The organism is Micromonospora sp. LZ34 (assembly GCF_052981855.1).
In genome coordinates this window covers 57,672-171,253 of the sequence record NZ_JBRIQN010000013.1, presented here as the reverse complement: position 1 = coordinate 171,253, position 113,582 = coordinate 57,672, and the positions used below count along the sequence as shown (strand labels likewise).

Here is a 113,582-nt window from a genome sequence, read left to right as displayed (position 1 = left end):
GCGCACGCTGGTTCCACCAACGCACACGGCTGAACCGGGACTACGCCCTGGTCAGCTAGCAATTGGCGGCTGCCGTACTAGAGCAGTACCGGCCCCGCGCGGGTGCCCGCCGGCCGGCTCACCGCGCCGTGGCAACGGTTCACCCGGGCTCGCCGATGGCCGCGTCGGGCCGGAAATCGGAACCGCGCGGCGCCGCTGTCAGCCGTTGGCCGACCGCCACCGACAGCTGGAAGGACGTCAATGCGGTGTCGGAAATCCGTCGCGCGGTTTTCGACCCGGAAACGGATATTGTGAACCCGGCCCGACACCCGCGCGGAGCAGCTTGGACATTGTTCCGGCACATCGAGCTGCATTACTATTTTAACGGTCTCCCATCCTTCGGCGTTATGCCGTCGGGCGGGACTCGTCAGGCGGTGGGCGGAGCGACAGCCCACTGCCCAAGAGACATCTCGACGACAGGCGGAGTGCGCGGCGCCGCCTCGCCGCCGCCCGACCCTCCGCAGCAGACGATCCGGTGAATTTGGTCAAGCCATGATGAAAACGTTTACGGCGACCGGTGACAATCTCGACCGCATTCATGGATGCCTTCGCACAACTGTCTTTAACCGTACTGATACATGGCCTTACTAGGGTCTCAAATGATTGACGGACGTCGCGCGGTGACCGTCCCGAAATCGTGGGGGGAAGAGGTGGGGGGATGAGGGGGATCCGGGTCGCGTCCCTGGCGATCGGCATTGCTTCCTCGCCGGCCGAGCGCCGGCAGCTCGCGCACCTGCTCGGTGGGTCGGAGGCGTTCCTGATCGTGTCCAGCGTCGACCAGGCGAGGAGGTTCCTCGACGTGGTCGAGCCGCCGAGCGAGGCGACGGTGGCGCCACCGGACGGGGCGGTGCCGGCCGGGGCCGGGACGGATGCCGACACGCCACCACCGCCCGGCCTGACCGTCGACTCCGACCGACGGGTGCTGCGCTGGCTGGACCGCGAGATCGAGCTGACCCGGCTGGAGCACGACCTGCTGCTGTGCCTGGTCGGCTCGCCCGGGCAGGTCTGGACCTACGAACTGCTGCACCGCAAGGTCTGGGGCAACGAGCACCTCGGCCGCGGCTCCGACATGCACTCGGTGGTGCGGCGGGTACGGCGCAAGCTCGCCCGGCTGAACGCCTCGGCGACGATCCACGCGGTGCGCGGGGTCGGCTTCCGACTCGCTCCGGTCTGACCACCGACGGCCGCGGCTCGGCTCCGCCGGACGTGGAACGGCCCGCCTGGTGGGTCACCAGGCGGGCCGGACCTTGTCAGCTGACGATCAGGTCAGCAGCGGATCGGGGACAGTGCGAAGTCCTCCACGGTGGGAGCGGTGGTGGTGACCCTCGTCTGACGCGTCTGGGGCTTCCAGTCGTCCTTGGCGACGATCATGGTCATCGGGTTGTTCCGGCGGTCCAGCCAGTAGGCGTACTTGCCCTCGGCGTCGGTGGCGAAGGTCCACGACATCGCCCACGAGTCGACCTGGACGACCGCACCGGAGAGCGGCGAGCTGATACCCTGGCAGCTCGTCCCGGTGACCGTACCCATCAGCTTGCCCCAGGTCTTCGGAGGATTGACGTTCATCGTCACCGCCACCGGCGGCACCGTGTACGGCGTGTTCTCCTTGATCGCGACCGAGGCGGTGTAGGTACCCGGCTGGTCCACGTTCGCCGTCATCCCGACGGTGACCGTGACCTTCTCGCCCGGCGCCAGCGTGGCCGACGTCTTGTCGATCGTCATCCAGCTGACGTCGGCCGCCGCCTCGGCGCACTCCTCGAACCCGGGCAGCACCTCGCTGTCCGGGGTCGCGGTGAAGCTGCCGGACGACCCACCGATCTTGTAGAAGCCGCACGCCGCGCCACCGCGGTACCGCGGCGTGTTGGCGTTCGGCAGAGTCGACCACGAGCTGGTGGCCGGGTCGTAGGCAAAGCCGGCGTTGGTGATGGCCCCACCCTGCGAACCACCGACGACCAGGAGCCTGCCGTTGGCCACCGCGAAGGAGCTGGCCCAGTTGTCGGCCGGCGCGTCGGCGATGGCGGTCCAGGCGTTGGCACCCGGGTCGAAGGCGTAGCTGGCCTTCTGCGACGCGGCCCCGTCGTTGCCACCGGTGCAGTAGACGACGCCGTCGATCCCGCCGCAGGAGGCGAAGGCCACCGACTTCGGGTAGTTGGGCAGCGTCTCCCAACTGTCACCGGCCGGGTCGTACCGGACCACGCTGTTCGACATCGGCGTGCAGGCCGAGGTGGTGCAGCCGCCGATGGCGTAGAGCTTGCCGTCGACGACCGCCTGCCCGGCCGCAGAGCGCGCCGCGGGGTTGTCGGCCACCTTCGTCCAGGCGTTGGCCGCCGGGTCGTACGACCAGGTGGTGCCGGACGGGCCGGCCGCGGCCCAACCGCCGGTCGCGATGATCTTCCCACCCACGACGCCCACCGTCATGGCGTTACGGGCCTCGGGAAGGTCGGCGATCGGCGCCCAGGTCTGCGCGACCGGGTCGTAGACGAAGTTCTTCGTCGTTGACGCCGACCCGTTGCCGCCGGCGATCGAGTACACCTTGCCGTCCAGGTTCACCACCCGGTTGTCCATCACGTTCGCCGGGTAGTCGGCGATGTCCGTCCAGGGCGCGGCCTGCGGGCCGACCGCGGCGGACGTCGCCGTGGTGGACTTGCCGGACGCCGTGGCGGCGAACGACGTCGGGACGTCGAGCCGCTGCTCGGGTGCGCCGTCGGACCCGAGCACCTGCTGCGTGGTCAACCGGGACCCGTCGGCCCGGAGGAGCTCGAACCCGCCGTCGCGCTCGCTGAACTCGACGTCGACCGGCGCCCCGCCGGTGTTGGTCACCGTGAACGTCCTGCTGAGCTTGCCGGTGGGCATCTGGAGCGTTCCGCTCACCTGGGCCGGCTGGACCGACAGCCGGCCGGCCGCGAGCCGGAAGTTCGCCGCGGTCGCCCAGTCGGCCTGGACGTCCACGGTCTCGGTCTGGCTGACGTAGTTCCCGGCCGTCGCGGTGAACGGGTGCGGCCCGGTCAGCGAGGAGAAGAGCCAGTAGAAGCCGTCCGCCAACTCGGTGTCGTCCGGGGTGGCCACGGTGGTGGCCTTCTCCGCTGGCCGGTCCTTGCTGGTGACGGTGGCGCCGTTGACGTAGCCGCTGTCGTTGGCGTCCCGGACGTGGCCGAGCACCAGGCCGCCGTTGGTCGGCCGGCAGATGACCTGGCTGCCGATCAGGACGTTGTCGACCTCCCACCACCACTCGAAGGAGGCGTCGTAGTAGTGGAAGCGGACCTGGACCTGCGCCTGCCCGGCGGCCTGCGGGATCGGGATCTCGGTCACCCGCGGTCCGCGTACGTCGGCCGCCTGCCGGAGCACGTTCGTCCAGGTGGCACCGCCGTCGACGCTGAGGTCGACGTCGGCGCGGTCCGGACCCAACCAGTTGAAGTCCTGGTTGAACCGGATCACCGGGGCCGCGACGTCGGTCAGGTCGACGACCGGGCTGACCAGGGACGTGTCCTGCCGTCCGCCGGAGCCGTACTCGTCGCTGTCGATGATTGCGAAGTTGCCGGTGCCGCCGGTCAGGTTGCCGCGGTTGCCGTCGTCGGTGAACTTCCACACCTGACCGGTGCCCGCGTGGTCGACCACGGTCCAGCCGGCCGGCGCGGTGCTGCCGTCGAAGGTCTCGTACACGCCGTCGGAGCCGAACGTGTAACCGGGCGCGGTGGTGCAGGCGTTCGTCTGCACCGGCACGGCGATGTTGGCGGTGACGTTGCCCGCGCCGACGACGACCTCCCTGGTCACCGTCTGGTAGCCGGGGTACTGCGGCTCGACCTTCAGGGTGTACGTCGCCCCGGACGGCAGCGTGAGGCTGTAGCGGCCGTTGGTGGGCGCGGTGTAGTCGGAGACCCCCGACGTGCCCACGACGCTCACCTTCGCGTAGAGGGGCCAGCCGTGTCCGGAGCCGTCGGTGACCGCCCCGCTGACGGTGACGCTCGGCACCGCCGTCAGCGCGACGTTGGCCGTCGTGGTCGCGTCCTTGGTCACCGTCGCCGGCACCGTCCTGGACTGGTAGCCGAACGCGGCGACGGCGACCTGGTAGTCGCCGACCGGGAGGAGCGACGAGTACGTCCCGTCGGCCCCGGTGGTCAGCTGCCGGGACGCCGGCCCGGTCACGGTCACCGTGGCGTCCGCGATCGGGGCGCCGGTGGCCGCGTCGGTGACCGTGCCGGCCAGGGTGCCGGTGTCGCCGATCGGGGCGCCGTTGAGCAGCGCGAGGGCGTCCAGCCGGCCCTCGCCGAACACGTTGTTGTCGTCGGCGGTGCCGCCGCACTGGGCGTCTTCCTTGTCGATCGCCGTGTTGTCGAGCAGGGCGCGGGTCGCGTCGACCTCACCGGCCAGCGCCGGCGCCGCCGACCAGAGCAGCGCGATCGCTCCCGCGAGGTGCGGGGCGGCCATGGAGGTGCCGCTGATGGCGCCGTAGCCGTTGCCCGGAATGCTGGACCGGACGTTCACCCCGGGTGCCGAGATGTTGGGCTTGATCTGGCCGTTCTGCCCAGGACCCCGGGCCGAGAAGCTGGCGATGTTGTTGTTGACGTCGTACGCGCCGGAGGAGTAGTTGCTGGCCAGGCTGCCCGGCGAGCCGCTGGTCTGGCAGGCCGGTCCGCTGTTGCCGTTGGAGAAGACGCCGAAGATGCCCGACTCCGCCCAGGCCAGCGTCACGTCCTCCATGAACGGGTCGTTGGAGGGCAGCCGGGTTCCCCACGAGTTGTTGATGATGTTCGGCCGCTTGCTGGCGTCCGGGTTCTGCCCGTTGAGGTCCGTCGGCTCGAGCATCCACTGCCCGGAGTTGACCAGCGCGGCGTCGCTGGGGCAGCAGCCGTTCGCCGCGATCCACTTGACCTCGGGTGCGACGCCGATCTGGTTCGTCCCGTCGGAGCCGGCCATGGTGCCCATCGTGTGGGTGCCGTGACCGTCGCCGTCACACGGGGTGGCGCAGGTCCCGGCGGCGTTGAACCAGTTGTAGTTGTGGTCGAACGTGCCGTCGCCGTTGTTGCCGCGGTAGGAGTTCACCAGCGCCGGGTGGTCGAACTGGACGCCGGTGTCGATGTTGGCGATGGTGATGCCCTCGCCCTTGACGCCGTACTGGGACCAGACGTCGTCGGCGTTGATGTTCGCGATGCCCCACTCGAGGGCGTTCACGGTCTTCTCGTCGGTGCCCTTGGTGGTCTCGGGCACCTGGTAGACGACCGGGGCGTACAGGCCCTCCACCTCGGCGTGGGCGGCGATGTTCTGCGCCATCGCCAGCGAGCCGCCGCTGACCCTGATGGCGTTGGTCGCCCAGAACGTCTGGTACTTGGCGCCGGCGCCGTCGAGCTCGGCCCGGATCTTGGCCTGGCTCTCGGCGGCGGTCTTCTTCAGCGCCTCCGCCACCGCGGTGCCCCGCTCGGCCCAGTCCTTGATGGCGCGGGCCTGGCTGAGGTCCGCCCGGTCCGTGAAGCGGATCCAGAAGTCGCTCTCGGTCTTGCCTTCGAGCTGCTGGGCGAGATCGGGTCGGATCTTGTCCGACGGTGAGGCCGCACCTGCTGCCGCCCCGGCCAGCGCCGCCTGCGCGCCGGTGCCGGTCGTGGCCAAACCTGCCGCGGCGAGAACCATCGCCGCGGCGGCGCTCACCAGCGATCTGGCTGTGCGCCTCCTGTGTGGACGTCTGAACATCGGTGCTGCCTCCTTCAGAACGACCCGGAGTGGGGTGAGCCCTGGCGGAGGGTGCAGGGGGTCGTGTCCCCTGTGGATGAAAAGCGGAACCTACGAACCCCTCCATGCCCCCCAGGCGCCGCGCGGGTCACGCCGGCTGCCCGACTGGACACTATGATCTAGCAGAAAGGACGATCAAGAACTTGCCGTGAGCAACTTGTCACTAACCGTTTGCTGACTGGTGGCAACGTTGCCGAATATTGTCACAAGACGATGAAGCTGGGCAGTCGCTGCCCATCGTTTCCGGGCGGGTGCGGTGGCCGAGGACGACGAGAGCACGGTGCCGGGCGGGTCCGATCCGGCGGACGAACTGTTCCCGCTGCTGATCGCCGTGACGCCGTCGGCGGCCGAACGGATCCGGCTCGCCGAGCGCCTCGACGGCATCGCGCCCCTGCTGCTCGTCGCCGACCTCGACGAGCTGCGCCGGCTGATCTCCGCCCCGCAGCAGCTCCGCGAACGGTCGTCCGCCCCGGCGCCCACCGCCGCGCCCGAGGTGGCCGACAGCACCCTGCTGATCGACTCCGCCCGGTCCACCGCCCGCTGCCGCGACCGGGAAGTCGGCCTGACCCGGCTCGAGCACGACCTGCTGGTCTGCCTGACCACCGAGCCGGTGCGGGTCTGGAGCTACGCGGAGCTGCACCGGTCGGTCTGGCGGGACGAGGGGTTGCGGCGCAAGGCGGACGTGCAGTCGGTGGTGAAGCGGCTGCGACGCAAGCTCACCGACCTGGGCACCGGGGTCACCATCGACACGGTCCGCGGGGTCGGACTGCGGCTCACCGACCACCAGCGACCGAGGGTCAGCGGCACCTGACGCCTGCCCGACTTGGGCAGCATCCGTCGCGCCGGGCCCGGTCAGATGAGGCCGGCGCGCGTCCAGAGCAGCCGTCCCGGCCCGGCCACCAGCCCGAGGCCCGCCAGGTGGTCGTAGACCTTCGCCGCCGACCAGCGCAGGGTGGCGCGCCAGTGCGGGTTGGCCCGGGCGGCGGCGCGGCCGGCCGCGGGCGGGATGCCGACCGCGGCGTACGCGTCGGGATGGACCAGGCGGTCGGCGATCGCGCAGGCGGCGCGGCCGATCAGCAGCCGGGCGTACGACAGGCCCAGCGGCCCGGCGGCCTCGACCTGGCGGCTGAGCTCCGCGCGGGCGAACCGCACGTGCCGCGCCTCCTCGACCACGTGGATCCGCGACACCATCCGGATCAGCGGTTGCAGCGACTCGTCGGCCATGATCTCCCGCTGGAACGCGTCGAGGATCTCCTCCGCGATGAGGATCGCGGCGAACATCCGCGGCCCGCTGGCGGTGGCCTTGAGGAAGCGCCCGAGCGCGTGGTCGACCGGGCTCGCCCGGTAGACCGGGCAGCCCATCGCCTCGATGAGCCGGCCGAACATGATGGAGTGCCGGCACTCGTCGGCGACCTCGGTCAGCGCGTACTGGGCGTGCCGGCTGGTCGGGTCGGCGTCGTAGTAGTGCCGGATCAGCATCTGCATGAGGATCGTCTCGAACCACACCCCGGCGCTGGCCGCGCTGGCCACCTCGTGCTTGGTGAGCTCGACGCGCTGCTCCTCGCCGAGCCGGTCCCACAGCGGGGTGCCGCAGAGGCTGCTGCGGTGCGGCGGGAGCCAGTAGGCGCCGGGCACCGGTGGCGCGTCCCAGTCGATCTCGACGGTCGGGTCGTAGCTGGTCCGCAGCGAGGAGGTGAGCAGTCGCGCGGCGACCTCCTCGCGCTCCGGCCGAGCCGGTGTCGTCTCCATGACGCCTCCATATTGACGTGACGCCCGGTAACTGTTACGAGTAGTAGCATGCAATCGCCCCTGACGGATGTCAATGGATCCGAGCCCTCCGGCGGTGCGCCCGCGACCCGGGCGAACGGCCGCCGGGACCGCTGGGCCGACCACCGGGAACAGCGCCGGCAGGAACTCATCGGGGCGGCCGTGCAGGCGTTGCTGCGGCACGGGCCGGAGGTCGACATGGACCAGGTGGCCGCCACAGCCGGGGTGAGCAAGCCGGTCCTCTACCGCTACTTCGCCGACAAGTCGCAGCTCTGGCTCGCCGTCAGCGAGGTGGTGGCCGCGCGGGTGGTCGACGCGATCGCGCCGGCGATCGAGCAGGTCCGCGAGGAACGCGGGCTGGTCGAGGCGACCATCGACGCGTACCTCGGGGTGATCGAGTCGGAGCCGACGCTCTACCGCTTCCTGATGCACCAGTCGAGCCACCCGGGCATCCACCAGGTGGTCGCCGGCACCAGCCGGCAGGTGGCGGCCGGGCTGGCCCGGGTGATCGGCGACCGGCTGCGCGCGCTGGGCCTCGACGCCGGTCCGGCGGAGCCCTGGGCGTACGGCCTGGTCGGGTTCGTGCAGGCGGTCGGTGACTGGTGGACCACGAACGGGCAGCCGATCCGCCGGGCGGCCCTCACCGACTACCTGACCACACTGCTGTGGAGCGGCATCGAGGGAGTGCGGCGCAGCGCCGACCTGCCGCGCGAGCTCACCCGCGCGCACGAACGGGTCAGGCCGTGAGCTACCACGGCCCGGCGCACGTCGCGGGCGTGCCGGTCCGGGTGCACCTGAGCGGGCGGTGGGAGCCGGTCGACGGCCGCTACCACTGGGGTGGGCGGATCGAACCCGCGCCGGAGCTGGCCCGGCTGGTCCGGTCCGGCCGGCGCGACGTCGAGCTGCGTATCGCCGACCGGCCCAGCCCGGCCCGGCTGGCCGAGGTCGACCCGTGGGGCGGCGTACGGATCACCGGCGTGGGCGGTCCCCCATGGCCGTGCGCGCTGCCCGGCCGCGCCGACCCGGAACCGGAGCGCGCCGATGCGGTATGACCTCGCGGGCAGGACGATCCTGGTCACCGGCGCGGCGCGCGGCATCGGGGCCGAGCTGGCCCGCTGCGCGGCCGCCCGGGGTGCCCGGGTCGCGCTCGTCGGACTGGAACCCGACCTGCTGAAACAGCTCGCCGCCGACCTCGACGCGCACTGGTACGAGTGCGACGTCACCGACCAGGCCGCGCTCGACGCGGCCGTGGCGTCCACGGTGGATCGGTTCGGCGGCGTCGACGTGGTGGTCGCCAACGCCGGCATCGCCAACCTCGGCACCGTCGCGCTGGGACCGGTCGACGCCCTGGTCCGTACCGTCGAGGTGAACCTCTGCGGCGCGATCCGGACGGTCAGCGCGGCGCTGCCCCACGTCACCGCCGCCCGCGGCCACGTCCTGATCGTCTCGTCCGCCGCGGCCTTCACGGCGATGCCCGGGATGGCCGCCTACTGCGCGTCCAAGGCGGGCGTCGAGCAGTTCGCCAACGTGCTGCGGCTGGAGACCCGCCGGCAGGGTGTCACCGTCGGCACCGCGCACCCGATCTGGATCGACACCGATCTGGTGAGGGACATCCGCGACGATCTGGCGTCGTTCCGCGCCACGCTGCGCCGGCTGCCGCGGCCGCTGTCCACGGTGGTGCCCGTCGAGCAGTGCGCCCTCGCCCTGATGAGGGGCATCGAGCGCCGCCGGCGCAAGGTCTACGTGCCGCGCTCGCTCGCCGTGGTACAGGCGCTGCGACCGGTCGTGTTGAGCGGCCTCACGGACGCGCTGGTCACCCGGCTGGGCGGCCGCACCCTGGTCGACCAGATGGAGGACGAGGTGCGCCGGCTCGGGCGCTCCTTCGGCCGGACCTCGGTGGGAGGGAAGCCATGAAGGTCCACTTCCGGCGGGCGGGCAGCGGTGCGCCGCTCGTGCTCGTCCACGGCATCGGCCACCGCCACCAGGCGTGGGAACCGGTCTTCGACCGGCTCGCCGCGCACCACGAGGTGATCGCGCTCGACCTGCCCGGTTTCGGCGACTCACCGGTGCCCGACGCCGGCCTGCCCGCCGACATGGCCGGCACCGTCGCCGCGATCCTGCCGGTGTTGGCCGGGTGGGGACTGGAGCGTCCGCACGTGGCCGGCTACAGCCTGGGCGGGGCGATCAGCCTGGAACTCGCCGCCGCCGGGGCGGTCGCCTCGGCCACCGCCCTCTCCCCCGCCGGTTTCTTCACCCCGGCCGAGCGGCGGCGGGCCCTGGCCATCCTCACGCTGTTGCGGGCCAACTCGTACCTGCCCACCCCGATCATGCGGCTCGCGCTGCGCTCGGCGTACCTGCGGGCGATGTGCTTCGCGCCGCTGGTGGCGCGGCCGCGGCTGCTGGACTTCGACCGCGCGCTGGGCGACGCGCTCGCGCTGCGGCGGGCGGTCGGCTTCCGCACCGTGGCCCGGGCCGCCCGCGGCTACCGCTTCGACGGTGCCCGGCTGGCCGCGACGACGGTGCCGGTGACCATCGGCTGGGGCGACTGCGACCGGATCTTCGGCGTCCACCAGGCCGAGCGCGCCCGGGCCGGGCTGCCGGCGGCCCGGGTGGTGACCCTGCCCGGCTGCGGGCACGTGCCGATGAGCGACGACCCGGACCTGGTCGCCGCGCTCATCCTGGAGACCACCGGTGCGGTGCCCCGCACCGAGCGGCGGGACCCGTCCGTCGCCGCGTAGCGACCCTGGATCCCGCCGTTCCCCTCGACCCGTGCACCCCGCCGTTCGCCCTGCCCGCCGAGCGCCGCCGAACCGGGCTTTTCCCAGTGAGCTGGTAGGTTTGACGCCGCAATCGGCGCTGAGCTGCGGAGACGCCGCCCCGGCGCCGACACCCCGGACCGAAGCAGACAGATGACGCACACGTACCCCAGAACCGCCCGCCGACCGGCCCGGGACCGTTGATCCCCGCCGCTCGCCAGGAGGGCGCCGGGCAGCGGGACGAGCCGTTCGCCCGCAGCCGGGCGGCCGAGCACGCCCTACCCTCGCAGCGGTTACTGTGCAGTAGCGAGCTGGGTTGGCGCGGCCTGCTGGCCCGCAGCTACCGGGACCCGGCGCAGGCCGAGGAGTTCCGCACCGCCCAGTCGCCCGACCTGCTGTTCGTGCTGGTGACCAGTGGGACCTACCTGATCGAGAGTCGCCGGGGCGGTCGCTGGCGGCGCGCGGCCTACCACCCCGGCTCCGTCGGCGTCACCGCGCCGGGCAACGCGAGTGTGCTCCGCTGGCGGTCGACCTCCGGGCAACCGATGGAGTCGCTGCATGTGCACCTGGACGCGGGCCTGCTGGCGGAGACGGGGCGCGGGCTCGGTGGCAGCCAGGTCCGGTCCGGGTACCCCGCGTTCCCGGACGCGCTGTCACTGGACGACCCGCTGGTGTCGGCGGCCGGAACCATGGTGCTGAAGGCCCTGCGCCAGCAGGCGCCGCCGCTGTACGCCGACTCGTTGGCGCAGATGCTCGCCACCCACCTGCTGTACCGGGGAGCGTTGGAGTCACCGGCCGACGCCGTCCGGCCGGCGCGGCTCGGGGCGGTGCGGCTGCGCCGCGTCACCGAGTACATGCACGAACACCTGCGGCACGAGATCAGCCTCGACGACCTCGCCGCGCAGGCGAACGTCAGCAAGTACCACTTCCTGCGCATGTTCGCCCGGGAGACCGGCTTCACGCCGCACCGCTACCTCACCCGGCTGCGGATGCGGCACGCGGCCGGCCTGCTCCGGGACACCGACCAGACCGTGCTGCAGATCGCCCTCGCCTGCGGCTACCGCAGTCCCGGCCAGTTCGCGGCGGCGTTCCGCCGCGCGTACGGACGCTCGCCGTCCCGGTTCCGGACCGACCGCACCGGGCCCGGCTGACCGGCGGGAAGCGCGGCGGTTCGCCCGCGCACCCGACGGTCAGCCGCGCTCGCGTCAGGCGTGCGGGTGCAGGAGGTCGTCGAGACCGACGCGGGTGAGGAACTCGACGCGGATCCGGTCGGCGACCGCGCTGACCACCTCGGCGCCGTCGTCCGCCGGGTCGACGTGGACCCGGAACGGACGCTTGCCGTGCGGGGTGCCGACCACCCGCACCACCGCGGCGGCCACCTCCCCGACGTCGGCGTCGGCCGGGGCCAGGGCGGCCAACCGCTGCGACACCTGCTCCATCAGCCCGCTGTAGCGCTCCTCGTACGCCTTCACCGTGTCGACGTCCGCGGGGCGCCCGCTGTGCGCGAAGTGGTTCGTGCCGTGGGTGAATGCTCCCGGTACGACGATGGTGGTCTCGATGCCGAACCGCGCCAGCTCCGCGGCGTAGCTGACCGCGAGGGCGTCCATGCCGGCCTTCGCCGCGAAGTACGGCGCGAGGTAGGGCGGGGTGCCGCCGCGGGTGCTGCTGCTTCCGATCCAGAGCAGCAGGCCACGGCCCTGGGCGCGCAGGTGCGGCAGTGCCGCCCGGTTGACCCGCTGGGTACCCAGCACGTTGACGTCGTAGACGTGGGCGATCTCCTCCGGGGTGAACGCCTCGGTGGGGCCGGTGACCATGTGGCCGGCGTTGTGGATCAGCACGTCGAGGGTTCCGTGCGCGGCGAGGATCGCCGCGACGGCGGCGTCGGCCGACTCCTGCGACTGCACGTCGAGTTCGATCGTGCGCAGGTCCACCGCGTTGGCCTCGGCGAACGCGGCGGCCTCGGCGACGGCCGGGGCGTTGCGCCCGGTGGTGGCGCGCATGCTGGCGTAGACGGTGTGGCCGGCGTCGGCCAGGGCCCGGGCGGTGAGCGCACCGAAGCCGCTGGACGCGCCGGTGACCAGGATGACGGACATGTTCTCCACTCCACTCAGAAGGCGATGACCCGGCGACCGGCGCTGCCCCCGGCGGCCATCGCTTCCAGGGCCTTGGGAGCGTCGCCGAGCGGGATCGGGGTGACGTCGGGAACGATCGCGTGGGCCGCCGAGAAGGCGAGCGTGTCGCGCAGGTCGTGCGGGGAGCCGGACGGGTTGGCCATGACGCGCAGCCGGTTGAGCACCATGGGCTGGGTCGGCAGGAGCAGCGGGCTGTTGTCGTACCCGCAGAGCACCAGCGTGCCGTCCGGGGCGAGCCCACCGAACGCCGCCGCCGCGGCCGCCGTCGACGGGGCCGCGTTGAGGACGACGTCGGCGCCGCCGTCCCACCTCTTGAGCGCCGCGGCCGGATCGGTCTCGTCGGTGGACACGTACCGCTCCGCACCGAGCGCCCGCGCGTGCTCCTCGGACCTGCGCGACTGTCCGATGACGGCGACCCGGGCGCCCATCGCGACGGCGTACCGGATCGCCAGCGCGCCGATCCCACCGGACCCGATGACCGCGACGCGACTGCCGGCCCGGACGCCACCCTGCCGCAGCCCGTTGAACGCGGTGATCCCGGCGCACATCAGCGGGGCGGCCGCGACCGGGTTCAGCCCCGCCGGCAGCGGGGTGACGAACCCCGCCTTGAACACCGCGTACTCCGCGTAGCCGCCGTCGGCGACGATGCCGGTGATCCGCTTGCTCGGGCAGAGGATCTGCTCGCCGCGCACGCAGTGGTCACAGTGCCCGCACGAGTCGTACAGGAACTGCGCGCCGACCGCGGTCCCCACCGCCGGCCAGGTGACCCCCGACCCGGCGGCCTCGACGATCCCGGTGACCTCGTGGCCGGGCACCACCGGGAACCGGGCGAACGGGAAGTGTCCGCGGAGCAGGTTGAGGTCGGTGAAGCAGACGCCGCACGCGGTGATCCGGACGAGCACCTCGCCCGGTCCGGGTGTGGGCACGTCACGCTCGACAAGAGACAGCGGGGCGTCCACCCCGGTTGCTACAGCGGCAAACATCGGCACTCCAACTCACATCGGCCCGCCGGGGTGGCTCGGTGGGCGGGCGTTGACACGGCGGTCGGTACGCCGGACGGCGGACGGCACGTCCGGCACCGTCGAGGCGCGTGGCGCCGGCCCCGGCGCGCTCCCCAGTCTGGGTCGGGCCCGCGGTCATGATCGACCTGAGGATTGCTCGATGAGCGCCGGAAATTGCGCTCCTCGGCCCTGGCGGACCCTCGGCTCGGCCGCCCTTCCGTCCAGGTGTGACCGCCGTCACGCGGTCGCGCTGTCGGGGTCTCCCGGTCGGCTCCGACCTGTCAGCGAGCAGGCGCCCGGAGCGGGTGTCGACGATCGAGAGGACCGTGGCGAGATGACGAAGGTGACCGCCCAGCTGTCGGTGTCGGTGGACGGGTTCTACGCCGGGCCGCGGCACACCGGCGACGGCGACTGGATGACGTCGGCCGAGAGCGCGGGGTTCTTCCGGGTGACCCGGTGGGTGACCGACGCGATGGCCTGGCGCGAACGGCAGGGCTTCGCCGGCGGCGAGCGGGACACGAACTCCGACGTGATCGCCGAGTCGTTCGCGGCGGCCGGGGCGTACGTGATGGGGCGGCGGATGGCCGACGGGGGTGAGGTGCCGTGGGGCGAGGAACCGCCGTTCCGCGCGCCGGTCTTCGTCGTCACGCACCGCGCCCGCCAGCCGCTGATGCGCAAGGGTGGCACCAGCTTCACCTATGTCACCGACGGCGTGGCCAGCGCGGTCGAGCAGGCACGGGCCGCGGCCGGTGGCAAGGACGTCGCCGTGGCCGGCGGCGGCGGCCTGGTGCGGCAGGTGCTCAAGGCCGGGCTGCTCGACGAGTTGGAGCTGCACGTCGTGCCGGTCGTGCTCGGCACGGGTCTGCGGCTGTTCGACGCGGACCTCGACCTGGGCGACAAGGAGGCGGTCGAGCTGACGCCGACCCGGGTCATCCCGACTCCGCAGGTCACCCACATCCGTTACGCGGTGGGCGGCCGCGCCCCGCTCGTGCTCGACGACCGGGGCAGCGGTGGCGGTCGGACGACCGTCACGCCGTGACAACGCCGTCCTGCCGGGCGGTCGGGAGTAGGGTTCGTCGGCATGCGCGTGCTGTTCGCCAGCCTCGCCTCGGTCGGCCACACCTATCCGCTGGTCCCGCTCGCGGTCGCCGTCCGGGAGGCCGGACACGAGGTGCACTTCGCCGCCGGCGAGGCGGTGCACGCACCGCTGGCCGCGAACGGGCTGCGACCGTTCCGTCCCGCGGACGCGTTCTACGAGCTGTACGCCGAGGACCTCGAACCGGAGCTGGCGCGGCTGCGGCCCGACCTGGTCATCCACGGGTGGGGCGTGCCGGGGGCCGCCGTCGCCGCGCACCGCGCCGGTATTCCGAGCATCTGGCACGGATTCGGCCGCATCTTCCCGGACGGGATCGGCCTCGAGCCGCCCGGGAAGGACCCCGAGACCGCCGGACGGCCGCACCTGGACATCTGTCCCCCGTCCCTGCAGGACCGGGACTTTCTCGCCACCGCGGAGCGGATCGAGGTGCGGCCGGTGCCCTACTCCGCACCGGCCACACCGTCCACCGGGGACAGCCAGCTCACCTCCCGGCCGCTGATCTACCTGACGCTCGGTACCGCGTTCGGCACCGCGGAGCTGCTCAGGACGGCCGTCTCGGGGTTGGCGACGCTGGGCGCGCGGGTGGTGGTCGCCGCCGGCCGGGTGCCCCCGGAACAGCTCGGTGACCTGCCGCGCAACGTCACCGTGCAGCCCTGGGTGCCGCAGGCGGAGCTGCTGCCGCACGTCGACGTGGTGGTGCACCACGGCGGCAGCGGCACCACCCTCGGGGCGCTCACCGTCGGCGCTCCGCAGCTGATCCTGCCCCAGGGAGCCGACCAGTTCACCAACGCCGACGCGCTGACCGCCGCCGGGGCGGCGTTGCGCCTGCTGCCCGCCGAACTGAGCGCGGACGCGATCGCCGAGCAGGCCCGCCGGCTGTTGCCGCAGAGCGGACGAGCCGGTCACCGTGACGCGGCGCGCGCGATCGCCGAGGAGATCAGCCGGATGCCCTCCCCGGCCCAGGTCGCCCGCCACCTGCCGGAGCACGCCCGGCGGGACTGAGTCGGCACACCGGACACCGGCGGTCAGCGGGCGAAGCCGACGCTTCGGACGGTGCGTCGCAGACGGAAAGCAATGGGCCTTCGCGGACGATTCGGCGCAGTTCAGCCCACCAGGGTGCAAGCCCGCGGCAGCGACGGAACATGGCGAACAGGGATCAGCAGCGCCGCCGTCGCAGCGCTTTCGCCAATCGGAACTCGGCGGCCGGGCCGACGATTACCGTACGTTAACGTGACCATCTCTTCGGTTACCGCAGCGGCGCTCGGCGCCCTCCTGGTCCTGCCCGGCGTCGCGGTCGCGCCACCGACCCGGGCCGAGGCCGCCCCGTACGTGCCGTGCCCGACGGTGAAGCCGCCGGCGCCGCCGCCCGCCGCGCCGTCGCCGCCACCGGTCGGTCCCGCCGAGCGGGCGGTCGGCGGGCAATCGCTGGCGACGGCGGGGCTGGCCGTGCCGCCGGGCGCGCCGAAGGCGCCGGCGGTGACCGCCACCTCGTGGCTCGTGGCGGACCTCGACAGCGGTGCGGTCCTGGGTGGCTGCGGTCCGCACGAGCGCCGGACGCCGGCCAGCGTGCAGAAGCTGCTGCTGGCGGCGGCCCTGATGCCGCGCCTCGATCCGGCCCAGATGGTCGAGGTGACCCGGGCGGATCTGCGCGATCTCGATCCGGAGAGTTCGCTGATGGGGGTCATCGCGGGCGGCCGGTACTCGGTCGAGAGCCTGTGGCTGGGACTGCTGCTCAAGTCGGGCAACGACGCGGCCAACGTGCTCGCGCGCCTCGGCGGCGGCAGCGCCGGCCGGCCGGGCGGCGTGCAGGCGATGAACGACGAGGCGCGCCGGCTGCGCGCGCACCAGACGCACGCGGTGACGCCCTCGGGCCTGGACGGGCCCGGTCAGTACACCAGCGCGTACGACCTGGCGCTGATCGCCCGAGCCGCCTTCGCCCGCGAGGACTTCTGCCGGTACATCGCCACCACGGTGGCGCAGATACCGGCGCAGCCGACCAACCCCGGCTTCGCGATCGTGCACGACAACACGCTGCTCGGGAAATACCCCGGGACGGTCGGTGGAAAGACGGGCTTCACCGACCTGGCGCGGCAGACGTACGTCGGCGTGGCCGAACGCGACGGTCGGCGGCTCGCGGTCACCCTGCTCGGTGCGGAGACCGCTCCACTGGGCAGCCTGGGAGAAGCTTCCGTCCTGCTCAACTGGGGTTTCGACCTTCCTCGCGGTGCGTCCGTCGGTCACCTGGTCACGCCCGAGGAGAAGAAGTACGACCGGCCCGTCGTTCCGGTCAAGGGCGAGCGCGACGGTGAAGCCGGGGAGTCGTCGTCGTTGCCCGCGGCGCTCGGTCTCGGCGCCGCCCTCGTCCTGGCCGTCCTGTTCCTGGCGGTTCCGTGGTGGCGCAGGGTCGCGCGGCGGGAGACCGACCGACCCTAGCGTGCCGGCCCGCGCGGGGGGTGGGATGCCGGCGGGTGCGCGGCATGTGAGGATGCGGCGCATGCGTGCGGTGATCTTCGACGAGTTCGGTGCCCGACCCGAGGTCCGCGACGTGCCGGACCCGGCGCCACCGCCCGGGGGCGCGGTCATCCGGGTCGAGGCGACCGGGTTGTGTCGCAGCGACTGGCACGGCTGGCAGGGACACGACCCGGACATCCGCCCGCCACACGTCCCCGGCCACGAGTTCGCCGGCGTGGTCACGGCGGTCGGCGCGGGCGTACGCGGCTGGCGGCCCGGCGATCGGGTCACCGCGCCCTTCGTCTGCGCCTGCGGTCGGTGCCCGGCCTGCCTGGCCGGCGACCAGCAGGTCTGCGAGCGGCAGACGCAGCCGGGCTTCACCCACTGGGGCTCGTTCGCCGAGTACGTGGCGGTGCGGGACGCCGAGGTCAACCTGGTCCGGCTCCCCGACGAGCTGGACCACCCGGCCGCGGCGGCGCTCGGCTGCCGGTTCGCCACGGCGTTCCGGGCCGTGGTCGGCCAGGGACGGGTCGCCGCGGGCGAATGGGTGGCGGTGCACGGGTGCGGCGGTGTGGGGCTCTCCGCGGTGATGATCGCGGCGGCGTGCGGCGCGCGGGTGGTGGCGGTCGACATCGCTCCCGGCGCGCTCGAGCTGGCCCGCAGCTGCGGGGCGACGGTCTGCCTGGACGGCGGTGCCCTTACCGGGCCCGGCGCGGTGGCCGCGGCCGTCCGGGGGGCGACCGGCGGCGGCGCCCACCTGTCCCTCGACGCGTTGGGCAGCCACGCCACCTGCACCGCCTCGATCGAGAGCCTGCGGCGGCGCGGACGGCACGTGCAGGTCGGGCTCCTCCCCGCCGCCCAGGGCCGGCCGGCCCTGCCGATGGAGCTGGTGATCGCGTACGAGCTGGAGCTGCGGGGCAGTCACGGCATGCCCGCGCACGCCTATCCCGAACTGCTCCGGCTGGTCACCGCCGGCGTGCTGCGCCCCGCCGAGCTGGTCACCCGGACCATTGGCCTGGCCGAGGCGCCCGACGCGTTGGTCGCGATGGACCGGCCCGCCGCCGGCGGGATGTGCCTCATCCGTCCACACTGACCGCTTGGGCCGAGCCGGCCGGCATCTTGTGGCAAGGATTGAACGGTGGTTCAATCCTTGCGTGGTCTACCGGAGCACCGAGCGGGTCAAGGCTCGGCTGAGCGCGTCGCGGGAGCGGATCATCACCGCCGCGCTCGAGATCATGGCCGGAGCCGGGTACGCCGGCTGCTCGGTGGCCGCCGTCGCCGAGCGGGCCGGCGTGGCCACCGGCACCGTCTACCGCCACTTCCCCGCCAAGGCGGACCTGTTCGCCGAGGTGTTCCGCACCGCCTCGCAGCGCGAGGTGGACGCGGTCGCGCGCGCCGCCGCGCTGGAGACCACCGCCGCCGAGCAGGTCTCCGCCGTCGTCGAGACCTTCTCCGGTCGCGCGCTGAAGTCCCCGCGGTTGGCGTACGCCCTCCTCGCCGAGCCGGTCGACCCGGCGGTCGACGCCGAGCGGCTCGTCTTCCGCCGCGCGTACGCCGACCTGATCGCCGGTTACGTCGCGGCGGGCGTGGCGAGCGGTGAGCTCCCTCCGCAGGACCCGGAGCTGACCGCGACCGCTCTGGTCGGCGCCCTGGCCGAGGCCATGGTCGGTCCGCTGGCGGCCGGGGTCGCCGGCCCGGACACCATCCCCAGCCTGATCAGGTTCATCCACCGCGCGCTTGGAGTATCGCCGTGACGACGCACGAGGTCCTCAACCAGGTTCCCCCGCTGGTCGGCTACGACGCGGCGGACGACCCGGCACTGCTCGACGGGCTCGCCCGCGAGGGCGCCGGGTGGGCCGCCGCCGAGCTGCACGAACTCGGCCGCCTCGGCGGCGCCGGGGAGGCGATCGAGCACGGCCGGCTGGCGAACGAGCATCCACCCGTGCTGCGCACCCACGACCGCTACGGCCACCGGATCGACGAGGTGGAGTTCCACCCGGCCTGGCACGAGCTGATGCGCACCGCGGTCGCGCACGGGCTGCACGCCGCGCCGTGGGCGGACGACCGGCCGGGCGCGCACGTGGCCCGGGCGGCCAAGTTCTACACCTGGCGCCCCGACGCCGGGCACGGCTGCCCGATCTCGATGACCTACGCGGCGGTGCCGGCGCTGCGGCACAGCCCGGAGCTGGCCGCGCGGTACGAGCCGCTGCTCACCGCCACGACGTACGACTTCGGGCTGCGCCCGCCGCTGGCCAAGCAGGGGCTGCTGGCCGGCATGTCGATGACGGAGAAGCAGGGCGGCTCGGACGTGCGCGCCAACGCCACCACCGCCCGCCCCGAACCGGACGGCACCTACCGGCTCCTCGGGCACAAGTGGTTCACCTCCGCGCCGATGTGCGACATCTTCCTCACCCTCGCCCAGGCGCCCGGCGGGCTCACCTGCTTCCTCGTCCCGCGCGTCCTGCCCGACGGCACCCGCAACCCGATGCGGTTGATGCGCCTGAAGGACAAGCTGGGCAACCGGTCCAACGCCTCCGCCGAGGTCGAGTACGAGCACGCGGTGGCCTGGCGCGTCGGCGACGAGGGCCGGGGCGTGCGCACCATCATCGACATGGTCAACCTGACCCGCCTCGACTGCGTCATCGGCGCGGCGGCCGGGATGCGCCAGGGCGTGCTCACCGCCGCCCACCACGCCACCCACCGGCAGGCCTTCGGCCGGTACCTCGCCGACCAGCCGCTGATGCGCAACGTGCTCGCCGACCTCGCGGTCGAGTCCGAGGCCGCCACCGTGCTGATGATGCGGCTCGCCGGCGCGACCGACCGGTCCGCCCGCGGGGACGCCGACGAGACCGCGTTCAAACGGCTCGCCCTCGCCGTCGGCAAGTACTGGGTCTGCAAGCGCTGGCCGGCGCACGCCGCCGAGTCCCTCGAATGCCTGGGCGGCAACGGCTACGTCGAGGAGTCCGGCATGCCGCGGCTGTTCCGCGAGTCCCCGCTGAACTCGATCTGGGAGGGCTCCGGCAACGTCGCCGCGCTGGACGTGCTGCGCGCTCTGGCCAGGGAACCCCAGGTCATGGCGGCGTTCCAGGCCGAGGTGAGCGCCGCCGCCGGCGCCGATCCACGGCTCGACGCCGCGATCCGCCAGGTGCGGGCCGACCTGTCCGACCACGACGACCTCGAACTGCGGGCCCGCCGCGTCGTCGAACGGCTCGCCCTGGTGCTGCAGGGCTCGCTGCTGGTGCGGCACGGCCACCCCGCCGTCGCCGACGCCTTCTGCGCCTCCCGGCTCGGCGGCGACCACGGGCAGGCGTTCGGCACCCTGCCCAGCGGTGTCGACTTCGCCGCGATCATCTCCCGCGCGGTGCCCAAGGTGGGCTGACCCGGACGACGCCGCGGCGAATGTGCGCGACGGCCGCAGCCGGGCGCGGGGCCCGGAAATGCGGCGGACCGGGCCGGCAACGGGCGACTAGGTTGGTGCGGTGGAATCGCGAGCCGTCACCGTCGAACGACGGGTCACCGAACGGGGCGAACTCGTCCTGCGGGCCAGCGGCGGGCACTACGAGGTGATCAGCAACGGCGTCTTCCTGATGGACACCCGGGCCGGGCGGTCCGAACGGCTGCTGGTTCAGACGGCGCTGGGCGTCGTACCCGGGAACGCGCGAATGCTGATCGGCGGGCTCGGGGTGGGCTTCTCGCTGGCCGAGGCGGCCCGCTCCGAGCGGCTCGCGGAGATCACCGTGGTGGAGATCGAGCCGGCGCTGGTGGCGTGGCACCGGACGCACCTGTCCCGCTTCAGCGCACACGCGCTGGACGACCCCCGGGTGAACGTGGTGACCGCCGACATCGTGTCCTTCCTGCGCGCGACCGACCAGCGCTTCGACGCGATCTGCCTGGACGTCGACAACGGTCCGGACTGGACGGTGTTCGACGGCAACGCCGCCCTCTACGGTGCGCACGGAACCGCCCTGCTGCGGTCCCGGCTGCTCCCCGGCGGGGTGCTGGCGGTCTGGAGCGCCGCCGCCTCCGCGGCGTACGCCGAGCGGCTGGCGGAGCACGTCGGGCCGGTGCAGACCTACCGCGTCGAGGTGCCGCGCGGCGACCCGGACGTCGTCTACCTCGCCCGCGCCCGCTGAGCCGCGGTCAGGGCGGCGTCAGGCGCCTCCGGCCCGGCTGCGCAGCGCCACCAGCCCCGGCACGGCGACCCGACCCCGCTCCACGCCGGTGGCGGGATCGTGCCAGCTCACCGCGTCGCGTTGGCCGACGTGCAGGCGGGTGCCGTCGGGGCTCAGCACAAGACCGGTGACGGGTTCGCGGACCGGCCAGGCGGTGCCGGGGCCGAGGCGCGCGAGATCCACCGTACGCACCGTCGTGCCGGCGCCGACGAAGAGCCGGTCGCCGTCGGCGGCGGCGTGCGCCGTGCCGGTGCCCGTGGTCAGCGTGGCGGTCCCGCGTACCGTCAGGTCCTCGGTGGAGATCTCCGCGACGCCACCCGAGGCGACGTCGGTGACGAAGAGCCGGCGCCCGTCGGGGGTGATCGCCATGGCGTGACCGTTGGCCGGCGCCTCCCCGAACGGGTGCGGCAGGTCGACGCAGTACGCCCACCGCTCGACGAGGTTCAGCGTGTGCACGAACGCGTGCGCGTTGCCGGGCCGCCCGCTGGCCAGGTCGCGGCTGTGCCGGTGGCCGGGCTGGTGGGTGTAGAGCGTGTAGAGCGTGCGGCGGTCCGGGGCGAGCACGGCCTGGCGTCCGTCGCCGCGCATCTCCTCCTCGGCGCCGGGCGGGACCGGCGCCTTGGCGCGGGTGGAGAGCGGGCCGGGCGCCCTGGTGGCCAGGTCGACGACGCGGACCCGGTAGCGGTCCGGCGCCGCCGCCGGCAGCCACTCGAGGACGAACAGTCCGGTGTGATCCCCGGTGAACGCCTCGGGCACGAAGTTGCCACGCAGCTCCAGCCGGTGCCGCACGCCGGTGAGATCGGCGATCAGCACCGGCGTCACGTCCCGCCCGGCCGGGCGCCCCGCGGTGACACTCACCTTCTCGGCGGTGAAGGCCACCGCCGTACCGTGGGCGGAGACGGCCTGCGGTACCCAGCGTCCGGGCAGCGTGACCCGGGGGGAGGTACGGCCGGTGCCGGTGTCGATCCGCCAGAAGGCGGTGTCGGCACCCTGCGCGGCGGCCGCGTAGATCACCAGCCCGTCCGCGGTGGCGACGGCGTCCGGGATCGTCTGCCGCTCGCCGCCGCGCAGCACGCCGAGGCCGCCGTCGAGCTCGACGAGCAGCGCGTCGGGAAGGGTGACGGCGGGTGGCGCGGTCGCGCCGCCGACCGGGTCGCAGCCGACCAGCGCGGCGGCGCCGGTGCCGGCGAGCGCGGTCAGCAGGGTGCGCCGCGAGATCGTCGTGTTGGGCATCATGTCCCGGTGACACCGCCACGTCCGCCGGGGTTCCGCCCGGGCGGATGGAACCGGCGCGGCGTCGGCGGTGTCATGAGTTCAGTCCCCACCGGAGGTTCCCCTGGACGACGAAGAGTCCGTCACCCGAGCCCGGGCCGGTGACCTGGAGGCGTACGAACTCCTGGTCGCCCGGCACACCGCGTCCGCCTACCGGACGGCGGTGCTGCTCGGCGCGGGCTCGGATGCCGAGGACGTCATCCAGGAGGCGTTCGTGAAGGGATACCGCAAGCTGTCCCGCTATCGGGGCGAGTCGTCCTTCCGCTCGTGGCTGCTGGCCATCGTCGCCAACGAGACCCGCAACCTGCACCGCTCGCGCGGCCGGCGGGACGGACTCGTGCTGCGGGCCGCGGCGAACCGGGAGTCGGAGGTCGCCGAGGACGTCGCGGTGGGCAGCGTCCTCGCCGCGGAACGCCGCGCCGTGCTGCTGCAGGCGCTGCGCCGGCTGCCGGTGAAGGACCGGGAGGTGATCGTCTGCCGATTCTTCCTCGACCTCAGCGAGGAGGAGACCGTGACGACGCTGGGGTGGCCCCGGGGCACGGTGAAGTCGCGGACGTCCCGGGCGCTGGCGAAGCTCCGCGTCCTGCTCGACGGTGAGGTGGTTCGCGGTGGATGACCTCGAAAGGGAGCTGCGCGACCTGTCCGCCTGGCTGGAGACGCCCGAACCGCCCGACGTCACCGCGCGGGTACGCGCGCGGCTCGGCACACCCGCGCCCGGCCGCCGCCGGTGGCGTTACTACCTGGCCGCGGCGCTCGTCGCCCTGCTCGTCGCGTTGCTGCCTCCCGGGCGGGCCGCCCTCGCCGACGCCGTGTCGGGGCTGCTGCGCTTCGCCGGGATCATCGTCGACACGTCGCAGGAACCGGCACTGCCCACCGGCACTCCGTCGCCGATACCGACACAGCGGCCCGCCGCCCTGCACGAGGCCCAACGGCAGGTGCGCTTCCCGATCCGGCTACCGGCGGCGCTCGGCCCACCCGAGCAGGTGCTGCTCGCCGACCCCGACGGCACGGGCAGCTACCGGGTGGCCACCCTGCTGTACCGCGGGGGCGCGCTGCGCATCGACGCCTTCGACGGCGGGCTCGATCCGGTCTTCCACAAGCAGGCCAGCGGGCCGGGCACGGAGTTTGTCGAGGTCGACGGTGACTTCGCCATCTGGGTCGGCGGCCCACACGCCGTGTCGTACGTGGACCGCACCGGCCAGGTCCGGGTGGAGACCGCGCGGCTCGCCGCCTCGACCCTGATCTGGCAGGAGGCCGGGGTGACCTACCGGCTCGAAGGCGAGCTCAGCAAGGTCGAGGCGGTCGGGATCGCCAACACGCTCGACTAGCCGAGCCCCTCCCCCGGACGCGCCGGAGCGGCGGCGCGGGCGGGGCTGGCGAGCAGCCGGAGGAAGTGCTCGACGGTCTCCGTCATCGCGGCCCGACCGAGGGAGAGGTACCCGCGGGGGTCGGTGACGCCGCCGTCGTCGGCGAGGCGGGCCCGGACCGCCGAGGTGAACGCGACGTTCAGCGCGGTGCCGATATTGATCTTGACGATTCCACCGGCCACCGCTCGGACGAGTTCCTCGTCGGGCAGCCCCGACGAGCCGTGCAGCACCAGCGGCACGCCGACGGCGTCGCGCAGCTTGCCGATCAGCGCGTGGTCGAGGGTGGCCGTCCGGGTGGTCATGGCGTGCCGGCTGCCGACCGCCACGGCCAGCGCGTCCACCCGCGTCGCCGCCACGTACGCCGCCGCCTGGTCCGGGTCGGTGCGGGCGCCCGGCGCGTGGGCGTCCAACGGCGCCTCGCCGGCCTTGCCGCCGATCCAGCCCAGCTCCGCCTCCAGCCACAGTCCCCGCTCGTGGGCCCAGTCGGCGGCCCGCCGGGTCGCTGCCACGTTGGCCGCGTAGGGCAGCCCCGCCGCGTCGTACATCACCGAGCTGAATCCGGCGTCGGCCGCCTGGCGCAGCAGCCCCTCGTCCCGTACGTGGTCCAGGTGCAGCGCGACCTCGACGCGGGCGGCCCGGGCCACCTCCGCCGCCGCCCGGGCCAGCGGAAGCACCTGCCCGCCGTGGTACTTCACGGCGTTCTCGCTGATCTGGAGGATGGCCGGGGCGCCGGCCCGTTCCGCCCCGCCCACGATCGCCTCGGCGTGTTCGAGCGTGACGACGTTGAAGGCGACGGCCGCGTGGCCGCTCCGCGCGGCCCGCGCGACGAGGTCGGCGGTGGATGACAGGGGCATGGCTGGACTCCGGTCGTCAGGTGGTGTCGGCAATCGGCGTGCGCGACACGGCCGGTCGGGGGGCGAGCCGGTGGTAGGTGTCGGCGTCGAACTGGCCGGCGCGGGGCGCCCGTACCGTGGCCGCGGACAGCGCCACGGCGTCCGCCAGCCGGTGCGGCCACGGCGTTCCGGTGTGGATGCCGGCCCCGATCGCGGCGACGACCGAGTCGCCGGCTCCGGTCGGGTTGCCGACCAGCGGTACCGGCGGTCCGGCGCGGAAGGTGCCCTCGGGAGTGACGGCGAGCAGGCCCTCCGGCCCGAGGGAGGCCACCACGGCCCGCGCCCCGGCCGCGCGGAGCGCTTCGGCGGCGGCGAGCGGGTCGGGCAGGCCGGTGGCGTCGGCGAGTTCGGTGGCGTTCGGTTTGACCACGTCCGGGCCCGCGGCGATCCCGGCCAGCAGCGGCGGTCCGGCCGCATCCAGGATCACCGGCACGCCGGCTCGCGCGGCCGCGTCCGCCAGTTCGGCGTACGCCCTCTGGGGCAGGCCCGGCGGCAGGCAGCCGGAGAGGACGAGCACCGACGCGTCGGCGAGCAGTCGCCGCACCTGCCCGCGGAGCGCGTCCCACTCGTCGCCCGCCACGGCCGGGCCGGCCTCGTTGAAGACGGTGGCGTCCCCGCTGGCGACGTCGACGACGGTGAACGTCCGCCGGCTCTCCCCCGCGGTGCCGACCAACCGGTGGGCGATGCCGTGCCGGTCGAGGTCGGCGGCGATGGCCGCGCCGGCGAGGCCGCCGCGGAACGCCACGGCGACGGTGGGAAGCCCCAGCGTGTGCAGGACGCGGGAGACGTTGATCCCCTTGCCGCCGGCCTGGACACCCACGTCGGTGACCCGGTGGCTGCGGTGCGGCACCAACGACGCGACGGTGTGCGTGATGTCGAGCGCGGGGTTCAGCGTGACCGTGACGATCATGTCGCGCCCGGGTCCACCGGGGCAGGGTGTCGCATGACCCCTCCAACCGCTTTCGTATCGGGCTGGACCGTAAGACGGCAACGGCGGTCCTGGCAAGTGCCGGCCTATCCGGATGGGCCGGCCGGACGTCGGCTTGTCGAGGGCTGTCCGGCCGGACAAGGGCGGCGCGCCGGGCGGAGCTGCGGTCCACGGGCGGGCCGACCCTTGACGGCCTACTGCCGCCATGATTAAGGTCCGGGCCGTAATGACGCGGACGAACGGAGACCACGATGCCCCTCAGCCGTCGATCGCTCCTCGCGGGTAGCTGCCTCACCGGCGCGGCCCTTGCGGTGGGCCAGGGTCCGCTGGTGGCGCCGGCGTTCGCGCAGGACGACGAGCCGCTCACCCCGACCAGTTTCGGTCCGGCGTCGTTGACCGCCGCCGTCCGCGGCGCCGCCGTCATCGGCGACAGCGTCTTCATCACCTCCCGGTTCAACACACCGGAGGGGAAGATGCGGCTGGGCGAGTTCGACGTCCACACCGGCGAGATGCGCGGCATCGACGACCTCGCCATCCCGAGCAACGGTGGGCAGAAGCTCGCCGCCGACGGCCGCTACGTCTACATCGGCCCGGCCGGCAGCGCCCACGTCTACCGGTTCGACCCGCAGACCAGAGAGCTGGTGGCCTGGGCGCGGGCCGGGGGCAGCACCACCTGGTACTACGACATGGTCGTGCACGGCGAGCACCTCTACCTCGGCACGTACCCCGACTGCACGGTGAAGCGGGTCCGGCTGGCCGACGCGACGGTCGAGACGTACGGTCGCATCTCCAGCTCGCAGTACGCAGCGGCCGTCGCGGTCGACGACGAGTACGTCTACGGCGGCTCGGCCGCGCCCGGCACCCTGCTGGTCTGGCCGAAGGCCGGCGGCACCCCGACCAACCTGACCGCGCACCTGAGCGCCTCCCCGGTCGGCATCCTCGACCTGACGGTCGCCGACGGGGTCATCTACGTCGCCAGCGGCCGGCAGCTGATCTCGTTCCGCCGCGACGGCTCCGACCGGGTCTCCCGGGACATCCCCGCCGAGGACCGCTACATCGACCAGGTCACGGTCGGCAGCGACGGCAAGGTGTACGCGCTGACCCGGCTCACCACCAACCTCTACGAGGTGACGGCGGACGGCCTGGTCAAGGTCGGCAAGCCGCTCGCCGACGTGGAGAACCAGCTCCTCGCCCCGCTGCCGGGCGGTGTCCTGCTCGGCGTGAGCGGCCTCGGGCACGTCTGGCGGGCGACGCCGAACGGCCCGGCCAGCGTGTGGCAGACCGCCACCCGGGGCTTCGGCTACCCGGAGACCATCCAGTCGATGCTGCGGCACACCCGGAACACGATCTGGGTGGGCGGCCACTACGCGATGACGGTGCACCGCCCGGAGGCCGGCACCAGCCACCGGTTCGACGTCAACGGCGAGGTCAAGGCGATGGCCGAGGGGAAGGCCGGCACGGTGTACGCGGGCCTCTACCCGAGCACGCAGATCGTGGCGATCGACCCGGACAGCTTCGCCGTCAGCGTGCTGGGGCTGCTCGGCAACGAGCAGCTGCGCACCAAGCGGATCCACGTCGACCGGCCCCGCAACCAGCTGATCGTGGCGTCCAGCCCGCAGACCACCAAGCACACCGGCGCGCTGACCTTCATCGACCTGGCCAGCAACAGCGTCGACGCGCACCGGGAGTTCCTGCCCGAGCAGAGCGTGATGGACGTGGTGGTGCAGGGCACCACGGCGTACATCGCGGGCGACACCTACGGCGAGGGCACCACCGGCCCGATCCGCCGGACCGCGCAGGTGGCCGCCGTCGACATCGTCACCCGCAAGCTGCTCTGGCGCGAGGAGATCAAGCCGGACTGGCAGTCGTACGAGAGCTTGCACGTGGTCGGCAACCTGCTCTACGCGATGGGCCGGCGTCCGCGCGGGGCCTGGTTCGCCTACGACCTGATCACCGGCACCATCGTGATGGAGGGTGACCTCGGCGGCTACGGCCAGTTCAACGGGGTCGACGGCCGGGTGTTCTCCTGGGTGCACTGGACCAACGACATCTGCGAGCTGCCGACCGTTCCGGGCGGTGAGGTGACCACGCTGTACGACAACGTGCCGCGTGGCTGGTACAACAACCCGGCGTTCAACTTCACCCCGGACGGCAGGGCTACCTGGGGGATGCTCGGCATGGACCTGGCCCGCTTCCCGCTGCCGAAGGAGTAGCCGCCCCGCCGATTCAGGCTGGCGCGGGGGTCGGCCCGGTGTAGCCGCTGCTCCACCGGAACCGGTTGCTCGGCTGGGCGTACTCCTCGATGACGTGCGCGATCCAGCCCGCTGTCCGGGCGACCGCGAAGATCACCTCGGCCGCGCCCGGGCCCATGCCGGTCGCGTGCGCCAACGCGGCTACGGCGAAGTCGACGTTGGGCAGGGCGTCCCGCCGCGCCGCCGTGGCGATCAGGCCGTCGACGGTTCGCCGCAGGTCGCCCTCGACCGGCAACTCCGTGACGAGATCGAGCAGGGCCGCCCCGCGCGGGTCGCCCTCGGGATAGAGCGGGTGCCCGAAGCCGGGCAGCCCGCCGGTCCGCAGCCACTCGGCGATCGCGGCCGACGCCCCGTCCCGCAGCGCGGCCTGGATGAACCGGTGGACGCTGCTGCCGATCGCGCCGTGCATCGGCCCGTCCAGCGCGCCGAGACCCGCGAGCACCGCCGCGTACGGGTTCGCTCGGGTCGACGCCGCGACCCGGACCGCGATGGTCGAGGCGGCCAGGTCGTGGTCGGCGAGCAGGACGAGTGCGGCGTTGAGCGCGCGGACGCCGGCCGCGGACGCCGGGGCGGCGGTCAACCGGGACCACAGGCGGGTCGCCAGGCCGTCGTCTGGTGGCGTCCCGCCCACCGGGGGCAGGGCGTCGACCATGGTGGACAGCAGCGCGGGCGCGAGCGCGGTAACGGTGGCCGGCGCCAGGTCGAAGCGCAGCGGGTCCATCGCGGCGGCGACGGCGACGATCACCGGCAGCCGGTCGAAGAGCCGGGCCTGAGCGGGCAGGTGGTCGCTGGCCCGCCTCGCCCGCTCCAGGGTCTCCGCGGACGCGGTGAAGGCGGCGTGCCGCCGCTCGCCCGTCCACAGCCAGTGCGCGACCTCCTCGAACGGGGCGACCGGCGCGAGGGTCGCGGCATCCAGTCCCCGGTAGTGCAGCCGCCCGTACGCGATCAGGGTGGTAGCGGTGCGCATCGCCGGGGCGGCGTCGCGTTCCGGCCGGGTCGCCTGCGTACGGGCGGCCAGCCGCTCCACGTCGGCCAACCGGAACCGGCTGACCCGATCGCCGGGAACCTTGACCCGGTCAAGCAACCCTCGGCTGACGTACGCGTAGACGGTCTCCGGCTTGATGCGCAGGCGGTTCGCCACCTCGACGGTGGTCAGCAGGTGCTCCGCGGGCATGTGGCCATGCTCTCACATTGACTGGATCAATGTTGACTGGCTCGGTTCGCCGGCACGAGGCTGCCGGCATGGCTGACACCATCACCGTTCCACGCGGGCTCGCCGGCGTCGTGGTCACCGACACCACCATCGGCCACGTCCGCGGCCACGAAGGCTTCTACCACTACCGCCAGTTCTCGGCGATCGACCTTGCCGAGCACCGGACGCTGGAGGACGTGTGGGCGCTGCTCATCGACGGTTCCCTCCCTGCCGAGCCCAAGGCGCTGCACGACGAGATCGCACCGCTGCGCCACATCCCGCCCGCGGTCGCCGCCGCCCTGCCCGGCATCGCCGCCGCCGCGACGGCGCAGGACCCGATGAGCGGGCTGCGCGCCGCGCTGGCCGTCGCCGGCCTCGCCGCCGGAGCCCGCCCGCTCTACGACACCTCGTCCGCCGAACGGCGGTCCCAGGCGATGGCGCTCTGCGCCCTCACCCCCAGCCTGCTGGCGGCCCTGTTCCGGCTGCGCGCGGGCCTGGCGCCGATCGAGTCGCGCGACGACCTGTCGCACGCGGCGAACTACCTGTACATGATCACCGGCGAGGAGCCGTCCGAACTGCACGCCCGCGCCGTCGAGCGCTATCTGATCGCGACCGTCGACCACGGGTTCAACGCGTCGACGTTCACCGCCCGCGTCATCGCCTCCACCGGCGCCGACATCTACGCCTGCGTCGGTGGCGCCCTGGGGGCGCTGTCCGGCCCGCTGCACGGCGGAGCTCCGAGCCGGGCCCTCGACACCCTCGACGCCATCGGCTCCATCGACCGGGCAGACGCGTGGTTGCGCTCCCGGATTCTGAACGGCGAGCGGATCATGGGGTTCGGGCACCCGATCTACCGGACGGAGGACCCGCGGTCCCGCATGCTCAAGGGGATCGCCCAGAGCCTCGGCGGGCCGCTGGTGGACCTCGCGGTGGCCGTGGAGGAGCGGGTCCTGTCGTTGCTGGCGGAGCTGAAGCCCGGCCGGGAGCTGCACACCAACGTGGAGTACTACGCGGGTGTCGTCATGCACCTGTGCGGGCTGCCCCGGGCGATGTTCACACCGACCTTCGCCACCAGCCGGGTCATCGGGTGGTGCGCCAACGTGCTGGAACAGGCCGCGGACTCGAAGATCATCCGGCCGGACTCGAAGTACGTGGGCCCTCCTCCGCCACAACCGCTGCCCTGAGCGGACCGTAGGGCGGGCAACGGCGGTACGTACCGCGTCCGGGCCGTCTCCCGACGAAAGGCGACCCCGGCGGCCCGTCAGCGCGGCCCCGGCGGCCCGTCGTGCGCGGCGCCGCCGGGCTGGCGCGGCGTCAGGAGACGTCGAGCCGGAACAGCTCGGCGGCGTTGCGCCAGGCGACCCGCTCGGCCAGTTCCGCGTCGAGGTCGGCGGCGAGCACCGCGCCGTACGCGGCGGCCGGGTCGATCAGCGTGGCGTCGGTGCCGAAGAGCAGTCGCTCGGGGTTGACCGCCGCCGCCACGGCGGCGAAGCGCCCCGCCTCGGTGTGCGAGAAGCAGGGCTCCAGCCAGAGCCGGTCCACCCCGTTGGCCGCCTCGATGGCGTGCCGCCAGCCGTTCGCGCCCATGTGCCCGGCGATGGCGCGCGCACCGGGGATGTCCGCGACCGCCTGGGCCAGGTCGAGCGGCGTCGCGTCCCAGGTGTGCACGAGGGCGGGCAGGTCGTGCGCGGCGGCCAGTTCCAGCGCCGCCCGGGTCTGCGGAGAGTTCGCCGGCGAGCCGGTGTAGTCGGTGTGAATCTTCACGCCGACGAACCGGCCGGTCGGCAACAGCTCCCGCAGGTCCCGTTCGGCGTCGTCGAGCCGGCGCGGGTTGACCGTCAGGTAGCCGAGCAGCCGGTCGCTGCTCTCCAACACCCGGGCCATCGCCCGGTTGCCGGCGGCCACGTCGTAGATCACCGCCTCGGTGGCGGAGACGACGGCCAGGTCGATGCCGTACCGGTCCATCACCGCGAGGTTGGTGGCGACCGCACCGACCTCCATGCTGAAGAACCACGGTCCCCAGTGGGCGTGCACGTCGATGATCATCGGGTCAGTCCCAGGATCCGGTGGGCGTTCCCGCCCGTCACCGCCGCCACCGCGGACGGGCCGAGCCCGGCCCGGGCCAGTCGCAACCGCGGCACGACGGGCTCGTAGAACGGGGTGCGGGAGCCGTACAGCAGGCGCTCCGCGCCGACGTGGGCGGCGATGGTCTCCAGCGCGTCCGGCGAGTTGAGCAGCCGGGTGGAGGTGTGGAAGCCCGGCTCGTCGCGGGCCGCCACCACGAAGTCGCCCAGGTGGTAGAAGTGCGTGTCGAGGAAGACCACGGTCGCGCCGCGCAGCGGCCGCCAGAACCGGCGGACGTCCCCGCCGGTCAGGATGACCAGGCCGGCCTCGGCCGCCCGCCGGGCGACGTGCCGCACCGACGGGAAGTCCGGCTCGACGTGCTGCTCGTCGGGGAAGAGCCGGACGGCCCGGAAGCCGCGCTCGGCGAGCCGGACGACCTCCCGCTCGGCACCGAGCGGGTCGCGCAGGTCCAGCCCGCCCACGGGCAGCACGCCGGGGCCGGCGAGGGCGGACACCTCGTCGTTGCCGCTGCGGACGTCGAACAGGGCCGCCCGGAGGCTGGCCACGGCCGCCCGCTCGACGCCGTTGGCGGCCAGTGTCGCGGCGACCGCCGCCGGCTCGCCGGTGGGCCCCGGTCGGTCGGCGTACCGACCGACGAGCACGTCGATGTCGAGGGTGACCGGCGGCAGGTCGCCGGCGGCGAACGGGTTGCCGGTCACCGGCGCCCCGCCACTCGCAGCACCCGGTCCCGGTCGCCGTCGGGCAGCGCCGGGGCGTGCGGGTCGCCCGCGTGGTCCGCCGGGATCCGCCCCTCCTCCGCGGCGATCCAGAGCATGCGTTGCACGTAGCCTTCCATCGGTTCGGTGAACGTCACCTCGGCGAGCCGGTCGAGGTCGGCGGAGGTGGTGAGGAACTCGTCGTACCGCTTGTCGGCGTAGGCCCGCAGCACCCGGGCGGTGACCGGGACGGCGGCGGCGGCCAGGCCGACCAGGGCCGCCTCGGCCCCCCACATCAGCGACGGCCCGAACATCCGGTCCTCGCCGGTGACCGCGAGCCGGTCCGCCCGGTGCGCGGCGGCCAGGGCCGCCTGGCAGGCGAGGGCGTCGTGCAGCCGGGCCACCTTGACCCCGGCGACGCCGGGGTGCTCCAGCAGGGCCGCCAGTCGCGGCGCGGAGTAGGGCCGGCTGTAGAGGTCGAAGGCGAGCATCGGCAGCCCGGCGGCGCGCCAGACCGCGTCGTGGTGGTCGACGGCGTCGCCGTCGACCGGGAAGACCAGCAGGCCGGACGCGCCGAGGGCGGCTGCCCGGGCGGCCTGCGCGGCCACGTCGTCGGTGTGCTCCCCCGGCCGGCCGCCCACCCCGACGATCACCGGCACCCCGGTGTCGACGGCGCAGCGGACGACCAGGTCGCGGGTTGCCGCGTCGAGGTAGGGGCCGCGGCCGGTGTGGGCGCACACGGCGAGGGCGTCCGCGCCGTCGGACACCAGCCCGCGCAGGTACCGGTCGAGCACACCCGCGTCGACGACGCCGGCCGCGTCCACCGGGGTGGCGGTAGCGGCGACCAGCTGCCAGCGCAGCCGGTCACGCAGCGCGGCGGCGGCCGGCGCGATCACGCGGTCACCGCCGCGCGGACGGCCCGGGCGATCTCGTCGACGTGCGCGTCGGTGTACCGCTCGTTCCAGTCGATCACCAGCAGGGTCTGCGCGATGAGCCGCTCGGCGACGGGGAACGCGCCGGGGCCGTAGGTCGGCAGCCGGTCCGCCGGCGGCACGGTCAGGGGGAAGCGGGAGGTGCCGTAGACGGGCGACTCGGTCAGTGCCGGGGCGCAGTGCAGGGGCTGCTCGAGGTAGCCGGCGCGGGCCGGTATCCCGGCGGCGGCGAGTTTCCCGGCCACCTCGTGGTTGGTCAGCGGCGGGTCCAGCACGATCGGGAACAGCCACCAGGCGTGCGCGTCCACGTCCGCCGGCAGGTGCACGCCGGGCAGGTCGGCCAGGGCGGCGACCAGCCGCCGGGCGGTGCGCCGCCGGTCGGCGAGCACCCCGGGCAGCTTCGCCAGTTGGGCCCGGGCGACGGCGCCGGCCAGCTCGGTCATCCGGTAGTTCAGGCCGAGGCCGACGTGCCGACGGGCCTCGTCGCGCGGCCAGCCCTTGTCGGCGAAGAGCCGCATCCGGCGGGCCAGCGCCGGGTCGTCGGTGACGGCCAGGCCACCGTCGCCGCAGGTGATGTGCTTCCACTGCTGGAGGCTGAAGCAGCCGATCGCGCCGGCCGTGCCGGCCAGGGTGCCGTCCGGGTAGCGGGTGAGCCAGGCCTGCGCGCAGTCCTCGATCAGCGGCACGCCGGCGGAGTCGGCGACCGCGCGCAGGTCGGCGGCGGCGCCGAACAGGTGCACCGCGAGGATCGCCCGGGTGCGCGGCCCGATCGCGGCGGCGACCGCCGCGGGATCCAGGTTGCCGGTGTACGGATCGACGTCGGCGAAGACCGGCACCGCGTTCTGCGCGAGAATGGGCGCGACCGTGCCGAAGTCGCTGATCGGAGAGGTGATGATCTCGTCGCCAGGATCCGGCGCGACGGCCGCGACGGCCAGGTGCAGGGCCGCGGTTCCGGAACTGGCGGCCACGGCGTGCGACACTCCATGGCGGTCGGCCATCTCGCGCTCCAGGGCGCGGACCTCAGTGCCCCAGACCGAGCTGAGCATGCCCGACTGGAGCACCCGGCTGACCGCGGCCAACTCCTCCGCGCCGATCGTCCGGCCGCTGGCGTCGGCCATGCTGGGAAACGACGACACGCACCCTCCCGGGCTTTCAGTAATACCGGGCCTGACCGTAATCTTGTGCTGCGAACAATGCAACCCCCCGACAGGAGGCAGCGGTGACCATCGAGATCGGGGTCATCGGTCCGCACGACCTGGTCGACGACGTGGCCGCCACCTGCGAGGAGCAGCCCGGCGTCACCGCCCGGCGGCTGCACTACGACCACGAGTCGCAGGCTCCGGCGCTCGCGGAGGCGCACGCCGGTCAGGTCGAGGCGTGGCTGTTCACCGGCGTCGTGCCCTACACCCTGGCCCGGGAGGCGAACGCGCTCAACCGCCCGGCGGTCTTCGTCGACTACACCGGCGCGACCCTGCTCCAGGCCGCCGTGCGGCTGTTGCGCGCCGGGCACGACGTGACCCGGATGTCGATCGACACGGTCACCGGCGCCGACGTCGCCACCACCTTCGGTGAGGCGGGCCTGCCGGTGGACCGGGTCCGGTCGCTGCCGTACCGCAGCGGCCTCGGCTCCGACGAGGTGATCGCCTTCCACCGCCGGCAGCGCAAGGCCGGCGCGGACGTCGCCGTCACCTGCATCAGCTCGGTGTACGAGGTGCTGCGCCACGAGATGGCGGCGTTCCGCCTCGCCCCATCGAACCACTCGGTACGCACCGCGCTGCGCCAGCTCCTGCTGCACGTCGGCAGCCAGGCCCAGGAGGACGCCCAGATCGCGCTCGGGCTGGCCAGCCTGCCCGACGGCGACGACGGGCTGCTCAAGGAGGTGGCCGGGCTCGGCGGCACGCTCGCCCGGTTCGCCGCCGACACGTACCTGATCGTCACCACCCGCGGCCCGCTGCACGACGCGACCGGTGGGTTCACCGCGCTGCCGATGCTGCGCCGCCTCGCCGACCGGCACGAGCGGGTGCAGATCGGCTTCGGGCTGGGACGCAGCGCCGCCGAGGCGGAGAACCTGGCCCGCCGCGCGCTGAGCCGGGCCCGCCGGGTCGGCCCCATCACGGCGGTGCTGTCGCTGCGCGGCGAGACCGACATCGTGCTCGAGTCGACCACGCCGGCCCCGGCGCCGTCGGAGGGGAACCTGGCGGTCATCGCCCAGCGGGTCGGCCTGTCGGTGCCCACCCTGCTGCGGCTGCGGGAGGTGCGTACGGCGGTCGGCGACGAGCCGCTGACCAGCCGGGAGGTGGCCGACCAGCTCCGGGTGCAGCAACGCACCGCCCGGCGCATGCTGCACCGCCTGGAACTGGCCGGCCTGGCCGAGCGCACCGGCAACCTCGCCTCCGGCACCAGCGGCCGCCCCCTCACCCTCTACCGCCTGACCCTCTGACCCCCTGACCCTCCGACCCGCGCCCGCGCCCAGCCCGGTTGATCATGAGGTTAGCGGCAGGTTCGGAGATCAATCTCGCCGCTAACCTCATGATCAACGCGAGCTGAGGGGACCGCGTGGAGGGGTGGTGGTCAGGAGAGCCAGTCGTGAAGGTGTTCGGCGACGAAGTCGTCGTCGCGCAGGTGCGGGTAGGCGCGGTGCACCCGGTCCAGTTCGGCCAGTTGCCCCGGCGAGATCTCCTCTGCCGGGTCCAGGCACCAGCGGCCGGCCAGCAGGCCCTGCCGGCGCAGCACCTCGTGGATGCCGGGGATGCAGCCGTGGTAGCCGTTGGCCGCGTCGAAGATGGCCGCGTTCGCGTCGGTCAGGTGACCGTCCAGGGTGAGCAGCCGGCGCAGCGCGGCGTCGTCACCGGCGCGGGCCCGGCGGGCCTCGTCGAGCAGCGTCACCGCGGTGCCCGCCCAGACCGCCCACTGGCCGAGCAGCCCACCGACGAACTCGACCTCCACCGTGCGCCCGTCGAGGATGACCCGGTGCGGCGCCACCAGGTCGGCGAGGATGTGGTCGTCGTTGCCGGTGTAGAGGGCGAGGTCGCCGTTGCGACCGGCCGCGCAGACGCCGTGCAGCACGTCGAGGGTGCGGTAGCGGTCGAACGGGGCCACCTTGATGCCGACCACCGAGTCGAGGGCGGCCAGCCGGGCCCAGAAGGTTCGGGACAGCTCCCGGCCGCCGACCGCCGGTTGCAGGTAGAAGCCGATCACCGGCAGCACCTCGCCGACCGCCCGGGCCCGCTCGACGAGGGCGTCCTCGTCCAGCGGCCCGTACGGCGACAGCAGCACCAGGTGGTAGCCGAGCGACGCGGCGAGTTCCGCCTCGGCGACGGCCTGGGCGGTGTCCCCGCAGGCGCCGGCGACCAGGATCGCATCCGAGCCGGCCGCGGTCTCGGCGGCCAGTTCCAGCACCGGGGCGAGCAGCCCCACCTTCGGATCGTGGATGGCGAACTGGGTGGTGTGCACGCCGACGGCGATGCCGCCCGCGCCGGAGGCGAGGTAGTAGCGGGTCAGCGCGCGCTGCCGGCGCTCGTCGAGTTTGCGGTCGGCGTCGAGGGCGAGCGGGTGGGCGGGGATGACACACCCGCGCTGGAACCGGGCCAGGGCGGCGGCCCGTCGGGTGCTCGATGCGGTCAACACGGTCTCTCCTAGAACTTGCCGTCGCGGCGCTGGAATCCGGTCGGCTTGCCGAGCAGGGGCTGGCCGTCGGCGACCCAGTCGGCCGTCAGCTCGATCAGCTCGGCGAGCGGCAGGTCGGGGTAGCCGAAGAGCCGGTGGCAGAGCTGGGCGTTGGACAGCAGCGCGGTCGGCGCCTCGGCGCCGGTGAAGACCGGCTCCCGGCCGAGCCGCGCGGCGACCGCGGTGGCCACCTGCCGGACCGAGACCAGCTCCGGCCCGGTCAGGTTCAACACGAACGGCGGGGTGCCGGTGTGGTACAGGGCGCGCAGGACGACCTCGTTGGCGTAGCCCTGCCAGACGACGTTGGCGTGCCCCATGGTGAGGTCCACGGCCTCGCCGGCGTGCACCGCGCGGGCGATGTCGACCAGCACGCCGTAGCGCATCTCGACGGCGTAGTTGAGCCGGATCAGGGCCAGCGGGGTGTGGTCGCGCAGCGCGAAGTGGGTGAGGACGCGCTCGCGGCCCAGGCAGGACATCGCGTACTCGCCGACCGGCTGGACCGGGGTCTGCTCGACGCAGCCGCCGGCGGTCACCGGCACCAGCGGGTAGACGTTGCCGGTGCTCAGCGCCACCAGGCGCGACCCGGCGAAGCGCTGCGCGACCCGCCCGGGCAGGTAGGCGTTGGTGGCCCAGGTTGCGTGTTCCCGGCCGGAGGTGCCGAACTTGGCGCCGACCAGGAAGACCACGTTCGGCGCGTCGGGCAGCGCGGCCAGCGCCGCGTCGTCGGCGACGTCCGCCTCGACCACCACGGCGCCCTCGTCGCGCAGCGCGTCGGCGAGGCCGGCCTCGGAGAAGCGCGACACGGCCACGACCCGGGCGCCGGTGCCCGCCGCGGCCACGCCGCGCAGCGCCAACCGCACCAGGCTCGGCCCCAGCTTGCCGCCCGCACCGAGGATCAGGATGTCCCCGTCGAGCTTGCGCAGGTCGTCCACCAGGACCTCCCGCGGGCGGGAGAGCCGCTCCTCCAGTTCCGCCACCGTACGCATGCCACCACGCCCCTTCCGAAGTAACGGTCATGACCGTAACTTCCGGCTAGAGGGGCGTCAAGGTGTCCGGCGGGGACGGTTCGGCCGGCGAGGGTCCGGCGGGCCCGGCAGGCTGCCGCGGCGTCGCGGGCCGGGCGGGCTGGCGCGGGACGCGCGAGCCTGGTGGGCCGGGGGCGTCCCGGGTCAGGCCGTGGCGCGGGCCGCGGCGAGGACGCCCAGCACAGCGCGGGTCTGCGCCCACGGCACCGGGCTCGGCGCGCCGCGGACCATGCCGAGGAAGGCGTCGATGGTGGCCCGGTAGCCGAGTTCGTCGGCGCCGCCGCGCAGCACCACCCGCTGCTCCCCGCCTGCCGTGTGGACGGTCACCTCGTAGGCCTCGCCCTGGCTGACCCCGAGCACCTCCACGGTGCCGGGCACACCGTCGTCCCACTGCAGGGCGAGCAGCCCGGTGTCCTCCGAGCGCAGCCCACGGTGCCGGCGTACGGTGCCGGCGGCCCCGACCAGCCGCACCGCCGGTCCGAGCAGCGCGACCAGCAGCTCCATACCGTGCAGGCCCATCATCACCAGCGTGCCGCCGCCGACCGCCGGGTCGTCCTGCCACGGGTTGTAGCCGGTGGCCCAGAGCCCGACGTCGTGCCGCACGGTGGCGCGGACCGACAGCACCTCCTCGCGCGGCACGTCGAACGCGACGAAGTCCGGCGCGAAGCGCAGCACCGAGGAGGTGAGCACCAGCTCCGGGGCCCGGGCCACGACGAGTTCCAACCGGTCGAGCTGCCCGACGGTCGCGGCGGCCGGCTTGTTGACGAAGCAGGGCAGCTCGCGGGCCAGCACCTGGGCCAGCGCGTCCGGCACGCCCGAGGTGGGGACCGTGAGGACCACGCCGTCCGGGCCGGTCGCGAGCAGCGCGGCCAGGTCCGGCGCCACGGCCACCTCCGGCTGCTCGGCCCGGAACCGCGCCAGCCGCTCCGGGTCGGGCTCCCACACCACCAGCTCCGCGTGGTCGCGCAGCGCGCGGGCGTCGGTGTAGGGGTGACTGGTGGCGAGTCCGGCCAGAGCGATGCGCATGAGCGCAGAGGCTACTTCTCCCGCCTCCGGCCGCGCCAGTGCAGGTCAGCGGCGGTCAGCCGGTCCGGTCGAGCTGCTCCGGCCGCACCTCGTGCGCCAACGGTCGTCCGCGCAGGAACCGGTCGATCTCGGCCACCACGATCGCGCCGGCCCGCCGCCGCGACTCAGCCGTCCCGGCCGCCTCGTGCGGCGTGAGCAGCACGTTCGGCAGCCGGCGGAACGGATGGTCGACCGGCAACGGCTCGGCGTCGAACACGTCCAGCGCAGCGTCGATCCGCCCGGTGCGCAGCGCGGCCAGCAGCGCGGCCTCGTCCACCAGCGCCGAGCGGGCGGTGTTGACCAGCAGCGCCCCGTCCGGCAGCCGGGCGAGCTCGCGCGCCCCGATCATTCCGACGGTCTCCGGCAGCACCGGCGCGTGCAGGGAGACCACCAGGCTGCGGGCGAGCAGGTCGTCGAGGCCCACCCGCTCCACACCGAGCGTCGCGGCCTCCGCGTCGGACAGGTACGGGTCGGCCACCAGCACCCGCGCCCCGAGCGCCCGCACCAGAGCGAGGTACGCCCGGCCGGTCCGGGACGCGCCGACCACGCCGACCGTCGCCCCGCGCAACTCCCGCCGGGGCGGGGCGGCCTTCGCGACCGCCCAGTCGACCCCGCTGCGCAACGCGTGGTCGAACCGGTGCAGCCGGTGCAGCAGGGCGAGGGTGAGCGCGAGCGCCTGCTCCCCCACCGCGTACGCCATCGCCTCGCCGGCCTGGGTGACGCGCACCCCGCGGGCGAAGCTCTCGGGAGTGACGAACGGTTTCACGCTGGCCCCGGTGTGTGCGAGCAGCCGCAGCCGGGGCGCCGCGGCGAGCACCGCGGCCGTCAACGGGGCCGTGCCCCAGCCGGTGACGACGACGTCGGCGTCGGCGAGCAGGTCCGCCATCACCCGCGCGTCGCCGACGTCGGCGCCGTCGGCCGGAAGCCGCACGTCGCCCAGCCCGCGCAGCCCGGCGCGGGTGTCCGGGTCGAGGAACAGCTCGCGGACGTCGGGCGTCGCCGCCACCGCGATGACGCTCACCCTTTGATGCCCGTGGTGGAGACGCCCTCCTGGAAGTACCGCTGGCCGATCAGGTAGGCCATGAAGATCGGCACGAACGCCACCACCGACCCGGCGAGCAGCATGTTCAACGCCACGTTCTCCTGCTGCAACGAGGCGATGCCGGTGGTGAGGGTCCGCATGTCGAGGCTCTGCCCGACGATGAGCGGCCACAGGAAGTCGTTCCAGTGCCAGAGGAAGACGAAGACGCCCAGGGTGGCCAGGATCGGCTTGATCAGCGGCAGCACGATCGAGACGTACACCCGCCACTCCGAGCAGCCGTCGAGGCGGGCCGCCTCGAACAGCGAGTCGGGCAGCGACGCGATGAACTGCCGCATGAGGAACACCGCCTGGGCGTTGGCCAGCGTCGGCACGATCATGCCCCAGTAGGTGTCCACGCCGTTCAGCTCGGAGATGATGATGAACGTCGGGATCATCGTGACGTGGTACGGCACCATCAGCATGGCCAGGAACGACCAGAACATCGTCTCCTTGCCGGGGAACCGCTTCTTGGCGAAGGCGTAGCCGGCCATCGAGGCGAACAGCAGCACGCCGACCACCGACACCACCGAGTAGACGACGGTGTTCCACATCCAGCGCAGCACACTCTTGGCGCCGACCACCTGGTCGTACGCCTCGGTGGAGAACGGCCAGGGCAGCAGGCTGTCCGGGAAGGTGACCGGTCCGGTCGGCTTGAACGACAGCACGACCATCGCGTAGAAGGGGAAGAGGGTGAGCAGGGCGCCGGCCAGCAGCAGCGCGGTGCGCCCGATCACCCAGCCCCGGCTCGCCCGGCCGACGCGGTAGGGGCGCCGGTCACGCCGGGGCGCGTCGGTGGCCGGAGCGGCGGCGGGGGGCGTGATGGTGTCGGTCATTCTTCCCTCCCGAGGGTCAGCCGCTGGATCAGCGCCACGACGATCGTCATCACGAACAGGGCGACCCCGATGGCACTGGCGTAACCCAGGTCGAAGTACTTGAAGCCCTGGTCGTAGAGCAGGTAGACGAGGCTGTAGCTGGCGCGTACCGGGCCGCCGGCGGTCATCACGTAGATCATGTCGAAGACCTGGAACGACACGGTGGTCTCGATGATGGCGACGAAGAACAGCGCGGGTCGCAGCTGCGGCAGCGTGACGTAGCGGAAGCGCTGCCAGGCCGAGGCGCCGTCGGTCAGCGCCGCCTCCTCCAGTTCGGCCGGGATGTCCTGCAGCCGGGCGAGCAGGATGAGCATGCCGTAGCCGAAGCGGGACCAGACCGAGACCAGCACCAGGGCCGGGATCACCAGCACGCTGTCGGCCAGCCAGGACTGCGCCGGCAGGCCGAGTGCGCCCATCGCCCGCGACCAGGGGCCGCCCTCGGAGAAGACCCAGCTGAAGACCACGCCGGCCAGCACCAGGCTGGTCACCACCGGGAGGAAGAAGACCGACCGGAAGAGCTTCGCGCCGCGGAAGGCGCGGCGGGTCAGCAGCGCCATGCCGAGCGAGGCCAGCATCGACAGCGGTACGGACAGCGCGGTGAAGATGACCGTCACGCGCAGCGCGGACCAGAAGGTCGGGTCGTCGACGAGCCGGCGGAAGTTCTCCAGGCCGGTCCAGCTGGTCTCACCGCCGATGGTGTAGTCGGTGAAGCCGAGGACGACCCCGGCGATCGCCGGGCCGAACCGGAAGACGGCGAAGAGCAGCAGGAACGGCAGGACGAACAGCAGGGCCGTGCCGGCCTCGCGGGCGGACGGCCGGCGCAGCCGCCGGACCGGCGTCCCCGGTAGTGCAACCATCTGACAACCTTTCTCAGCGGCTCGCGGTCGCTGGGCGGCTCGCGGTGGGCAGGTTACGCCCACCGCGAGCCGCGCCAGGAATCAGCCGAGCAGCGGGGCGGCGGCCTTCGCCGCGTCGTCGAGCGCCTGCTCCACCGACTTCTTGCCGAGCAGGGCGGCCTGGATCTCCGGGGAGAGGACGCCCTGGACGTCGCGGGCCTTCTCGTGCAGCGGGCCGACGGTGCTGGTGCCCACGTGCTTCTCCTGCTCGCCGAAGACGGGGTCGCCGGCGTAGAGCGAGCCGGTGGACTTCCGCGCGGAGAACAGGCCGGCGCCGACGTCGTACTTCTTGCTGTTGTCAGCGTTGGTGGCGAAGGCGATCCACTTGCCGGTCGCCTCCTTGTTCTCGGCGTTCTTGAGCATGGACAGCGAGCCGACCGTGCCGTAACCAATCTGCTTGGTCTCGGTGAAGTGCGGGACGACCTGGATGTTCTCCTTGCCCCAGAACTTCTCGATCTCCGCCGCCGGCACGTGCCAGACGCAGCCGACCTTGTTCTGCGCGATCCGGGTCTGCTCGATCGGCGGGGCGGTGGTGAGCAGGGTCTTGTCGACGTAGCCGCCGTCGACGAGCTGCTTGGCGAAGTTCAGCGCCTTCTTCCCGGCGTCGCTGTTGAAGGTGACCGACTTGCCGTCCGGGCCGAACACGTCGCCGCCGGCCTGCCAGAGCAGCGGGTAGAAGGTCTGGTTCAAGGTCTGCTTGGCGTCGCCGGCGTACGCGGTGATGTCGTAGCCCTTGGCCTTGAACTTCGGGGCCAGGGTGAGCAGGTCGTTCCAGCTGGTCGGGTAGGTCGTCTCGCCGACGGCCTGGAAGACCTTCTTGTTGCAGATCGGGGTGGCCGCGCTGGTGAGGATCGGCGCGCCCATCATCTTGCCGTCGATGGTCACCGACTTCACCACGTTCTCGTGGTAGTCGCTCTTGGCCGCGTCGTCGAGGTACTTGTCGACCGGCTCGATGTTGCGGGCGTACTTGGGCAGTTGGTCGGGGATCAGGTAGACCACGTCCGGCCCCTTGTTGCCGGCGATCGCGGTGGCGAGTGCCTGGTCCCGGTTGGCCCAGGGGAAGATCTCGACCTTCACCTCGATGTCGGGATTGGCGGCCTTGAACGCCTTGATGGTCTCGTCCCAGTGCGCACGGTGCTTCGCCTCGTCAGCGATCACCGGATATGTCCACATAGTCACGGTCGCCTTGCCGGAGTCACCGGAGCCCGAACCGCCACAGCCGGTCGCCGCGAGCGCGGCGACGAGCGCCACCGCAACGGCCGACAGGCTCTTCCGAACACGCATCTCGCATCCTTCCGGGGGAGTCATGTTCGCAGTACATTAACTTACGGTCCTGTCCGATACTAGAGGCGGAAAGTACCGAGGTCGTGTCGTCACTGATCGTGCGCACGCGTGGACAGATCGATCCAGACCCGTAATGAGTGAAGGACTCCGATGACCGTCTCCTTGGCCATCGTCGGCGCGGGCAACCGCGGCAGCACCTACGCCGGCTACGCGTTGCGGTCCCCGGACCGGGCCCGGGTCGTCGCCGTCGCCGACCCCCGGGACGCGCACCGCACCGCGCTCGCCGACGCCCACCAGGTCCCGTCGCCCGCCCGGTTCGACTCGTGGCAGGACCTGGTGGCCCGGCCCCGGCTGGCCGACGCGGTGGTGCTCGCCACCCCCGACCGCGAGCACGCCGAGCCGGCCGCCCGGCTGGCCGACCTCGGCTACCACGTGCTGCTGGAGAAGCCGATCGCGCCGACCGAGGCGGAGTGCGCGGCGGTCACCGCGGCGGCGGAACGCTCCGGGGTGCTGCTCGCCGTCTGCCACGTGCTGCGCTACACCCGCTACACCGACGCGGTGAAGCGGTACGTCGAGACGGGGGCGCTGGGCCGGATCGTCGGGGTGGAACACCTGGAACCGGTCGGCTGGTGGCACTTCGCCCACTCCTACGTACGCGGCAACTGGCGCCGCGCCGACACCTCGTCGAGCAGCCTGCTCGCCAAGTGCTGCCACGACCTCGACTGGCTGCGCTACGTCGTGGACGACACTCCGGTGCGGGTCAGCAGCGTCGGCCGGCTGCACCACTTCCACCCCGGCAGCCGGCCCGCCGGCGCCGCCGAACGCTGCCTGGACTGCCCGGTGGAGTCACGCTGCCCGTACTCGGCCGTCCGCTTCTACCGCGACTGCCTCGCCGACCCGGATCGGCACGAGTGGCCGCTGTCGGTGGTGACCCGCGACCTGACCGACGCCGGCGTGACCGCGGCGCTGCGCGACGGCCCGTACGGGCGCTGCGTCTACGCCGGCGGCAACGACGTCGCCGACCACCAGAGCGTCACGGTCTCCTTCGCCGGTGGGGCGACCGCGACGCTGACCATGAGCGCCTTCACCCCCGGCGGCCACCGGCGCACCCGGATCATGGGCACGCACGGCTACCTGGAGGGCGACGGCGAGCAGGTCAGCGTCACCGACTTCGTCACCGGCGCCACCGTCACCACCGACACCCGGGGCGGCGGGGCGGACGCCGGCTCCGGCCACGGCGGTGGGGACATGCGGCTGATGGCGGCCTTCGTGGCGGCGGTGGCGACCGGTGACCGCTCCGCGGTGCGGTCGGGGCCACGGGAGTCGCTGGACAGTCACCGGATGGCGTTCGCGGCGGAACGCAGCCGGCTCGCCGGCGGTGCCCCGGTCGATCTCACCACGGTCGAACCGGTCGGCTGAGCCCGGACCGACCCGGCCCCGCTCTCCCCCCGTCGATGGAAGGGCGGGGCCGGGTCGGTGGCCCGGCTACCGGCCGACGCCGGAGCGTCCGGCCGCCGCCACGATCGCGTCCTGCTCGCCGCCGTTGAGCAGGCCGGCGTCGACCAGGCCGTCGGTGACCGCGGCGACGTGCGCGACGAACGCGCCGTGGCTGTCCCAGTGCGCCTCGTCCCGGATCAGGTCGTTCACCGTGCACCCGCGTTCGGCGTACCGGTTCGGCACGCCGGTCGTGCCGCCCGCGTACACCTGGGCCCGCAGGTCGGAGCGGGGGCAGTCGTCCGGCTCCGGCACGTACCGCAGCAGGTGCGCGCCGTACTGGACCGCCCCGTTGGCGGCCTTGACCCCGTTGCGGAACCAGAGGTTGCCCTGGCCGTCCTGGGTCAGCCGGTAGGTCTGCGCGTCCCGGATGACCCGGACCTTCTTCGACAGTGGATCGATCTTGTGCAGGTAGCCGTCGAGCGAGGCGTAGACGTGCTCGTCGGCGGCGCTGACCACGAGTTCGTCGGCCACCCCCGAGGAGCGGCCCGGCACGTCGAGGCGACGGGTCACCGCGCCGGTCGCCGGGTCGAGCACGAACACCTCACCGTCGGCGAGACCCCAGATCATCCCGTCCGGCCCGGCGACGAGCGAGGTGATGGCGTCGGCGCCGGGCACCGGCGTGTACTCGGCGGTCTTCTCCCCGGTCGCCAGGTCGGCGGTGAAGACCTTCGCCTCGGTGGCGCGCGGCACGGTGCCCCCGCCGCCGCCGATCGTGGTGCCCGCCCAGAGTCGGTCACCGACCACGGCCAGGCTGATCACGCCCTGGTCGGCGACGATGTTCCGCCGGGTGGTGCGGGCGCCGGTGGCGGTGTCGTAGACGGTCAGCGCGCCACCCCACAGCCCGTAGTCCGGGGTGCTGCCGACGTAGATCCGGCTGCCGGCCGAGGCGAAGGCGATCGGCCGGTTCTGGCCGTCGGGCTGCAACCGGAACAGCTCGCGCGGGTTGGTGCCGAGCCGGTACGGCTGGGCCGGGTCGTACACCAGCACCCCGCCGTACGGGTACACGCCCTGGTACATCAGGCCGCCGTGCCAGCCGAAGCCGTCGGCCTGGCCGAGTCGGCCCACGTTCGTCGCGGTGCCGGTGGCCGGATCGAGGACGGCCAGGTTGCCGTTGATGTAGAGGTTGGTCCAGATCCGGCCGTCCGGGCCGGCGGTGATGTTGTTGATGTCCAGCGCCTGCGGCGGGAACGGCAGCCGGTAGCGCTCGCTGGCGCCGGTGGCCGGGTCGTAGCGCAGCGCCTGCCCGCCGTAGTTGCCGATCACGGCGTACAGCTGGCCGTCCAGGAAGCCGAACCCGACGCCCGCTCCGTCGCTGCGCACCGGCGCGCCGGCGGCGTCGCGCACCGGCCCGACGGTGTCGGTCGGCAGGTCGTAGCGCCAGAGGTCGGTGCCGGAGGTGAAGTAGACCGACCGGCCGTCGGGGGCCAGCGGTGAGGTGCCGCGCGAGCCCATGGTGAAGCCGTCGGCCAGGACCGCGCCGGTGTCCGGGTCGAGCACCAGCCCCTGGAGCTTGTTGCGCTTGACGAAGAGCTTCCCGCCGACCAGGTTGATGTCGTAGGGGTAGTTCGCGTCGCCGCGCAGCGCCTCCGGCCAGATGTCGCGCTTCTCCCCGGTGCGCAGGTCGAGGCGGACCAGGTGGCCGGCGGTGCCGACCGCCGCCCAGAGCACGTCGCGCGACGGGTCCACCGCGACGTCGACGACGTACTGCTCGCCGGGGTACATCCGGCCGTGGTCGCGGAACCCCTCGCCCGGGGCGTAGGAGAAGACGTGCGCGCCCGGATAGGTCCCGCCGTAGACCCGGCCGTCCGCGCCGGGGCGCAGGCCGTAGAGCACGGTCTGGCCGGGCACCGGGGCGCCGAGGTCGACGGTGGTCCGGGTCTGCGGGTCGTACGAGTAGAGGTGGGCGTTGGGGTAGCTGCCGGCGTACACCGTGCCGTCGCCGGTCTGGGTGATCCCCCAGGCGCCGGAGGAGTCGGGCAGGTAGGCGGTGTCCAGCAGTTCCCGGGTCACCGGGTCGGTCACGCTGAGCACCCCGGGCGAGCCCATCTGGACCCCGTAGACCACCGGCCGGTCGCCGGCACCGGTGCCGTAGTGGGCCTCGAAGACGGTGAGGGCGGTCTGCTGGACACCGAAGTCGGTGACGGTGCCGGGCGTCGGGGCGGCCGGGGCGGCGGACGCGGTGGCGACGGCCGGCAGCAGGGCGGCGGCGAGCGCCAGGACGGCGGCGGGCACGAGGCTACGACGGAACGACGACACGGGCGACCTCCACGCTGGACATTGCCGGCACCCTATTACGGTTACGGCCGGAACTCCAGAGTCGCCGGTCGATACTCGCGATCGATGACGAACTTGCAGTCCGGGCTCGACACGACACGCTGGACGTGATGACCTGTACCGGTTACAGCCCTGACCGAAACCTTGGAAATTGGAGGTCGTGTTGCGACGTACCGCGCTGACCGCGGCCCTGGCGCTGGCCGCCGCCACGCTGGTGGTCCCGGCGGGGCCCGCCCACGCCGAGACACCCCCACCCGGCACCGTCACCGATCTCGGGCCCGCCTCCGAGGTCACCTCCGTCAACGGCTCCGAGCTGATCGACGGCACGATCTACACGGCCACCGGCGGGGTGTCGCCGATCGTGGTGGGCGGCTACGACCTGGCCGAACAGCGGGTGAACCAACGCTACGAACTACCCACCGGCGGTGGCGCCTGGGCCACCGCGGCGGTCGGCACCGACCTGTACGTCGGCACCTACGAGCCGGGTGACCTGTACCGGGTGGACACCACCGGCACGGAGGTCACCAAGGTCGCCGACGTCTCCCCCGACCGGTTCATCTGGGCCCTGGCCACCGCGCCGGACGGCGTCGTCTACGGCGGCACCTATCCCAACGGACGGGTCTTCTCCTACGACCCGGCCACCGGCGCCACCCGCGACTACGGCGTCGCCGTTCCCGGCGAGCAGTACGTGCGCAGCATCGCCGTGGACGCGACCACCATCTACGCCGGCGTCGGCGCGCACGCCCACCTGATCGCCATCGACCGGGCCACCGGCGCGAAGCGGGAGATCCTGCCGCCGGAATTCGCCGACCGTACCTTCGTCGGCACCCTCGCCCTGTCCGACGGTCTCCTCGCCGCCGCCCTCTCCCCCACCGGCACCATGCTGCTGATCGACACCGCGGACCCGTCGCGCTACGAGGTCGTGCAGACGCCGGACAGCTACATCACCGCGATCGCCATCGACCCCGGCCGCAACGACGTCTACGTCGGCACCCGGCCCTCGGGCACGCTTCGCCGGTACGACCGGGACACCGGGCAGCTCAGCACGCTGGCGGTGCCCTACGACGGCGCCTCCTTCGGCCGGATCTTCGTCACCGGCGACCAGTTGCACGGCGTGGTCACCAACACCGTGGTCACCTACGACCTGACCACCGGCGAGCTGACCGGCGTCGACCTCACCGAGGCCGGCATGCCACCGGCGCCGGAACTGGCCATGGCGATCGCCACCGACGGACCCCGGGTGTACGTCTCGGGCAAGGCCGGCGTGCAGGTGCACGACCTGGCCGCCGGCACCTCCACCCGCCGGTTCCTGCCCGGCGAGGCGAAGGCGATGACACCGGTCGCGGGTGAGCTCTGGATGTCGGTCTACACGCTGGCGTACCTGTTCCGGATGGCGCCCGACGGCGACCCGCGCCGGGTGACCACCATCGGCCACGAGCAGACCCGGCCGCTCGACGCGACCTGGTCCCCCGCCGACAGGCTGCTCGTCGTCGGCACTGAACCGGAGTACGGCCGCCACGGGGGCGCGGTCTCGTTCTACGACCCCCGGTCCGGGGCGCTGGACGTGCACCGCGACGTCATCCCGGACCAGTCGATCCGGTCGGTGGCGGTGAAGCACGGCACCGCATTCCTCGGCAGCAGCATCAACGGCGGACTCGGCACCACACCCCGGGCCACCGAGGCCCGGCTCGCCGGCTTCGACCTGGCCACCCGGACGAAGACCTGGGAGATCACCCCGGTCCCCGGCGCGAAGCAGATCGTCGACCTGGTCGCCACCGGCGAGAAGATCCTCGGCCTGACCGAGACCGGCGTGCTCTTCGCCGTCGACCAACGGACCCGTCAGGTGGTGGCCACCACCACGGTCGCGTCCGGCCAGAACACCCTGGTGCAGGTCGGCCCGACCATCTACGGCACCAACGGTCGGGACGTCTGGAAGCTGGACCCGGCGACGATGACGATCACCCCGTTCGTCACCGGCCTGAACGCCCAGTGGTACGGCGGCGGCGCGCTGCTCACCGCCGCGCCGGACGGCTCGGCACTGTACGCCCTGCGCGGCCGCAACCTGGTCCGCATCCAGCTGTAGACCCCGCGCCTCGGTGCGCATGACGGCGGGCCGGCGATCCCGAGGGGGGATCGCCGGCCCGTCTCCGTTCCGCCGCCGGCCCGCGTCTGTCGCGGCGGCGGTCAGCCGGTCACGGTCAGCCGGTCACGGTGAGCCGGTACAGGTGCTCGCCGGCGCCGAGGAAGAGCCGGCCGTCCGGATGCACGGCGAGGAACTCCGCCGGCTGGTCCAGCAGCTGCCGGGTGGCGCCCGTGGCCAGGTCCACCTGCACGACCTGCTGCCCGCGGACCAGCGCGTACAACAGGTGGCGCGGGGCGTCGTAGCCGAGCCTGCCCCGGCTGTCCGCGACGCCCGGGGCGAGGTGGAGGCGCTGGACGACCGACCGGGTGGCCAGGTCGACGGCGAAGAGCTGGCCGCCGGCCAGGCCCCAGAGCAGCCCGGTCCGGTCCACCGCCAGCGCCGGGATCGCCGTCGCGCCCGGCACCGGCACGAACTCGAACGCCTTGCTGTCCCCGGCGACGTCCCAGCCGAACAGCTTCGCCTCGGACTGGGTCGGTGGGGGCACGCTGTACCCGCCGGCGATCGAGGTGCCCCCGACGAGCAGGCCGTTGAGGTGGGTCAGGCTGACGATGGACTGGTCGGTGACCACCGGCCGGTGCACCCGCGACGCGCCGGTGGCCTTGTCCACGATGGCCAGCGCACCCCCCAGGGTGGTGTTCGGCATGGTGCCGTAGGCGACAACGTCCCCGGCGTCGGTCAGCGCCCGGGCCCGCACCTGGTCGGCGGCCTTCAGGTCGAGCAGCTTCGCCGGGTTGTCGGCGCTGCCGGGCAGGCCGGGCGAGTACTCGGGGCTGTGCCACGGCGCGGCCGGGTCGTACCGGTACAGCCGGGAGTCCGGGTACGCCCCGATCCAGACCTGGCCGCCGGTCTCGAGCACGCTCTCCACCTGGGCGAACCGCTGGAAAGTCGACACGCCCGTGTCCGCGTCCACCCGGGCCAGGCCGCCGTTGAGGTAGCCGCCGACCCAGACCGTGCCGGTGGGCCCGACGTGCAGCGCCGCGATCGGGATCGGCGCGCCGGGCACGTCGGTCTGCACCACGTCGGCCCGCCCGGTCACCGGGTTCCAGCGGAACATGTCGCCGCGCCAGAGCAGCCCGACCAGGGTGCGCCCCGGCCAGTCCCGGTCGGCGAGGCTCACCCAGCCGATGCCCCGATTGTTGACCACCCGGCCGGGGAAGGCCAGCGGGGTGTCGGTGAACGTGCGGGTGCCCGGGTGGTAGCCGGTGAGCCGGCCGGCGCGGGTGAGGTAGACCAGGCCACCCGGGCCGGGTGCGGAGACGTCCAGGCCGGCGACGTCGTCGATCAGGTCGGTCCACCGGCGCGCGGCGATGTCGTACACCCCGAGCCGGCCGTTGATGGCCGAGCCGAACCGCGCGTACACCCGGCCGTCGTGGGCGTTGAGGTCGTACACCGTCTGGCCGGTGCCGGCGCCCAGGCCGTCGGGCAACGGCAGTTCGCGGCGCTCACCGGTGACCTTGTCGATCTCGAACAGGTGGGCGTCGGGTTGGGTACCGGCGTAGATCTTGTCGGCGGTGACGGCCAGGCTGCGCACGTACTGGACGCCGGGCAGCACCTGGCCGTAGTCGCGGGTCGTCCCGGTGGCCGGGTCGTACGCGAAGACCCGCGCCCCGGGGAAGGTGCCACCGTGAACGACGCCCGCGTCGTCGACGGCGATCCGCCAGATGTACGTCTCCGACGGCAGCGGGCGGCCGAGGTTCTCCACCGGGCTGTCCGGCCCGGGCCGGCGGCGGTACAGGTCACCGGTGTTGTACGCGCCGACGTAGACGGTGCCGTCGGGCGCGGCGGCCACCGCGTACGAGCCGGGAGCGCCGGTGAGGTCCTGGGCGGAGACGGTCCGGCCGGTCGCCGGGTCGATGGCGGCCAGCCGGGCGGGCTCCCCGGAGACCGCGGACCAGAGCACGGGTTCGCCGGTCGGGCCGGGGGCGACGGTGCCACCGATGAGCAGTACGTCGCGCAGCGGGATGCCGAAGGGATCCACGGCCACCCCGGCGGCGGGGTCCGCCAGTGCGGCACTCGCGGTCCAGGCGACGGGCAGGGCCGGCGCCGCGGTGAGGGCGACGGCGGAGCGGAGCAACGTGCGGCGGTGTGTCATGGGCGCCTGCTTCTCTTCCAGCGACCACCGGGTAGCCGGCGGCCGAGCCGTAACGGTCAGAACCGGAATTTCGACGGAGCCCGGGATGGCTGGGTAGTCCCGGGATTTCGAGGAGCTGTTGCTGCCGTAGCCTTTCCTGAGGCATATCGGCTATGGCCGTAATGACCCTAGGGCGCAGCTTCACCGACGTCAACGCCCCGCGACGCGAGGTTGGTCGCGGCCACCTAAACGGTGGGGTCAGGCGGTGAGCACCGAGATCGCGGCGACCAGGTAGAGGCAGCCACCGATGCTCACCGCGACCCCGGCGACCGCCGGCAGCCAGGCGGTGGCCGTCGCCGGCCAGCGCCGTAGCCGCCCGGTCAGCAGGGCGAATCCGCGGATGGTCACCACCCCGACGCCGGTGAGGGTGGCGGCCATCCCGACGCCGAAGGCGACGACCAGAACCAGCGCGTCGACGGCGCGGCCGGTGAGCACGCCGCTGACCAGGACGAGGAACGCCGAGGGTGAGGGCAGCAGCCCGCCGGAGAGGGCCAGCGCGGTCAGCCCACGTCGGGACCACGGATCGGTCGGCACCGCGTGGTCGTGGTGGTGACCGGTGGCCCCGCCGGACGGGTGGCCGTGGTGGTGCCCGGCGGTGCCGCCATGCGGGTGGCCGGCCGTGTCGGGCTGCGCATGACCGGCGGTGCCGGCGTGCGCGGTCACCTTCCGGTGGTCGTGGCGGTGGTCGTGGTGGTGGTGCGCGTGGTCGTGGTGGTGGCCGCGGAGGTGCCGCCAGGTCAGATGGGCGCCGACGCCGATCACGAGCAGCCCGGCCGCGACCTGCATCCAGGCGGTCACGGTCCTGGTACCGAGGCTCGCCGCGCCGCTGAGGCCGACCCAGGCGAGCGCCAACACCAGCACGGACACGGTGTGCATCACCGCCACGATGACGCCGAGCCGGACGGCGTCGCGGTAGCGGCCCCGCGTGCCCAGCAGGTACGCGGCCGTGATGGTCTTGCCATGGCCCGGGGCGACCGCGTGCGCCGCCCCGACGCCGAGCGCCACGACCAACGCCAGCCAGAAGACGCCGCGACCGTCGAAGAGCGCGACCAGGCGCTCGTCGAGGCCGGTCACGACCGGCTCCGGGCACGCCGCCGCAGCCGTACGACGAGCAGCGCGGCCACCACGCCTACCAGGGCGACGCCGGCGCCGGCCAACGCCGCGGTCCGACCGAAAGCGCCGTCCCCGTCGGCGGTGAACCGCAGCCGGTGGGTCGGTTCGGTGGCGGTGAAGAGGGTACGACCCGGGGTCGCCGGGGTCTGGCTGGTGAGCATGGTCCGGTACGCCTCGTTCAGGTCGGTCAGTGGGGCGAGGGTGACCTCCAGGTCGACCACCCGGTCCAGGCAGTCGAAGCTGAGCCGGGCGCCCTGGTCGAGCAGTCGGTCGAGGGTGGCGAGGCGCCCCGGGCAGCGGGCGGCGCCCTGCCGTACGGCGATGTGGTCGAGCAGGTAGTCGCGCACCCGCTGGGAGCGTTGCAGCTTCTGCTCGCCGGTCAGGTTGGTCGCGACCGGCCCGAGGGTCGGGTCCTCGAAGGCGCCGAGCGACTGGCCCAGCGCCACCCAGTCGTCCTCCGCGGCGAGCCAGGTGATCGTGGCCCGGGAGCCGTCGACGCTGATCCGCGCCGTGGACGGCGGGCCGAAGGGATGGGCGGCGGCCGGGTTCGCCGGAACGACGAGGGCCGCCAGGGCGACGGCGCACACCGCCGCGAGCGGGTGCCGGATGCGGACAGTCACGGATGGTTCTCCTGGTCCGGGCGTACCGGGCGCGGCCCGGGGGTGGGAACCCGTGGCCGCGCCCGGTACGGGATCACTTGGTCACGGTGATGACCGGGCTGGTGATCTTCTGGCTCCTGCTCGCCAGGTAGACCACGTGGGTGCTGTTCTTCTTCGCCGACGGCGGCAGCGCGAAGCCGTACTCCAGTCGGCCCAGCTCGTCGGCCTTGGCGTAGCCGACGAACACCCCTTCGGAGCTGGCGCCGTCGGTGGTGTCGCGCAGGTAGACGGTCACCTTCTCGCCCGGGTCGTAGCCGTACGCCGAGACCTTGACCTCGCCCCTGGTCTCGACGACGGTCTTGTTGACCGTGGCCTGCTCGCCGGTGGTGTTCTCCGGGGTGCGGAACTCGTTGACGGTCCGCTCACCGGCCGCGTTCTTGCGGATGGTGACGCCGTCGTGGAGCTGGCCGTTGGCGTACCGGGCCTCGTAGCGGATGCTGTCGGCAGTGACGTCGATCAGCTGGTAGAGCTGCTTGTCCTGGGCCTTGCTCATGATGTCCGCGCCGTTGCCGGTCCAGACCGAGCCGTCGACCTCGTACATCTTGCCGCCGGAGACGGAGACCGCGTAGACGGTGCTGTCGTGCACGGTCAGCGACCGGCGGGACGTGCTGACGCTGCCCCGGCCGTAGGTGTGGTCGTGGCCCTGCAGGACCAGGTCCACGCCGTACTTCTCGAACAGCGGACCCCACTGCGCGCGCACCACCGGGTTGTTGCGTCCGGCGGCGGTCGAGTAGACCGGGTGGTGGAAGGTCACCACGGTCCACTTGTTCGGGTTGTTCCTGAGCAGCCCCTCCAGCCACGCGGTCTGCGCGGCCATCAGGGTCGCGTTGCCCTGCACGTTGGTGTCCAGGCCGATGAAGCGGACACCCTGGTAGTCGACCGAGTAGACGGTCTGCTTCAGCTCCGGGTTGCCCGGCCCGTTGTCCGGGTACGGGAACTGCGGCCGCCAGAAGGTGGAGAGGCCGCCGCTGTACTCGTGGTTACCCGGGACCGAGATGTTGTTGATCTGGCTGTCGATGAAGCCGCCGGCCTGGTACCACTGGCCCCATTGCTCCTCGCTGTTCGCCGAGTCAATGAGGTCACCGGCGTTGACGATCAGCTTGGCCGCGGGCCGGTCGGCGAACGCCTGCCGGAACACCCGGGGCACCGCGGAGTCGATATAGTTCTGGGCGTCGCCGTAGTAGATGAACGAGAACGGCTGGAAGTCGACGGCGGCGGTGGTGAAGTCGGTCCACGCGCTCCAGTTCGTGCCGTCCCCGACCCGGTAGGTGTAGCGGGTGTTCGGCTTCAGGCCGCTGAACTCCACCGTGTGGTAGGTGGAGGCGTACCCCAGCGAGGTGTTGACCGGGGTGGTGGAGAGCGCCTTGACCACTGTGACCGCCCCGGCGGCCGGCGCCACCTCGCCGAGCGCGGCGGGCGCCTCGAGGATCTCGGCCCGGGCCCACTCGGCGCCGGCCTCGGCCCGCCAGGTGACCCGCTGCGAGGTGGCCGGCGTGGTGGTGGGGGTGAGCATGATGCGGTCCGGAACCGGGGACGGACGGTGGATCTCCGCCGCCGGGTACTTGCCCGGGGCGGCGTCACCGAACGCCACCGGGGTGAAGGCGAAGCCGCCGACAAGCAGGGCCGCGGCACCGATCGCCGTCAGTCTCGCCCGCCGCGAACCCATGAGCCAGGGTCGCTTGATGTCGCCCAACGAGGATCACCTTTCCCTGAAGATGCACGTCGTCCTTGGCGTTGTGCCAATGGCCGACGGGAATTCAGTCAAAGATGATCAACGGACGGTCGACCGTGGCGCGGCCACCAGGTGAACTGCTGCCCCTCGCCGTCGCGCCGCCGCAGAGCTTCACCCGCCGGGCGACGGCCGGTCATCCGGACGCGGCCGGCCGTTCATCCCGGCCCACCTACGATCGCCGCCGTCGGAGATCGAGAGGTCGGAGCACGATGAACCTGCCGTCCCGCCGCTGGGCGGTGTCCGCGACCGTCGGCACCCTCGCCGCGCTCTTCGCGATCGAGCCGACGGGGTCGGCGCCGGTGATCAAGACCGACACCTTCGTCACGGCGGAGACCAGCGGGATGCTCACCATCGAGGGCGGCGAGTGTTTCACCGACCCGGCGTACTCGCGGCGGGCGGCCGAGGTGGTCGTCCGGTACGAGCCCTGCGAGCAGGGCGCCGACAACCAGTCGTACGGCTTCCTGCGCGCCGCCGACGGGCCGTGGGACCGCCCGAGCCTGGCCGCGTTCGCCTGGCAGGGCTGCGGTGAGTTCTTCGACCGGCGGTGGCCGGACGCGTCCCGGGTGGACCTGGCCTACTACCCCGTCCTGCCGACGGCGCAGACCTGGGCCGACGGCGACCGGACGGTGATGTGCGTGGTGTACCGCCCGGGCGGCCGGCTCAGAGACTCGGTGCTGCCGCTGCTGCGCTGACCGCCCCGGCCATCGGCGGGGCTCGAAGGGTTATGCCGCGCCGGGCTCCCCAGGTACGGTCCGGATGACCGCGATCACGGCAGCGGGGTCGCGTCGGCAGCCGGTCACGGAGGGGGCGCGTGGTGAAGATCAGAGCTGGGCTGTGTGTGGCGGCGATGGTCACGGCGGGGCTGGTGGCCGCTCCACCGGCGGCCGCCGCCGAGGTGGGCAGCGCCACCGTGGTGCCGATACAGGTCACCGGGGATCCGGCCAAGCGCTTCAACCTGGTGCTGCTCGGCGACGGCTACACCGAGGCGGACCTGCCGACGTTCCGTTCCCACGTGGACAAGCACCTCAACACGCTCTGGACGATCGAGCCGTTCAAGTCGTACCGCAGCTACGTCAACGTCTACGCCGTGGAGATCGTCTCCGCCGAGTCCGGGGTGGACTGCGATCCGGGGCTGTCCGACCCGCAGCGAAACACCGTGCTGGACATGGGCTTCTGGGGTGGCTGCAACCCCAACAGCGTGCAGCGCCTGCTCTCCGTCGACGGCGCGGCCGCCAACACGTACGCCAACCTGGCCACCGGCACCAACCCGGGCAACCGGCAGCTCATCGCCCTGGCCAACAGCGGCACCTACGGCGGTGCGGGCGGCGCCAACGCCACCGCGTCCGGCGGCAACGCGCTCTCCGCGCTGATCAGCCCGCACGAGCTGGGGCATTCGCTGGGCGGGTTGCAGGACGAGTACGACTACTACGCCCGCGGCGTACCCGGTGACACGTACACCGGGCCTGAGCCCTCCTCGGTGCACCACACCGTGCTCACCGAACAGCAGATGCGCGACACCCGGGCCAAGTGGTGGCGGTGGCTGGGCGAGCCCAGCGAGTCCGGCGGCACGATCGGCCGCTACGAGGGCGGCCTCTACTTGCAGCGGGGCGTGTGGCGACCCAGCCAGCACTCGATGATGAAGTCGCTGGGCTTCTACTTCGACCAGGTCGCCCGGGAGCGGATGACCCAGCGGATCGCCGGCCGGGTCAGCATCCTGCAGGACGGTACGCCGGCGGATCGGCCGATCGGCGCGGACCGGGTGGTCTGGGTGGAGACCCTGCACCCGGTCAGCCACGAGCTGAGCGTCACCTGGTCGGTCGACGGCAGCACCGTCCCCGGCACCGGCAACGCCCGCAGCCTGGACCTGAGGTCGCTGCGGCTCGCAACCGGGACGCACACCGTCACCGCCACGGTGACCGACCCGACCCCGTTCGTCCGCGACCCCGCGGTGCGGGAGTCGCCCGCGCTGACCCAGCGGCGGACCTGGACCGTGGACACCGGGCTGACCACGCCCGCGGCGGGCGGGCCGCTGGCGATCACCGCCTCGACCGCGACCGACCGGCCGGTCGGCGCGCGGGACGTGGTGTACGTGGAGAGCACCCACCCGACCGACCGGGCGCCGACGGTGAGCTGGACCCTCGACGGCCGGCCGGTGACCAACCCGGGGCACGACGGCGACCTGGAACTGGCTCCGCTGGACCTGGCCCGCGGCGCCCACCGGCTCACCGCGACGGTGAGCGACCCGGTGACGCGCGAGTCGGTGACCCGCACCTGGACCGTCGACGCGACCCGGCCGACGGTCAGCTACGAAGTCTCCGAACCGCTGCTCGCCACGAAGAAGCCCGGCCGGCCCACCGAGTACCTCTACAACGGCCCGTTCACCATGAGGCTGACCGGCACGGACGACGGCGCGGGTCAGACCACCTCGGAGTTCCGCCTGGACGGCGACGGCTGGCACAACTACTACGGCTGGCCCACCGACGCGGACGAGCCGTTCCGGTTCACGGCCACCGGCACCGACGTCGACGGCCTCGTCTACGGCAACCTCGGCTCGGGCGGCCTGTCGGTCTCGCCGTTCGCCCAGCGCTCCCCCGGCTACGGCCGGCACACCGTCGAGTACCGCGGCATCGAGCGGTCGGCAACATCGGCGCGCCCGGAGCGTTCGTGGCCACGCTGATCCCGTCGCCACCGGCGTGCACCAGCGTCGTCTCCGGACAGCACACCGGCGGGCTGGTCGTCGGCACCGGCGTCACCTGCCTGCGCGGAGCGACCGTGGCCGGTTCGGTCGTCGTGCGCCCCGGGGCCGCCCTGGTCGCCGAGCGGTCCACGGTCTCCGGCAGCCTGACGGCGACCGGCGCGACCGCCGTCGAGCTGCTGAACACCAGCGTGCGGGGTGCGGTCGCGCTGACCGGCACCACCGGCCACGTCACCGTGGTCGGGGCGCGGGTGGACGGTCCGCTGGTCCTGACCGGCAACGTCACCGGCGGCACCGCGGCGATCCTCGCCGGCAACGAGGTCGCCGCGCTGCACTGCGCCGGCAACAGCCCGGTCCCGGTCGACCTCGGTGCGCCGAACACCGTCCGGGGCACGGCGTCGGGGCAGTGCCGGGCACTGTAGGCGCGCGCACTGGCCCGGGGGTGCGTCCGCCGCGCGGGGCCGAGGACGGAACGACCGGGTGCCGGAGCGGCGTGCAGTGCCCGCTCCGGCACCCGTTCGCATCGCGCGGCCGCTCCGCCGACGGGAACCGGCGTTACAACTGGTGCAGCAGGAGCAGGCCGAAGGCGGCGGCGAGCGCCACGCACGCGGTGACGGTGATGACGCGTAGCCGTGCGCCCAGGTCGGCGTCCCAACCCTCGACCGCCCCGGAGGCGCGGCGGATGAGCGGGGTGGCGGCGCGGCCCGCGCCGAAACCGACCCCGGTGAGCGCGGCGACCTCCAGCCGCTGACCGCCGAGGAGGACCGCGACCGCGAGCACGTACGGGGCGGTGGCCGACACGTAGGTCCGCACGCCGGTGCCCAACTCGAACCCGAACCGCAGCGCACCCAGGCGCGGGCTACGGCGCAGCACGTCCTGCGGCACCTGACGGGCGTTCTGCGGCAGCGTGATGGTCACCACCCGGGTCTCCCGGAGCACTCCGAGCAGCGCCACCGCCACGATCGCCGCGTACCGCCAGGGTGCGGGCAGCGGCGCCGACAGGCCGGAGAGCAGGCCGAGGACCACCCCGCTGAGCAGGCCGCCGGCGAGCAGCCCCAGCACGAACAGGGTGAGCAGGCTCCCCTGTGGATTCCGATCCCGCCGCCCGGGCGAGGCCAGCGCGTACGCGCTGTTGCGGGTTCAAACCGAGCCGGAGAGCGTGTAGCCGGCCAGCCCGCCGATCGCCGCCCAGGTGAGCACGTGCCCGTACGCCGCGGCGAGCAGCGCGCCGGCAGTGAGCAGCAGGACGGGTACGAGCGGGTCGGTGGCCCAGCGGCGCAACGGCGCAACGGGTCGTACGGGCGCGCCCGTCATACGCCGCCGCCGGTGAGCGTGCGCCAGGTGCTCTGGCCCACGATGCCGTCCACGGTCAGCCCGTTCTGCCGCTGGAAGTCCCGGACCGCGACGTCGGTCCCCGCCCCGAAGACCCCGTCGACCGCCAACCCGTACGCGTGCTTGTTGAGTTGCCGCTGCACGCCACGCACGACATGCCCGGTGTACGGATAGTGCACGGTGACCACGACGGGTGGCCGCGTTCCGACCCCGACCGTCTTGCTCGCCGTGATTCCCTTGGCCGACACGGTGAACACCAGCAGCGGCCAGGTCTGGGCGTCGACGACGCCGCTCGCCGTGATCCCCTTGGCCGACTGGAACTGCTTCACCCTGGTCTCCGTGCCGCTGCCGAAGATCCCGTCCGCGGTGGCGGTGTAGCCCCGCGCGGTCAGCAGGTGTTGCAGGGTGTAGACGTTCGGGCCGCTGTGGCCGCGCCGGGTGCTGGGCCAGCTGACCGAGGTGAGGCACCCGCAGTCGGTGTTCCAGCGGCAGATCGACCTGACCCAGCCCGAGCTGGTCTGCCGGTACCCGTCGTGGCAGCGGCGCTCCACCGAGCAGGCGCACGCGCCGCAGGCGCCCTGGTAGCGCCACAGCCAGCCGTCGTAGGTGCCGGCGTAGCACTGGTTCGGCCGCAGTTTCCAGGTGGTGCCGTCGTTCTTGTGGAAGCCCGCGTACGTCCCGCTGGTGTTGCAGGCGGAGGCGAAGATCGGGCTCGGGCCGCAGCCGGGGGAACAGTTCTGGTCGCTGGCGTAGCTCGGACAGCTGCCGTAGATGTCGTACCCGTCGGCGTAGGCTCGGCGGGCGGCGGGAAAGACGCTTAGCGCGGCCATTCCCACGGCGGTGCCGGCCGACAGCAGCGTACGGCGGGACAGCGCCCAGGACTGGCGGTCCCTCGGCGCGCGCCGCCGGGCCGCGCTGCCGGTGCCCGGGTCCGTTCCGCGCAGCGAAGGGACGGCGTCGAGGCTGGTCACCGGGGGCCTCCCCGCTGGATGGTGTGGACGGTCGGTGCGGTGCCGCCGCCGGGCGGGGCATCGACCTGGTCGAGCAGCTGGCGTAGGGCCACCCGGGAGCCGACGGGTTCGGATCGGCGGATGCGCCCGGTGTCGTCGACCACGACCGCGAACGGGGTGGCGATCGCGTCGTACCGGTCGAACAGGTCCGCCTGCTCGTCCAGGACGGTCATCGGCAGGTCGGCCGCGTGCGGCGGGACGGTGTGCCGGTAGAGGACCCGGATCACGAGGTCGGCCCGCCGCGCCTGTTCGGCGGCCTCGTCGAGCAGCTGGTCGCAGGTGGCGCAGCCGTGGTCCAGGAAGAGCAGGACCAGGGTGGCGGGGGAAGGCGGCGCCAGGTCACGGAACCGCGGCGCCGGCGAGCCGGGCCGCAGGCCGACGGACCCGGGGCGAGCGGCGCCGCCGTTGGACAACGCGTGCACCTGCCGTACCAGCCCGGACACCACGAGGGCCAGCAGCAGGATGGCGATCCAGCTCAGGATCAGCGCGCTGGTCTGAAAACTCATCCGGGTACGCCTCCTCGTCCCACCCGAGCGGGCGGCTGATCCGTGGTCGGGTCGTGCATGGCGGCGGGCAGGTGCGCCAGGAGCGCGGTGAAGGTGGCCGCGGCGAGCAGCACGATCGTGAGCGAGGTGCCGGGACGCCCCAGCGGCACGACCGCGCCGGAGAGCAGACAGCCGACCAGGGCCAGGCCGGCGAGGGTGGCCGCCCGGGCCACCACCCAGCCGGTCATCGGCTGCTCCACCCGGGAGCATCCGCAGGGGACGGCCCGCCCGGTCGATCGCACGCGGCGGGCGTAGCCCGCGTAGCTGGCGAGGAGGGCGGCGCTGCCGGCGAGGACCGCGGCCAGCAGCCGGCCGCCGTCGTCGCGGAGCAGGGCGACCACTCCGGCCGCGCCGAGCAGGCCCTCGGCCGCGATGACGACCGCCGCGACGGCGGACGGCGCGGGCAGCACCCGGTGGGCGGCCAGCGCCGCCGACAGCGTCGCCGGCTTCGAGAGGTGCTCACCGCAGGCGAGGAGCAGGGTGAGCAGCACGGTGTACGCGGCGACGCTGGCCACCAGGGCCGACACGACGCCTCACCCGCCCAACTGGACGCGGAGCCGGCCCACCAGGTCCGGTACCCGGTCGATCGCCGTGTCGGCCAGCGGTAGCACGGTCACCCAGGTGTCCACGGCGGCGAGCACGAAGTAGGGCTTGCCGTCGGAGAGCGTGTCCCGGAAGAGTTCCCCCGCCCGGGTCGACAGCCCGCGCCACGCCGGCAGCTGCCGGGCGCGCTCGGCGGTCAACGGCGTCATGTCGAGCAGGCCGAGCCCGGGCACCTGCTTGATCACGGCCGCCGGCGCCGCGAACCGGCTACCGGCCCGTGGCTGGGGACGCACGGCGACACCGTCGTCGTGCTCCGTGATCCGCACCGTCCGCAGCACCGCGAGCAGGTCCGCCGTCGAGCCGCCGTACAGCTGGGTGAGGAAGCAGTACCGGCGTCCCCGCCACGCCGCCACCAGCCGCTCCTCGCTGAGCCGGATCTGCGGGTCGTACGACCGCACCCGCGCCGTCAGCAGGGTGCCGCCCTGATAGCTGAGCTCCTCGTCGAAGCCGGTGACGCCGAGCTCCTGTGCGAGGTCGTCGGCGAGGCCGAGCGAGCCGGCCGTGAACTCGTGCAGCCGGCCGGCGACGGTCAGCTCGACCACCGAGGTGAACGGCGCGCTCAGGTCGAGTGGGCCGGTGAGCAGGAACCGCCGGCCATCCATGGCGCGGTGGGTGACAGAAGCCTCCGTGGCTGCCATCCGCGCCACCTCCCCCGTGGGTACGGCACATGGTGGCCTCACAGTATCCGCGCTCACGAAGATCAATGACAAGCCCGAGCCGCGGCGGATCCATCGCCGCTGTCGGGGGGGGCGTCGGGTGGGACCGGCGACGGCGGCCAGCGGGGAGACTGTTCCCCGTGCAGTACGTGTCCCGGGTTCCGCAACCGCCGCTGGACCAGCTGGTCGACGACCTCTACTTTCTCGAGGGCACCCCGCCGTACTCGCGATTGAAGCTGCCGCCCATGCCGTCCGCGGTACTGATCCTCAGACCTTCACCGGATGCACGCCGACGGCGTACCGTGGCGCTGCGGCGGCGGTTCCTCGCCGACCATCCCGGTAACGCCCTCGACGTCGGGCCGCTGCCGGCCGATTGATTTCTTACAAGCGCCCGCGCCGGCATCCACCTCAGAATCGGCACACATCACGACGCGAGGAGGATCAGTGAGCAAGGTGATCATGGGCTGCGCCGCCGTCTCGATCGACGGTTTCATCGCCGACGAAAGCGACCAGGTCGGCCCGCTGTTCGAATGGGCGGGGAACGGCGACGTCGAGTGGACCTGGAGCGGCGAACCGGAGGAGCATCCGATGCACAGCACGCGCGCCTCCATGGAGTTCGTCAAAGCCGTCTACCCGCGCATCGGCTGTGTGGTGATGGGCCGCCGGACGTTCGACATCACGGACGGATGGGGCGGGGTGCCGGCCGCCGGTGAGCACGTCTTCGTCGTGACGCACGAGCCGCCGACGGACTGGAAGTATGCGGGGACCGCCCCGTTCACGTTCGTCACCGACGGGGTCGAGTCGGCGATCGAGCGGGCGCGGGCGTTCGCGGGCGATGACCGGATCGTCGACCTCGCCGCCGGACAGATCGGAGGTCAGGCGCTGCGACTCGGGCTCGTCGACCAGGTCGTGATGAACGTCGTTCCCGTCGTGTTCGGATCGGGCCGCCCGTTCTTCGGCGCGATGGGCGCCGGCGACGTCGTCCCCCTCGACAACCCCGCCCGCGTCGTCCAGGGCGACCGTGTGACGCACCTGCTCTACGACGTCTCCCGCCCGTCGGCGTGACCATGACGACCGGCCTGACGCCGTAAGGAGTCGCGTCGGCGAGGGATTGCAGCGCAAGGGCCTGTCCGGCGGATCTTGCCGGACAGACCCCAGTACGGCAGTCGCACTTCGTGACGTTGCTGGTCCGGGATGTACGAGGCGGCTCGGCGTGATCATCAATGGCGTTCGGTCCACAGTGCTGGATCTGGGGAGCCCGACGCGGGTGCGCGCGGTTCACCCAGTTGGCGAGTCGGGGCGGCGCGTCCAGCGTTCGGTAAAGAGCCGGTCGGATGGCGGCTCGCCAGGCAGCGGTCGAGTGTGGACGGCGCGCAGACCGTCCAGGGCGATGGCGATGATGCGTTTGCGGGCGTTCGCGGCGGCGTCGATGAGGTCCTCGTGGCCCTGCTTGCGGAGTTGGTCCAGGACAGGTGATGTGCCGAGTTGTTCGATCAGGAGGGAGATGTCGACGGGAGTGACGTCCGGCCGCAGCACGCCGGCCTCGTGGGCGCGGGTGACGAGGGCGGCTAGGAGGTTGTCGGAGCGGTCGGATTTGGCCTGCATCTCCTTGGTGACCGTGATCGTGCCGGCGATCGGGCCGAGTGAGCCTTGGCCGAATTCGATGCAGGTAGTGATGAAGCTGGCGAGCCCGTCCCACGGGTTGTCTGTGGCGAGTCCTTGCTCGGCGGCGTGGTTCCAGTTGTCGAGGGAGAGCGCGGACAGGCGCTGGAAGAGTTCCTCCTTGGTGCGGTAGCGGCGGTACAGGCTGCCGATGCCGACTCCGGCGCGGGCGGCGATCGCCGCTACTGAGGCGTGGACCCCGTCGGCGGCGAGCACCTCCCGGGCGGCCTGGAGGAGCGCGCGGTCGTTGCGTTCGGCTTCGGCCTGGCGTGGGGCGCGGCGCCGGTGTTCGGGCATGACGTCGATCATACCCGCTTTGCGGAGCGGGTCACTCCGTTATACGGTCGCCCAATCGGAGCACATCGCTCCGATTGGGGAGAGGTGGCGATCGTGCGTGCCGTGGTGATGGAACGGTTCGGTGGGCCCGAGGTCCTGCAGGTCCGGCAGGTCGAGGATCCGACGCCGGGGGCCGGGCAGGTGTTGGTGGCGGTCGAGTACGCCAACATCACGTTCGTCGAGACGCAGGTGCGGGCCGGCGCCGGTCCCGCGGCCAGGCAGCGGCCGCCGCTGCCCCGGGTTCCAGGCAACGGCGTCGGCGGTCGGGTTCGCGCCGTCGGAGCGGGGGTCGACTCGACGCTTGTGGGCACGACCGTGGAGACGACGACGGGCGGCACTGGCGGCTACGCCGAGCTGGCCCTGGCCCGTGCGCAGGACGTTATCGCGGTCCCGGACGGGGTGATGTTGCGCGATGCGGTGGCGCTGTTGGCGGACGGTCGTACGGCGGTCCTGCTGCACCGGCAGGCGCAGGTGAGGCCGGGCGAATGGGTGCTCGTCGAGGCGGCCGGAGGTGGTGTGGGTAGCCTGCTGGTGCAGCTCGCCGTCGCAGCTGGCGCGGAGGTGATCGGCGCCGCCCGCGGCACGGCCAAGGGGGAGCTCGTCACCTCCCTCGGCGCGGTCGCCTACATCGACTATTCCCGGCCGGGATGGGAACGCCAGGTGGTCGAGGTCACCGGCGGCACCGGCGTCGACCTGGTCTTCGACGGCGTCGGCGGGCAGATCGGCGCGCAGGGCATGGCCGCTATCCGGCCCGGCGGCCGGGCCAGCATCTATGGCATGGCCAGCGGCTCGTGGACCGAACCCGACGACCGGGTGACGGTCGTGCCGGACCGCGGCGCGCCGAGCGCCGACGAGGTGCGGGCGCTGGGCGAGGAGGCACTCGCCCTCGCAGCGGCCGGTCGGCTGCGCCCGATCGTCGGCCAGACCTATCCGCTGGTCGAAGCCGCGCAGGCGCACCGGGCGATCGAGGCCCGGGCGACGACTGGCAAGACCTTACTGATCCCGTGAGCGCCCAGACGGTACGCGGCGCGCCGCCGGCGGCGACGTCCGGCCAGAGCATCGTGCCGGTGGCCGCAACGCTGCTGTTCGGGGCGATCGCGGCATTGCTTGACACCACGATCGTCGCAGTGGCGCTGGACGAGTTGCGCCGCGAGCTGGACGCCGGGGTGACGGTGATCCAGTGGGTCACCACGGCGTACGTGCTGGCGATGACCGCGGTGATCCCGCTGGTGGGCTGGTCGGTCGGCCGGTTCGGCGCCCGCACCATGTGGCTGACCGCGCTCGGGCTGTTCCTGCTCGGATCGGTGCTGTCCCGGATGGCGTGGTCGGTCGACTCCCTCATCGTCTTCCGGGTGCTGCAAGGACTGGGCGGCGGCATGATCTTGCCGTTGACGCAGCTCACCCTGGCCAGGGCCGCCGGGCCGCAGCGCCTGGGCCGGGTGATGGGCGTCGTCGGGCTGGTCGGTCAACTGGCCCCCATCTCCGGGCCACTGCTGGGCGGTCTGCTGATCGACGGCTGGGGCTGGCGGTGGATCTTCTTCGTCAACGTGCCGATCGTGCTCGTCTCGCTCGTCATGACCTGGCGATGGTTCCCACGCGACGAGCAACGCTCCGACCAGGCCCAGGACCTGGACCTCGTCGGACTCGCCCTGCTGCCGACCGCGGTGGTCGCACTGCTCTACGTTCTGTCCACCCTCGATGCCGGACCGGATGCCGCGGTACGCGTCGAGACGCTCACCGGTGGGATCGCCGCGATACTGCTGCTGACGGCCTTCGTCTTGCGGTCGGTACGCCGCGGCGGGGCGAGCCTGATCGACCTGCGGCTGTTCGCCGACAAGTCCTTCCGCGGCGGCACGGTGATGATGTTCATCCTCGGTGTCACGACCTGGGGGCCGATGTTCCTCCTGCCGCTGTACTACCAGCAGCTTCGCGGGCTGTCCGCGTTCGACGCCGGACTCGTACTCGCTCCACAGAGCGTCGGTCTTGCCCTGGCGTACCTGCTGGTCGGCCGGTATGCCGACCGCATGCCGCCCCGCCCCCTCGCAGTCGCCGGAATGGCCGTCGCCACCGCCGGCACCGTCCCGTTCGCCTTCGCCACGGCCAACAGCGACACGCTCCTGCTGAGCGCGGCACTTTTCGTACGAGGAATCGGGTTCGGCGTCGCGAGCCTGCCCATCGCCGTCGCGATCTACCGAACACTCAAGCCCGCGACCATCCCGGACGCCACCAGTGCCAGCAACGTCATCCAGCGCGTCGGCGCCGGCACCGGAACCGCCCTAATGGCCACCATCCTCCAGGCAAGCGGCTACACCCCCGCCCTGACCTGGATGCTCATCCTCACCATCGTCGCCCTGGCCGCCACCGTGCTGCTGCCCGGCCGCGCCCGACACACCTCAGCACCGACCACACGGCAAACAACCCCGGACGGGCCGCCGACCGCGAGCAGTACCCACCCCTGAGCGCATCATCGAAGGAAGAGGAACCTGTGATCAACGTAGCGATCATCATCGGAAGTACCCGCCCGGGACGCAACGGCGAGGCCGTGGCTCGCTGGGTCTACGACCTGGCGGCCGAGCGCAGCGACGCCCAGTTCGAACTGGTAGATCTCAAAGACTTCGACCTGCCGCACCTGGATGAGGTGATGCCACCCGCGATGGGCCAGTACCAGCACCCGCACACCAGGGCCTGGGCCGAGAAGATCGCGTCCTTCGACGCATACGTCTTCGTCACGCCCGAATACAACCACTCAACCTCTGGTGCGTTGAAAAACGCCATCGACTTCCTGTACGCAGAATGGAACAACAAGGCGGCCGGGTTCGTCAGCTACGGCACCTCCGGCGGCACCAGAGCCGTCGAGCACCTACGCCTGGTAATGGGCGAACTCCACGTCGCTGACGTACGCGCCCAGGTCGCCCTGTCGCTGTCCACCGACTTCGAGCACTTCAGCGTCCTCAAACCAGCCCCCCATCAACAGGACGCGGTCACCACCATGCTGGACCAGCTCATTGCCTGGGGCCGCGCTATGAGGGCGCTCCGATCGGGCTCCCTCAACCCTGTTTGATCAACCAGCATGGGCCGGAAGCCGGATTGTGGACCACAATCCGGCCTCGACCAAAGTTCGGAGCTGCTGGGGTCGGGCCGAGCAGGCCGGGCATGCCCGCCCGGACGCTATGCAGCGGCTGCTGTGCACCGCAGTCCGGGACGCCGACGCGGTGCAGCGTGACGTGCGCGGGTTCGTGGTGGACCACCTCGGCGACCCGGACGCGGTACTGGTCGTGGACGAGACCGGTGACCTGCCGACACCCGCGGTGGGCAGCACACTCGTGGCGTCATCCACCGACTTGGACAATCTGGCGCGGCGAGCATCAAACCCGCGCCCGCCGCGCCCACTACCAACGACGCCTCCGAACGGAACTCGGCACATGATCACGAAGGGCGACTGCCGTACTAGGGCCCGATGAGGGCTCAGCGTTTGAGCGTGAAGGTGAAGTCGCCGGAGAGCTTGCCGCTCAGCCGGACCGCCGAAACGAGTTTCCCCTCCGTGATCAGTCTCTCGACCTCGGCCCGGGAAAGACCGCAACCTTCAGCGATCAGTCGCACCGGCCGGACAGGAATCCGCGCCGCAAAGCGGACCGAGACGTCGATCACTTCGCAATCCCGGTTATCCGATCCGCCGGTGTCGAGGCGCCAGGCGTTGTCCCAGTCGAGGGCGATGCGATTACGGTGCCGCACGACCGGATCCTGGAGCAGCTCAGCTGTCAGGCCAGGGTCGTTGTCATGCAGCCGGTCCAGCAGCTCAGGTCGTACGGAGCGCACATTCACCCGCTCCAGGACCGTGAGCTTTGCAGTTTCCCCGCAACCGGTACAGAGCACGAGGAGCCAGGCGTCGAGGAGCTTGTGGTTTGCGTTGACGCGAAATTTACCGCTCGCCCGGAAGCGCTCGGACGCGCACGCGTGGCAACGACGGACTACGAGGGGCAGGCAGGTGGGCACGACCACCCAGTTTTTGAGCACAGAAATACACCGGTTTCAGTGAGAAGTCCGCAGCAAGAAGAAGCGCGGCGCACATGCGCGACGCGCGACGAATCAGCGCTCGGGAGGTCTCACAGGGTGTACAACGGCACGTCCTTGACCAGACGACTTGGTTCGGCAGCACGGTAATGGCACACAGCGGCGCTGTTCCACCGGTTTTCGAGCGCCTTACCGTCAGGTCCTGTCCGGCGGATCATGACGAAGCCAGAGCCAGATCGCGGCGACGGTGACGGTGCGATGGAAGGGCAGGCCCGCATGTCGTACCTCGTGGCCACGGCCCGGAGGTTCTTGAGCCTGTTGATCGTCCGCTCGACCTCGCTCCTACGCTTGTAGATCGTCTTGTCGAAGCCGACGGGCCGACCGCCTTCGCTGCCCCGGACAGGCCCTAGCGGTCCGGGCTGTCGGCGGGAGCCATGATGCGCAGCGCGTTGGGGTCCAGGCCGATCCGGATCGGCGTCTCGCCGTACAACTCGCCGTCGACCTCGACCGGCGCCGGCCGGTCGGTCTCCAGCCAGAGCTGGCGTACGGCGAGAAAGGGCTCCTCGCCGAGGGTACGACGATGCCCGGTCGCCGCGTTACGGGCCGTGTCGCGCAGCAGCTCGCGGCGGGTCGGCCCGCCCACTGGGTACGCGACCAGCAGCCGGTCGTCGGCGTCCGCGTCGGCGGTGATCGGCCGGCCGGCGTGGAAGCCGCCGTTGGCGACGTACAGCTGGTGGGTGACGAATTCGTGCTCGCGTCCCTCGGCGCGGACGGTGGCGCGCAGTGGCCGGTGCCCGGCCAGCAGCGCCAGCGCGGTGAGCGGATAGGCGAGCCGCCCGGTGGCCCGCTTGAGCCGTGGTGGCGTCCGCAGCGCCACGTCGGCGGAGAGGCCGACGCCGACGTGGTTGGTGAACCGCATGTCGCCGACGAGCCCGAGGTCGACGTCGATCACCTTGCCGTCGGTGAGGACCGCGACCGCCGCGTCGAGGTCGAGCGGGATGCCGACCGTGCGGGCGAAGTTGTTGGTGGTGCCCAGCGGCAGCAGGCCGAGGGCGATGTCCCGGTGGGCCAGCAGCCGCGCGGCGGTGCCGATCGTGCCGTCGCCACCGCCGGCGACCAGGAGGTCCGGCTCCAGGTCGGCAGCGGCGGCGAGGGTCTGCTCCAGCTCGGCGGGCCGGTCGACCGGGTACGTGCCGAGCAGGCTGAAGCCGGCCGCGATCAGCTGTGACCGGGCGCCCTCGTAGCGCCGGCGGCCCCGGCGGGAGTGGGCGTTGACGACGAGCACCGCCCGCCGCTCCCGGCGGATCGTCGCGCTCAACTCCGGCTTCGTCCGCATAGGGCCAGACCCTATCGCCGCAGCGGCGGGCGGTCGGCACTTTCGCAGCCGGCGCGGTTCGTCGGCGCTGGCGCTCGATGAGGCAGAATCGAGGGGCATGATCGAGCAGATCATCGGGGAGATGCGGCATGAGTGACCTGACCGGCGCCGGCTGGCGCACCAACACCAGCGGCCGCGACCGCGCCGGGCGCGACGGGCTTGTCCGGTGAGGTTCAGCTTCGACGTCGGGGTGCACGAGCGGCACAAGGTGACGTTCTCCTTCGACAAGTTCTGGGGCGGGTTGTCGATTACGGTCGACGGGCGACCGGTGCACCGGGAGCTGCGCGTCATGTCGGTCGATCTGATCAAGCGGTACCAGTTCACCGTGGGCGTGCACGAGCGGCACAACGTGCTCATCGAGAAGGAACGCAAGCTGCTCTTCGCCGGTTTCCGGCCGCAGCGGTGCCGCGCGTACGTCGACGGGCACCTCGTCGCCGAGCACACGGCCTGACCGCGGCTCGCCGTGGCCGGCGCCGCACGCCCGGGCCCCCACCACGGGCCTCCACTGTAGGAGGATGGGCGGCGCGATGACCGGTCGGGAAGGCGCCGGTCGCCGTACACGGGGGCGTTCTTCATGGGTTTTGACGTCGATGTGGCCGCGCTGCGCGGCCTGCCGGCGGTGTTCGACCGGCTCGGCGACGACGCGCGAGCCGGGCTGAGCCACCTGGACACCAACACCGCGCTGGAGTACGGGCCGGGTTTCATCAACCGGATCAGCGGCAAGCACGAGCGGGCCGTGTCGGACATCCGCGGCTTCGTCGAGGACATCGCGAAGTTCACGGCCGGCCACACCGGCGCGTCGCTGCGCCAGGCACTGAACTACTACGAGCGCACGGACGAAGCGGCGGCGGAGCATCTGGACCGCTCCTTCCGGGGCGACGGTCAGCTCGACCGTTCGCAGTTCGCGAGCCTCTACCGGGCCGCCGGGTCCGCGGCGCCGTTCGCCGATCGGGCCGAACCGCGGGACAGCCTCCGGGAGGTGCCCGACTACAACAAGGACGACGCGTTCCAGTTCGAGCCGCAACTGTGGGACATCGCCAGCCCCACCTCGGTGACCCGGGACGCCATCTGGGGCGCCACCTGGCTCGGCGCGAAACTGGGCATCTGCGACCGCGCCTACGACCCGTACGAGAGCTTCATCAAGCCCGTCGCGGGTGACTGGGCCGGGGTGCGGGGATGCGCCGACGCGTTCGACAACATCGCCTCGTCGCTGGGCGGCATGGCCGACAACCTCCGCTGGGCCGCCCTCTGCTCCGAGCAGCACTGGCAGGGCAGGGCGGCCACCGCGTTCCAGGCCCACGTCGTGAACTCGGCGCGCAAGCTCGACGTGGCGGCCGGGCCGGTGTCCGCGCTGGCGGCGGAATACCGCCGGACGGCGGAGGCCATGTTCGAGCTGGGCAAAGTGCTCGGCTCCCTGCTCTCCGACCTGGTCGACGCCGCCATGATCTTCGTTGCGACGGCCAGCACCGCGGTGGGCACCTCGGAGACCGTCATCGGCGGGGTCGTCTTCGGGGCGGCGGCGATCTACGAGGGCTACAAGGTGTGGGACATCGTCAAGGAGGCGCTCGACCTGGTGGGCCGGGCCGACTCGCTCACCAGTGCGTTCACCTCAGCCGTCGCCGACTTCGGCATGGCGTCGGGTGCGGGCGAGCTGCCGGTCCTGGCCCCGCCGCCGGTCGGCCTGCCCCAGTGACCGGTTCGTCAGGCAGGATGTCCAGCGTGAACCAGGTTCCGCCCACCCGCCCGGAGGACGTGCTCACCGCGCTGGACCGCACCCCGTACGGGGCGGTCCTGCGCGACGAGGCCCGGCGGCGGCAGTTGGTCTTCGAGGCGATGATGACCGGGCCCGACCCGATCGGGCGGGAGATCGGGCACCAACTGCGGGCAGGCAGCGTCACCCCGCGGGACCTGCTCGCCGTGGGCGACTACCGGGAGTTCTTCGGCCGCGCCCGAGCCCACGCGGAGCAGCTCGACCTCGACGACCTCGCCGCCTCGGCCCGGGTGCTCGCCGACGACGCGCAGCTCACCGGCGACCTGGACCACGACCGCGCGGCCGGCTCGTCCGACGAGCCGCCGGCCGCGGACGAGCCCGGCCGGCCGGAGAGTCCGGAACGATGAGAACCCTGTCGACGAGGACCGACCGGCGGCTCGGCCGGGCCCTGGTGACCCTCGGCTGCGTGATCGCCGCGCTGTGCCTGGGCCTGATGGGCTACGCCCGGTCCGGCGCCGTCGACGCCGGGCACACCTGGACCGGCGACGGTCCCGTCTACCTGACCAGCGCCGCCCGCGGCGGTCAGCACCCCTGCACCGTCACCCCCGAGGCGGGGGTGGAGCGGACGGTCGACGTGCCGTCGTGGCCGAACCGGGGACCGCACCTCGACGGCCGCCGGGTGGACCCGTGGTTCTCCGGATCAGCTCAGGTCTCCTGTGCGGACCCGGTGTACCTGACGCAGGGCTGGGTGGTCCGGCTGTATCCGCTGGCGGAGCAGTGGCTGGTACTCCTCGCGGGGATCGTGCTGGCGCTGCTCGGATTGGATCGGCTCGGCCTGTTCCGGCACACCTCCCGCTACCCGTGACGCCCTGACCCGGCGCTGCGCTCCAGCCGCGAAGAATCAGGACCGGCGGCGGACCGGGGCCTCGTCGATCGACACCCTGCGGCGTACCTCCGTCGCGGCGGGTGAGTGCCCGCCGGCGCCGTAACGCCGGCCGGCGGGGTGGCGCTTCCCTACCGCAATGATCGTGAAGGAGCGGCTGTCGCGGGCGGCCTCGGTTCGGGGGGTTCATGGGGGCGAAGATCTGGTGGCAGGCCGTCACGGCGGTGTTCGCCGCTGTTCGCAGGCGCACTCCGGCCCAGGAGGAGGCGTTGCGGGCGGAACGGGCACGCGGCGTGGACCGGCTCGCCCGCGAGGTGGTGGACCGCGAGGCACCCGCGGAGAGCGCCAGGTCCCGAACGCCGCGGGGACGCCGGACCCGGCCGGGGTCCTGATCGCGCTAGTCGGTCGCGGACGCGAGCCTGGTCGCGGCAGCCGTCCAGGCCCTGCCGTCGCCGCGCGGTTCGTAGCGGCGGATCCGCTGGGTCGCCCGCAGCAGCGACCGCATCGCAGCCAGGTCGGGGCCGACTGCGCCGAGCGCGCGCCCCTGCACGAGCACGTTGCCCAGCGCGCCGGCCTCGACCGGGCCGGCCTCGACCGGCAGGCCGCAGGCGTCGGCGGTGAGCTGGCACAGCAGCTCGTTGCGCGCGCCGCCGCCGACGACGTGGATGACGTCGACGTCGCGGCCGGAGAGCCGTTGCGCGTCCGCGACCACGGCGCGGTAGGCCAGCGCGAGGCTGTCCAGGATGCACCGCACCGTCTCGGCCGGGGTTGTCGGCGCCGGTTGTCCGAGGGCGCGGCAGGCGTCCGCGATGCGGCCGGGCATGTCGCCGGGGGGCAGGAAGACCGGGTCGTCGGGGTCGATGACGGCGCTGAACGCGGGCACCCGGGCGGCCTCGCGCAGCAGCGCCGCCAGGTCGGCGGGGAGGCCGGCCGCCCGCCAGCTGCGGATCGACTCCTGCAGCAGCCACAGTCCCATCACGTTCCGCAGGTAGCGGACCGTGCCGTCGACGCCGACCTCGTTGCTGAAGTTCGCCGCCCGGCTCTCCTCGGTGAGCACCGGCGCCGGCAGCTCGACGCCGACCAACGACCAGGTGCCGCAGGAGACGTACGCGAAGCGCTCCCCCCGGGCCGGTACGCCGACGACCGCGGAGGCGGTGTCGTGTGAACCGACCGCGGTCACCCGCACCGCTCCGGTCAGCGCGGTGGCCTGGGCGACGTCGGGCAGCAGGTCGCCGATCGGGTCGCCCGGGCGGCGCAGGGCGGGGAACAGCTCGGGCCGGATGCCCAGTCGGCGCATGAGGTCGGTGGCCCAGTTCCCGGTGCGGGCGTCGAGCAGCTGCGTGGTCGAGGCGTTGGTGAGTTCGGCGCCGGCGACGCCGGTCAGCCAGTAGGTGACGAGATCGGGGATCTGCAGCAGGGTGGCCGCCGCGGCGAGCTGGGCGGTGCCGGCCGCGGCGGCGAGCTGGTAGATGGTGTTGAAGGGCAGGAACTGCACGCCGGTGCGCTGGTAGAGCTCCGCGGCCGGGACGGTGGCGGTCACCCGGTCGGCGATGCCGTCGGTGCGCCCGTCGCGGTAGTGCACGGGGTTGCCGAGCACCCTGCCGTCAGCGTCGAGTAGCCCGTAGTCGACCGCCCACGAGTCCACCCCGACCGAGGCGACGGGACCGGCGTGCCGGCCGGCGGCGCGCAGCCCGTCGAGGACGCCCCGGTGGATCCGCAGGATGTCCCAGTGCAGGACGCCGCCGGCGCGGACCGGGACGTTGTCGAACCGTTCGACCTCGGCGAGGTCGAGCGTCCGGGGTCCGAGCCGGCCGGCCATGACCCGGCCGCTGGCGGCGCCGAGGTCCACCGCGGCGACGGTGACGGGTATGACGGTCACGTGCTCCTCCCGGGAACGGCCAGCAGGTTCTACAGCAGCCCGCGGCGGGCGGCCCACACCACCGCGGCGATCGGTGCCGGTACGCCGAGCCGGTCGCAGATCGCCCGCGCCCGGCGGCGTACGGTGCATTCGGAGGTGTCGAGCCGGCGGGCCACCGCGTCCATCGGCAGCCCCTCGGCGAGCAGGCGGAGCAGGGTCAGGTCGTCGTCGTCGAGTGGTCGGTGCTCCATGGTCGGCGTGGTCACGGGGACCATTCCTTCCTCTTGGACGGCACGGTCGGTGGTCTACCGCAGGAACGCCGCCGCGACGCCGGCGTCGACGGGGATGTGCAGGCCGGTGGTGAGCGGCAGCTCGCCGGCGGTGAGCGCGATGATGGCGGCCGCGACGTGTTCGGGCAGGACCTCCTGCTTCAGCAGGGTGCGCTGGGCGTAGAACGCGCCGAGTTCGGACTCGGGCACGCCGTAGACGGCGGCCCGTTGGGCGCCCCACCCGCCGGCGAAGATCCCGGATCCGCGGACCACCCCGTCGGGGTTGATGCCGTTGACGCGGATGCCGTGCTCCCCGAGTTCGGCGGCGAGCAACCGAACCTGGTGCGCCTGGTCGGCCTTGGCGGCCCCGTACGCGACGTTGTTCGGGCCGGCGAAGACGGCGTTCTTGCTGGCGATGTAGACGATGTCGCCACCGCCGCCCTGCTCGATCATCACCCGGGCCGCCTCGCGGGAGACGAGGAAGGAGCCGCGGGCCATGACGTCGTGCTGCCGGTCCCAGTCGGCGCTGGTGGTCTCCAGCAGCGGCTTGGAGATGGACAGCCCGGCGTTGTTGACGACCAGGTCCACGCCGCCGAAGCGCAGCGCCGCGGTGTCGAAGGCCGCCCGTATCGCGGTCTCGTCGGTGACGTCGACCGGCACGGCCAGCGCGTGGTCGGCGGAGCCGATCTCCTCGGCCACCCGGGTCGCCGCGTCGGCGTCCCGGTCGGCGAGCACCACACAGGCGCCTTCCGCGGCGAGCCGGCGGGCGACGGCCCGGCCGATCCCCGAGCCGGCGCCGGTCACCAACGCCACCCGGGTGGCCAGCGGCTTCGGCGGCGGCATCCGGCGCAGCTTCGCCTCCTCCAGCGCCCAGTACTCGATGCGGAACTTCTCCGCCTCGTCGATCGGCGCGTACCGGGACACCGCCTCGGCGCCGCGCATGGCGTTGATGGCGTTGACGTAGTACTCACCGGCGACCCGGGCGGTCTGCTTGTCACGGCCGAAGGAGAACATGCCCACGCCGGGCACCAGCACGATGGCCGGATCCGCGCCGCGCATCGGCGGTGTGTCCGGGCCGGCGTGCCGCCCGTAGTAGGCGCGGTAGTCCTCCCGGTAGGCGGCGTGCATTTCCCGCAACCGGGCCACCACGTCGCCGAGCGGCGCGGTGGGCGGCAGGTCCAGCAGCAGCGGGCGGACCTTCGTGCGCAGGAAGTGGTCCGGGCAGGAGGTGCCGAGCGCGGCCAACCGGGGATGGTCCGCGCCGGCCAGGAAGTCGAGCACCGGGTCGCTGTCGACGTAGTGGCCGACGACGGGCTGGTCGGTGCCGGCCAGGCCACGGATGACCGGGGCGAGGGCCGCGGCGCGGGCGTGCCGTTCGGCGGCGGGCAGCGCCGCGTTCGCGGGCACCGCCGGGCCGAACGGTTCCGGCCGGCCGCGCTGGTCCAGGAACGCCTGGGCGGTACGGATGATCTCCAGCGAGTTGCGCTCGCACTCATCGCTGGTGCTCCCCCAGGCGGTGATGCCGTGCCCGCCCAGGATCACCCCGATGGCGCGCGGGTTGGCCCGGTGCACCGCGGCGATGTCCAGACCGAGCTGGAAGCCGGGGCGTCGCCACGGCACCCACACCACCCGGTCGCCGAAGCACTCCTTGGTCAGCGCCTCACCGTCGGCGGCGGTGGCCAGCGCGATGCCCGCGTCGGGGTGCAGGTGGTCGACGTGGGCGGCGTCGACCAGGCCGTGCATGGCGGTGTCGATCGACGGTGCCGCTCCCCCGCGCCCGTGCAGGCAGTAGTCGAAGGCGGCGACCATCTCGTCCTCGCGGTCCACGCCGGGGTAGACGTCGACCAGCGCCCGCAGCCGGTCCAGCCGCAGGACGGCCAGACCGGCGGGGGTGAGGGTGCCGAGGTTTCCGCCGGAGCCCTTCACCCACAGCAGCTCCACGTCGCCGCCGGTGACCGGGTCGGCGCCGCGGCCCTTGGCGGAGGTGTTGCCGCCGGCGTAGTTGGTGTTGCGGGGGTCCGCCCCGAGCCGTCGGGACCGGGCGACCAGGTCGTCTGCGGTGGACATCCCGTCACGCTCCCCAACCGGCGGCCTGCCCGCCGACCCGCTCGGTCCTGACCTTCTCGAAGTAGCCCGAGCGGTGGTACGCCGCGATCGGGTCGGGATCCAGGCCCATGTCCTCGCGCAGTTGCCGCAGCAGCGGTCGGACGTCGGTGTGGTAGGCGTCCATCAGGACCGCGTTGGCGGTCAGCACGTCGCCGGCGGCCTGCGCCGCGCGCAGCGCCTCGTGGTCGACCAGCAGCGCCTTGGCGGTCGCCTCCTGCACGTTCATCACCGAGCGGATGACCGCGGGGATCTTCGGCTCGATGTTGTGGCACTGGTCGAGCATGAACGCGATGCCGGCGCCGGGCCGCAGGGCGTCGGCGAGCACGATCTCGTGCAGGATGCGGAACAGCTGGAACGGATCGGCGGCGCCCACCATCAGGTCGTCGTCGGCGTAGAACCGGGAGTTGAAGTCGAAGCCGCCGAGCTTCCCGGCGCGCAGCAGGAACGCCACGATGAACTCGATGTTCGTACCGGGGGCGTGGTGGCCAGTGTCGATCACCACCTGGGCCCGTTCGCCGAGCTCGAGGCAGTGGGCGTAGGCGGTGCCCCAGTCGGGGACGTCGGTCAGGTAGAACGCCGGCTCGAACAGCTTGTACTCCAGCAGCATCCGCTGCTGCGGGCCGAGCCGGTCGTAGGTCTCCCGCAGGGCCGCGGCCAGCCGGTCCTGCCGGGCGCGCACGTCGTCCTGCCCGGGGTAGTTGGTGCCGTCGGAGAACCACAGCTTCAGGTGGCGGGACCCGGTGCGGTCCATCACCTCGATGCACTCGATCAGGTGGCCGATCGCCTTGCGGCGGATCCCCGGGTCCGGGTTGGTGACGCTGCCGAGCTTGTAGTCGTTGTCCTGGAACACGTTGGCGTTGATGGTGCCCAGCGCGACGCCCTGCTCGGCGGCGTACCGGGCCAGCGCGGCGTAGTCGTCGACCAGGTCCCACGGGATGTGCAACGCGACGGTGGGCGCCACGCCGGTGAACCGGTGCACCGTGGCCGCGTCCGCGACCTTCTCGTACGGGTCGCGGGGCACGCCCTCCTGCGGGAACACCTTGAATCGGGTGCCCGAGTTGCCGTATGCCCAGGACGCCGTCTCGATCCGCTGGTCGCGCAGCGCCGCCGCCACCCGTGCCCGGGTCGCCGGGGCCAGGTCAGTCATCCGTGTCTCCCCAGTTGTTCGTTCAGGTCGAAGATCTCGGCCAGCACGTGCATGCCGCGATCGGGGCGCCCGTCGGGCAGGTCCGCGAAGAACGGGGCCATCTCCGCCTGCCAGCGGCGGTTGACGTCGGTGGCGTCCATCGTGGCCAGCGCGGCGTCGAAGTCGTCGGTGTGCAGGTAGCCGACCAGCAGGCCGTCCTCGCGGAGGAAGAGGGCGTAGTCGTGCCAGCCCGCCGCCCGCAGCGCGGTCAGCATCTCCGGCCACACCGCGGCGTGGCGGCGCCGGTACTCCTCCAGTCGCTCCGGACGGACCTGGAGGGTGAAACAGACCCGGCGCACGCCATGCCTCCCGCGGTTGGTCAGAAGTTGAGCTGGTCGATGTTCTCGGCGGTGAAGGTGAACGGGTCGCCGAGGACGACCACGCCGTCCGCGCCGACGGTGAACTCGCCCAGCTTGCCGGCGGTGAACTTCTCCCCCTCCTTGCCGGTGATCAGGCCCGAGGCCAGCGCGCCGCCGGCGTACGCGGCGAGGTAGCCCAGGTCGGCGGGGTTCCAGAGGGCGAACGACTGCACCGTGCCGTCCTTGACGTACGCGCGCATCTGGTTCGGGGTGCCGAGGCCGGTCAGCTGCACCTTGCCCTTGTACGTCGAGCCGGACAGGTAGCGGGCGGCCGCGGCGATGCCGACGGTGGTCGGCGAGATGATGCCCTTGAGGTTGGGGTGCTTGGCGAGCAGGCCCTGGGCCTCCTGGAACGACTTCTGGTCGTCGTCGTCGCCGTAGGCGGTGTCGACGAGCTTGAGCTTGGCGTACTCCGGCTTGGCCAGCTCGGTCTTCATCATCTCGATCCAGGCGTTCTGGTTCGTCGCGTTCGCGGTGGCGGAGAGGATCGCGATCTCGCCGCCCTCCGGGCCGACCGCCTCGGAGATCAGCTTGATCTGCGACTTCGCGATGCCCTCGGCGGTGGCCTGGTTGATGAACAGGTCCCGGCAGGACGGGTTGGTGTCCGAGTCGTAGGTGACGACCTTCGCCCCGCTCTGCTGGGCCTCCTCGAGCGCGCCGCAGATCGCGTCCTTGTCGTTGGCGGAGACCACGATGACGTCGGTCTGCTGCTGGGAAAGGGTGTTGATGTAGCTCACCTGCGCCGAGGGGCTGGCCTCCGACGGGCCGGTCTGGCTGTAGGAGCCCTTGAACTCCTCCACCGCCACCTTGCCGCCCTTGTTGTCGGAGGTGTCGAAGTACGGGTTGTTCACCTGCTTCGGCAGGAAGGCGATCTTCAGCCCGGACTTGATGGTGCCGTCGCCGGAGCCGCCGTCGCCGCTGCCGGAGCCGGCGTCGTCGGCGCAGGCGGTGGTGGTGAACAGCAGCGCCAGCAACGCCGCCGACGCGATCGTCCGTATGCGTCTGGTGCTCATGGGGGTGTCCTTTCTCAGGCTGGGATGGGTCGTCGCCGGCTCAGCCGGTCACGGGCCCGGCGTACGACGTTCGGCCCGACGACGGCGAGGATGAGCAGGGATCCGGTCACGATGGTCAGCGCGTTGGCCGGCACGTCGGCCAGTTGCAGCGCGTTGCGCAGGGTTCCGAGCAGGGCGACGGCGGCGAGCACACCGACGAGACCCCCGCGCCCGCCGAAGATGGACACCCCGCCGAGCAGGACCGCCGCGACCACCGAGAGTTCCAGGCCGGTGGCGTTGTCCGCCCGGGCGCTGGCGAACCGGAAGGTCCAGAACACGCCGGCCAGCGCGGAGACGGCGCCGGTGGTGACGAAGAGCCAGAACTTGGTGCGGGCCACCGAGATGCCGGAGAACGTGGCCGCCTCGGCGTTGTTGCCCATCGCGTAGAGGCCCCGGCCGATCGGGGTGGCGTGCAGGACCACGCCGAAGAGCACCGCGAGCGCGGCGACGACGAGGACGAACCACGGGATGGTGGTGCCCGGGATCGGGCTGGTCGCCTGGCGGGTCCAGCCGGTCGGGTAGTCGGCCACCGCACGGTCGCCGAGCACGACGTAGGCCAGGCCGCGGTAGAGGGCCAGGGTGCCGATGGTGACCGCGAGCGAGGGGAGCCCGAACACGGTGACGAACAGGCCGTTGACCGCGCCGAGGAGGGCACCCAGCGCGAGGCTGGCGACGATGAGCACGGGCAGCGAGCTGACCCCGAGGTGCCAGAGTTGTCCGAGCACGGCGCAGGTCAGGCCGACGGTGCTCGCCACCGACAGGTCGATCTCGCCGGTGATCACGACGAGGGTCAGCGGCATCGCGATCAGGGCGATCGGGATGGCTTCCAGCACCAGGAACCGGTAGAACCGCGGGTTGCTGACGCCGTCGATGGTCAGGCTGCCCACGATGATCACGGCGACCAGGGCGACGATGACGACGGCGTCCCAGGATCCCAGCACCGACCGCCAGGCCGGCCGGGTGGGCACGGGGTGCTCAGGCGCCACGGGCCTTGCCTCCTTGCAGACGGCGGGTCATCCGCACGGCGAGCGCGCGGTCCAGCCCGATGGCGGCGAGGATCAGCGCGCCCACGGCGGCGCGCTGCCAGAACGGGTTGATGCCGAGCACCGGCAGGGCGCTGCCGATGGTGGTGAGCAGCACGGCGCCGAGGGCGGCGCCGTAGACGGAGCCGCTGCCGCCGAAGATGGCCACGCCGCCGACCACGACCGCAGCCACGACGTTGAGTTCGGAGCCGAGGCCGGCGTTGGCGTCGAGGGTGCCGAAGCGGGCGGCGTAGAGCACACCGGCGAGCCCGGCGAGCGCGCCGCTGACCACGAAGGCCACGAAGACCCGCCGGCCGACGGGGATGCCGGCGAGGCGGGCGGCGTCGGGGTCCGAGCCGATCGCGTAGAGCTCGCGGCCGGCGCGGTACGAGCGCAGCACGAACCCGGCGACGAGCAGCACCGCGACCGCGAACAGGGTGAGCACCGGGACGCCGAGCAGCGTGGCGGTGCCCATCCGGAGGAATCCGGCGGGCATGTCGGCGGCGTTGATCTGCCGGCCGGTGGCCCAGGTGTAGTCGATGCCGCGGAAGACGTAGAGCGTGCCGAGGGTGACCACGAGGGCGGGCACCCGCGCGGCGGCGATCAGGGCGCCGTTGACGGCGCCGCAGACCGCGCCGAGCGCGGCGCCGACCGCGATGGCGACCGGGATGGGCAGGCCGGGCGCGGCGAGGAACAGGGTGCCGGTCGCGAACGCCGACAGGCCGAGGATGGAACCGACCGACAGGTCGACGTTGCGGGTGATGATGACGATGGCCTGGCCGACGGCGAGGATCGCCAGGATGGTCGAGCCCAGCAGCAGGTCCTTGACGCTCTGCGCGGACAGGAATCGCGGGTTCGTCAGCGCCGTGCCGGCGACCAGCAGCGCGAGGGCGAGCGCGATGCCCAGTTCGCGGACGACGAAGAGGCGGTGGGCCGCTCGCGCGCCGGCCCCGGCCGCGGCGGGTCGGCCCCCCGGCGTCGGCTCGGCCCGGCGTACGTCGGTGGTGGTCACGGACGCCCGCCCTGGTTCGCGCCGGCGGTGCCCCGCCGCGCCGCGCTGCTCGCGCTCACGATCCCTCCCGTTGTCCGGTTGCCGCGAACATCACCGACTCCTCGTCGGCCCGGTCGCGGTCGATCTCGCTGACCAGCCGGCCCTCGTGCATGACCAGCACCCGGTCCGCCATGGCGAGCACCTCGGGCAGCTCGCTGGAGACCATCAGCACGGCCACGCCCTCGGCGGCCAGCCCGGACAGCAGCCGGTGCACCTCGGCCTTGGTGGCGATGTCGATGCCGCGGGTGGGTTCGTCGACGATGAGCACCCGGGGCGCGGTCGACAGCCACTTGGCCAGTACGACCTTCTGCTGGTTTCCGCCGGAGAGGGTGGCGACCGGGTCGGTCAGCCGGGCCGACTTCACCTGCAGCCGCTGGGTCCAGGTCCGCGCCGACCGGCGTTCGGCCGGGCCGAACAACAGGCCGAGCCGGCTCAGCGACCAGCGCCGTGGCAGTGTCGTGTTCTCCGCCACCGACAGGTCCATCACGAGGCCCTGCTGGCGGCGGTCCTCGGGCACCAGCGCGAGGCCGGCGGCGATCGCTGCCGGGGTGTTGCCTGCCGGTAGCCGGCGCCCGCCCACGAGGACCTCGCCCCGGTCGTAGCGGTCGATGCCGAAGATGGCCCGGACGACCTCGCTGCGGCCGGCGCCGACGAGACCGGCGAGGGCGACGATCTCGCCGCTGCGGACGGTGAAGCTCACGCCGTCGAAGTGGCCGTGCCGGGTCAGGTCGCTGACCTCCAGCCGCACCTCGCCGATCTCGGCGGGCGTCTTGGGGTAGAGGGAGGAGACGTCCCGGCCGACCATCCGCCGGACCAACTGGTCGACGGTCAGCTCCGCCGCCGGGTCGGTGGAGACCCACTGGCCGTCGCGCATCACGGTGATGCGCTGGCAGAGGGCGTAGACCTCGTCGAACCGGTGGGAGATGAACAGCACGGCCGCGTCGTTGTCCCGCAGCGACCGGGCCACCGCGAAGAGCCGTTCCACCTCCACGCCGGACAGCGCGGCGGTGGGCTCGTCCATCACCAGCACCCGGGCGTCGAAGGAGAGTGCCTTGGCGATCTCCACCAGCTGCTGGTCGGCGATGGAGAGCCCGCGGGCCGGCCGATCCGGATCGAGCTGCACTCCGAGGCGGGCGAACAGTTCCCGCGTCCGGGAGCGCATTGCCGCGCGGTCGATGCGACGCAGGCCGCGCAGGGGCTGCCGGCCGATGAAGATGTTCTCGGCCACCGACAGGTCGGGGAAGAGGGTCGGCTCCTGGTAGATCACGGCGATGCCGGCGGCCCGGGCGTCGGCGGGGCCGCCGAAGACGACCTCGCGTCCGTCGAGCGTCAGCGTGCCGGCGTCGGGCCGGTGGACGCCGGCCAGGATCTTCACCAGGGTGGACTTGCCGGCGCCGTTCTCCCCCACCAGCGCGTGCGCCTCGCCGGCGTGCAGGTCGAGACGGACGTCGCGCAGCGCGGCGACCGCGCCGACGCCGTGCAGTGACAGCACCGGTCCCACCGAGGCCCCCTTCGTGACATCGAGGGATGACGACTTGACGAATCAATGAAACGTTTCATATCTTCGTGGCCACGACACTAGGGACGACCGCATCGATACGTCAAGGGTTTCCCGAGAGTTACCTGGTTGTTACGGGCACGCAGCGGCAACCTCCGCAGTGGAACGGTTCAACCCCGCCCCGTCCACGCGACCCTGGTGCCCGACGGAGAGACTGGTGAGCATGCCGACCACGAGCATCAAGGAGGTCGCCCGGTACGCGGGCGTCTCGATCGGCACGGTGAGCAACGTGCTGAACCGGCCGGACGCGGTCGCGCCGACGACCCGCCAGCGCGTGCTCGACGCCATCGACCAGCTCGGCTACGTCCGCAACGACTCGGCCCGGCAGTTGCGCGCCGGCCGCAGCCGCACCATCGCGATCGTCGTCCTCGACGTCGCCAACCCGTTCTTCGCCGACGTCGTTCGCGGCGCCGAGATGGAGGCCGAGCAGGCCGGCGGGGTGGTCGTCGTCTGCAACAGCGGCGAGGACGCCACCCGGGAACGCCGCCACCTGGACATCGTGGAGGAACAGCGGGTCCAGGGTGTGCTCATCACGCCGGTGCACGACGGCCCCGACTCGCGCCTGGAGCAGCTCATCGCCCGCGGCACCCCGGTCGTCCTGGTCGACCGGGGCACCGGCCACCACAACCGCTGCTCGGTGGCGGTCGACGACGTGCTCGGCGGCCGGCTCGCCGGCGCGCACCTGCTCGAACAGGGCCACGCCCGGATCGCGTACGTCGGCGGACCCGTTTCCATCCGGCAGGTCGCCGACCGGCTCGCCGGCCTCGTCGAGGCCGTCGGCACGGCCGGCGACCTGCGGGTGGTCGAGACGGCGACGCTGTCCGTGGCCGCCGGTCGGCGCGCCGCCGGCGAGATCGCCGACCTGCCCGCGCGGCACCGACCCACCGCGGTGTTCTGCGCCAACGACCTGCTCGCCCTCGGGGTCCTGCAGGAGATGACCCTGCGCGGCGTGCGCGTTCCCCGCGACATCGCCATCGTCGGTTACGACGACATCGAATTCGCCGCGGCGGCCGCCGTGCCGCTGTCGTCGGTGCGCCAGCCCCGCGAGCAGCTCGGCCGCACCGCGACCCAGCTGCTGCTGGAGGAGGTCAACGACCCCGGCCGCCACCGGCACCGGCACGTCGTGTTCCAGCCGGAGCTGGTGGTCCGCGAGTCCAGCAGCCGCCGGCGGCCCGCCCGCGCCACACCCCGCACGTGACGGCGATCGGTCCGCCCCCGGACCGACCGCCGTTCACTCCCCCGCGCCCTGCGTCACGGCATCGACCAGACGTCGGCGATCGACGGGTCGTATCCGTCGCCGACGTCCTGGAACCGCACCCGCACGACCCCGTCCCGGGTCGCCTCCGGCCGGTCCACCACGAACTGGTAGCTGACGGTGCCGACGCCGCCGGCGGTGCGCTGGTGGGCGCGGGTGTGCACCACCGCACCGTCGACGAGGACCTGGTAGTCCTTCAGCTGCGCCCGGTCGTACGTCTCGACCGCCCGGATCAGGAACGGCCTGCCCGGCGTGACGGCGAGGTCGAACTCGAACCAGCCGCCCGGATAGCTGACGTTGGTGTAGCGACGGGTCAGCCCGGCCTCGGTGTTGCTGCCCGAGTGGGTCGAGGCGGCGAGCCGGTGGGCCTGCTCGGAGGTCGGGTCGCCGAGGTCCACGTGGTCGAGCACCACGGCGGGTGGATTGGTGAACCGGACGGGCACGGCGAGGGTGCGGCGTTCCGCGGCCGTGGCGCCGGTGGCGACGGTGATGTCGGCCGGGCCTTCGCCGACCGCCAGCGGCGCGGTGACCACGGTCGACACCGTGGTCTCGGCGCCCGGGGCCAACTGGTAGGTGCTCGCGGCCGGGTCGACGGTCCAGCCGTCCGGAGCGGTGGTGGTGAGCTGACCCGTCACCGGCACCGTCGCCCGGTTGCGCAGCACGGTGCGGACGGTCGTCGGGGTGCCCGGAGTGACCGTGGTCGGTGTGGCGGTGGTCGACCCGATCGCGACCGCGGGCACCGTGGTCAGCGTGCCGGCGAGCGGCAGGGTCGCGGTGCCGGCCTGGTGGCGGTAGCTGGTCGAGCCGGTGACCGGCACCGTCGCCGGTGCCTGCCCGGCCGGGACCGTCAGGTCGTACCGGTGGCTGACCGTTTCGCCCGGCGGCACGCTGGTGGCGCGTCCGCCCACCGGCGTGACGGTCCAGCCGTCACCGGCGCTCAGCGTGGAACTCACCCCGGTCAGCGGGGTGGTGCCGCCGTTCGAGATGAGCACCGTCGCCCGTACGACGTCACCGGGCAGCCGCTCGCCGACCGGCAGGTCGAGCTTCGCCACGGCGCCGATCAGCGCCGAGGACGCGGCGGAGAGCCGCCCGTCGACCCGGCTGAGCAGCGCGGTGAACCGGTCAGCGGTCTCCGACGGGATGCGGCCGACCGTGACCTGCGTCCGCAGCCACCGGCCGAGGTCGGATCCGGTGGCCAGGGCCCGGTGCACGTCCGCCGCCGTGGCGAGCTTCTCCCCCGCCGGGTACGACGTCCGGGCGGTCGCCGTCTCGTCGGTGAGCTTCGCCAACCGCGCCCGCAGCTGCTCGACCACGCCCCGGTCAAGCTCGCCGGCGACCTCGTCGGTCAGCGTGACCGCGGCCCGTACCGCGTCGGCGGCTTCGCCGAGGTCGCCGAGCACCCGGTCGACGGCGAAGGCGTACGACCCGGAGCCGATGGAGAAGACCGCGGTGTCGCCGTCCATCGTCACGAAGCGCACCCCGGCGGCCTGCTCCGCCGCCCGACCGCCTTCGGTGACTGCGTGTCGGCTCGGCGTCGGGATCCGGACGGTCGCCGTGGTGTTGGCCGGAACGGTCACGGTCAACCGCATGTCGCCCCGGGCGTCGAGCGTCCAGTCGGTGCTGATGGCGCCGTGCACGGAGCGGTACGACGCGCGGGCCGCGGTGAGGTCGCCGCCGGGTCGGGGGGCGAACGTGACGTGGGCGTAGCCGGGGTTCGCCGGGTCGGGCTGGATGCCGGCGACCGTCCGGTACATCCAGTCGCCCACCGCACCGTAGGCGTAGTGGTTGAAGGAGTTCATCGACACGTCGCCGAAGCTGCCGTCCGGCATGATCGAGTTCCAGCGCTCCCAGATCGTGGTGGCGCCCTTGGCGATCTCGTAGCCCCAGGACGGGTACGTGTCGTTGAGCAGCAGCCGGTAGGCCACGTCCAGGTGCCCGGTGTCGCTGAGCGCCGGCAGCAGGTCGGGAGTGCCGAGGAAGCCGGTGGCCAGGTGCCAGTCGTGCCGCTCGACGTTGGCGACCAACCGCTCGGCGGCCTTGGCGCGCAGCCCGTCCGGGAGCAGGTCCATGCCGATGGCCAGGACGTAGCCGGTCTGGCTGTCGCCCCGCACGGTGCCGTCGGCGGCGACGTACTCCTCGACGAACGCCTCGGCGATCTGCGTGGCGAGCGCGGCGTAGCGCCGGGCGTCGGCGGTCCTGCCGATGGCGGCGGCCATCTCGCCGAGCAGGCGGATGCTGTGGGCGTAGTAGGCGGTGCCGATGACGCCGGCGGGAGTGGGGTCGTCGAGGTTGAGCCAGTCGAGGTACGGGCCGGCGTTGGTGCGCAGGTGGCCCGAGCTGGTGTTCTCCAGCCAGGTGGCGTAGCGCGCCATCGACGCGTAGTGCTCCTCGATCACCCGGGTGTCGCCGTAGCGCTTCCAGAGTGTGTGGGGGACGGTGATGCCGGCGTCGGCCCAGCCGGTGGCGCCGTCGCCGCAGCAGGCGCGGGGGGCCACGTCGGGGTAGGCGCCGTTGGCCGACTGCGCATCGCGCAGGTCCTGCAGCCATTTCGTGAGGAAGATCAGGCTGTCCATGTTGAACGTGGCGGTCTCGGCGAAGACGTTGATGTCGCCGGTCCAGCCGAGGCGCTCGTCCCGGGCGGGGGTGTCGGTGGGGATGGAGAGGAAGTTGCCGCGCTGGCCCCAGGTGATGTTGCTGTGCAGCTTGTTCACCATCGCGTTCGAGGTCTCGAACTCGCTGGTGAGCGCGCCGTCGGTGTGCATGACGAGGCCGGTGACGGTGCCGAGGTCGGGAGTGCCCGGGAAGCCGGTCAGCTCGACGTAGCGGAAGCCGTGGAAGGTGAAGGTCGGCTCGTAGGTTTCCGGACCACCGCCGGCCAGCCGGTAGTAGTCGGTGGCCTGTGCCGAGCGCAGGTTGGCGGTGTAGGCGGTGCCGTCGGGGTTGAGCACCTCGGCGTGCCGGATGCGCACCGTGGCGCCGGCGGGCCCGTCAACGGTGAGCCGGACCTTGCCGACCATGTTCTGGCCGAGGTCGAAGATCCACGTGCCCGGCGTGGGTTGGGTCAGCGCGCTGGCGGGCAGTTCCTGCACGACCCGCACCGGTGGGTCGACCTGGGCGACGAGTTTCCCGGTCGCGTCGGTGTCGTCGACCGTGGCCGGCGACCAGCCGGAGTCGTCGAAACCGTGCCGGTCCCAGCCGGCCGGCAGCCGGCGGGCGTCGTAGGTCTCGCCGTGGATCAGGTCGCTCTGCGCGAACGGCCCCGGGGTCACCCGCCACGTGCCGTCGGTACGTACCGTCTCGGTCCGGCCGTCGGTGTAGTCGATGACCAGCTGCGCGCTCAGGTGCGGCCGGGAGCCGTAGTTGTCGGTGCCGAACCAGGCGATGCTGCCCGCGTACCAGCCGTCGCCGAGCATCGCGCCGAAGGCGTTGTCGCCCCGGCGGAGCTGGCCGGTCACGTCGTAGGTCTGGTACTGCACCCGCTTGTGGTAGTCGGTCCAGCCGGGGGCGAGCTCGTGGTCGCCGACGCGCTGGCCGTTGATCGAGAGTTCGTAGACGCCGAGCGCCGTGGCGTAGACCCGGGCCCGGGCGACCTCGCCGTCGACCTGGAAGCCGCGGCGCAACAGCGGGTTCGCGTCCAGGGCGGTGAGCATGGCCTCGGTGTTGCCGGAGACCCGCAGTCCGGCGGGGGTCGGGGATCCACCGGCGAACGGGTTCTCGCCGTCGGTGAGCGGAGCGGCGTAGAGGGTGCTGTCCCCGCTGGTCACCGAGAAGTCCGAGAAGACGGCGGACTCGGGCCCGTTGGTGCGCAGGCCGACCGAGCCGGCGCGGTGCACGGTGGTGCCGGTGACGTCGACCTGTACGCCGTCGACCCAGGTGATGACCGTGTCACCCGCGGCGGTGATGCGCAGGGTGTGCGGTGCGGTCAGCTTGTCGGACGGCACCACGCCGCTCAGCGGCACCTCCTTGAGCACCGCCCAGTTGCCGCCGGTGCGCACGTGCGGGCGCAGCTTGGGGGTGCCGCCGGTGATGGAGAACTGCCACATGTAGGCGTTGGCGGGCCCGCGGGCGCGGAAGAAGATTCCGGCGGCGTCCGTGTCCAGCCGCACCGTGGTCTGGATGGTGTAGTCGGTCCAGGATTCGGTGGGCGAGGGCATGCCGATCCAGTCGGCCTGCCACCCGTCGGGGCCCTTGACGCCGGTCTCCCAGGAGGCGGTGGCGCTCCAGTCGGAGGTGCGGCCCGCGGTGTCCCAGACGCGGACCTGCCAGAGGTAGCGGGTCCGGGGTTGCAGCGGCGGCCCGCCGTAGGCGACCAGTGAGCTGCGCCGGGAGGTGACCCGGCCGCTGTCCCAGACGTCGGGGTCGTCGAGGCGGGCCTCGCTGGTGGCCACCCGCACCTGGTAGGCCTGCTGGAGCACGCCCCGCGCGGCGGCGGTGATCGTCCAGCCCAGCCGCGGGCGGGCGACGTCCAGTCCGATCGGGTTCGTCGCCCGCTCGGTGGTCAGGTCCGCGACCGCCAGTTCGTGGACCGCCGGCTCGGCGGCGACGGCCGGGCCGGCCGTGGGCACGGTCGCGGTGAGGATGAGCAGCAGCGCCAGTACGGCGGACAGTCCGGGCCGAGGCCGTCTTGTGAGTTTCATACGCCGAGTCCCCACCCTCTATGAAACGTTCTAATGACCCATCGATCTGCATCGTGACAAGTCCGGTGGCCGGGAGCAATAAATTGCCGTGGCCGGATCCGGCACGGCCCACCCGTCGTACGGTGAAGCGGTGACCAGTCGCCCGCGCCCGCCCGGGGACGTCGACGTGCTCGTGGTCGGCGCGGGCCCCACCGGCCTGGCGCTCGCGGCGCAGCTCGCCGCCCACGGCGTCCGGCCCAGGATCGTCGACCGGGCGGGCGACCGCGTCCACGAGTCGCGCGCCCTGGCCATCCAGCCCCGCACCCTGGAGGTGCTCGCCGGCCTGGGCGTCACCGGCCAGCTCGTCGCCCGCGGCAACCCCACCGTCCGGTTGCGTCTGCACACCCCGCGCCGGGTGATCTCGGTACCGCTGTTCGACCTCGGCCTCGACGACACCGCGTACCCGTACCTGCTGTTCCTGTCCCAGGCGGAGACCGAACGGATCCTCGGCGACCGGCTGGCCGCCACCGGCATCCGGATCGAGCGCAACACCGAACTGATCGGCCTCAGCACGGAGGAGGACGGGATCCGGTGCCGGTTGCGGGGTGCCGACGGCGGCGAGCAGGAGGTCTCCGCCCGGTACGTGGTGGGCTGCGACGGCGCGCACAGCGCCGTTCGCGGGTTCGCGGGGATCGGGTTCGAGGGCGGCCGCTACCCGCGGACCTTCGTCCTGGCCGACGTGGAGGCCGACGGCGTGGAGCCCGGCGCGGGGCACGCGTTCCTCGCGGACCAGGGGGTGCTGCTGATCCTCCCCCTGGGCTCGCCCACGAGCTGGCGGCTGATCGCGATGCGGCCACCGACCGACCGGACGCCCCCGACGGCTCCGCTCGCCCTCGACGAGGTCCAGGCCCTCGCCGACGCCTACACGGGCGGCTCGGTGCGGCTGCACGATCCGGCCTGCATGACCAACTTCCGGCTGCACCACCGCGCCGCCACGCGGTATCGCGCCGGGCGGGTGTTCCTGGCCGGCGACGCCGCGCACATCCACAGCCCGGTCGGCGCGCAGGGCATGAACACCGGGATCCAGGACGCGGTCAATCTCGGCTGGAAGCTGGCCGACGCGCTGACCGGCCGGGGTGATCCGCGCCTGCTGGACACCTACGAACCGGAACGGGCGCCGGTGGGTCGGACGGTGGTGCGGTTCACCGACCGGGCCTTCCGGATCGCCACCTCCACCAACCCGGTGATCGGTTTCGCGCGAACCCACCTCGCCCCCGCGGTCGTCCCCCTGGCGCTGCGGGCCCGCGCCACCGCCTTCCGCACCGTGTCGGAGCTGAACATCAGGTACCGCCGTAGCCCGCTGTCGCGCGACGGCGCGGGCGCGCCCCGGCGGGGCCCCCGCGCCGGGGACCGGCTGCCGGACGCCCCGGTCGTGCGGGACGGGACCACGATCACCCTGCACGAGGCACTGCGCGCTCCGGGCTGGCACCTGCTGCTCTGTGGACCGGGTGACGGCTGGCCCGCCCCGGTGACGGATCGGCTGGCCGGCATGGTCGCCGTACACCGGCTGACCGCCAATGACGGGGCCGGTGTCCTGCACGACCCGACCGGCCGGGCGCTGCGGCGGCTCGGCCTGACGCCGGCCGACACCGCCGCCTGGCTGGTACGACCCGACGGGCACGTCGGCTACCGGTCGGGGGGAACGAACCTGGACGGCCTGACCCGCTACCTGGCGCAGTGGCTGCCCGGGTCGCGGAACCGCTGACGCCGGAGGCCGGTCCGCCGGCCGCGGGGATCACCGCGCCGCTGCGCCGGCAGCGACCGGCCAGCTGACCGCGGCACCTTCCGCCGCGGACGGCAGATCCTATAGGATCCGGCCATGCGCCCGGGCCGGCGGATCCTCACCGAGGACGTCTACACCGCGATCCAGGCCCTGATCATGGATCACGAGGTCGCCCCCGGCGAACGGATCGGCATCGACGCGCTCGCCCGGCGGCTGGCGGTGTCACCGACCCCGGTCCGCGAGGCACTGGCCCGGCTGGAGTCCGACGGGCTGGTCCGCAAGCGCCCACTGGCCGGCTACACCGCCACCCCGCTGCTCAGCCGCGCCGAGTTCGAGGATCTGGTCGAGATGCGACTGATCCTGGAGACCGCCGCTGCCCGGCGGGCCGCCACCGAGGTCGGCGCCGGCACGATCGCCGCCGACGGCCTGTCCCGGCTCCGCGCCGAGGCCGACCTGCCCGGCGCCACCCCCGACGCGACCGGGTTCGCGGCGATCGCCGCGTTCACCGCCCAGGACGCCCGCTTCCACCACCTGCTCGCCGACCTGGCCGGCAACCGGATGCTGCACCAGGCGGTGGTCCGGCTCCGCGCCCACCTGCACCTGTTCCGGCTGCACTTCCCGACCAGCCACTACGGAGTCAGCACCGCCGAGCACCACCGGATCGTCCGCGCGGTGAGCGCCGGCGCCCCCGACGACGCCGGCGCCGCGATGCGCGCCCACCTGCTCGCCGCCCGCGAGCGGCACCTGCCCTACTTCGAAGGAGCGTGAGATGCGGGTCGCGCTCTTCGTCACCTGCGTGAACGACCTGATGTTCCCGGGCACCGGGCAGGCGGTGGTGCGGGTGCTGGAACGCCTCGGCCACACCGTCGACTTTCCGCAGGCGCAGACGTGCTGCGGGCAGATGCACGCGAACAGCGGCTACCGGGCCGAGGCGCTGCCGATGGTGCGCGGCTTCGTCGAGACGTTCGCCGGGTACGAGGCGGTGGTCGCCCCGTCCGGTTCGTGCGTGGCGATGGTCCGGGACGCGTACCCCCGGCTGGCGGCACCGGACGCGCGGCTGGCGGCGGCGGTCGCCGCCCTCGCCCCGCGGACCTTCGAGTTCTCCGAGCTGCTGCTGGACGTGCTCGGGGTGACCGACGTCGGCGCCGAGTTCCCGCACCGGGTCGCCTACCACCCGACCTGCCACGGGCTGCGGATGCTGCGCCTGGCTGACCGGCCGCACCGGTTGCTGCGCGCGGTGCGCGGGCTGGACCTGCTGCCGCTGGCCGACGCGGAGCAGTGCTGCGGGTTCGGCGGCACATTCGCGGTGAAGAACAGCGAGGTGTCGGCCGCGATGCTCGCCGACAAGTGCACCGCCGCGGTGGACAGCGGGGCGGAGTTCCTGGCCGCGGCCGACAACTCCTGTCTGGCCCACATCGGCGGCGGACTGTCCCGCCGGGCCGGTGCGCCCCGACCGATCCACTACGCCGAGATCCTGGCCAGTACGGGAGGCAGCACGTGACCGGCACCGGCAACATCACCGCTCGGCTCCCCTTCCCCACTGCCGCCCGCGAGCAGCTGGCGAACCCGCAGCTGCGGGCGAACCTGCACCGGGCCACCCGGACGATCCGGGACAAGCGGCTGCGGGTCGTCGGCGAGGTCGACGACTGGGAAGGGCTGCGGTTGGCCGGGGCCGCGATCAAGGACGACACGCTGAGCCGGCTGCCGGAGCTGCTGGAGCAGTTCGAGGCCGCCGCGACCGCCGCCGGCGCGGTCGTGCACTGGGCGCGGGACGCGACCGAGGCGTGCGAGGTGGTCACCGGGCTGGTCCGGCGGACCGGCGCCGACGAGGTGGTCAAGGTCAAGTCGATGGTCACCCAGGAGATCGGGTTGAACGAGGCCCTCGCCGAGGCCGGCATCAGCGCCGTCGAGACGGACCTGGCCGAGTTGATCGTGCAGCTGGCCGGGGACACGCCCTCGCACATCCTGGTGCCGGCGATCCACTACAACCGCGCCCAGATCCGCGACATCTTCGCCCGCCGCATGCCCGGCGTGGAGCTGGGCCGGCTGACCGACGAGCCGGCGGCGCTGGCCGAAGCGGCCCGACGGCACCTGCGGCAGCGGTTCCTCTCCGTTCGGGTCGCCGTCTCCGGGGCCAACTTCGCGATCGCCGAGACGGGCACGCTGGTGGTGGTGGAGTCGGAGGGCAACGGCCGGATGTGCCTGACCCTGCCCGAGACGCTGATCTCGGTGGTCGGGGTGGAGAAGATCCTGCCGCGCTTCACCGACCTCGAGGTCTTCCTGCAACTGCTCCCCCGCTCCTCCACCGGCGAACGGATGAACCCCTACACGTCGATGTGGACGGGGGTCACCGCCGGGGACGGGCCGGGCGAGGTCCACATCGTGCTCGTCGACAACGGCCGCAGCGACACCCTCGCCGACAGTGTCGGCCGGCAGGCGTTGCGCTGCATTCGCTGTTCCGCCTGCCTCAACGTCTGCCCGGTCTACGAGAAGGTGGGCGGACACGCCTACGGCTCGGTCTACCCGGGGCCGATCGGCGCGATCCTCTCCCCCCAGCTGACCGGCCCGGGCGGTGGCGCGAACCGCACCCTGCCGTACGCGTCCACCCTCTGCGGCGCCTGCTACGACGCCTGCCCGGTCCGGATCAACATCCCCGAGGTGCTGGTCCACCTCAGGCAGGCCGGGGTGGACGCGCGACGCGGCCGACCGTCCGCCGAACGGACCGCGATGCGGACCATGTCCTGGGTCATGCGCGACCGCAAGCGGTACGCCGCCGCGCTGCGCGCCGCCCGACGGGGTGCGGCGCCGTTGCGGCTGGTGGCCGGCGACCGCGCCGCCGTGCGCCGCCTCCCCTGGCCGCTCTCCGCGTGGACCGGCAGCCGCGACGCGCCGTTGCCGGCCCGGCAGACCTTCCGTGACTGGTGGGCGGCCCGAGACGGGGAACGCGATGGACGCGCGTGAGGAGATCCTGGCCCGGCTCCGCGCGGCCCGGCCGGCCGCGCCGGTGGAGGTGCCCAGGGGGTACGACCGCACGACGGGGTACGCGGACCTGGTGGGCCTGTTCGTCGACCGGGTGGCGGACTACCGGGCCACGGTGCACCGGTGCGCGGCCGGCGAACTGCCGGCGGTGCTGGCGCGGCTGTTGGCGGAGGTGCCGGCGGTGGCCGTACCGGCCGCGGCGCCGACCGGCTGGCTGGCCCGTTACCCGGGGACCGTGCGGCGCGACGACCCGGCGCAGCCGCTCGGGGTGACCGACCTGGACTTCCCCGGGCTCGCCGTGCTCACCGGTTGCGCGGTCGCGATCGCGGCGACCGGCACCCTGATCCTGGACACCGGGCCGGACCAGGGACGCCGGCTGCTGTCGCTGGTCCCCGACCACCACATCTGCGTCGTCCACACCGGTCAGATCGTCGGCGGCCTGCCGGAGGCGCTGGCCCGGCTGGCCGACCCGACCCGCCCGCTGACCCTGATCTCGGGCCCGTCCGCGACCAGCGACATCGAACTGGACCGGGTGGAAGGGGTGCACGGCCCGCGCCGGTTGCAGGTCGTGATCGTGGACGGCTCGTGAGCCGGCGGGTGCGACGCTACGGTCACTCGGCCTGAGCACCGGTTACGGGCCGCCCTTGAATTCCCCGATAGAGGGCCCTCTTCATCCCTGTCTCCACATACACACGCCGTACTAGACTCTGGCGCAATTACGGTCCCGGCCGAAAGGTTCGCCTTGGTCGCGGCTCGACGCCCATTCCCGAGACCTCACCTATCGATGAGGAGCATGCGCCATGACGCATCTCAATCGGCGTAACCTGATCCAGCTCACGGCCCTGTCCGCGCTCGGCGGCGCCGTGCTCGGCGAGCTGCCGGCCGCGGCCGAGAGCCCGCGCCAGCCCGGGCGGTTCGGCCCGGCGTCGCTGAGCGCGGCGATCGTCGGCATGGCCGTGGACGGCACCACCGCGTACTTCGTCACCCGGGGGCAGACGCCGCCCAAGGTGGTCACGTACGACATCGTGGCCCGCGCCGTGACCGACGTGGTGTCGCTCGAGCGGGGCGACGGGGCGTGGGCCTGCGCCGTCTCCGGCGGCAAGGTCTACATCGGCACGTACTCGTTCGGCGACATCGTCGAGTACGACCCGGTGAGCAGGACCGCCCGGCGGCTCGGCACCATCGGCCCGTCGGGCACGATCGTGTTCGCCGCCACCACCGCCCCGGACGGCGTCGTCTACTTCGGCACCTACCCCCGGGGTGAGGTCTGGTCGCTGCAACCGGCGACCGGGGCCCTGACCAACCTCGGGCGCGCGTTTCCCGGATCCCAGTACGCCCGGCTGCTGGCCGCCGACGAGAGCTACGTGTACGCGGGCACGATCCCCGCGCACATCGTGCGGATCGACCGGGGCACCGGGGCGAAGGTCGACATCATGCCCGTCGGCACCCCGCTGGATGCGGGCCTCGGCGCGCTGGCCGCGGGTGGCGGTCGGGTCTACGCCGCATCCGCCTTCGGTGTCCACGACATCGCCCGGGACGGTTCCGGCCACGTCGAGGTGCCCGCCGACGGGGAGTACCTGGTCGACTCGCTCACCGTCACCGACGATGGTGGGCTGCTCGCCCTGGGCCGGCAGACCGGATCGATCCTCCGCCGCGAGGGCGACCGGTTGGTCACCATCGCCCAGGGCCCGACCGGCGACGAGGGACGCGGCGTGGCGCTGCTCGCCGACGGGACCGTCTTCGCCGCCAACGGCAGTGGTCGGGTGTCGATCCTCGCGCCCGGCCGGGACGCGGTGGAGCAGGACGACCTGACCGACGACGCCCGGGCCGCCGGGCCGGAACTCCTCCAGTCGATGTGCGCCGCGCCCGACGGATCGGTGTACGTCGGCGGGCATTTCGCGATCACCGTGCACGAGCCGGCGCGCGGCGTCAGCCGTCGCTATCCGGTCGCGGGCGAGGCGAAGGACATCGTCGCCTGGCGCGACCGGATGATCAGCGCCCTGTACCCGAGCGGCGAGGTCGTCGAGCTCGACCCCCGCACCGGTCGCGTCCGCAGCTTCGGCATGATCGGCCACAACCAGCAGCGACCCTGGGACGTGGTGCACCACAAGCCGTCGGGTCTCGTCCTCATCGCCTCGGCCCCGCGGTACGGCAGCCTGCAGGGCGCGCTCACGCTGCTGGACCCGGCGACCGGGGAGATGGAGGTACGCCTCGACATCCTGCCGAACCAGGCGCTGAACGCCATCGCGGTGGACGGGGACCTCGCCTACGTCGCCGGGGACACCTGGGGCGGCAACGGCACACCGCCCACCGAACCGACCTCCCAGGTGGCGGTCTTCGACCTCAACCGTCGGGAGGTGGTCGACCGGTTCGCGCCGCTGCCCAACCAGCCCAGCCTGCAACACGTCGACGTGTTCAACGGCGTGCTCTACGCGCTGTACAAGCGCACGAGCGGCACGTGGACCGCGTACGACCTGACCACCCGCACCGTGCTGCGGTCCGGCAAGCTCAGCGGGTACGGGGAGGTCGTCGCGCACCACGGCCGGGTCTACGCCGGAGCGAACTTCGGCGACAACATCTACGAGCTGGGACCGGGCCTGGATTCGGCGGTGCCGCTGTACACCGGCATCGGCACCAACTGGTACACGGTTCCCCGGATCGAGCCGGTCCCCGGCGCCCGGAAGGCGTGGACCGCCGTGGACCGCGACCTGGCGCTGATCGACCTGCCCGGCTGACCGGCGGACTCGTCGCCGGTCGGGCTGAGGTCCCCCCGCAAAGCCGGGGGGACCTCCCGGCGAGCGAGCGTGACAGCCGGACCACCGTCGCGCCGACCCGGCCGGGCTACCAGCGGTTACGGGCCTCCTCCGCCCAGCCGACGAGGCCGTCGAGGTCGATCCGCGCACCGTCGCCGGTGAGCGCCCAGCCGGAGAAGTGGCCGAAGCACTGGTGGGTCTCGTTGGCCAGCACACCGAGGCTGGTGCGCGCGACCCGTTCGTGGAACGGGTGGAACGCCACGTCCACCCGGTCGCCGGTGATCCGCCACGGCCGCGTCCGCTGCCGGCCGCCCAGTTCCAGCAGATGGCGTACGGCCACCTCCCGCGGCCGTGGTCGAGCACGGCGAACGAGTCGTCCTCGGCGATCGGGTACGTGGTGCCGTCGACCCGCACCATGCCCCGCACCGGCCGGCCGACGTCCTTGACCGTGTACTGGAACCGGCGGGTGCTCCACGGCGCCACGACGCCGAGCGACTCGTGGTTCGGCGGCGACGGCACCTCCACGTCGATCTCGACGCCGGGGGCGGTGGCGCGGATCATGCTGCCGTCCCCGGCTTGAGCGATGTCAATCGCCAGGCCGTCGCCGCGTGCCCGCACCGCGCCCACGCCGCTCGCCGTGGTGTTTGTGGGACGGCCCCGATTGCACCACTCCTCATTGACGTCGGTCTCTGGCGCTGTTCGTCCGCGCATGGTAGGAATCTGCCAAAGAAGCCATCGTGTGCGAAGGATTTTCCCGCAGAGGGGCGTCGATGAGGAAAAGCAGGATCATGGCCGGCCTGGCGGCCGCCATCGTCGGTCTGGCGGTGGCGGCCACACCAACCCGGGCCGCCCCCACGGACGACCGGATCGTCAGCTACCACGGCTACCGCGTGCCGGTGCCGGCGGACTGGCAGATCGTCGACCTCTCCACCGACCCGCACGCGTGCGTCCGGTTCGACCGGCCCGCGGTCTACCTCGGCCATCCGGGCGACGAGCCCTGGTGCCCTTCCGGGCTGGTCGGGCGTACGGCGGGGCTGATCATCGAGCCGCTCGACGCCGTCACCGCCGAGCGCGTCGCCACGGACACCGCCGTCACGACGAGCGCCCGGGCGACCGCGGACAGCAGCCCGGTGTCCCGCGACGGATCGATCCAGGTCGCGGTCCGCGACGCGGGCGTCCTCGTCACGGCCTTCCACACCCCGGAGACCGAGTCGACGGTCCGCCGGATCCTGGCCTCCGCCCGGCTCGGACAGGGCGCCACGCGGGTGTCCCTGGACGCCGTGCGCGCGGCCGCGAAGCCCGCCACGGCGCTGCCGTTGGCGGCGTCCGGCCCGCAGCCGGGCACCTACACCGGCAAGGGCTTCGACACGTGTACCGCCCCCTCCCAGTCGACCATGAACGCGTGGCGCGACACGTCGCCCTACCGTGCGGTCGGCATCTACATCAGCGGCGCCAGCCGATCCTGCGCCCAGGCCAACCTCACCGCGACCTGGGTGACCAACCAGACCAACAACGGCTGGCACCTCATCCCCATCGAACTCGACCGTCAGGCGCCGTGCGGCACCCGCACGCCGAAGATGTCGTACGACCCGGCCACCGCCCGATCGCAGGGGGCGACCCGGGCGACCAGTGCGGTGAGCGCGGCCCAGGCGCTGGGCATCCCCGCCGGAAGCGTGATCTACAACGACATCGAGCACTACCCGTCGAGTGAGTCGTGCAAGGCGGCGGTGTTGTCGTACCTCTCCGGGTGGACCGAACGGCTGCACGCGCTGGGCTACCTCTCCGGGATGTACTCCAGCGGCTCCTCGGGCGTCCGGGATCTGTGCGGCGCCTACCACGACACCCGGTACACCCGGGTCGACCACCTCTTCTTCGCCTGGTGGAACGGCGCGGCGGACACCGACGCCGGCGACTACTGCCCGGACGGGTACTACGCCAACCGTCAGCGCATCCACCAGTACACCGGTGACAGCTACGAGACCTGGGGCGGCGTGCGGATCTACATCGACCGCGACTATCTCGACGTCTCGACCGGCACCACGGAGCCACCGCCGGGTTTCAGCGTCACGGTCGACAACACCACCACGGGTCGGTTCACCGCGAGCGCGAACTGGGGCACCTCGACCTACTCCGGTCAACGGCTCGGTCCCGACTACCGGTTCGCCACGCCGACCCCGGCCAGCGATGTCGCCTGGTACCGAGCGGACCTGCCGGAGACCGGCAGCTACCAGGTCTCGGTCTGGTATCCGGCCGACGCGGGCTACAACGACTCGACTCCGTACATTGTGGCCACCACCGGCGGTAACCAGACCGTGCGGGTGAACCAGCGGGTCAACGGTGGTCAGTGGGTGTCGCTGGGCGTGTTCACCCTGGCCGCGGGCGACGGCGACAAGGTGGGAGTGAGCCGGTGGACCAGCGGCACCGGCTACGTCATCGCCGACGCGGTCCGCATCACCCGGGTCTGACCGGCCGGGCGGTGGCGGCGCCACGAGCGGCGCCACCGCCCGCACCGTCAGTGCGCCGGCACGACCACCGCGTCCGGTTCGAGGTCGACGAGCCGGGCCGGACGCACGACCACGAACAGCACCACCATCGCCGCCACCATGCCGCCGGCGACGACCAGGGACATCGCGACCGCGCCATTGCCCAGCACGCCCACCAGGGGTGCGGCCAGCGCGCCGACGCCGAACTGCACGGCGCCGAGCAGCGCGGAGGCCGTACCGGCCGCCTCCCCGTGCCGGGACAGGGCCAGGGCCGGCGCGTTCGGCATGGCGAGGCCCGCCGCGGCGAGCACCACCCACAGCGACACCAGCAGGCTCGGCAGGCCGCCGAGGCCGGTCGCGGCGAAGGCGAGCAGCGCCAGGCCGGCCGCGGTCCCGACGCCCAGGGAGGTGACGAGGATCCGCTGCGGTGAGTAACGGCGCAGCAGCCGTACGTTGACCTGCGTCGCCGCGATCAGCCCGACGGCGCCCGCGCCGAAGGCCAGCCCGAACTGTTGCTCGTCCAGTCCGTACTGCTCCTGCAGGACGAACGACGACCCGGCCACGTAGGCGAACAGCGCCGCCATGGCCAGCCCGGCGACCAGCACCAGGCCCACGAACGTCCGGTCCCGCAGCAGCGAGCCGTACACGGTCAGCGTCGCGACCACCCCGCCGCGCTGGCGGCGGTCGGCCGGTAGCGTCTCGCGCAGGCCGAGCACGGCGACCACGACGAGCAGCACACCGAAGGCGGCCAGCGCCACGAACACGCCGCGCCAGTCCGTCCAGCGCAGCACCCCGCCACCGAGGGTCGGCGCGAGGATCGGCGCCGCCCCCATCACCAGCAGCAGCCGGGAGAGCAGCCTGGCGAAGGCCGCGCCGCTGAACAGGTCGCGGACCACGGCCATCGCGACCACCGAGGCCGCGGCGACGCCGAGGCCCTGCAGCACCCGCAACGCGCCCAGCACCGCGATGTTCGGTGCGACGACGCAGAGCAGCGACGCCACGACGTGCAGCGCGATGCCGGCGATCAGCGGCGCGCGCCGGCCGACGGCGTCGGACAGCGGGCCGATCAGCAACTGGCCGAGGGCGAGGCCCGCCAGCGTGCCGGTGAGGGTCAGTTGGACCGCCGCCGACGTGGTCTGGAAGTCGGCGACGATCGCCGGAAGTGCGGGCAGGTACATGTCGATCGTCAGCGGCCCCACCGCGATCAGCGATCCGAGCACGAGGACGAGCCGCAGGCGTTGCCGGGGGCTCATCAGGTCACCCGGCGTCAGCGGAGCCGCCGGAACCTCGGGAGCGTCGACGCCGGCGGTCATCGGGTCAGCTCCGGCCGGTCGTCGGGCAGGCGGGCGGGAAACAGCGCAGGAGTCACATCTGACTCCAGGTCCGGATCCGGTGATCTGATTCCCGATCAGGTGGGAGGTGCCGCAGGTCACAGTCGGGCGGCGGCGCGGGCCGTCGCCCTCAGCTCGTGCGCTCGCCCTGGTGCGGGCGCGGCCGGCCGGGCCCGTCGTCGCGGTCGATCCGTAGTTCCCGCTCCAGTTCGACGATGACGGCCCGCAGGTCGTCCAGCCGCTGGGTGAGCGCGATCCGGTCCACCTCGTCGGGCACGCCGTCGCCGTCCTCGTCGTAGTCGGGCGACAGCCGCTCGGTCATCTCCAGCCGGCGCGCCTCCTCCATCGAGTTGACGATGACCGCGATCAGGATGTTCAGCAGCAGGTTCACGGTGATCATCACGTAGCTGACGTAGTAGAGCAGGGTCCACGGTGACACCGTCATGCCCTGCTGGATGAGATCCGGCAGGGTCTCCAGCGACAGCAGCACGAACAGGGTGAGCAGGGAGCGGCCGATGTCCCCGTACTGTTCCGGAAACCGCTCCCCGAAGATCAACCAGCCGGCCATGCCGTAGACGTAGAGGGTGACGGCCGCCAGGGCGAGGAAACCCGCGACGCCCGGGAGGCTTCGCCACAGCGCCGCCACGATGGTGCGCAGGCCGGGCGAGAACCGCACCAGGCGCAGCACCCGGGCCACCCGCAGGAACCGCAGCACGGCCGAGTCGCCGTGCAGCCCGGGGATGAAGATCGCCGCGGTCACCAGGAAGTCGAAGACGTTCCAGCCGTGCCGGAAGAAGTCCTGCGGCCGGCGGCCGTACGCCAGCACCCGGATCGCGATCTCGACGACGAAGACCAGCCGGAAGAACCGCTCCAACCAGTGCAGCACCGGCTCCGCCGCCCCGAGATCGCGGTACGTCTCGACGCCGAGCACCACCCCGTTGGCCATGATGGCGACGACGATGACCGCCTCGAACGGGCGGGACCCGGCGATCCGCGCGCAGCGTTCCGCCAGACTCGCGGGCCCGGCGGGAGACCGCGGACCGCGGCCGCGCTGCGCGGGTACGGACGGCCGGCTCACCGCCTCCACACGTCCGCACAGGCAGCGGAGACCGCGGGCCGAGCACCGGAAGGACGATCAAGCATGCCGACAGCCTAAGCGGCGCCGCCCGACGGTGATTCCCCTGATTCGGCCGGTGTGCCGCCGATGCTCAGGCCCACTTCCCCTCGAAGAGCGGCTCGACCGGGCGCTCCCGGCGCCCGATCCGCAGGTCCCCGAAGACGGTGCTCCGCTCCGCCCGCTCGACCTCCGCGTCCAGGTCGATCTGCAACTCCTCGGAGGCGTCGTGCGCCGCGCCGATGAGAACCATTTCGGTCCCGGCATGGTCGAGGAAGCCGGGCGGGTCGAGCGGGGCGAAGCGGCGGCCGTGGAACTTCTCCTGCAACGCGGCGGGCAGCGTGACCTTCCGGGAGCCCCGCAGGCCGACCCCGGGCGGGGAGGGTGCCTGCGGGTTCTTCACCGTGACGATGTAGCTCGCCTCCGGCTCGATGCTCAGTTCGTGCTGCGGAGGGCCGGGGTGCAGGGGCAGTTCGAGTTCGTACGCGAGGTGGGTGTGGTCGTCGTGGCGGGCGATCACGTACGCCCCCTCCGCCGCCGGCCGGGCCGGCGGCTGCTCCCGCCTGTCGCGGGTCTTCGTCCGGTACGTGCGCGCCCGCAGCGTCTCGTGCAGCTGCTCCGGCCGCTCCACCACCTCGTCGACGAACGCCCAGAACCGGTCGTGCTCGTCGATACCGGGCAGCCGCTTGCGCCCGACCACGAGGAGCCGCAGGTGCCGCCCCCGCCACGGGTGCATCACCACCAACAGCCGCTGCACCTCGTCGAGCGAGTCGACGTGCTCCTCCGCCACCCGTGGGCGGTAGAAGAAGTAGATGTCCCCGTCCTCAAGCAGTTCGGCCACCCGCGCCGGGTACCCGGACCGGCCGCCGATCCAACCCCCGGTGTCCCTGCTGTTCAGGATCGGTCAGCTGTCGGCGTAGACCAGGTCCATCGTGTCGGTGCGCCCGGACCAGCGGAGGTCGAGGTGCCAGCAGCCCGCCCGCGGCATGTCGATGATCGATGGGCCCGGACCGCCGGCGACCTCGTGGGTCACCCGGATGTCGGTGCCGTCGAGCGTCGCGGTGATCGTCAAGGTGGCCGGCGACGTCGGGTCGGACGGGGTGTCGGCCGGACGGGAGACCCAGAGGATCTTGTTGTTGGACCCGTCCTTCCGGTCCGGCCGCAGCGGGTGACCGAACAGCACCGCGACGATGTCACCCTTCGCGCCGAAGACGTGCGGGGCGCGGGCGTCCCCGCTGAACCCGGCGTCCGCCCAGTCGGGCAGCGACCCGGTCTCGATCTGCGAGCCGCAGCCGGTCGCGGCGCCCGCCGCCGCGCTCGCCGAGGCCGTGGTGGCCGATGCGCCGGCCGGTGTGGTTGGCCCGTCCGTGGGCGTGCACGCCGCCAGCAGGACCGCCGACCCCAGCAACAACCTGCCCCATGACCGCATCTCGCGCCTTCCGTCGTGCCCGCCGTTGACTCCTGCCGTTATCAGGACACCGGCCGGGTCTTTCACGTTCCCCGGTGAACTCGGTGAGCCGGCTTGACCGAAGGCCGCATCTCGGGACGCTGAGTTGGTCATGATCGAGGCGTGACTGCCAGGATGCCGACCCTCGTGCGCCCGATGCTCGCCACGAGCGGCGCCCTGCCCGGCGGGTCCGGTTGGGGGTACGAGTTCAAGTGGGACGGCGTGCGCGCGATCGCCTACGTCGCCGGCGACGTGCGGCTGCTCAGCCGCAACGACCGCGACGTCACCCGGGCGTACCCGGAACTGGACGAGTTGGCGCAGCTGCTGCCGGGTCGGCGGGCGGTGCTGGACGGCGAGATCGTGGCGCTCGACGACCAGGGCCGGCCCAGCTTCTCCGCGCTGCAGCGCCGCATGCACGTCCGGGCACCGTCCGCCGGACTGGTCACCGCGACTCCGGTCCGGCTGTACCTGTTCGACCTCCTGCACCTCGACGGGCGGGACCTCACCGCCCTGCCGTACACCGAGCGCCGCAGCGCGCTGCAGGAGCTGAACCTCAGCGGGCAGGGCGTCGACACCCCGCCCTACTGGACCGGCGACGCCGGTCGGGATCTGGCCACGGCCGCCGCCGACCTCGGCCTCGAAGGGGTCGTCGCCAAGCAGCTCGGCTCACCGTACGAACCTGGCCGCCGCTCCCCGGCCTGGGTGAAGGTGCCCCTCAACGACACCGTCGAGGTCATCGTGGGCGGCTACCAGCCCGGCGCCGGCCGGCGCGCCGGCACCATCGGTTCCCTGCTGCTCGGCATGTACGACCGCACCGACAAGCTGACCTACATCGGCCACGTCGGCACCGGCTTCACCCAGACCGCGCTGCGCGACCTGCAGCAGCGGCTGAACCCGCTACGCCGCCCGGACCCACCGTTCGACTTCCCGGTGCCGCGTGAGCACGCCCGGCACGCCGTCTGGGTGGACCCGGTCCTGGTCGGCGACGTCACCTTCCGGTCCTGGACCCCCGATCACCGACTGCGTCACCCGTCCTGGAAGGGGCTCCGCAGCGACCGGGAACCCACCGAGATCCGGCTGCAACGCTGAACCGGAGCTGCCGCGGACGTCAGGGCCGCTGCTGCGCCGGGCGGCGGCGACGCAGGTCGAACGCGTCCGGATGGCGGGCGAACACCCACGTCGCGAGGGCGAGCGCCACCAGGCACAGCGCTCCCGGGACGACGAAGCCGACCTGGTGGCCGAGCGCGGCAACGGAAAGTGTCGCCACGAGGCTTCCGTTGACGGTCGCCACGTTCTCGTGACTGAGGTACATCGACGTCGCCGCCCCGGGCCGTCCCCGCATCAACCGCTGCGCCAGGTCGATGCCGACCATCACGGTGGCCGCGCCGAAGATCGCGTACCCGACCTGCAGCAGCATCAGCTGGCCGGGTGTGGCCACGACGACCAGCCCGCCGTAGTAGAGCACGCTCGCGGCACCGCCGGCCAGGAACACCGTGCCGCGTCCCCAGCGCTGGGCCGCGAACGCCATCGCCGGCATGAGCACCAGCTCGCACAGCGGTGGCACCGCCAGCGCGAAGCCGGTCAGCTGCAGCGGGGCGTGCAGGGAGACACTCATCAGGATCGGCAGCTGGGCCAACTGCATCACGCGTCCACTGGAGAACAACACCATGACGACCGCGAGGACGAGCAGCAGCCGCTGACCGTCCGCCGTCCTCGTCCGGGCGGCGGCGGGTTCGTCGGTGTTCTCGTCCAGGCCCGGAGGCGGCGTCCCGGCGGCGCCGGTGTCACCCGCTCGCAGGAGGTACCACGACAGCGTCACGCAGCAGAAGCAGACGACGGCCACGGCCTGCAGGAGCGACCGTGGCCCGAGATAGGCCAGACCGAGACCGCCGATGCCGAATCCGGCGAACGAACCGATCGACAGCAGCATGCGCAGCAGGGCGATCACGGCGGTGGACGTGGCGGCGTCCCGCTGCCGGTCGACGAGGTCACGGGCGTGGGCCATCAGCTGCGCGTTGGGGACGCCGACCGCGCAGAAGAAGACGACCCCGACGGCGAGCATCGCCGGGTACGACCGGACGCTCGCCAGGATCGCGTAGCCGATCCCCAGCCACGCGAGACTGGCCGGGATGAGCAGCCGTCGGACGCCGGCGCGGTCGGAGAGGTGACCGGTCGCGAGCAGCGCCGCCATGCTGGCCACCGCGACGAGGGCGAAGTTGACCGTCACCTCGGTGTCGGAGGCGCCCAACTCGTTCCGGGCGTACAGCGCCAGCACGCCCAGCGCCGCGAACGACGCCGTCGAGCTGACCAGCATCAGCGCCATCAGCGGCCGGTACGGCGCCGAGGCCCGCCACGCGTGCGCTGCCCGGCCGCCGCTGCCGGCGCCCTGCGGAGCGTCGACCTGTGCCGCCATCAACGCCTCCCGCGGCTATTCCGGTGCTCGGTGCTCCGCACGTCCGTATGTTGCCCCGGCACACGCTCGTGACCGCACCGCGATCACCGTCCTACCCGGAGGTCGCCGCTGCGGTCGCGGCGGATCCGGCCGCTGGTGATGGCGATGTGCAGCCCGTACCGGAGCAGTTTGTCGATCTTCTCGGTGCGGCGGCGGTAGCCGAGCAGCTCCAGCCCGGCCCGCAGCAGGTGCTCCTCCCCCAGGTTCGGGGTCAACGCCAGGGCGTGGGCGAGGGCGTTGGCGACCTCCTCGGGCGGCACCTCCTCGAAGGCCCGGTCCGCGCTCGCCTGCGTGGTGCGGTAGGCGTGGGAGGTCTGCGGGTCCATGCCGTCCGGCCAGGCGAAGACCCCGACGGTGGGGTGGCGGTGCAGGGTGCGGGAATCCACCAGCCTCAGCACCGCCGCGCGACGGTCCTCCCGGGTGCGGGCGAAGCCGAAGCGGGCGAGCGTCAGTCGGGCGAGCCGGTGCTGCTCGACCGGGCCCTCCACGGCGATGATCTCGCGCAGGCTCTCCCGGACGAGGTCCCGGATGCGGCGGTCGGTGCCGATCAGATCGATGTCGCCCTGGTCGCCGATCAGCGTCGGCACGTACGGCACGAAGGGGCTGGCGGTCGGGTGGCCTGCCGGGATGGTCAGCCCCGGGGCGGCGGCGACGCCCACCGGCGTGGTCACCCCGGACGGGGCGGTGGGGGCGAGCGCGGCGATGGTGACGACCTGCTCGCTGGCCGGCGGCTCCTCGTCATTCCCGGATCCGGCCGGATCCTCCCTGGTCGGCACCCCGACGGGCGGCGTCGGGGCCGTGCGCTGGCCCGGCGCCGCGCTCTCCGCCAGGGGCTCGGCGTCCTGCCGCGGCGCGGGCAGGTCGGTCAGCGCGCCCCGGCCGTCCGACGGGCCCGGCGACCCGGGTTCGTCGGGGGTCGGCTCGACGCGGTTCGCCGCGGCGACGGCGGCGTCGACCTGGTCGAGCAGGGTGGCCGAGTTGTGGATCCACGCCGGCAGCCAGCAGCGGACCACGGCCGGCCAGCCCATGATCGAGGTGAGCAGGGTGGGCGCGGAGTCCCGGTCCGCCACGGTCGGTCGGCTGCCCCACTCGGGGCTGTCGAGCATGACGGCCACCTGCCAGCGGCTGGCGCCGGGCTGGCGGACGGCGATGTCGACCGTGAAGTCGGACAGGCCGTGGTTGGTGGTGACCTCGTGGCCGCGGGTGCGGAGCGCGGCGGCGACCTCGTCGCGGATGCGGCTGCGGCGTTCGGCCCGGGCGGTCGCCAGGTCGCCCAGTCGGTCCGCGCCGGCGGCGGCCATCTCGCAGTACGCCCGCAGGTGCTGGGTGCCCAGGGCGGAGGTGCGGGACAGGTCGATGTCGGACGGGTCGAAGGAGGCGTAGAGCACCACCTGGCGGCGGGCGCGGGTGATCGCGACGTTGAGTCGGCGTTCACCGCCGGCCTGGCTGAGCGGGCCGAAGTTCAGTGGCAGCTGGCCGGTGTCGGGGTTGGTGGAGAAGGCCAGCGAGAAGAGCACCACGTCGCGTTCGTCGCCCTGCACGTTCTCCAGGTTCTTGACGAAGATCGGCTCGGTGGCGGTGGCGGCGAGCTGGTCGCGGAGGAGCGGGTCGGTGCTCTCCTCGAGAAGGTTGAGGATGAGGTCGCGCTGCTGGATGTTGAAGGTGACCACGCCGATCGACTGGCCGGCGGTGGCCGGGTCGTGCAGGCGTCGGACGATCTCGTCGAGAATGGCTCTCGCTTCCACCTCGTTGGTGCGGGTGGCACCGCGGTCGTACTGGCCGTCGACGCGGCGCCAGGTGATGCCGGCGGTCTCGCCGGCGCCGGGCGAGGGCAGGCTGGAGAGTTTGCTGTCGTAGTAGTAGCGGTTGGAGAAGGCGATCAGCGACTCGTCGTGGCTGCGGTAGTGCCACGACAGCCACCGCTGCGGCAGTCCGGATTCGACCGCTTCGCTGAGGATGCTCTCGAGGTCCTCCGGGACCGGCCCGTCGCCCTCGTCCGGCTCGTCGGGGGTGTGGGTGGCCTGCATGATGCTCGTCGGGGGCATCTGCCGGGAGTCGCCGACCACCACCACGGCGCGGCCGCGGCCCATCGCGCCGACGGCCTCGGCGACCCGGATCTGCGAGGCCTCGTCGAAGATGACCAGGTCGAAGCGTTGGCGCCCGGAGACGAGGAAGTTCGCGGCCGACGCCGGGCTGACCAGCACGCAGGGGGTCAGCGTCAGCACCACGTCCGGGTACAGCTCGAACAGCTCCCGGAAGGAGCGGCCGCCGCGCTTGCGGCGCAGTTCGGCGGCGAAGTCGGCGAACCGGCCGCGGCGTTCGGTGGGGCGGAAGGGCCGGCGGTCGACCAGCACGGACGGAAGTCGGTGCGGCAGCGTGGCGCGCAGCTGCCCGGCGGCCGCCTCGAACTGGGCGATCTGGTCGTCGTGCAGCTCCGGGTCGAAGTACTGGAGTCCGCCGGCGCGCAGCCGCTCGGTCAGCGAGGTCTGGGCGAGCCCGCGCCGGTAGGCCTCCTCGGCGAGCTGCGGGTTGACCGCGCCGCGCAGCAGCTGCTCCCGGTATTCGACCAGCCCGGCGGCGGTGAGGACATCGCCGTGGCCGAGCAGGGTGGCCCAGCGGCGCAGCGGGAACAGCTCCTCCGCCCGCAGGTCGGCCAGCCAGGTGGCGCCGTCGCGCTCCCAGGCGTCGAGCCAGTGGGTTCCGCCGGTCCAGAGCGCCAGCTCCGCCGTACCGCTGGCCAGCACGCCCTGCCAGGCCCGCCACCGCGCGGCGGTCCGGTCCAGCAGCGCCGCCTGCGCCTGCCCGAAGCCCCGCAGCAGCTCCCACACCGCGGGGTACGCGGCGAGCAGGGTCCGGCTCGTCCGGGTCGCCTCGACCGCGTCGCGGAGCTGCTGTTCGGCGTGCGGGTCGGTGGGGCGCCAGGTGGGGGGCAGCAGCAGCCCGCCGGTGGCGGTCACCTGCTGGTGCAGCGCGGCGGCGTGGGCCTGCGCGGCGGCCAGCCGACCGGTGACCAGCTCCACCTGCTCGGGGTCGATCGTCGCGCCGGGCTGCAGGTGCACGGCGAGCCGGTCGGCGATCGCCTGGCGGCGTTTGCGCTTGCCGAACAGCCGCCTGCCCGCCTCCTGGGCCTCGGCGTGCCAGGCGGTCAGGTCGGCGACGGTGAAGACGTCGCCGCGGAAGGTGGTCAGCTCGGCGGCGAAGCCGTGCCGGAACCCGGTCAGGTCGGCCTGCAGCCGGTTGACCGTCTCGTCCCAGCGCCGGTCCGACCCGCGCAGGGTGGTGTCCCGGTCCGGCAGGACGCCCCGGGCGGCGAGCCACGCGGCGGCCTGCACCTCGCGGATCGCCTCCGGGGTGGGCAGCCTGCGCAGCAGGTCGAGCAGGTCGGGTCGGGTGGCGAGGTCGGCGCGGAGGCGTTCCAGTTCGGCGGCGATCTCGGTGACCGCGTCGGCGTGCAGGCCGTCCAGGTCGCGGCGGCCGCTGATCGCCCAGGGGTGCTCGGGGCGCAGGCGCGCGGAGCGGGCGGCGGCCGGGAACTCGCGCAGGGCGGTCTCCACCCGGTGGCGCTGCTCGGCCGGCACGCCGAGGTGGCCGGCGGGCACGGGGGCGGTGGGCCCGTCGCCGTACGCGAGCCGCTGCTCGTAGGCCGACCAGAGCGACATGCCGGCGGCGTTGTCGGTGTGCACCTGCTCGGGGTAGCTGGCCAGCGGTGCGAGCCGGGCGCGGTAGGCGGTCTCGACGGCGGTCCAGGTGCCGTCGTCGCCCGCGGTGTGCTGGTCGAGGGCGTCGCGCAGTTGCTGGCGGATGGCGTTGAGGGACTGCTTGCGGCCGTGCAGGTCGAGAGCGAACGGGCCGAGGCCGATCTGCTTGAGTCGGCGTTTGACCACGTCCAGGGCGGCCTGCTTCTCGGCGACGAAGAGCACCGACCGTCCGGCGGCGACGGCGGTGGCGATCATGTTGGTGATGGTCTGCGACTTGCCGGTGCCGGGCGGGCCCTCCAGGACGAAGGACTGACCGTGCGCGGCCAGCACGATGGCCTGCATCTGCGAGCCGTCGGCGGGGATCGGCAGGTGCAGCTGCGCCTCGTCGACGGTCACGTCGTCGTCGGTGCCGGCCGGGTCGTCGAACGAGGCCCCGGACGACTCCACCAGGTGCCGTACCACCGGGTTCTCCAGGAACCTCGGCCAGTGGTCGGTGAGGTCCCGCCACATCTGGAAGGTGGAGAACTGCAGCAGGCGCAGGCTGGCGGTCTCGTCGATGCGGTAGTTGAGCCGGTTGTCGACCAGTCCGGCGTTGATCGCCGCGAGGGTCTTGGCGATGTCGATGCCGTGCTCGTCGAGGACCGGACGCTCCAGCTCCGGGATCCGCACGCCGTGCTTCACCCGCAGCCACTCCACCAGGCAGTGGTTGGGGGTGGCGACCTCGGCGCCGTCGATGACGATGGCGTACGGCCGCCGGCCGGTGCCGCCCTCGATCCGCACCGGCAGCAGGAACAGCGGCGCGTTCGCCTCACCGCCGGTGCTCTTGGCGTGCACCAGGGTGCCGATGGTCAGGTAGAGGTAGTTACTGCCGGTCTCCTGCTCCATGGTGCGCGCCTCGCGTTGCAGCGAACGCATGGCGGTCTTGTAGCGCACCTCGGTCACCGCGCCGTAGACGCGCCGGTCGGTGCGCAGCTCCCGGGTCAGCATGTCGGCGTCGAGGTCCTGCGCCCGGCGGGTGCCGGCGAGCTCGTGCACGTGGCTGATTTCGTCCTGCGGGATGATCTGCACCTGTTTGCCGTCGTGGATCAGGTCGTCCAGCAGGGGCAGCGCGCCGGCGGGCACGTGCAGGTCCAGGCCACGACCACGCTTGGGCAGGTTGAGCAGCGGGTTGCGCAGGCTCAGGTCGAGCAGCGACTTCTTCCACTGCTGCACCCGCGGCGGCGAGCCGTCGGACTGCGGCGGGGCCTCGTCGCCCTCGTCGGCGAGTTGCCGCAGCTTCGCCGCCGCGACCCCGTCCGGCAGGTCGATCGACGCCCCGGCGGCGGCCGTCGCGTCCTCGGCCGGGGCGGTGGTGGCCAGCTCGTCGGTCGAGGGCAGCGGACGGATCCCCGAGCGGTGGGCCAGGTGCACGTCGACGACGCCCTGCAGCCGCTGCCCCTGGCCGCGGAAATGGCCGAGGCCGGCCTGCACCGCCTGGGTGAAGGTGGCGGTCTGCGCGCCCGGCCCGAGCCGGGTCAGCTCCACCGGCACCGCCCGGCCGGAATCGACCATGGAGATGAGCAGGTTCGTCTCGGTCACCGCGGCGGAACCGAGCCGCTCCTCCTCGAGGAGGAAGCCGCCGAAGGCGTGCCCCTCGGTGATGAAGATGAGCGGGTGCAGCCCGGCCGCTTCCAGGCAGGCCGCGTAGGTGACCGACAGGTCGAGGCAGTTGCCGAGCCGGCCGTCGAGGACGGCGGCGGTGGTGCGTACCTTCTGCCCGGTGTTCTCGAACGACGCCGGCAGGATCTGGTAGGTGATGCCGAGGCCGCGCAGCGCCTCGTAGACCGCGCCGGCGATCAGCGCGGCGCGCTCCGAGCCCTCCTGATAGCCCTGCAGCGACCCCGATCCGGTGCGGGCCAGCAGGATCTGCGCCGCCGCGCGCAGCACCGCGGCGACCGCCGTGGTGTTGGGCTGCACGAACGCGGCCAGCGTGTCGTAGAGGGCGGGGCTGTTGAACCACTCGTTGTGGGCCAGCACCGACGACGGCGCGACCAGCCGCAGCCCGGGCTGGCCGTGGCCGGTGACGGTGAGCCGGTAGTCGACCGGGAACGCCTCGTCGGTGCGGCCGAGCAGGCCGCGGTCCGGCACGAACTCGCGGAAGTCGTCCCAGCTCGTGGTCGCACCCGGGCGCAGCGGGGTGGCCAGCGTGCGGGTCCATGACTCGGTGAGGGCGCCGTCGGGCCCGAGCAGCTCCAGCGTCACCGTCGCCCCGGCCAGCGGAGTGTCGCCCACATTGGTCAGCGTCAGGTGCCGTACCAGCGGCACCCGGTTGTGCACCAGCGCGGCGTTGATCGCCGGCTGCACCAGCAGTTCGGCGGCGAGCCGCCCGTCGTCGGTGGCGAACTGCGCGAAGACGCTGTCGGGCATGGTCGGTTTCTCCTGCTAGCGGGGGCGGGCGCCAGCCTAGCGGCCACCTCCCCCATTCCTGCGCCCGCCGACTCGTCCGCGCACCGATCCGGACCTTGGGCCCGGTCGGTCGGACTGGTCGGTGGACGCGCGAAACCCGACCTGACGATCCTGGTCGACGGCGATCTCGCCGTCGCCTGGGAGCCGCAACCACGTCCAGGTGCGGCCGACCGACGGTCAGCCGTCGGAGCGGTCAGTGTGCGGCGTAGCCGTGGTCGACGATCCGGCGCGCCGCCGCCGCGTACGCCTGCGGGTCGGCGGGCGCGACGGCGCCCAGACCGTCGACGTACCGGTTGAACATGGAGAAGGCGGCGGCGATCAGCACCGTGTCGTGGATCTCCAGGTCGGTAGCGCCCTCGGCGCGCGCCCCCGTCACCAGGTCGGCGGTCACCTTCCGGCCGTCCTGCCGGACGGCGGCGGCGATGCGCAGCAGGGCGCGCAGCTTGCCGGAGATCGGCGCGTTCTCCGGATCGGCGCGGACCTGCTCGACCAGCGGCATGCCGCCGTCGAGTCGGGCTGCGGCGACCGCGGAGTGACCCGAGGCGCAGTAGCCGTATTCGTTCAGCCCGGAAACGTAGGCGGCGATCAGCTCACGCTCCCCCGGAGTCAACGGGTGCGGCTCGGAGCGCAGGAGGACCTCGGCCAGTTCGTTGAGCGGCCTCGCCGTCTCGGGGCGGAACCGCATCAGCCCGACGATGCCGGGGAACTGCTGCTCGTCGACTCCAAGGGGAATGTGCGCCATGCCGTCACGCTCCGGTCAGGTCTGGGGTGGGTGCTCCGCACCCTGCCACAGCCGAGCCCTTCGCGCTGTCTCCGCTGGCGCTCCCCCGCTCTCATCCGGAGATGGACGCGACGATGCCGCGCACGTCGGGGTTTACTGGCCAGCTGCCCGGCGGCCGAGAGCGATGAACCGGTCGTCAGGCTGCGGCGGGAGCGACCCGGCCCATCTCGGCGAGGATGCCGGTGCCCTGCCCGAGCTCGATCAGGTAGCCGTCCGGATCCCGCAGGTAGCAGCGGACCTCGACGCCGTGGTCCTTCGGCTCGGTCAGGAACTCCCCACCCCGTGACCGCCACAGCTCGTAGACCTTCCGGACGTCGGTGACCCGGACGTTCATCGCGCCGCTGAGCGTGTTCGGATCCGGCGGCGCCTGTGCCCGTACGTCAGGCTTGTCGTCGGTCGGACCGCCCTCGTCGTTGATCACGATGTAGCTGTTGTGGAACCGCAGGATCGCCGGCTGGCGTTCCCGCACCACCGTCGCGCCGAGCACCCGCCGGTAGAACTCCCGCGAACGGTCCACGTCCCGCACGATCAGCAGGTGCGTGAGCACCAGCCCACCCTCGGGCTGGAAGTAGTCCGGCGCCTCGCTCGCCATCCACGCCTCCCCCGGTCCAGTCGGCAGGGCGTACCCGCTTGCAGTGCCGGCACACCTTCCGTCGGGCGGGTGCACTCTGCTGTCAGGCGCTACCGCACCGGCTCGTCGAGGGTGCCCGCGGCCACGCTCCCGTCCCCGCCACCATCGATCGACCCTGCCGAGGTCGGTGCACGGCGGTCCCGGGCCGACATGAACCTTCGGTCGAGGAGCAGCCCACCGACACCCGGGACGAGCGCGGTCAGGATCGTTCCGGCTGTCACCGGGCGACGGCTCGCGGCAACGCCGACCACGAAGAGGTACGCGCATCCGTGCACCGGCCCGGCCAGGGACGACACGGCCGACCAGTGCGCCGTGGCGAGGTTGGCCAGCAGGACGACCAGAGAGACGAGTTCGACGAGGGCGGCGACGCGAAGCAGCCGGATCCCGCTGTCCACGGTCACGCTCCCGTGGTGGAGCCGGGGCGCCAGACCATCAGCACGGTGACCGTGGCCCACGCCAGGTTGAACACGCCGGTCAGCATCGCGAGCCGGGCTGCCGGTCGCCCAGCCGGGGCCGGCCCGCCCGGGGCGGCAGCCGGATCGGCGAGCAGCGCCGCCTGGCCGGGCAGTACGCCGAAGGCCAGGGTCGCCGCGGCCACGGCGGTCAGCACGATCGACGTGATCAGCCACGGGTCGCCCAGGACGCCGAGGCTGCTGGCGGTGGCGAAGCCGAAGATCGGGACGCTGACGCCGAGCATCGCGTAGACGCGACAGATCCGGTGCAGCAGGGCCGGCGCGGCGGCCCGCCGGGCGGTCGGTTCGGCGCGCAGCCGGCGGACCGCCGCCGGGAACATGCTGGCCGCCACGGTCACCGGTCCGACCGCCAGGATCGCGGCCAGGACGTGCAGGGAAAGCAGGAGCTTGGTCACGAGCCGACGCTAGAGCCGACGAGGATCATCGGCCAGCGGCGGGATTGCCACCTTCCAACGGATTCTCGCCAGCCCGGGATCGGGATCGATCGGGCTCGTCGGCACGCTTGGCGGGAACCGGCGGGCCCCCTACTGTCGTGCCATGCACACCGTGGCCGTGCTCGCGCTGGACGGGCTCATTCCGTTCGACCTGGCGACCCCGATCGAGGTGTTCAGCCGCGCCCGCCTACCCGGCGGGGGCCAGGCGTACCGAGTCCGGGTGTGCGCGCCCACCCCGATGATCGAGGCTGGCCTGTTCCGCCTGCACGCACCCTGGGGTCTCGACGCGCTGACCCAGGCCGACACCGTCGTCGTGCCCGGGCGCGCCGACCCCGCCGCGCCCGTACCCGACGTGGTGCTGGAGGCGCTCCGACAGGCCGCCGCCGACGGCACCCGCTTGGCGTCCATCTGCGTCGGCGCGTTCGTCCTCGCCGCGACCGGGCTGCTCGACGGGCAGCGCGCCACCACCCACTGGCTCGTCGCCGACCTGCTCGCGCGCCGGCATCCCGCCGTGCGGGTGGATCCCGACGTGCTCTACGTCGACAATGGACAACTCCTCACCTCGGCCGGCGCGGCCGCCGGCCTGGACCTGTGCCTGCACCTGGTCCGCCGGGATTTCGGCTCCGCGGTGGCCGCCGACGCCGCCCGGCTGGCGGTGATGGCCCTGGAACGCGAGGGCGGCCAGGCACAGTTCATCGTGCACGACACCCCGCCCGCGCCGAAGGGCTCGGTCCTCGAACCGGTGCTGCGGTGGATGCAGGACAACCTCGACCGGGACCTGACCCTGCGGGACATCGCCGCGCACGCCGGGATGAGCACCCGCAGCCTCAACCGGTACTTCCGGGAGCAGGCGGGCACCAGTCCGCTGCAGTGGTTGCAGCGGACCCGCGTCCGGCAGGCCCAACACCTGCTCGAAACCACGACGTACCCCGTGGAACGCATCGCCGCGCAGGTCGGGTTCGGCTCACCGACGGCCTTCCGGGACCGCTTCAAGCGGGTCGTCGGGACCAGCCCGCAGGCGTACCGGGCCGCCTTCCGCGCCAGCTAGGCCGGCTCGGTGCCATCTCCCGGCGTCAGCGGCCGGCGCGCCGCTTGTTGTACACGTCGAAGGCCACGGCGACCAGCAGCACCAGTCCCTTCACCACCGACTGCACCGACTGGTCGACCCCCATCAGCTGCATGCCATTGCTCATCACCGCCATGATGAGGCCGCCGACCATGGCGCCCACGACGGTGCCGACCCCGCCGGTGACGGCCGCGCCGCCGATGAAGGCCGCCGCGATCGCGTCCAGTTCGAACATGTTGCCGGCCGCGGGTTGGGCCCCGTTGGATCGCGACGAGTAGATGACCCCGGCGACGGCGGAGAGAAAACCCATGTTGACGAAGACCCAGAAGTTGACGGTGCGGACCCGCACCCCGGACAGCATCGCCGCCGGCAGGT

Annotated in this window: 97 protein-coding genes and 3 pseudogenes (1 of these 100 only partly in view); 44 read left to right on the top strand and 56 right to left on the bottom strand. The window is 72.9% G+C overall.

What is annotated here, in order from left to right:
• Nucleotides 1-697 precede the first annotated feature (697 nt).
• Nucleotides 698-1,213, top strand: a complete 516-nt coding sequence (locus tag ACVCAH_RS16940; protein ID WP_447137095.1) for a winged helix-turn-helix domain-containing protein — start codon at nt 698-700, stop codon at nt 1,211-1,213.
• A 92-nt stretch (nt 1,214-1,305) separates the two neighbouring features.
• Here the strand turns inward: ACVCAH_RS16940 and ACVCAH_RS16935 are convergent, their stop codons facing one another.
• Nucleotides 1,306-5,676: a S8 family serine peptidase gene (locus ACVCAH_RS16935; protein ID WP_447137094.1), complete on the bottom strand. Its 4,371-nt coding sequence runs from the start codon at nt 5,674-5,676 to the stop codon at nt 1,306-1,308.
• A gap of 337 nt (nt 5,677-6,013) precedes the next feature.
• Here ACVCAH_RS16935 and ACVCAH_RS16930 point away from each other — a divergent pair, with 337 nt between their 5' ends.
• Complete coding sequence (locus tag ACVCAH_RS16930) at nt 6,014-6,568, top strand: winged helix-turn-helix domain-containing protein (protein ID WP_447137093.1); 555 nt, start codon at nt 6,014-6,016, stop codon at nt 6,566-6,568.
• 41 nt (nt 6,569-6,609) lie between these two features.
• Here ACVCAH_RS16930 and ACVCAH_RS16925 read toward each other — a convergent pair whose 3' ends face one another.
• Complete coding sequence (locus ACVCAH_RS16925) at nt 6,610-7,506, bottom strand: AurF N-oxygenase family protein (RefSeq protein WP_447137092.1); 897 nt, start codon at nt 7,504-7,506, stop codon at nt 6,610-6,612.
• A gap of 48 nt (nt 7,507-7,554) precedes the next feature.
• On the opposite strand from ACVCAH_RS16925, the gene ACVCAH_RS16920 reads away from it, so the two are divergent.
• The 5 genes from ACVCAH_RS16920 to ACVCAH_RS16900 all read left to right on the top strand — a co-directional run bounded on the left by ACVCAH_RS16920 (nt 7,555) and on the right by ACVCAH_RS16900 (nt 11,431).
• Nucleotides 7,555-8,271, top strand: a complete 717-nt coding sequence (locus ACVCAH_RS16920) for a TetR family transcriptional regulator (RefSeq protein ID WP_447137091.1) — start codon at nt 7,555-7,557, stop codon at nt 8,269-8,271.
• Entirely contained in the window at nt 8,268-8,576 is a 309-nt protein-coding gene (locus ACVCAH_RS16915) for a DUF4873 domain-containing protein (RefSeq protein WP_447137090.1), read from the top strand. Before ACVCAH_RS16920 ends, ACVCAH_RS16915 begins: the two co-directional genes overlap by 4 nt.
• Complete coding sequence (locus tag ACVCAH_RS16910) at nt 8,566-9,438, top strand: SDR family oxidoreductase (protein WP_447137089.1); 873 nt, start codon at nt 8,566-8,568, stop codon at nt 9,436-9,438. The genes ACVCAH_RS16915 and ACVCAH_RS16910 overlap by 11 nt, the downstream gene beginning before the upstream one ends.
• Nucleotides 9,435-10,262 carry an alpha/beta fold hydrolase gene (locus ACVCAH_RS16905; protein ID WP_447137088.1) on the top strand — a complete coding sequence of 276 codons (828 nt, stop codon included), beginning with the start codon at nt 9,435-9,437 and terminating at the stop codon, nt 10,260-10,262. Before ACVCAH_RS16910 ends, ACVCAH_RS16905 begins: the two co-directional genes overlap by 4 nt.
• Before the next feature lie 218 nt (nt 10,263-10,480).
• On the top strand, nt 10,481-11,431 hold the full coding sequence (locus ACVCAH_RS16900) for a helix-turn-helix domain-containing protein (protein WP_447137087.1): 951 nt from the start codon (nt 10,481-10,483) through the stop codon (nt 11,429-11,431).
• Nucleotides 11,432-11,485: 54 nt separating this feature from the next.
• On the opposite strand, the gene ACVCAH_RS16895 is transcribed toward ACVCAH_RS16900, so the two are convergent.
• On the bottom strand, nt 11,486-12,373 hold the full coding sequence (locus ACVCAH_RS16895; protein WP_447137086.1) for an SDR family NAD(P)-dependent oxidoreductase: 888 nt from the start codon (nt 12,371-12,373) through the stop codon (nt 11,486-11,488).
• A gap of 14 nt (nt 12,374-12,387) precedes the next feature.
• Entirely contained in the window at nt 12,388-13,395 is a 1,008-nt protein-coding gene (locus tag ACVCAH_RS16890; protein ID WP_447137085.1) for an alcohol dehydrogenase catalytic domain-containing protein, read from the bottom strand.
• A gap of 352 nt (nt 13,396-13,747) precedes the next feature.
• Between ACVCAH_RS16890 and ACVCAH_RS16885 the strand changes: the two genes are divergently transcribed.
• From ACVCAH_RS16885 to ACVCAH_RS16855, 7 genes are all read left to right on the top strand, one after another.
• Nucleotides 13,748-14,452, top strand: coding sequence for a dihydrofolate reductase family protein (locus ACVCAH_RS16885; protein ID WP_447137084.1), 705 nt, complete (start codon nt 13,748-13,750; stop codon nt 14,450-14,452).
• Nucleotides 14,453-14,494: 42 nt separating this feature from the next.
• Nucleotides 14,495-15,511 carry a glycosyltransferase gene (locus tag ACVCAH_RS16880; protein WP_447137083.1) on the top strand — a complete coding sequence of 339 codons (1,017 nt, stop codon included), beginning with the start codon at nt 14,495-14,497 and terminating at the stop codon, nt 15,509-15,511.
• A 228-nt stretch (nt 15,512-15,739) separates the two neighbouring features.
• Nucleotides 15,740-16,942 (top strand): D-alanyl-D-alanine carboxypeptidase family protein, encoded by a 1,203-nt coding sequence (locus tag ACVCAH_RS16875; protein ID WP_447137082.1) that lies wholly within the window; start codon nt 15,740-15,742, stop codon nt 16,940-16,942.
• Between the two features lie 61 nt (nt 16,943-17,003).
• On the top strand, nt 17,004-18,053 hold the full coding sequence (locus tag ACVCAH_RS16870; protein ID WP_447137081.1) for a zinc-dependent alcohol dehydrogenase family protein: 1,050 nt from the start codon (nt 17,004-17,006) through the stop codon (nt 18,051-18,053).
• 61 nt (nt 18,054-18,114) lie between these two features.
• Nucleotides 18,115-18,714 (top strand): TetR/AcrR family transcriptional regulator, encoded by a 600-nt coding sequence (locus ACVCAH_RS16865; RefSeq protein WP_447137080.1) that lies wholly within the window; start codon nt 18,115-18,117, stop codon nt 18,712-18,714.
• Nucleotides 18,711-20,339: an acyl-CoA dehydrogenase family protein gene (locus ACVCAH_RS16860; protein WP_447137079.1), complete on the top strand. Its 1,629-nt coding sequence runs from the start codon at nt 18,711-18,713 to the stop codon at nt 20,337-20,339. The genes ACVCAH_RS16865 and ACVCAH_RS16860 overlap by 4 nt, the downstream gene beginning before the upstream one ends.
• Nucleotides 20,340-20,439: 100 nt before the next feature.
• Complete coding sequence (locus ACVCAH_RS16855) at nt 20,440-21,093, top strand: spermine/spermidine synthase domain-containing protein (RefSeq protein ID WP_447137078.1); 654 nt, start codon at nt 20,440-20,442, stop codon at nt 21,091-21,093.
• Between the two features lie 18 nt (nt 21,094-21,111).
• Here the strand turns inward: ACVCAH_RS16855 and ACVCAH_RS16850 are convergent, their stop codons facing one another.
• A complete protein-coding gene (locus ACVCAH_RS16850; RefSeq protein WP_447137077.1) occupies nt 21,112-22,368 on the bottom strand; it encodes a YncE family protein in 1,257 nt (418 codons plus the stop codon).
• 199 nt (nt 22,369-22,567) lie between these two features.
• Between ACVCAH_RS16850 and ACVCAH_RS16845 the strand changes: the two genes are divergently transcribed.
• Nucleotides 22,568-23,020, top strand: coding sequence for an RNA polymerase sigma factor (locus ACVCAH_RS16845; protein WP_447137076.1), 453 nt, complete (start codon nt 22,568-22,570; stop codon nt 23,018-23,020).
• Nucleotides 23,013-23,732, top strand: a complete 720-nt coding sequence (locus ACVCAH_RS16840) for a hypothetical protein (protein WP_447137075.1) — start codon at nt 23,013-23,015, stop codon at nt 23,730-23,732. The genes ACVCAH_RS16845 and ACVCAH_RS16840 overlap by 8 nt, the downstream gene beginning before the upstream one ends.
• On the opposite strand, the gene ACVCAH_RS16835 is transcribed toward ACVCAH_RS16840, so the two are convergent.
• A complete protein-coding gene (locus ACVCAH_RS16835) occupies nt 23,729-24,625 on the bottom strand; it encodes a class II fructose-bisphosphate aldolase (RefSeq protein ID WP_447137074.1) in 897 nt (298 codons plus the stop codon). The two genes, ACVCAH_RS16840 and ACVCAH_RS16835, sit on opposite strands and share 4 nt — an antisense overlap.
• Nucleotides 24,626-24,641: 16 nt before the next feature.
• On the bottom strand, nt 24,642-25,574 hold the full coding sequence (locus ACVCAH_RS16830) for a 1-phosphofructokinase family hexose kinase (RefSeq protein WP_447137073.1): 933 nt from the start codon (nt 25,572-25,574) through the stop codon (nt 24,642-24,644).
• A gap of 347 nt (nt 25,575-25,921) precedes the next feature.
• On the opposite strand from ACVCAH_RS16830, the gene ACVCAH_RS16825 reads away from it, so the two are divergent.
• The gene (locus tag ACVCAH_RS16825; protein WP_447137072.1) at nt 25,922-27,805 is read left to right on the top strand and encodes a YncE family protein; all 1,884 of its coding nucleotides are present in this window, start codon (nt 25,922-25,924) and stop codon (nt 27,803-27,805) included.
• Nucleotides 27,806-27,818: 13 nt separating this feature from the next.
• Here ACVCAH_RS16825 and ACVCAH_RS16820 read toward each other — a convergent pair whose 3' ends face one another.
• Nucleotides 27,819-29,018, bottom strand: a complete 1,200-nt coding sequence (locus ACVCAH_RS16820; protein ID WP_447137071.1) for a citrate synthase — start codon at nt 29,016-29,018, stop codon at nt 27,819-27,821.
• Between the two features lie 68 nt (nt 29,019-29,086).
• On the opposite strand from ACVCAH_RS16820, the gene ACVCAH_RS16815 reads away from it, so the two are divergent.
• The gene (locus ACVCAH_RS16815) at nt 29,087-30,220 is read left to right on the top strand and encodes a citrate synthase (protein ID WP_447137070.1); all 1,134 of its coding nucleotides are present in this window, start codon (nt 29,087-29,089) and stop codon (nt 30,218-30,220) included.
• A gap of 130 nt (nt 30,221-30,350) precedes the next feature.
• Here ACVCAH_RS16815 and ACVCAH_RS16810 read toward each other — a convergent pair whose 3' ends face one another.
• From ACVCAH_RS16810 to ACVCAH_RS16795, 4 genes are read right to left on the bottom strand one after another with little or no spacing between them, the layout of a single operon-like run.
• Nucleotides 30,351-31,082, bottom strand: coding sequence for an amidohydrolase family protein (locus ACVCAH_RS16810; protein ID WP_447137069.1), 732 nt, complete (start codon nt 31,080-31,082; stop codon nt 30,351-30,353).
• Nucleotides 31,079-31,819, bottom strand: coding sequence for an amidohydrolase family protein (locus ACVCAH_RS16805; protein WP_447137068.1), 741 nt, complete (start codon nt 31,817-31,819; stop codon nt 31,079-31,081). The genes ACVCAH_RS16810 and ACVCAH_RS16805 overlap by 4 nt, the downstream gene beginning before the upstream one ends.
• The gene (locus ACVCAH_RS16800) at nt 31,816-32,712 is read right to left on the bottom strand and encodes a dihydrodipicolinate synthase family protein (RefSeq protein WP_447137067.1); all 897 of its coding nucleotides are present in this window, start codon (nt 32,710-32,712) and stop codon (nt 31,816-31,818) included. The genes ACVCAH_RS16805 and ACVCAH_RS16800 overlap by 4 nt, the downstream gene beginning before the upstream one ends.
• Nucleotides 32,709-33,884, bottom strand: coding sequence for a DegT/DnrJ/EryC1/StrS family aminotransferase (locus ACVCAH_RS16795; protein ID WP_447137066.1), 1,176 nt, complete (start codon nt 33,882-33,884; stop codon nt 32,709-32,711). The genes ACVCAH_RS16800 and ACVCAH_RS16795 overlap by 4 nt, the downstream gene beginning before the upstream one ends.
• Before the next feature lie 83 nt (nt 33,885-33,967).
• Between ACVCAH_RS16795 and ACVCAH_RS16790 the strand changes: the two genes are divergently transcribed.
• The gene (locus ACVCAH_RS16790; protein WP_447137065.1) at nt 33,968-35,188 is read left to right on the top strand and encodes a hypothetical protein; all 1,221 of its coding nucleotides are present in this window, start codon (nt 33,968-33,970) and stop codon (nt 35,186-35,188) included.
• Nucleotides 35,189-35,319: 131 nt separating this feature from the next.
• Here ACVCAH_RS16790 and ACVCAH_RS16785 read toward each other — a convergent pair whose 3' ends face one another.
• From ACVCAH_RS16785 to ACVCAH_RS16755, 7 genes are all read right to left on the bottom strand, one after another.
• A complete protein-coding gene (locus ACVCAH_RS16785) occupies nt 35,320-36,375 on the bottom strand; it encodes a dihydrodipicolinate synthase family protein (RefSeq protein WP_447137064.1) in 1,056 nt (351 codons plus the stop codon).
• Between the two features lie 8 nt (nt 36,376-36,383).
• Nucleotides 36,384-37,400: an NAD-dependent epimerase/dehydratase family protein gene (locus ACVCAH_RS16780; protein WP_447137063.1), complete on the bottom strand. Its 1,017-nt coding sequence runs from the start codon at nt 37,398-37,400 to the stop codon at nt 36,384-36,386.
• Between the two features lie 183 nt (nt 37,401-37,583).
• Nucleotides 37,584-38,465 carry a Gfo/Idh/MocA family protein gene (locus ACVCAH_RS16775; RefSeq protein WP_447137062.1) on the bottom strand — a complete coding sequence of 294 codons (882 nt, stop codon included), beginning with the start codon at nt 38,463-38,465 and terminating at the stop codon, nt 37,584-37,586.
• 55 nt (nt 38,466-38,520) lie between these two features.
• Nucleotides 38,521-39,525, bottom strand: coding sequence for a hydroxyacid dehydrogenase (locus tag ACVCAH_RS16770; protein ID WP_447137061.1), 1,005 nt, complete (start codon nt 39,523-39,525; stop codon nt 38,521-38,523).
• Nucleotides 39,522-40,418 carry a carbohydrate ABC transporter permease gene (locus tag ACVCAH_RS16765; RefSeq protein ID WP_447137060.1) on the bottom strand — a complete coding sequence of 299 codons (897 nt, stop codon included), beginning with the start codon at nt 40,416-40,418 and terminating at the stop codon, nt 39,522-39,524. Before ACVCAH_RS16765 ends, ACVCAH_RS16770 begins: the two co-directional genes overlap by 4 nt.
• Entirely contained in the window at nt 40,415-41,314 is a 900-nt protein-coding gene (locus ACVCAH_RS16760; protein ID WP_447137059.1) for a carbohydrate ABC transporter permease, read from the bottom strand. Before ACVCAH_RS16760 ends, ACVCAH_RS16765 begins: the two co-directional genes overlap by 4 nt.
• 81 nt (nt 41,315-41,395) lie before the next feature.
• Nucleotides 41,396-42,637, bottom strand: coding sequence for an ABC transporter substrate-binding protein (locus tag ACVCAH_RS16755; protein ID WP_447137058.1), 1,242 nt, complete (start codon nt 42,635-42,637; stop codon nt 41,396-41,398).
• Nucleotides 42,638-42,787: 150 nt separating this feature from the next.
• On the opposite strand from ACVCAH_RS16755, the gene ACVCAH_RS16750 reads away from it, so the two are divergent.
• The gene (locus tag ACVCAH_RS16750; RefSeq protein WP_447137057.1) at nt 42,788-44,056 is read left to right on the top strand and encodes a Gfo/Idh/MocA family protein; all 1,269 of its coding nucleotides are present in this window, start codon (nt 42,788-42,790) and stop codon (nt 44,054-44,056) included.
• Between the two features lie 66 nt (nt 44,057-44,122).
• Here ACVCAH_RS16750 and ACVCAH_RS16745 read toward each other — a convergent pair whose 3' ends face one another.
• On the bottom strand, nt 44,123-46,390 hold the full coding sequence (locus ACVCAH_RS16745) for an outer membrane protein assembly factor BamB family protein (protein WP_447137056.1): 2,268 nt from the start codon (nt 46,388-46,390) through the stop codon (nt 44,123-44,125).
• A 178-nt stretch (nt 46,391-46,568) separates the two neighbouring features.
• Here ACVCAH_RS16745 and ACVCAH_RS16740 point away from each other — a divergent pair, with 178 nt between their 5' ends.
• Nucleotides 46,569-48,491, top strand: a complete 1,923-nt coding sequence (locus ACVCAH_RS16740; protein WP_447137055.1) for a hypothetical protein — start codon at nt 46,569-46,571, stop codon at nt 48,489-48,491.
• A gap of 115 nt (nt 48,492-48,606) precedes the next feature.
• On the opposite strand, the gene ACVCAH_RS16735 is transcribed toward ACVCAH_RS16740, so the two are convergent.
• The 4 genes from ACVCAH_RS16735 to ACVCAH_RS16720 all read right to left on the bottom strand — a co-directional run bounded on the left by ACVCAH_RS16735 (nt 48,607) and on the right by ACVCAH_RS16720 (nt 54,147).
• Nucleotides 48,607-50,643, bottom strand: a complete 2,037-nt coding sequence (locus tag ACVCAH_RS16735; RefSeq protein WP_447137054.1) for an outer membrane protein assembly factor BamB family protein — start codon at nt 50,641-50,643, stop codon at nt 48,607-48,609.
• Between the two features lie 237 nt (nt 50,644-50,880).
• Nucleotides 50,881-51,756: a nickel/cobalt transporter gene (locus tag ACVCAH_RS16730; protein ID WP_447137053.1), complete on the bottom strand. Its 876-nt coding sequence runs from the start codon at nt 51,754-51,756 to the stop codon at nt 50,881-50,883.
• Entirely contained in the window at nt 51,753-52,415 is a 663-nt protein-coding gene (locus ACVCAH_RS16725) for a hypothetical protein (protein WP_447137052.1), read from the bottom strand. Before ACVCAH_RS16725 ends, ACVCAH_RS16730 begins: the two co-directional genes overlap by 4 nt.
• Before the next feature lie 73 nt (nt 52,416-52,488).
• A complete protein-coding gene (locus ACVCAH_RS16720; RefSeq protein WP_447137051.1) occupies nt 52,489-54,147 on the bottom strand; it encodes a fibronectin type III domain-containing protein in 1,659 nt (552 codons plus the stop codon).
• Nucleotides 54,148-54,395: 248 nt separating this feature from the next.
• Between ACVCAH_RS16720 and ACVCAH_RS16715 the strand changes: the two genes are divergently transcribed.
• From ACVCAH_RS16715 to ACVCAH_RS16705, 3 genes are all read left to right on the top strand, one after another.
• Nucleotides 54,396-54,878 carry a hypothetical protein gene (locus ACVCAH_RS16715; RefSeq protein WP_447137050.1) on the top strand — a complete coding sequence of 161 codons (483 nt, stop codon included), beginning with the start codon at nt 54,396-54,398 and terminating at the stop codon, nt 54,876-54,878.
• A gap of 122 nt (nt 54,879-55,000) precedes the next feature.
• Complete coding sequence (locus tag ACVCAH_RS16710; protein WP_447137049.1) at nt 55,001-56,863, top strand: M64 family metallopeptidase; 1,863 nt, start codon at nt 55,001-55,003, stop codon at nt 56,861-56,863.
• Nucleotides 56,851-57,303, top strand: coding sequence for a hypothetical protein (locus ACVCAH_RS16705; protein WP_447137048.1), 453 nt, complete (start codon nt 56,851-56,853; stop codon nt 57,301-57,303). The genes ACVCAH_RS16710 and ACVCAH_RS16705 overlap by 13 nt, the downstream gene beginning before the upstream one ends.
• A gap of 133 nt (nt 57,304-57,436) precedes the next feature.
• Here ACVCAH_RS16705 and ACVCAH_RS16700 read toward each other — a convergent pair whose 3' ends face one another.
• The 6 genes from ACVCAH_RS16700 to ACVCAH_RS16675 all read right to left on the bottom strand — a co-directional run bounded on the left by ACVCAH_RS16700 (nt 57,437) and on the right by ACVCAH_RS16675 (nt 61,009).
• Nucleotides 57,437-57,943 (bottom strand): hypothetical protein, encoded by a 507-nt coding sequence (locus ACVCAH_RS16700; RefSeq protein WP_447137047.1) that lies wholly within the window; start codon nt 57,941-57,943, stop codon nt 57,437-57,439.
• A gap of 78 nt (nt 57,944-58,021) precedes the next feature.
• Nucleotides 58,022-58,195 (bottom strand): hypothetical protein, encoded by a 174-nt coding sequence (locus ACVCAH_RS16695; RefSeq protein ID WP_447137046.1) that lies wholly within the window; start codon nt 58,193-58,195, stop codon nt 58,022-58,024.
• Nucleotides 58,192-59,184 carry a peptidoglycan-binding domain-containing protein gene (locus tag ACVCAH_RS16690; protein WP_447137045.1) on the bottom strand — a complete coding sequence of 331 codons (993 nt, stop codon included), beginning with the start codon at nt 59,182-59,184 and terminating at the stop codon, nt 58,192-58,194. The genes ACVCAH_RS16695 and ACVCAH_RS16690 overlap by 4 nt, the downstream gene beginning before the upstream one ends.
• On the bottom strand, nt 59,181-59,729 hold the full coding sequence (locus ACVCAH_RS16685) for a hypothetical protein (protein WP_447137044.1): 549 nt from the start codon (nt 59,727-59,729) through the stop codon (nt 59,181-59,183). Before ACVCAH_RS16685 ends, ACVCAH_RS16690 begins: the two co-directional genes overlap by 4 nt.
• On the bottom strand, nt 59,726-60,295 hold the full coding sequence (locus ACVCAH_RS16680; protein WP_447137043.1) for a MauE/DoxX family redox-associated membrane protein: 570 nt from the start codon (nt 60,293-60,295) through the stop codon (nt 59,726-59,728). The genes ACVCAH_RS16685 and ACVCAH_RS16680 overlap by 4 nt, the downstream gene beginning before the upstream one ends.
• Before the next feature lie 6 nt (nt 60,296-60,301).
• Nucleotides 60,302-61,009, bottom strand: a complete 708-nt coding sequence (locus ACVCAH_RS16675) for a hypothetical protein (protein ID WP_447137042.1) — start codon at nt 61,007-61,009, stop codon at nt 60,302-60,304.
• 158 nt (nt 61,010-61,167) lie between these two features.
• Here ACVCAH_RS16675 and ACVCAH_RS16670 point away from each other — a divergent pair, with 158 nt between their 5' ends.
• Nucleotides 61,168-61,404 carry a hypothetical protein gene (locus ACVCAH_RS16670; protein ID WP_447137041.1) on the top strand — a complete coding sequence of 79 codons (237 nt, stop codon included), beginning with the start codon at nt 61,168-61,170 and terminating at the stop codon, nt 61,402-61,404.
• A gap of 67 nt (nt 61,405-61,471) precedes the next feature.
• A complete protein-coding gene (locus ACVCAH_RS16665; protein ID WP_447137040.1) occupies nt 61,472-62,092 on the top strand; it encodes a dihydrofolate reductase family protein in 621 nt (206 codons plus the stop codon).
• A 213-nt stretch (nt 62,093-62,305) separates the two neighbouring features.
• On the opposite strand, the gene ACVCAH_RS16660 is transcribed toward ACVCAH_RS16665, so the two are convergent.
• Entirely contained in the window at nt 62,306-62,986 is a 681-nt protein-coding gene (locus ACVCAH_RS16660) for a TetR/AcrR family transcriptional regulator (RefSeq protein ID WP_447137039.1), read from the bottom strand.
• Here ACVCAH_RS16660 and ACVCAH_RS16655 point away from each other — a divergent pair.
• The 4 genes and pseudogenes from ACVCAH_RS16655 to ACVCAH_RS16640 all read left to right on the top strand — a co-directional run.
• Complete coding sequence (locus ACVCAH_RS16655; RefSeq protein ID WP_447137038.1) at nt 62,975-64,033, top strand: zinc-binding dehydrogenase; 1,059 nt, start codon at nt 62,975-62,977, stop codon at nt 64,031-64,033. The genes ACVCAH_RS16660 and ACVCAH_RS16655 overlap by 12 nt on opposite strands.
• The gene (locus ACVCAH_RS16650) at nt 64,030-65,484 is read left to right on the top strand and encodes an MDR family MFS transporter (protein ID WP_447137037.1); all 1,455 of its coding nucleotides are present in this window, start codon (nt 64,030-64,032) and stop codon (nt 65,482-65,484) included. The genes ACVCAH_RS16655 and ACVCAH_RS16650 overlap by 4 nt, the downstream gene beginning before the upstream one ends.
• A gap of 26 nt (nt 65,485-65,510) precedes the next feature.
• A complete protein-coding gene (locus ACVCAH_RS16645; protein WP_447137036.1) occupies nt 65,511-66,086 on the top strand; it encodes an NADPH-dependent FMN reductase in 576 nt (191 codons plus the stop codon).
• Between the two features lie 58 nt (nt 66,087-66,144).
• Nucleotides 66,145-66,321 (top strand): annotated as a pseudogene (locus ACVCAH_RS16640) (IS701 family transposase); the annotation flags it as partial.
• A 169-nt stretch (nt 66,322-66,490) separates the two neighbouring features.
• Here the strand turns inward: ACVCAH_RS16640 and ACVCAH_RS16635 are convergent.
• The 3 genes and pseudogenes from ACVCAH_RS16635 to ACVCAH_RS16625 form a co-directional block, all read right to left on the bottom strand.
• Nucleotides 66,491-67,039 (bottom strand): DUF1062 domain-containing protein, encoded by a 549-nt coding sequence (locus tag ACVCAH_RS16635; protein ID WP_447137035.1) that lies wholly within the window; start codon nt 67,037-67,039, stop codon nt 66,491-66,493.
• Nucleotides 67,040-67,231: 192 nt separating this feature from the next.
• Nucleotides 67,232-67,434: pseudogene (locus ACVCAH_RS16630) on the bottom strand (hypothetical protein); the annotation flags it as partial.
• 8 nt (nt 67,435-67,442) lie between these two features.
• Nucleotides 67,443-68,372 (bottom strand): diacylglycerol/lipid kinase family protein, encoded by a 930-nt coding sequence (locus ACVCAH_RS16625; RefSeq protein WP_447137034.1) that lies wholly within the window; start codon nt 68,370-68,372, stop codon nt 67,443-67,445.
• Nucleotides 68,373-68,577: 205 nt separating this feature from the next.
• Between ACVCAH_RS16625 and ACVCAH_RS16620 the strand changes: the two genes are divergently transcribed.
• The 4 genes from ACVCAH_RS16620 (at nt 68,578) to ACVCAH_RS16605 (ending at nt 70,987) form a co-directional block, all read left to right on the top strand.
• Nucleotides 68,578-68,862, top strand: coding sequence for a hypothetical protein (locus ACVCAH_RS16620; RefSeq protein WP_447137033.1), 285 nt, complete (start codon nt 68,578-68,580; stop codon nt 68,860-68,862).
• A 123-nt stretch (nt 68,863-68,985) separates the two neighbouring features.
• A complete protein-coding gene (locus tag ACVCAH_RS16615; protein WP_447137032.1) occupies nt 68,986-70,104 on the top strand; it encodes a hypothetical protein in 1,119 nt (372 codons plus the stop codon).
• Nucleotides 70,105-70,130: 26 nt separating this feature from the next.
• A complete protein-coding gene (locus ACVCAH_RS16610; protein WP_447137031.1) occupies nt 70,131-70,529 on the top strand; it encodes a hypothetical protein in 399 nt (132 codons plus the stop codon).
• Nucleotides 70,526-70,987: a hypothetical protein gene (locus ACVCAH_RS16605; protein WP_447137030.1), complete on the top strand. Its 462-nt coding sequence runs from the start codon at nt 70,526-70,528 to the stop codon at nt 70,985-70,987. The genes ACVCAH_RS16610 and ACVCAH_RS16605 overlap by 4 nt, the downstream gene beginning before the upstream one ends.
• A 415-nt stretch (nt 70,988-71,402) precedes the next feature.
• Here ACVCAH_RS16605 and ACVCAH_RS16600 read toward each other — a convergent pair whose 3' ends face one another.
• Genes ACVCAH_RS16600 through ACVCAH_RS16560 form a run of 9 tightly spaced genes read right to left on the bottom strand, consistent with a single transcriptional unit; the run spans nt 71,403 to nt 81,409 of the window.
• A complete protein-coding gene (locus tag ACVCAH_RS16600; RefSeq protein WP_447137029.1) occupies nt 71,403-72,884 on the bottom strand; it encodes a rhamnulokinase in 1,482 nt (493 codons plus the stop codon).
• A 29-nt stretch (nt 72,885-72,913) separates the two neighbouring features.
• Entirely contained in the window at nt 72,914-73,129 is a 216-nt protein-coding gene (locus ACVCAH_RS16595) for a hypothetical protein (protein ID WP_447137028.1), read from the bottom strand.
• Nucleotides 73,130-73,168: 39 nt separating this feature from the next.
• Entirely contained in the window at nt 73,169-75,199 is a 2,031-nt protein-coding gene (locus tag ACVCAH_RS16590; RefSeq protein WP_447137027.1) for a bifunctional aldolase/short-chain dehydrogenase, read from the bottom strand.
• Between the two features lie 4 nt (nt 75,200-75,203).
• Entirely contained in the window at nt 75,204-76,385 is a 1,182-nt protein-coding gene (gene rhaI / locus ACVCAH_RS16585; protein ID WP_447137026.1) for an L-rhamnose isomerase, read from the bottom strand.
• Nucleotides 76,382-76,723, bottom strand: coding sequence for an L-rhamnose mutarotase (locus ACVCAH_RS16580; RefSeq protein ID WP_447137025.1), 342 nt, complete (start codon nt 76,721-76,723; stop codon nt 76,382-76,384). The genes rhaI and ACVCAH_RS16580 overlap by 4 nt, the downstream gene beginning before the upstream one ends.
• A gap of 20 nt (nt 76,724-76,743) precedes the next feature.
• A complete protein-coding gene (gene rhaS / locus ACVCAH_RS16575) occupies nt 76,744-77,796 on the bottom strand; it encodes a rhamnose ABC transporter substrate-binding protein (RefSeq protein ID WP_447137024.1) in 1,053 nt (350 codons plus the stop codon).
• Between the two features lie 14 nt (nt 77,797-77,810).
• Nucleotides 77,811-78,821: an ABC transporter permease gene (locus ACVCAH_RS16570; RefSeq protein WP_447137023.1), complete on the bottom strand. Its 1,011-nt coding sequence runs from the start codon at nt 78,819-78,821 to the stop codon at nt 77,811-77,813.
• A complete protein-coding gene (locus ACVCAH_RS16565; protein ID WP_447137022.1) occupies nt 78,811-79,869 on the bottom strand; it encodes an ABC transporter permease in 1,059 nt (352 codons plus the stop codon). The genes ACVCAH_RS16570 and ACVCAH_RS16565 overlap by 11 nt, the downstream gene beginning before the upstream one ends.
• 55 nt (nt 79,870-79,924) lie before the next feature.
• On the bottom strand, nt 79,925-81,409 hold the full coding sequence (locus tag ACVCAH_RS16560) for a sugar ABC transporter ATP-binding protein (RefSeq protein ID WP_447137021.1): 1,485 nt from the start codon (nt 81,407-81,409) through the stop codon (nt 79,925-79,927).
• Nucleotides 81,410-81,629: 220 nt separating this feature from the next.
• Here ACVCAH_RS16560 and ACVCAH_RS16555 point away from each other — a divergent pair, with 220 nt between their 5' ends.
• Complete coding sequence (locus ACVCAH_RS16555; protein ID WP_447137103.1) at nt 81,630-82,664, top strand: LacI family DNA-binding transcriptional regulator; 1,035 nt, start codon at nt 81,630-81,632, stop codon at nt 82,662-82,664.
• A gap of 53 nt (nt 82,665-82,717) precedes the next feature.
• On the opposite strand, the gene ACVCAH_RS16550 is transcribed toward ACVCAH_RS16555, so the two are convergent.
• Entirely contained in the window at nt 82,718-87,358 is a 4,641-nt protein-coding gene (locus ACVCAH_RS16550) for a family 78 glycoside hydrolase catalytic domain (RefSeq protein WP_447137020.1), read from the bottom strand.
• A 130-nt stretch (nt 87,359-87,488) separates the two neighbouring features.
• Between ACVCAH_RS16550 and ACVCAH_RS16545 the strand changes: the two genes are divergently transcribed.
• The 6 genes from ACVCAH_RS16545 (at nt 87,489) to ACVCAH_RS16520 (ending at nt 94,834) form a co-directional block, all read left to right on the top strand.
• Nucleotides 87,489-89,102 (top strand): FAD-dependent monooxygenase, encoded by a 1,614-nt coding sequence (locus ACVCAH_RS16545; RefSeq protein WP_447137019.1) that lies wholly within the window; start codon nt 87,489-87,491, stop codon nt 89,100-89,102.
• A gap of 114 nt (nt 89,103-89,216) precedes the next feature.
• On the top strand, nt 89,217-89,888 hold the full coding sequence (locus ACVCAH_RS16540) for a GntR family transcriptional regulator (protein WP_447137018.1): 672 nt from the start codon (nt 89,217-89,219) through the stop codon (nt 89,886-89,888).
• A 1-nt stretch (nt 89,889) separates the two neighbouring features.
• The gene (locus ACVCAH_RS16535) at nt 89,890-90,621 is read left to right on the top strand and encodes a (Fe-S)-binding protein (protein WP_447137017.1); all 732 of its coding nucleotides are present in this window, start codon (nt 89,890-89,892) and stop codon (nt 90,619-90,621) included.
• Nucleotides 90,618-92,081 carry a lactate utilization protein B gene (locus ACVCAH_RS16530; RefSeq protein ID WP_447137016.1) on the top strand — a complete coding sequence of 488 codons (1,464 nt, stop codon included), beginning with the start codon at nt 90,618-90,620 and terminating at the stop codon, nt 92,079-92,081. Before ACVCAH_RS16535 ends, ACVCAH_RS16530 begins: the two co-directional genes overlap by 4 nt.
• Nucleotides 92,068-92,688 (top strand): LutC/YkgG family protein, encoded by a 621-nt coding sequence (locus tag ACVCAH_RS16525; protein WP_447137015.1) that lies wholly within the window; start codon nt 92,068-92,070, stop codon nt 92,686-92,688. Before ACVCAH_RS16530 ends, ACVCAH_RS16525 begins: the two co-directional genes overlap by 14 nt.
• A gap of 211 nt (nt 92,689-92,899) precedes the next feature.
• Complete coding sequence (locus tag ACVCAH_RS16520) at nt 92,900-94,834, top strand: hypothetical protein (RefSeq protein WP_447137014.1); 1,935 nt, start codon at nt 92,900-92,902, stop codon at nt 94,832-94,834.
• A 106-nt stretch (nt 94,835-94,940) separates the two neighbouring features.
• On the opposite strand, the pseudogene ACVCAH_RS16515 reads toward ACVCAH_RS16520, so the two are convergent.
• Nucleotides 94,941-95,563, bottom strand: a pseudogene (locus ACVCAH_RS16515) (DUF2804 domain-containing protein).
• A 515-nt stretch (nt 95,564-96,078) separates the two neighbouring features.
• Between ACVCAH_RS16515 and ACVCAH_RS16510 the strand changes: the two are divergent.
• The gene (locus ACVCAH_RS16510) at nt 96,079-97,317 is read left to right on the top strand and encodes a glycoside hydrolase domain-containing protein (RefSeq protein ID WP_447137102.1); all 1,239 of its coding nucleotides are present in this window, start codon (nt 96,079-96,081) and stop codon (nt 97,315-97,317) included.
• A gap of 47 nt (nt 97,318-97,364) precedes the next feature.
• Here ACVCAH_RS16510 and ACVCAH_RS16505 read toward each other — a convergent pair whose 3' ends face one another.
• From ACVCAH_RS16505 to ACVCAH_RS16490, 4 genes are all read right to left on the bottom strand, one after another.
• Nucleotides 97,365-98,588: a multidrug effflux MFS transporter gene (locus ACVCAH_RS16505; protein ID WP_447137101.1), complete on the bottom strand. Its 1,224-nt coding sequence runs from the start codon at nt 98,586-98,588 to the stop codon at nt 97,365-97,367.
• A 208-nt stretch (nt 98,589-98,796) separates the two neighbouring features.
• Complete coding sequence (locus ACVCAH_RS16500) at nt 98,797-99,744, bottom strand: ion transporter (RefSeq protein ID WP_447137013.1); 948 nt, start codon at nt 99,742-99,744, stop codon at nt 98,797-98,799.
• A 130-nt stretch (nt 99,745-99,874) separates the two neighbouring features.
• Nucleotides 99,875-100,621: a hypothetical protein gene (locus tag ACVCAH_RS16495; protein ID WP_447137012.1), complete on the bottom strand. Its 747-nt coding sequence runs from the start codon at nt 100,619-100,621 to the stop codon at nt 99,875-99,877.
• A 63-nt stretch (nt 100,622-100,684) separates the two neighbouring features.
• Complete coding sequence (locus ACVCAH_RS16490; protein WP_447137011.1) at nt 100,685-101,188, bottom strand: hypothetical protein; 504 nt, start codon at nt 101,186-101,188, stop codon at nt 100,685-100,687.
• 162 nt (nt 101,189-101,350) lie between these two features.
• On the opposite strand from ACVCAH_RS16490, the gene ligD reads away from it, so the two are divergent.
• Nucleotides 101,351-102,316 (top strand): non-homologous end-joining DNA ligase, encoded by a 966-nt coding sequence (gene ligD / locus ACVCAH_RS16485; RefSeq protein ID WP_447137010.1) that lies wholly within the window; start codon nt 101,351-101,353, stop codon nt 102,314-102,316.
• A gap of 19 nt (nt 102,317-102,335) precedes the next feature.
• Here the strand turns inward: ligD and ACVCAH_RS16480 are convergent, their stop codons facing one another.
• The 6 genes from ACVCAH_RS16480 to ACVCAH_RS16455 all read right to left on the bottom strand — a co-directional run bounded on the left by ACVCAH_RS16480 (nt 102,336) and on the right by ACVCAH_RS16455 (nt 112,102).
• Nucleotides 102,336-103,640, bottom strand: a complete 1,305-nt coding sequence (locus ACVCAH_RS16480; RefSeq protein WP_447137009.1) for an MFS transporter — start codon at nt 103,638-103,640, stop codon at nt 102,336-102,338.
• Between the two features lie 83 nt (nt 103,641-103,723).
• The gene (locus ACVCAH_RS16475; RefSeq protein WP_447137008.1) at nt 103,724-109,783 is read right to left on the bottom strand and encodes a DUF4011 domain-containing protein; all 6,060 of its coding nucleotides are present in this window, start codon (nt 109,781-109,783) and stop codon (nt 103,724-103,726) included.
• 232 nt (nt 109,784-110,015) lie between these two features.
• Nucleotides 110,016-110,564: a carboxymuconolactone decarboxylase family protein gene (locus ACVCAH_RS16470; protein ID WP_447137007.1), complete on the bottom strand. Its 549-nt coding sequence runs from the start codon at nt 110,562-110,564 to the stop codon at nt 110,016-110,018.
• A gap of 175 nt (nt 110,565-110,739) precedes the next feature.
• Complete coding sequence (locus ACVCAH_RS16465) at nt 110,740-111,195, bottom strand: VOC family protein (RefSeq protein ID WP_447137006.1); 456 nt, start codon at nt 111,193-111,195, stop codon at nt 110,740-110,742.
• A gap of 89 nt (nt 111,196-111,284) precedes the next feature.
• Nucleotides 111,285-111,635 (bottom strand): DUF3817 domain-containing protein, encoded by a 351-nt coding sequence (locus tag ACVCAH_RS16460; RefSeq protein ID WP_447137005.1) that lies wholly within the window; start codon nt 111,633-111,635, stop codon nt 111,285-111,287.
• Nucleotides 111,632-112,102, bottom strand: coding sequence for a DUF2269 family protein (locus tag ACVCAH_RS16455; protein ID WP_447137004.1), 471 nt, complete (start codon nt 112,100-112,102; stop codon nt 111,632-111,634). Before ACVCAH_RS16455 ends, ACVCAH_RS16460 begins: the two co-directional genes overlap by 4 nt.
• A 142-nt stretch (nt 112,103-112,244) precedes the next feature.
• On the opposite strand from ACVCAH_RS16455, the gene ACVCAH_RS16450 reads away from it, so the two are divergent.
• Nucleotides 112,245-113,189 (top strand): GlxA family transcriptional regulator, encoded by a 945-nt coding sequence (locus ACVCAH_RS16450; RefSeq protein WP_447137003.1) that lies wholly within the window; start codon nt 112,245-112,247, stop codon nt 113,187-113,189.
• A gap of 25 nt (nt 113,190-113,214) precedes the next feature.
• Here the strand turns inward: ACVCAH_RS16450 and mmsB are convergent, their stop codons facing one another.
• Nucleotides 113,215-113,582 carry the end of a multiple monosaccharide ABC transporter permease gene (gene mmsB, locus ACVCAH_RS16445; protein ID WP_447137002.1) on the bottom strand. The gene runs 874 nt beyond the window's last position, so the window shows 368 of its 1,242 coding nt (coding positions 875-1,242); its start codon lies beyond the right edge, outside the window; the stop codon is at nt 113,215-113,217.

Bases quoted from the DNA above. Each gene is read 5' to 3' on its own strand.
- ACVCAH_RS16715 (WP_447137050.1), top strand. From the start codon at position 54,396: ATGAACCTGCCGTCCCGCCGCTGGGCGGTGTCCGCGACCGTCGGCACC.
- ACVCAH_RS16470 (WP_447137007.1), bottom strand. From the start codon at position 110,564: ATGGCGCACATTCCCCTTGGAGTCGACGAGCAGCAGTTCCCCGGCATC.
- ACVCAH_RS16910 (WP_447137089.1), top strand. From the start codon at position 8,566: ATGCGGTATGACCTCGCGGGCAGGACGATCCTGGTCACCGGCGCGGCG.
- ACVCAH_RS16695 (WP_447137046.1), bottom strand. From the start codon at position 58,195: ATGACGGGCGCGCCCGTACGACCCGTTGCGCCGTTGCGCCGCTGGGCC.
- ACVCAH_RS16755 (WP_447137058.1), bottom strand. From the start codon at position 42,637: ATGCGTGTTCGGAAGAGCCTGTCGGCCGTTGCGGTGGCGCTCGTCGCC.
- ACVCAH_RS16775 (WP_447137062.1), bottom strand. From the start codon at position 38,465: ATGCGCATCGCTCTGGCCGGACTCGCCACCAGTCACCCCTACACCGAC.
- ACVCAH_RS16660 (WP_447137039.1), bottom strand. From the start codon at position 62,986: ATGCCCGAACACCGGCGCCGCGCCCCACGCCAGGCCGAAGCCGAACGC.
- ACVCAH_RS16830 (WP_447137073.1), bottom strand. From the start codon at position 25,574: ATGATCGTCACGGTCACGCTGAACCCCGCGCTCGACATCACGCACACC.
- ACVCAH_RS16480 (WP_447137009.1), bottom strand. From the start codon at position 103,640: ATGGCGGCACAGGTCGACGCTCCGCAGGGCGCCGGCAGCGGCGGCCGG.
- ACVCAH_RS16765 (WP_447137060.1), bottom strand. From the start codon at position 40,418: ATGACCGACACCATCACGCCCCCCGCCGCCGCTCCGGCCACCGACGCG.
- ACVCAH_RS16895 (WP_447137086.1), bottom strand. From the start codon at position 12,373: ATGTCCGTCATCCTGGTCACCGGCGCGTCCAGCGGCTTCGGTGCGCTC.
- ACVCAH_RS16760 (WP_447137059.1), bottom strand. From the start codon at position 41,314: ATGGTTGCACTACCGGGGACGCCGGTCCGGCGGCTGCGCCGGCCGTCC.
- ACVCAH_RS16675 (WP_447137042.1), bottom strand. From the start codon at position 61,009: ATGGCAGCCACGGAGGCTTCTGTCACCCACCGCGCCATGGATGGCCGG.
- ACVCAH_RS16820 (WP_447137071.1), bottom strand. From the start codon at position 29,018: ATGCCCGCGGAGCACCTGCTGACCACCGTCGAGGTGGCGAACCGCCTG.
- ACVCAH_RS16520 (WP_447137014.1), top strand. From the start codon at position 92,900: ATGACGCATCTCAATCGGCGTAACCTGATCCAGCTCACGGCCCTGTCC.
- ACVCAH_RS16870 (WP_447137081.1), top strand. From the start codon at position 17,004: ATGCGTGCGGTGATCTTCGACGAGTTCGGTGCCCGACCCGAGGTCCGC.
- ACVCAH_RS16920 (WP_447137091.1), top strand. From the start codon at position 7,555: ATGCAATCGCCCCTGACGGATGTCAATGGATCCGAGCCCTCCGGCGGT.
- ACVCAH_RS16905 (WP_447137088.1), top strand. From the start codon at position 9,435: ATGAAGGTCCACTTCCGGCGGGCGGGCAGCGGTGCGCCGCTCGTGCTC.
- ACVCAH_RS16815 (WP_447137070.1), top strand. From the start codon at position 29,087: ATGGCTGACACCATCACCGTTCCACGCGGGCTCGCCGGCGTCGTGGTC.
- ACVCAH_RS16940 (WP_447137095.1), top strand. From the start codon at position 698: ATGAGGGGGATCCGGGTCGCGTCCCTGGCGATCGGCATTGCTTCCTCG.
- ACVCAH_RS16605 (WP_447137030.1), top strand. From the start codon at position 70,526: ATGAGAACCCTGTCGACGAGGACCGACCGGCGGCTCGGCCGGGCCCTG.
- ACVCAH_RS16475 (WP_447137008.1), bottom strand. From the start codon at position 109,783: ATGCCCGACAGCGTCTTCGCGCAGTTCGCCACCGACGACGGGCGGCTC.
- ACVCAH_RS16450 (WP_447137003.1), top strand. From the start codon at position 112,245: ATGCACACCGTGGCCGTGCTCGCGCTGGACGGGCTCATTCCGTTCGAC.
- ACVCAH_RS16615 (WP_447137032.1), top strand. From the start codon at position 68,986: ATGGGTTTTGACGTCGATGTGGCCGCGCTGCGCGGCCTGCCGGCGGTG.
- ACVCAH_RS16685 (WP_447137044.1), bottom strand. From the start codon at position 59,729: ATGAGTTTTCAGACCAGCGCGCTGATCCTGAGCTGGATCGCCATCCTG.
- ACVCAH_RS16525 (WP_447137015.1), top strand. From the start codon at position 92,068: ATGGACGCGCGTGAGGAGATCCTGGCCCGGCTCCGCGCGGCCCGGCCG.
- ACVCAH_RS16505 (WP_447137101.1), bottom strand. From the start codon at position 98,588: ATGAGCCCCCGGCAACGCCTGCGGCTCGTCCTCGTGCTCGGATCGCTG.
- rhaS (WP_447137024.1), bottom strand. From the start codon at position 77,796: ATGAGCACCAGACGCATACGGACGATCGCGTCGGCGGCGTTGCTGGCG.
- ACVCAH_RS16890 (WP_447137085.1), bottom strand. From the start codon at position 13,395: ATGTTTGCCGCTGTAGCAACCGGGGTGGACGCCCCGCTGTCTCTTGTC.
- ACVCAH_RS16780 (WP_447137063.1), bottom strand. From the start codon at position 37,400: ATGCGTACGGTGGCGGAACTGGAGGAGCGGCTCTCCCGCCCGCGGGAG.
- ACVCAH_RS16550 (WP_447137020.1), bottom strand. From the start codon at position 87,358: ATGAAACTCACAAGACGGCCTCGGCCCGGACTGTCCGCCGTACTGGCG.
- ACVCAH_RS16750 (WP_447137057.1), top strand. From the start codon at position 42,788: ATGACCGTCTCCTTGGCCATCGTCGGCGCGGGCAACCGCGGCAGCACC.
- ACVCAH_RS16465 (WP_447137006.1), bottom strand. From the start codon at position 111,195: ATGGCGAGCGAGGCGCCGGACTACTTCCAGCCCGAGGGTGGGCTGGTG.
- ACVCAH_RS16885 (WP_447137084.1), top strand. From the start codon at position 13,748: ATGACGAAGGTGACCGCCCAGCTGTCGGTGTCGGTGGACGGGTTCTAC.
- ACVCAH_RS16540 (WP_447137018.1), top strand. From the start codon at position 89,217: ATGCGCCCGGGCCGGCGGATCCTCACCGAGGACGTCTACACCGCGATC.
- ACVCAH_RS16850 (WP_447137077.1), bottom strand. From the start codon at position 22,368: ATGATGCCCAACACGACGATCTCGCGGCGCACCCTGCTGACCGCGCTC.
- ACVCAH_RS16590 (WP_447137027.1), bottom strand. From the start codon at position 75,199: ATGTCCACCGCAGACGACCTGGTCGCCCGGTCCCGACGGCTCGGGGCG.
- ACVCAH_RS16625 (WP_447137034.1), bottom strand. From the start codon at position 68,372: ATGCGGACGAAGCCGGAGTTGAGCGCGACGATCCGCCGGGAGCGGCGG.
- ACVCAH_RS16555 (WP_447137103.1), top strand. From the start codon at position 81,630: ATGCCGACCACGAGCATCAAGGAGGTCGCCCGGTACGCGGGCGTCTCG.
- ACVCAH_RS16810 (WP_447137069.1), bottom strand. From the start codon at position 31,082: ATGATCATCGACGTGCACGCCCACTGGGGACCGTGGTTCTTCAGCATG.
- ACVCAH_RS16535 (WP_447137017.1), top strand. From the start codon at position 89,890: ATGCGGGTCGCGCTCTTCGTCACCTGCGTGAACGACCTGATGTTCCCG.
- ACVCAH_RS16835 (WP_447137074.1), bottom strand. From the start codon at position 24,625: ATGCCCCTGTCATCCACCGCCGACCTCGTCGCGCGGGCCGCGCGGAGC.
- ACVCAH_RS16925 (WP_447137092.1), bottom strand. From the start codon at position 7,506: ATGGAGACGACACCGGCTCGGCCGGAGCGCGAGGAGGTCGCCGCGCGA.
- rhaI (WP_447137026.1), bottom strand. From the start codon at position 76,385: ATGACTGACCTGGCCCCGGCGACCCGGGCACGGGTGGCGGCGGCGCTG.
- ACVCAH_RS16880 (WP_447137083.1), top strand. From the start codon at position 14,495: ATGCGCGTGCTGTTCGCCAGCCTCGCCTCGGTCGGCCACACCTATCCG.
- ACVCAH_RS16735 (WP_447137054.1), bottom strand. From the start codon at position 50,643: ATGACACACCGCCGCACGTTGCTCCGCTCCGCCGTCGCCCTCACCGCG.